Here is a 115,343-nt window from a genome sequence, read left to right on the forward strand (position 1 = left end):
AATTGTGGGTTGTAAGGTTAAGTAAATAAGCGTATATGATGGATGCCTTGGCAGTCAGAGACGATGAAGGACGTGTTAATCTGCGAAAAGCATCGATGAGTTGATTTGAAACATTATTAATCGATGATGTCCGAATGGGGAAACCTAATATATATAATTATATATTATCGTTATTTGAATACATAGAATAACGAAGTGAACCAGGAGAACTGAAACATCTAAGTATCCTGAGGAAAAGAAATCAATAGAGATTTCCTTAGTAGTGGCGAGCGAACAGGAAAAAGCCCAGAGATATACGTATTTATTATATTAGTAGAAATAACTGGAAAGTTATACGATACAGGGTGATAGTCCCGTATATTAAAATATAATAATTATAATCTCAAAGAGTAGAACGAGACACGTGAAATCTTGTTTGAATATAGGGGGATCATCCTCTAAGGCTAAATACTACTGACTGACCGATAGTGAACTAGTACCGTGAGGGAAAGGTGAAAAGAACCCCGGTTAGGGGAGTGAAATAGAACCTGAAATCATATACGTACAAGCAGTAGGAGCGTTTTGTAAAAAACGTGACTGCGTACCTTTTGTATAATGGGTCAGCGAGTTATATTTTGTAGCAAGGTTAACTGTATAAGGAAGCCGTAGGGAAACCGAGTCTTAAAAGGGCGTTTAGTTGCAAGGTATAGACCCGAAACCCGGTGATCTAACCATGGGCAGGTTGAAGGTTTGGTAATGCTTACTGGAGGACCGAACCGACTAATGTTGAAAAATTAGCGGATGACTTGTGGTTAGGGGTGAAAGACCAATCAAACCGGGAGATAGCTGGTTCTCCCCGAAAGCTATTTAGGTAGCGCCTCGTGTAATTCATATTCGGGGGTAGAGCTCTGTTTCGGCTAGGGAATCTTCCAGATTTACCAATCCGATGCAAACTTCAAATACCGAATAATGTTATCACGGGAGACACACAGCGGGTGCTAACGTCCGTTGTGGAGAGGGAAACAACCCAGATCGCTAGCTAAGGTCCCTAAGTTATAATTAAGTGGGAAACGAAGTGGGAAGGCATAAACAGCCAGGATGTTGGCTTAGAAGCAGCCATCATTTAAAGAAAGCGTAATAGCTCACTGGTCTAGTCGTCCTGCGCGGAAGATTTAACGGGGCTAAATTATACACCGAAGCTGCGACAATAAATATTTTATTTATTGGGTAGGGGAGCGTTCTGTAAATTGTTGAAGATAAATTGTGAAGTTTATTGGAAATATCAGAAGTGCGAATGCTGACATGAGTAACGATAAAATAGGTGAAAAACCTATTCGCCGAAAGACTAAGGTTTCCTATCCAACGGTAATCGAGGTAGGGTAAGTCGAATCCTAAGGTGAGGCTGAAAAGCGTAATCGATGGACAACAGGTTAATATTCCTGTACTCATTATTATTGCGAAGGGGGGACGGAGAAGGTTAAATTAGCCAAGTGATGGTTGTCTTGGTTTAAGCGTTTAGATGAATTATTTAGGAAAATCCGGATAATTATAAACATTAAGGCGTAATGACGAAATACTTTATTGTATTGAAGTAATTGATACCATGCTTACAAGAAAAGCCTCTAAGCTCTAGATAATATTGAATCGTACTCCAAACCGACACAGGTAGTCAGGTAGAGAATACTAAGGCGCTTGAGAGAACTCAGGTGAAGGAACTAGGCAAAATAGTGCCGTAACTTCGGGAGAAGGCACACTGATTGTAAGTAAAAAAATTTACTTTTGGAGCTGAAATCAGTCTAAGATAATAGCTGACTGCAACTGTTTATTAAAAACACAGCACTGTGCAAACACGTAAGTGGACGTATACGGTGTGACGCCTGCCCGGTGCCGGAAGGTTAATTGATAGAGTTATTATTTTTATAAGAAGCTCTTGATCGAAGCCCCGGTAAACGGCGGCCGTAACTATAACGGTCCTAAGGTAGCGAAATTCCTTGTCGGGTAAGTTCCGACCTGCACGAATGGCGTAATGATGGTCAGACTGTCTCCACCTGAGACTCAGTGAAATTGAAATTGCTGTGAAGATGCAGTGTACCCGCGGCAAGACGGAAAGACCCCGTGAACCTTTACTATAGCTTGATATTGAATAATTAATCTTAATGTGTAGGATAGGTGGGAGACTATGAAATAGTAACGCTAGTTAATATGGAGTCAACCTTGAAATACCACCCTTTAATATTTATTATTCTAACCTAAACCCGTTATCCGGGTTAGAGACAGTGTCTGGTGGGTAGTTTGACTGGGGCGGTCTCCTCCTAAAGAGTAACGGAGGAGTACTAAGGTCAGCTAATCACGGTCGGAAATCGTGAGGTTAGTACAAAGGCATAAGCTGGCTTAACTGTAAGAATGACAATTCGAACAGATGCGAAAGCAGGTCTTAGTGATCCGGTGGTTCTGTATGATAAGGCCATCGCTCAACGGATAAAAGGTACTCCGGGGATAACAGGCTAATACCGCCCAAGAGTTCATATCGACGGCGGTGTTTGGCACCTCGATGTCGGCTCATCACATCCTGGGGCTGCAGTAGGTCCCAAGGGTATGGCTGTTCGCCATTTAAAGTGGTACGCGAGCTGGGTTTAGAACGTCGTGAGACAGTTCGGTCCCTATCTGCCGTGGGCGTTGGAAGATTGAAAGGATTTGCTCCTAGTACGAGAGGACCGGAGTGAACGTATCTCTGGTGTTCGGGTTGTCATGCCAATGGCATTGCCCGGTAGCTAAATACGGAAAAGATAAGCGCTGAAAGCATATAAGCGCGAAACTTACCTTAAGATTAATCTTCCCAGGATTTTTATTAATTATTTGTAAAAATCTCTTAAGGGACGTTAAAGACTATGACGTTGATAGGCTGGATGTGTAAGCATAGTAATATGTTGAGCTAACCAGTACTAATAAACACCCGTGAGTCTTAACCTTACAACACCAGAATYGTTTAGATTTAACTATTAATTATTTTAATAATTTAATAAAATATAATCCTGGTATAAATAACGCAATGGTACCACCTGAATCCATTCCGAACTCAGAAGTGAAACGTTGTAGTGCCGATGGTAGTGTGAGGTCTCCTCATGTGAGAGTAGGAAAATACCAGGATAAAAAATATATAAATAAAAATGGTTTACTGTAATTATCCATTAAAAAAATTAAATACTTTTAATCTTAATATTAATGCTAATAAAGTTGTAAAAGTTAAAGAATTACAACAATTATGCAAATTATGGCAAAAATATAAAAAAAAATATCTTCCATGTTTAATATTAGGAGATGGAAGTAATATTTTATTTTTAAAAAATTTTTATGGTCTTGTTATTATTAATAGAATTAAAGGTATATATATAAATGAATCTAAAAAATATTGGAATTTACATGTAAATTCTGGAGAAAATTGGCATAAATTAGTAGAATTTACAATTAAAAAAAAAATTTATGGTTTAGAAAATTTAGCATTAATACCTGGACGTGTAGGTTCAGCGCCAATACAAAATATAGGAGCTTATGGATCTAGTATAAAAGATTTTTGTCAATATGTAGATATTATTAATCCAATTAATAAAAAAATAAAGAGGATTAATAAAAAAAAATGTAAATTTCAATATAGAAATAGTATTTTTAAACATAACAACTATAAAAATTATGTAATAATTTCTGTAGGATTATCTCTTTCTAAAAAATGGATTCCAAATTTAAATTATAATGATTTAAAACATTTAAAATCTAATATTACTCCTCAAAAAATTTTTAATTATATTTGTAATATTAGAAAAAAAAAAATCCCTCATCCAAAAATTTATGGTAATGCAGGTAGTTTTTTTAAAAATCCAATTATATCTCCTAAATTAGGATTTAAATTATTAAAAATATTTCCTGATATACCTTTTTCTTTAGAAAATAATTATTTTAAATTATCTGCAGGATGGTTAATTGATAAATGTAAATTTAAAGGATATATAAGAAAAGGTGTTATGGTCCATTCTAAACAAGCTTTAATACTGTTAAATAAATTTAATAATTCATCAGGTATGAACATACTACAATTGGCTATTAAAATACATAATACAGTAGGAAAAAAATTTGGAATTTGGTTAGAACCAGAAGTAAAAATTATAAATAGTTATGGGATAGTTAATCCATATATTTTTTTTAAAAAAAATTAAAACATAATACTTAATGTTATTGAGATAATAATTAATAATTAATTAAATAATCTTTTAAAAATGACTTTTAAAGCTAAAATATAGCCATATGTTCCTAATCCTAAAATTATTCCACTAGAAATATCCGAAAAAAATGATTTTTTTCTAAAATTTTCTCTTTTGTATATATTTGTAATATGTATTTCTATAAAAGGTATATTAATTGCTAATAAAGTATCACGTAAAGCAATACTGGTATGAGTAAAAGAAGCTGGATTTAAAATAATATAATTAATTTGATTTTTATATTGAACTAAATAATTAATTAATTGATGTTCTGCATTAGATTGATAATGACTTAATTTACAACATTTTTTTTCAGCTTTTTTATATAAAATATTTATGACATCATCTAAAGATGTATTTCCATATATTTTAGGTTCTCTAGTACCTAAAAGATTTAAATTAGGACCATTTAAAACTAAAATATGATATTTTTTTTTTTTCATTATTTGAATATTTACTTATTTAAGTTAAAATATTTATTTAATAATATATTAATCTTTTTTGTTTTACAAAGTAAATAAAATTTTAAATTTTTTATTTATAATAAACAATTTATTTATTATACAGATAATGTTATTATTTATTAATATAATGAATTTGATTTAATTAAAATAACTATAAAATATAAAATCGGGTTTTTTTATCATGTTAAAAAAATTTCGGGGAATGTTTTCTAATGATTTATCAATAGATTTAGGAACAGCAAATACTTTAATTTATGTTAAAGGACAGGGTATTGTTTTAAATGAACCTTCTGTAGTAGCAATTAGACAAGATAAAGCAGGTTTTCCAAAAAGTGTAGCTGCCGTAGGATATAATGCTAAACAAATGTTAGGTAGAACACCAGGAAATATTTCTGCTATTAGACCTATGAAAGACGGTGTTATAGCAGATTTTTTTATCACTGAAAAAATGTTACAACATTTTATTAAACAAGTTCATAGTAATAGTTTTATGAGACCTAGTCCTAGGGTATTAGTATGTGTCCCGGTAGGAGCAACACAAGTTGAAAGAAGAGCTATCCGTGAATCTGCTCAAGGAGCAGGAGCTAGAGAAGTTTTTTTAATAGAAGAACCAATGGCTGCAGCAATTGGTGCAGGATTACCTGTTTCAGAAGCTACTGGCTCTATGGTTATAGATATAGGTGGAGGAACTACTGAAGTAGCTGTTATTTCTCTTAATGGAGTAGTATATTCTTCTTCAGTAAGAATAGGAGGAGATAGATTTGATGAAGCTATTATTAATCATGTAAGACGTAATTATGGTTCTTTAATTGGAGAAGCTACTGCAGAAAGAATTAAACATAGAATAGGTTCTGCTTACAATAATGAAGAATTATTAGAAATGGAAGTAAGAGGAAGAAATTTAGCAGAAGGAGTACCAAGAAGTTTTACATTAAATTCAAATGAAATACTAGAAGCACTTCAAGAACCTTTAACAGGGATAGTAAGTGCCGTAATGATTGCATTAGAACAATGTCCTCCAGAATTAGCTGCTGATATTGCAGAAAGGGGGATGATACTAACTGGAGGAGGAGCATTATTAAGAAATTTTGATAAATTATTAATTGAAGAAACCGGTATACCAGTTTCTATTGCAGAAGATCCATTAACTTGTGTAGCAAGAGGTGGAGGTAAAGCTTTAGATATGATTGATATACATGGAGGAGATTTATTTAGTGAAGAATAAATTACAATTTTAAGATAATATATTTATGAAATTAATTTTTAATAAAAAACCTATTTTTAAATTTAGAATAATTATTACAATAATAATTTCTATAGTAATTATATTTACAGATATATATTCTAATTTTTTTATAAATATAAGATACTATGTTAATAGTAAAATTAGTCCTATTTATTTTATAATAAATAAACCATTTTTTATATATAAAAATATATCAAATTATTTTATTAAATATCATTTCTTACAAAAACAAAATAAGTATTTTTTTAATAAAATATTACAACAAAATGTTAAATTATATAATTTAGAAAAAATTAAATATCAAAATAATAATTTAAGAAAAATTTTACGATTACCAATTATAAAAGAAAGAAAATATATATTAGCAGAAATAATACCTGTTATTTTTCCTATACATACAGGATTAATATTTATTAATAAAGGATTAAAAGACAATATAAAACAAGGTACAATAGTACTTAATGATCAAGGTGTTGTAGGACAAGTAATATCAAGTACAAATAAAAGTAGTCAAGTTTTATTAGTTTGTAATAAAAAAATTTCTTTACCAGTACAAATACAGAATAGTGATATTAAATTCATAATTAATGGTAATGGATGTACAAAAAATTTACAATCTGAATATCTTTCTACAGATATTAATGTTAATAAAGGAGATATAATAATTACTTCTGGATTAGATGAAGAATACCCTAGAGGATATCCTGTAGGTGTAATAACTAATATATTTTTTGAAAAAGAAAAAAATTTCAATATAATATTCGTTAAACCATTTATGCAAATAGAAAAAATAAAATATTTATTATTATTAATAAATTAGAAATAAAATATGAAAAATTATTTTTTAAGATTATTTATTTATATAACATTTATAATATCATTATTTTTACAAATTATTTTTACTAAAAATAGTAATATTATATTACATATATCATGGTTAATATTAGTTTTAATTTATTGGATTATATCTTATCCTTATATAATAAATATTATTACCAGTTTTTGTATAGGATTAATGATAGATTTTTTTACAAATTATATTTTAGGAGTACATAGCTTATTATTATGTATAATAACATATTTTTTATCATATAATTATAAATTAATTACAAATTTTAATATAATATGTAAATCATTATTAATAATTTTTATTTTATTTACTATAAATATAGTAGTTTATTATATAAATAATATTAATTATAGTTATTTAAACTTATTTTACCAAACTATTTTAAATAGTTGTATATGGATTATAATTTATTTTTTTATGGATAAAATTTATTATAAATGTAAAAATTATTTTTTTATATAAAAAAAACATTATCTTTTTAAGATAATGTTTTTTAAAAAAAAATATTATTATAATTAATTATAAACAAATATCATTTTTTGGTAATCCAGCAATTTTTGAAGCTTGCTTTATAGATCCATTGGGAAATAAATTAAATAAAATAACACTATTCCAGTTTATATTTTTATATTTTTTCTTTAATACATTAATTAACATACGTAAATTAGGATGTGTATCATATTTTAAATAAATAAAACGTAATGTATGTATTATTTTCCAATGATTAGGAGTTAAAATAATATTTTCTGTAAGTGCAATCTTAATTGCTATTTTTTCATTCCATGAATTATATATATTTTTTTTTTTATATAATAAATACATTTTTTATAATTATGATATTTAACCTAAAATAGGAGGAAGAGAGATTCGAACTCTCGAATAGTTTCCTATTTCCGGTTTTCAAGACCGGTGCCTTCAACCTCTCGGCCATTCCTCCATTTTTATATTTAAAATTATATTTTATTATGTGTATAATAATATATTTTATAAAAAAATTAAAGTAAATATTTTAAATAATTAATTATTACAAATATGAAAAATAATAATTTTAAATTAGGTAATTTATATATTATAGCTACACCAATAGGTAATTATGATGATATAAGTAAAAGAGCTTTAATAATTTTAAATAAAGTAGATTATATTTTAGCAGAAGATACTAGAAAAACAGGACTTTTATTAAAATATTTTAATATTAAAAAAAAATTATATTCATATTATGAATATAATGAAAAAAAAAAAGCAAATTTTTTTTTAGAAAAAATTATAAAAGGATTAAATCTAGGATTAGTTTCAGATTCAGGAACACCATTAATTAATGATCCTGGATATAGGATAATACAATTATGTCGTGAAAAATATATTAATATTAAAATTATACCTATTCCAGGACCATGTGCCGCTATTTTAGCATTAATTTCATCAGGTTTACCAACAAATAAATTTTGTTATGAAGGTTTTTTACCCCATAAAAAAAATAAAAGAATTAAAAGATTAAATGAATTAAAAAAAGAATATAGAACATTAATTATTTATGAGTCGACACATAGATTATTAAAATGTTTATATGATATAAAAAAAATTTTTGGTAAAAATAGATATATAGTTCTTGCTAGAGAATTAACAAAAAAATGGGAAAATATATATGGAAGTAATATTTCTAATTTAATAAAATGGATTAAATTAGATTTAAATCGATTAAAAGGAGAAATAGTTTTAATTATTAAAGGATATATTTCTTATAGTATTAATGATGAACTCTCTCCTAAAATTATCAAAACATTTTTAAATTTAAAAAAAGAATTATCAACAAAAAAAGCAATTAATATAACTTCTGATATTTTTTCTGTTAAAAAAAATTTATTATATAAATTTTATATAAAAAATAAATATTAATTAGACCTTTAATAGTATATAATATATTTTTAAAATTAATTAAAACAGTCGCTTTTATTTATTTAATAAAAGAGGAAAGTCCGGACTCCATAGGGTATGGTGCCAGGTAATTACTGGGAAGTTAAAACTTACGAATAGTGCAACAGAAAAAATACCGCCATATTTATTATATAAATATAAAATATGGTAAGGGTGAAAAGGTATGGTAAAAGCATACCGGTATGTTAGCAATAACATATGTCAATGTAAACTCCACCAGGAGCAAGGCTAAATAAGGTTAGTATAACCCGTACATATTAAAACCTGGGTAAGCCGCTTGAAATAATAAGTGATTATTATTCTAGATAAATGACTGTTCTAGACAGAATCCGGCTTAAAAATTAATTTTAAAATATCTAGCATAATTTTTTTCTTTAAAAGAAAAAAATTATGCTTTTTCATAGGAAAATAAAATATTTTGCATTAAGGTAGCTACCGTAATAGGACCTATCCCCCCAGGTACCGGAGTAATATAAGAAGCTCTTTTTTTAGCAGTATGAAAATCAATATCTCCTACAATTTGGTTTTTATTAATCCTATTAATCCCTACATCTATTACAATAGCTCCTATTTTAATCCAATTTCCTGGTATAAAATTAGGTTTACCAACCGCAACTATTAACAAATCAGCATATTTTATATAATGTTGTAAATTTTTCGTAAAACGATGTGTAATAGTAATTGTACATCCTGTTAATAATAATTCCATTGCCATTGGTCTACCTACTATATTAGAAGCACCTACTATTACTGCATTTAAACCATGTGTATTAACTTTATAATATTTTAATAATCTTAATATGCCTAAAGAAGTACAAGGACGTAATAAAGGAGCTCTTTGACATAAACGACCTATATTATAGGGATGAAAACCATCTACATCTTTTTTAGGATGTATTTTTTCTAATATTTTTATTATATTAATTTTTTTAGGTAATGGTAATTGAATTAAAATTCCATCAATATATTTATTTTTGTTTAAAAAATTAATAATATTAATTATTTTTTTTTCACTAATATTTTGAGGTAAATTATAATTATAGTAAGAAAATCCTAATTTATTACAAATTTTTAATTTATTTTTAATATAAATTTTAGATATTGGATTATTTCCTACTAAAATTACTCCTAATCCAGGTTTCCTTTTTCTATTTAATAAAATATTTTGCATTTTTTGATAAATTTTTATATATATTTTTTTAGCAATAATATGTCCATTAATAATTTTAGCATTCATTTTTATATTACTCATTAATAAATAAAATTAATTTAATTAATTTGAATATGTAATACAATAATGTTATTATTACAAGTAGTAATTTTGCGCTCTTAGCTCAGTAGGATAGAGCAATAGCCTTCTAAGCTATTGGTCACAGGTTCGAATCCTGTAGAGCGCAAAAATATTAAAAATATTATTTTTATTTAAAAAATAAAAATTTCTATTTTATTAATTTTTTTATGACATATAATTAAGTTATTTTTACCAAATCAAAAATTAGATTTTAATGTTTTATTAAAATCTAATTTAAATAGATAACCTACCTATATAAAATTAAAAATATTATTTTAAAATAAATTATAATAATTTATTTAATTATTTTTTTAATAAATAATAAAAATACTACTTTTAGTAAAAAGTAATATTAAAACTATTTGAAAAAATATTTTTTATTAAAAAAAATTTATTAATTTTTAGATAAAAAATTAAACTATTTATTGGGTCGTGCAGGATTTGAACCTGCGACCAATTGATTAAAAGTCAACTGCTCTACCAACTGAGCTAACGACCCATATATATTATAAATATTTTATGAATTTTATGGGTGATGACGGATTTGAACCGGCGACCCCCTCCTTGTAAAAGAGGTACTCTACCAACTGAGCTAATCACCCAAAGTATAATTCTTATATGCTATATTTTTTAATACTAAAATGTCAATGTTTTTTATTAAAAAATATTTTAAATAAATATAATAATTCATATTATATACTAATATAATATTATTAATCTACATAAAAATAAAAAATTTTATATACTATGAAAATTATAACTAGATTTGCACCTAGTCCTACTGGTTATTTACATATAGGTAATATTCGTACTGCTTTATATTCATGGTTATTTGCTAGAAAAAATAAAGGCCATTTTATATTACGTATTGAAAATACTGATTTTAAAAGATCAAAAAAAATATTTGTTCAAAATATTATTAAAACTTTACAATGGTTAAATATAGATTGGGATAAAGGACCTTACTTTCAAAGTAAAAGAATACATGTATATAATAATATTATAAATAATATGTTATATAATGGTACTGCTTATAAATGTTATTGTTCTAAAGAAGAATTAGAAAAAAATAAACAAAAACAAATTCTTAATGGAGAAAAAATTAAATATAATGGAAAATGTCGTAATAATAATTTAAATTTTAATTCTAAAATACCTTATTCAGTAAGATTTCGTATTCCTAAAAATAAATTTATTACATTTAAAGATACAATTAGAGGTAAAATAACATTTAATAATGATGAATTAGATGATTTTATAATTAAAAGAACAGATGGTATACCTACTTATAATTTTTGTGTAGTAATAGATGATTCAGATATGAAAATTACTCATGTAATTAGGGGAGAAGAACATATTAATAATACTCCTAAACAAATACATATTATTAATGCTATTGGAGTGAATACACCTATATATACTCACGTTTCTATTATTACAGATGAATTAGGAAAAAAAATTTCTAAAAGAGATCATAATTTAAATATTTTTAAATATAAAGAAAATGGTTATCTACCAAATGCTTTATTAAATTATATTTTACGTTTAGGATGGTCTTATGGAAATAAAGAAATTTTTTCATTAGAAGAAATGAAAAAATTATTTAATTTAGAAAATTTAAATAAATCTCCTAGTATTTTAAATATAACAAAATTAAATTGGTTAAATAAATATTACTTAAGTAAATTATCAAAAAATGACATGATTAATTACTTAAAAAATTTTTGTAATAAAAAAAATATAAATACTAATAATGGTCCAAAATTAAAAAATTTATATAAAATATTTTATAATAGATGTAATACATTAAATGAAATAAGTAATTTATGTTTTATTTTTTATAAAAATCCCGATTATAACAATAATGATTTAACTAAAAAATATTTAAATATTAATACTCAAATAATTTTAAAAATATTTTTAAAAAAATTAAATGATATAAAAAAATGGTCACTAGAAAATATTAATTATATTTTTAAAAAAATATTATCTGAATTAAATATAAATTTTAAAAAAGTAGCAATGACTTTGCGTGTAGCTATTACTGGATTAAAAAATACTCCACCTATTAATAATATTATTTATTTAATGGGTAAAAAAAAAATTATATATCATATTAAAAATGCAATAAATTTTATTAAATTTAATATTTAATAAATAAAAAATTAGTTTTTATAGTTAAATTTATATAGGCGGATTAATTAAATTTTATATTCCGCTTATATTAATTTCTTAATTTAGGTGTTATTAATTGTTTTTTTATTGAAGCAGCTAATTCATCTAATGAAGAATTTTCTGGATGTTCATTTTCTAAAGGTTCTCCTGATAATTGCGCTTCTGCTAAATAAGTATGTATAGGTTGCCCCGTATCATCTTCCATAACTACATGATACCAAGGTTTACTACGTAATGTTATACTCTCTGCAACTTCATCAATTTTAGGATCACGTAAAGAATATTCAGGATCAACATCAACTATAACTCCTAAAAAACCTAATAATTTATGCCTTACTTGTTGACCAATTCCAAATTTACTGGTAATCATTATTAATATCCTTTTTAAAAAATATTAGAATTTTAGTACTAATTATATAATAAACTTCTTTTAAGTTAAATATTAATTTAGATTAAAATATATAAAATTTCAGTACTATTTTAAATTTTTTTTAATATAAAATATAATTTTATTATATATAAAATATATAAATTAAATAATTTTTATTTTAATTTATTTTCCTAAGAAATTTTAAAATTTAATTTAAGAGTAAATCATATATGACAAGACCTATTTCTGCTATTATTAATATTAATTCATTAAAAAATAATTTTAAAATAATTAGAAATATTGCATTTAAATCTAAAATTTGGTTAGTTTTAAAAGCAGATGCTTATGGTCATGGTATTAAAAATATTTTTCCCGTTCTTAATAAGAAGAGTAATGGTTTTGCTATTCTAACAATAGATGAAGCTATTTTTTTAAGAATAAATGGTTATAAAAAACCTATTTTATTATTAGAAGGATTTTTTAATAAAGAAGAATTATATTTAATTTATAAATATAATTTAACTATTACATTACATAATAAATGGCAACTTAATACATTAATTAAATATAAATCAAAATATCCTATTAATATATATATTAAAATTAATACTGGAATGAATAGATTAGGATTTCCAACAAAAAATATTATTAAAATAATTAATATAGTTAAAAATCAAATTAATGTTTATAAAATTACTTTAATGACTCATTTTGCCGATGCATCAATAAATTCTAATTTTGTTAAAAAACAAATAAATAATATTAAAAAATATATTCATAACTATTATGAATTTCCATGTTCATTTGCTAATTCTGCAGCAACTTTATGGCATTCATATAGTCATTATGATTGGATTAGAACTGGTATTATTTTATATGGAGCTTCACCTACTGGTGATTGGAAAGATATTTCTAAAAAAAAAATTAAACCAGTAATGACATTAAAAAGTAGAATAATATCTATACAGAAAATCCTTCCAGGACAAATAGTAGGATATAATTGTAATTATTATACTAATAAAAAACGTAGAATAGGAATTATTGCATGTGGATATGCAGATGGATATCCTAGAAATATTACTGCTAAAACATATGTTTTAATTAAAGGTATTAAAACAAAAATATTAGGTAATGTATGTATGGATATGATTGCAGTGGATTTAATAAATATTCCCACAGCAAAAATAGGAAGTTCCGTAGAGTTATGGGGAGAAAATCTAAAAATAGATGATATAGCCAAATCAGTTAATACTATTGGATATGAATTAATGTGTTCTCTTACAAAGAGAGTTCCTAGAATTTTAAAATAATTTTTATTTAATACAAAAAATAAATTTTATAATTATTCTTTTATTATCTTTTTTAAATCATTTATATTTATTCTTGTAAATAATGGTTTAAATTTACTAATTTTTCTATTAATTAAAGGATATTTTATATTATGAATACATAATTTTTTTTTTAAAAATAATTCTGTTTTTTGAGATAAAATAGGCATAATTGGTTTTATATATATCATTATAATACGAAACATGTTTATTCCCATAGAACAAATTTTTTGAACCTCTTTTTTTTTTAAATTATTTTTAATTAATAACCATGGTTTATATTTATCAATATAATAATTAGCTATATCTGATAAAATTATGATTTGCTTAATAGCATGACTAAATTTACATTTAATGAAATATTCATGAATAATTTTTGATTTTTCGACAAATTTTAAATAAAAAGATATATCAATATTTTTAGATAAATTATTATTAAAATAATTATTAATAAAATATGCATTTCTTGAAGCTAAATTAACAATTTTATTTACAACATCTCCATTAATTTTATAAACAAAATCATAAAAATTAAAATCAATATCATTAATATTAGATGATAATTTAGAAGCATAATAATAACGTAAACTATCAGAATCTAAAAATTTTAACCATTTTTTTGCAGTAATAAAATTTCCCTTAGATTTTGACATTTTTAATCCATTTAATGTTATATGTCCATGAACAAATAACTTAGTAGGTTTTCTAAAATTACTACCTTCTAAAATAGCAGGCCAAAATAAACTATGGAAATAAATTATGTCTTTCCCAATAAAATGATATAATTCTGTATTAGAATCCTTTTTCCACCACTCAAAAAAATTTAATTTTTTGTTATGATTACATAAATTTTTAAAAGTACTGATATATCCTATAGGAGCATCTAACCATACATAAAAATATTTATTTATAGAATTTGGTATTTTAAAACCAAAATATGGGCTATCTCTAGTTATATCCCATTTTTTTAAACCTAAAATAAACCATTCTTTCATTTTATTTTTTATTTTTTCTTCTAAAACACCAGAATTCAACCAATTTTTTAAAAATTTATAAAATTGAGGTAAATCAAAAAAATAATGTTCAGAATTACATAATATAGGAGTTGTATGAGATAAAATAGAAATAGGGTCAATTAATTCAATAGATCCATAAGTTATTCCACAATTTTCACAATGATCACCATATTGGTTAATAGAATAACAATTAGGACATTTTCCTTTAATAAACCTATCAGGTAAAAAAAGATTATAGATATAATCGTATAATTGTTTAATAATTTTTTTTTTAATAAATTTTTTTTTTTTTAAACGATTAAAAATTAATTTAGAAAAAAAAAAATTTTCATTACTATGTGTAGTATAGTAATTATCATAACTAATATTAAAATTTCTTAGATCACTAATATGTTCAAAATATACTTTTTTAATCATTTTTTCTGGAGTTATATTTAATTTTTTAGCTTTTAACATTACAGGAGTACCATGTGCATCATCAGCACAAATAAAATATATTTCATTTCCACACATACGATGATATCTAACCCAGATATCTGCCTGTATATGTTCTAACATATGACCTAAATGAATACTACCATTAGAATAAGGTAATGCACATGTAACTAATATTTTTTTTTTTAAAAACATAATATTTTATTAAATCTTTATAGTTAATTATAAATTAAAAATTATTTTAATTATTGTTAATTTAATATTATAAAAATTATATTATCGAAAAAGTTTAATTATAATATTATTACAAATAGGATACAATAAATATAAAGAAAATATTAAATATAAATAACAAAAAATATCTTCTTTTAAAAAATTTTTTGTAATAACTGGAAGTTTAAATTTTTTTTTATAAGGCCATAATAATGGTACTCCTAATGGAGTTAATATATCTGCAATAATATGACTTAAATAACCTATAATTAAACCTAATTTAACATCAAAAAAATAATTTAATTTTAAATGAATAGGAAAAATTATATATCCAAAGATTAATATAAATAATAAACTATGAGTAAATCCTCTATGCCCAAATATTTTATTAATTAAATATGATAAAATTTTAATTTTACGTCCTAAAATAGATTTAGGATTATCAATATCAGGTAATAAACACGTAATAATTGAAACAGGAATAATACGCCACCAATCATCATGATACATTATATGAGAAAAAATAAAATGTTGTATTAAAATACTACTAGCTATAGTAAATATTATATGTCCTTTAACTGTCATATAAATTTATCCAATATAAATTATAAAAATTAAATTATTTTAACAATAATACTATCAATATTTATTTTTTTTATAATAACTTTTATTTTATCAGTAACTTTATATAATAACTTTTGCTTATTAAAAATAAGTCCTTTTTCTTGATTAATAATAATATTATTAGTACATAAAAATTTTTTAGGAACAAAAGCATAAGCTCCATTTTCAATAAATCTTACTTTTATTCCAATAAATAATATATCAATAATTTCAGATATAAAAATTTTATTACGAATAGACATATTTTTAAAATATTGTAAATATAAAAAATTAGATAAATCTTTTTTTGCTTGTTTATTTAAATAACGCTTTTGATTCATATTAATATAAATATCATCTACAGGTTTTTCTATATTAGAAGATTTATGTATAATTGATTTTATTAATCTATGATTGATAATATCTCCAAATTTACGTATAGGAGATGTCCAAGTAGCATATCTTTTTAAACCTAAAGCAAAATGTGGGCCAGGTTTTGTATTAAATAATGTAATTAATTGATATTTTTTTATTCTATTTAAAATAAATGATGATTTTAAATCATATATTTTGTTATATATAGTTTTATATCCTTTTAAAGTCATTAAAAATTTTTTATCATATTTAATATTATATTCATTTAATAAATTAATTAGTTTCTTTAATTTACTTATATTAAAACCATAATATATATTATATATTCCAAAACCTAATTTTTTATATAAAATTTCAGAAGCACATATATTAGCAGTTATCATAGCTGTTTCAATTATTTTATGTGCTATTCTTTTTTCTTCTATTACTATATCTAGTATATAACCTTTTTCTCCAAAAATAAATTTATAATTAGTATTATTAAAATTTATAATATTTTGATCATTCCATTTTTTACGATATAAATAAAATTTATATAAAAAAATAATTTGTTTTTTTATTTCATTATTTTTTGGTTTCCAAGTTCCTTTTTTTTCTAACCAATCTGAAACATCATTATAATTTAATTTTGCATTTGATTTTATCCAACCTGTAAAAAAAATTATTTTTTTAGATAAAAAACCATTTTTATTAATAATCATTTTACAAATTAAAACTGGTCTTTTTTTTTTTGGTTTTAAAGAACAAAAATTTTCTGATAAAAATTTTGGTAATAAAGGAATTGTTAACCCAGGTAAATAATTTGTAAACATTCTTTGTGAAGCTATTTTATCTATTTTACTATCTTTTTGAATATAAGCGGTAGGATCAGCAATAGCTACATAAACTAATATTTTTTCTTCAGAAATTTCTTCTATATATAATGCATCATCTATATCTTTTGTGTCTTTACTATCTATTGTAATAAAACATAATTTAGTTAAATCTTTTCTAAATATATTATCATCTAAAAGTTTTATTTTTTCACATAAAGTATTACTAGGAGGTTCTATAGAAAGATTATATTTTAATAAAACTTCCCACCATGGCATTAAGTATTCATTATTAAATAAATATTCTGTTATTTCTGCTATAAACATACTATCCCCTTTTAAGGGATGTTTAATAATTTTTGCTATTACTTTTTCTCCATCTTTAAAATTATTTTTTATATCTTTTTTTATATAACATTTTATTAAATTTTTATGTAAAATTTTTTTTTCTGGAATTATATAAATAATATCATTTTTTTTTTTTATTTTTCCTTGAAAAATATTAACATTAGATTTTAATAATTTAATTGGTATAACTTGTAATTTATTATCATCATTATTTTCTATATTAGCTAATATATAATCTCCTTCCATTATATATTTAAAATAAACAGAAGATATATAATAAATATTATTTTTATCTGTTTCTAAAATTCCTAATTTTTTATTTAAAATTTTTACAAAACCTTTAATAGGAGGTAAATTTTTTGTAAATTTTTTTTTTAGTTTTAAAAGTAGTTTATTATTATAAAACATAATTTTAATTTTTAAAATGGGATATCATCTTCAAAATCAAGAATATTTTCATTTTTATTAATAGAAAGTTCATTATTAATATTATTATTTTTTTCTAATGAATCAGATGTCTTGCTCTTTTTATTCCAATTATTTTTAATTTCTTTAGAAATTTTATCTTTATTTATTAAATTATTATCATTTTGACGCAGATTATTTAATATTTGCATAGTACCTCCTACACTTACAATTATTTCAGTTATATAATTATCTTGTCCATTTTGATTTTGCCATTTTCTTGTTTGTAAAGTACCTTCAATATATACTTGAGATCCCTTTTTTAAATATTCATTAGAAATTTCTGCTAATTTTCCAAATATAACTATTCGATGCCATTCAGTTTTTTCTTTATTTTCTCCGGTATTTTTATCTTTCCAATTATCTGAAGTAGCAACGATAATATTTACAACAGGATTTCCATTTGGCATATATCGCATTTCAGGATTTTTACCTAAAAAACCTATAATAATTACTTTATTAATACCTCTTTTACTAGCCATTTTAATCCTTTTATTAAAAAATTTAAATTTTAATATAATTTTAAATTAAGAATTTTATTATTACATAAAAATCATAAAAAACATAAATTATATTGGAAATAAATTTCCAATCATAAAACGTAATTTTTTCATTGCATTTTTTTCTAATTGTCGTATACGTTCTGCAGATATACCATAATAATTTGCTAACTCTTGTAATGTAATTTTTTTTTTATTTTTATTTAACCATCTTAAATTAATAATATTACGACTACGATAATCTAATTCTAATAAAGCTATATATAATTTATTTGAAATAAATTTACTCCAATTATCTTTTTCTATTATATTTGCAAAATTAGAATTATGATCTTTAAGAAAGATACCAGAACTAATATTTTTATTTTTAAAATCTTCCTTAATATTTAAATTATCATTCATATCTTGTGCTGACATACGTGATTCCATTTCACAAACATCTTTAATAGACACACCTAATTCTTTAGCAACCATTTTAATTTCATCTTGATTAAACCAACCTAACCTTTGTTTAGCTTTTCTTAAATTAAAAAATAATTTTCTTTGTGCTTTTGTAGTTGCAACTTTTACTATTCGCCAATTACGTAAAACGTATTCATGTATTTCTGCTCTAATCCAATGAACAGCAAAAGATACTAAACGTACTCCAATTTCTGGATTAAATTTACGTACAGCTTTCATTAAACCTATATTACCTTCTTGAATAAGATCAGCGTGTTGTAAACCATATCCAGAATAATATTTTGCTACATGTATAACAAATCTTAAATGTGATAAAATTAATTTTTTAGCAGCTTCTAAATCTCCTTTATAATATAATTTCCTTGATAATTCTTGTTCTTCTTTAGAAGTTAACATCGGATAGTTATTAGTAGTATATATATATGAATTTAGCGTACCTATAGGTAGAACAGGAGATCTTAAGTTAGAGGTAAATATATTTTTATACATTAAATCCTCCAAAAATAAAAATTATTAACATAATTTTAACTAAATTTAAATTTATAATAATAAATATTAATTAATAATTTGTAAAAATTGCATTTATAAAATCTTTTGCATTAAATGTATATAAATCTGTAATTTTTTCTCCAGAACCTAAATATCTTATTGGAATATTAAATTCATTAGCTAAAGAAAAAATAACTCCACCTTTTGCTGTTCCATCTATTTTAGATATTATAATTCCTGTTACTCCTATATTTTCATGAAATATTTTAAGTTGATTAATGGAATTTTGCCCAATATTTGCATCTAAAACTAACATAATTTCATCAAGAACCATATTATTATTTTTTTTTATTACACGAACAATTTTTTTTAATTCTTCCATAAGAAAAAAATTATTATGTAATCTTCCTGATGTATCAGCAATTAAAATATCTATTTGTTTTTTTTTAGCTTGAGAAATTGCATCAAAAATAATAGCTGAACTATCTTTTTTCTTTTTATTATATACAAAAAAACTATTACTTTTTTTACTCCACACATTTAATTGCTCATGAGCTCCTGCTCTAAAAGTATCACCAGAAGCTAAAAGTACAGATTTTTTTTTTTTATAAAAATAATATGCTAATTTACCTATTGTTGTTGTTTTACCTACTCCATTTACACCTATAATTAATATTATAAATGGTTTCTTTTTATTATTAATAACTAAAGGTACTTCTACTGGGAGTAGAATTTTTAACATTTCTATTTTTAGATATTCATATAATTGAGAAGAATTTTCTAGTTTATTTAATTTTGCATATTTTTTAGTTAAATTAATAATTTTATTAGCAGTATGTATACCTACATCTGAAATAATTAATTTTTCTTTTAAATTATTAAATAATTTTTCATCAATAAATTTTTTTTTTTTAAAAAGATTAATAATTTCTTTACCGATATTTTTACTTGTTTTAATTAATTTTTTTTTAAAATAGTTAAAAAAACTTATTTTTTTTTCATTTTTTTTATTTATATTTTCTTTATTTATCATTTTTTAAAATTTTTAAATTATTTAGTAATAAAATACTTGATAAAAGTAAATTAAATTGTTATTTAAATAATATAACAAAATATTTTTTCAAAGTAATTAATATTATTAGGTTATTTATTTAAATTATGAAAAAAAAAAATAATAGTATTAATATTATTTCAGGAAAATGGAAAGGTAAAAAAATAAAGGTAATAAATAATAAAATATTAAAACCTACAATGAATTTTATTCGTGAAAATTTATTTAATTGGATTATGAATGATATAGGTATGTTATCATGTCTAGATTGTTATGCAGGAACTGGTATTTTAAGTTTTGAAGCTCTTTCTAGAAATGCATTTTTTGCTACTTTATTAGAAAATAATAAAAAAATATTTCAACAATTAAAAAAAAATACTTATTTATTAAAAATAAAAAATATTTCTTTAAATTATAAAAATACTTTAAATTTTTTATCAAATAAATCAAAAATTCAATATGATTTGGTATTTATAGATCCTCCATTTTGTAAAAAAAATATTTTATTACAAAAAACTTGTTTTTTATTAGAAAAAAATAATTGGTTAAAAAATCATACAAAAATTTTTCTTGAATATGAAACTAAAAGTAATGATTTTTTTTTACCTAAAAATTGGATTAAATATCGTAAAAAAAAATTTGGTATTGTTACATATCTTTTATATAAAAGAAATTTTATATAAAAAATTATAATTTTTTAATTAAAAACAAATATGGTATTTTATATATTTTTTTTTTAATTATGTTATAATTCATAAAATAACAAAAATGCTTAATATCTATATTAACTAATATATCATTTGTAATAATTAATAAGGTTTCATTTTTTTTTATTTTATTCGTAGTTTTTCTAATCATCATAATTGTATTTGGACACTGTAATCCTTGTATATCTAGAATATAATTTGCATCTTTATAAAAATTATTTTTTTTAAACATTTGAAAATATTTTTAATAATAAATTTATATGAATATTTTTATTATAATAGAAAAAATTTTTTTATAAATATTAATAATTAAATTTATTATCATAAATATCTAAGGTATAGATTATGAATTTAGAAAAAAAAAAACAAATAGCTCTTGAAGAGGCTATTACACAAATAGAAAACCAGTTTGGTAAAGGTTCTATTATGCGATTAGGTGATAATAGAACTATGGATATAGAATCTATATCTACAGGGTCTATATCGTTAGATATAGCATTAGGTATTGGAGGTTTACCTATTGGTAGAATAGTTGAAATATATGGACCAGAATCTTCTGGAAAAACTACTTTAACATTACAAATTATTGCTGAAGCTCAAAAATTAGGTAAAGTTTGTGCTTTTATTGATGCAGAACATGCACTAGATCCTATATATGCTAAAAAATTAAATGTTGATATTAATAAATTATTATGTTCCCAACCTGATACAGGAGAACAAGCATTAGAATTATGTGATTCATTAGCTAAATCAAAAATTATAGATGTTATCATAGTAGATTCTGTAGCTGCTTTAACACCAAAAGCTGAAATAGAAGGAGAAATAGGAGATTCACATGTAGGATTAGCAGCAAGAATGATGAGTCAAGCTATGCGTAAATTAGCGAGTAATTTAAAACAATCAAATACACTATTAATTTTTATTAATCAAATTCGTATGAAAATAGGAATTCTATTTGGTAATCCTGAAGTTACAACTGGAGGTAATGCATTAAAATTTTATGCTTCTATAAGATTAGATATAAGGAAAATTGGTACTGTGAAAAATGGAGATAATATAATAGGTAATGAAACAAGAGTAAAAGTTGTTAAAAATAAAGTTGCAGTACCTTTTAAACAAGCTGAATTTCAAATTATTTATGGACAAGGTATTAATCTTTATGGAGAATTATTAAATTTAGGAGTAAAAGAAAAAATAATTGAAAAATGTGGATCATGGTATAGTTTTCATAATGAAAAAATTGGCCAAGGAAAAATGAATGCTATAAATTTTCTAAAAAATAATAAAAAAAAATCTATAGAAATAGAAAAAAAATTAAGAGAAATTTTTTTTAAAAAAAAATAATGTAAATTAAACTTATGTTTTTTGTAAATAATTTTTATATATTTATTTTAAACAATTAAGGATAATTAATAATATGGGAAGTATAATAAAAGAAATTAGTAAAATGTTTTTAGAATTTTTTTATAAAAAAAAACACAAAATAATAAAAGGAAGTTCATTAATACCTAATAATGACGAATCATTATTATTTACAAATGCAGGAATGAATCAATTTAAAGAATATTTTTTAGGATATAAAAAATCTCCTTTTTCAAGAATTACTACAATACAAAAATGTATACGTGTAGGAGGTAAGCATAATGATTTTAAAAATGTAGGCTTTACTAAAAGACATAATACATTTTTTGAAATGTTAGGTAATTTTAGTTTTGGAGATTATTTTAAAAAAGAAGCTATTTTTTATGCATGGGAATTATTAACTGATTCTAAATGGTTTAATTTGGAAAAAAAAAAAATATATATAACTGTATATCATACAGATATAGAAACATATAATATTTGGAATAAAGATATTGGAATATTTAAGGAAAATATCTTATTAATTAAAGATAAAAATAATATAATTTATAATTCTGATAATTTTTGGCAAATGGGGGAAACAGGACCATGTGGGCCATCTACAGAAATTTTTTATGACTTAGGAGATCATTTAAAAGGAAACATTAAAAATAATTTAGGTAATCGTTTTATTGAAATATGGAATATTGTTTTTATACAATTTAATAAAAATTTAAATGGAGAATTAATATCTTTACCAATGAAATCAGTTGATACAGGAATGGGATTAGAAAGAATTAGTAGTATTTTAGAAGGTGTAGATTCTAATTATAAAATTAATATTTTTCAAAAAATTATCAAAAATATAAATAATTTTGTTAAAACTAAAGATTTAGAAAATAATTCGTTAAAAGTAATAGCTGATCATATTAGATCTTCTGTTTATTTAGCAGCAGAAAATATTTTACCTAGTAATGAAAAAAGAGGATATATTTTACGAAAAATTATCAGAAGAGCTATAAATCATGGTAGAATTTTAGGCATAAAAAAATATTTTTTTTATAAATTAGCTAAAAAATATATTAGAGATATTGATGATAGAGAAAAAGAATTTTTATATAAAAAATATGATAATATAATAAAAATTATTAAAAATGAAGAAAAAAGTTTTAATGAAATTATAAATTCAGGAATTATTTTATTAAATAAAGAAATTAAAAAATCAAAAAATAATTATTTATCAGGTAAACAAATATTTTTTTTATATGATACTTTTGGCTTATCTCCTGATTTAATAGAAGATATATGTATAAATAAAAAAATTAATATTAATAAAAAAGAATTTATAAAATATATGGATATACAACGTAAACAATCAAGAAAAAAACATTTTTTTGAAAAAAAAATAAATTTATATTATAAAAATAAAATATCTAAATTTAATGGATATAAAATTTTTGCTACTTATAGTAAGGTACTTGATATATATTTAAATGGTATATCTAGAAATAAAATAAATTTAGGAGATACAGGAGAAATAATACTAGATATTACTTCTTTTTATGGAGAATCAGGGGGACAAATAGGAGATATAGGATATTTAGAAAAAGATAAAGAAAATATTTTTCAAGTTTATAATACTAAAAAACAAGGAAATTTAATTATCCATATTGGTAAAATGATTTTAGGATCACTAAAAATAAATGATTATTTATATTCTAAAATAGATATATCATATCGTATGATGATTAGTAGAAATCATTCTGCAACACATTTATTACATTTTGTTTTACGTAAAATGTTTGGTACATATGTACACCAAAAAGGTTCTTTAGTAACTAATAAATATTTAAGGTTTGATTTTTCATATAATAATTCTTTAGAGTTAAAAGATATTTTAAATATTGAAAAAAAAATTAATAATTATATATTTAAAAATATAAAAATAAAAACATATATACAGAAAAAACAAGAAATAAAAAATAATAATATTATTGCTTTATTTAATAATCAATATGATGATACTGTAAGAGTTGTTGATATTAAAAATGTTTCAAAAGAATTATGTTGCGGTACACATATATCTAATACTCAAGAAATAGGTTTATTTATAATTACAAAATTTCTTAATATTGCACATGGTATTAAACGTATACATGCTTTTACTCATAATCTAGCGTTAGAATATATACAAAAACAAAATAAAAATATTAAATATATTTCTAATATAATTAGAACAGATGAAGAAAATTTAGTAAAAAATATTTTATTAGATAAAAAAAAAATAAATATTTTAAAAAATAATATTAAAAAATTAGAAGAATATATTTCTTCACAAGAAGAACAAACTTTATTAGAAAATAATATATTATTAAATAATATTAATTTAGTAATTAGTAAAATATATAATTTTAATCCTAAATTATTTAGTTATATTATAAAAAAATTATTAAAAAAATTTACAAAAATAATAATTATATTATCTACAAAATGGGAAAATAAAATATTTTTTATTATAAAAATTAGTAAAAATATTTCTGATAAAATCAATGCCATAGAAATTATTCAAAAAAATTTAGATAAAAATGTTTGTAAAGTAAATGGATGTGCTAATATAGCACAAGGAAAAATTAATCTTAGTAAAGATAAATATTATTTTTTCTTATCTAAGATAAGATCATTTGTTTTAAATAAAATAAATAAATTAATTTAAAATTAATTTATTTATATATTTTTAAAAGATAAAACTTTTTAATTATTAATTTAATAAATAATAATATAATAATAAATATTTTATATTTTATTTCTTTTTAAGGAGAAAAGGATGCTTATTCTTACTCGCCGAGTAGGCGAAACACTTATGATAGGTGATGAAGTTATGGTAACAGTATTAGGAATAAAAGGAAATCAAGTTCGAATAGGTGTTAATGCTCCTAGAGAAATTGCTGTACATCGTGAAGAAATATATCAACGTATACAAGCAGAAAAAAATCAGCAAGTAAATCCGTTAAAATAATTTTTTTCATAAAAAATACAAAAATAATTAATTTGACAAAATCTTTATAAAAGATATAATAATCATGTTTTAATGTATAATGGTGAGATGGCCGAGTGGCTTAAGGCGCACCCCTGCTAAGGGTGTATGTAGTATTCTACATCGAGGGTTCGAATCTCTCTCTCACCGAAAAAGTAAAAAGCATCCGTAGCTCAGTGGATAGAGCACTCGGCTACGAACCGAGTGGGCGGGGGTTCAAATCCTCCCGGATGCAATTTAAGTATATTTTTTATCTATGGATATTAATAATTTATAAAATTTTTATGAAAAATTATGTTTTTAGGAAAAGTAATATTTTTTATAAGATTTTTAGAATAAAATTTATTTATATTTTTATTAACATAAATCACGTAAAATATTATTAATTTCAATTTTACTTAAAGTTTTTTTATCTACTTTTTTTACTATTATTACACAATATAAATTATATTTACCATTTTTAGAAGGTAAAGTTCCCGGAACTACAACTGAATAACTAGGAATAAGGCCATAACTTATTATATCAGTTTCTCTATCATAAATTTTAGTACTCTGTCCTATATAAACTCCCATAGAAATTACTGATCCTTCTTTTACAATAACTCCTTCTACTATTTCTGATCTAGCACCTATAAAGCAATTATTTTCTATAATAGTTGGTTTAGATTGTATAGGTTCTAATACACCTCCTATACCTACTCCTCCGGAAATATGTACATTATTTCCTATTTGAGCACAAGAACCTATTGTAGACCAAGTATCTATCATAGATCCCTGTCCTATAAATGACCCAATATTTATAAAAGAAGGCATTAATACTGTATTTTTAGAAATAAAAGAACCGTACCTTACAATAGTAGGAGGCACAATACGACATTTAATATCTTCAAAATTTTTTTTTCTAAAAGTATTATCAAATTTTAAAGGTATTTTATCATAAAAATTATGATAAGATCCTTGTAATAAAAAATTTTTATTAATCTTAAAATATAGTAATATAGCTTTCTTAATCCATTCATAAACAATCCATTGTCCTTTAATATTTTCAGCTACTCTAATTATACCTTTATCTAATAATTTAATTACTTTTTTTATATTATTTATTATTTCTTTATTTTGTAAAAAATTATTATTTTTTTTATATTCTAAAAAATAATTTTCTATAATATTTTTAAGAGATTTCATATAATTTTATGATTAAATTTTTTAATTAAATATATTATTAATAATAATACCATTAATTTTATTAATTAACAATTTTTAATCTTTTTAAGAAAATTATTTATATTCTTTAAATAAAGAAATAATTTGATTTTCATCTATAATTTTAATATTAAATTTATTTGCTTTTAATAATTTAGAACTTGGATTTGTGCCTAAAATTAATATATCTGTTTTTTTATTAATATTAATATTTATTATTGCTCCTAACATTATTAATTTATTTATCAAATCAGATCGTGTTATAAAAAAAAATTTTCCAGTAATAGATATTTTTTTTTTATAAAATTTTTTTTTTTTAAAAATATTTTTTGGATAAATAATATCTATTTTTTTTGATAAATTTAAAATCATATTTATATTATTTTTATTTTTAATAAAATTAAATATATTAAATGAAATTTTTTTACCTATCCCTATAATACTACATAATTGATTTAAATCAGTATTTAAAAAATTTTTTAATGTTTTAAAAAAAATAGATATATTATAAGATTTTACTATTCCTATATCTGGAATTCCTAAAGAAAATAAAAACTTACTAAAAGTAACTTGTGGTTTTTTTTGTAAAAATTTTAATATTTTTTGAATAGATTTAGTACCTAAATGATCTATTTTTGATAAAATAGAACTATTTAAATTTAATAAATCTATGTTATTTGTTATTAGATTTTTATCTACTAGTTTATCAATTAATTTATTTCCTATAAAATTTATATTTATAACATCACGTGAAATAAAATGTTTTAAATATGCTTTTAATTGAGATTTGCAAGATAAACCTGATATACAATATAAAATATTATTTTTTTTTTTAAGAATAGAATTACAGCTAGGACATTTTTTAGGTATTAAAATATTATTTTTTTTTTTAAATTTTTTTTTAATTATTACATTAGTAATTTTAGGAATTACATCTCCACATCTCTGTACAATTATTGTATCCCCTATTTTTAGGTTTAATCGTTTAATTTCATTAATATTATATAATGTTGCAAAATTAATATTTACTCCATTAATATTAATAGTATTAAATTTTGCAATTGGGGTAATTATTCCTGTACGTCCAATTTGAAAAATTATTTTTTTTAATAATGTTATTTTTTCTTGTGACGGAAATTTATATGCAATAGCCCATTTAGGAGCATGATTAGTATATCCAATAATATTTTGTTTTTCTATATTATTTATTTTAATAACAATACCATCAATAGTATAAGGTAAAAAATCTCTTTTTTTTTGAAAATACTTATAAAATTGAATAATATCATGATAAGAAGAAAAAACTTTTGTATATTTAGATATAGGAATACCGAAAAATTTTAATTTATCTAAAATTTCTTGTTGACTTAAAAAAATTTTTTTATCTATAAAACCAATTCCATAACTAAAAAAACTTAATAAATTTAAAAATTTATTATTAGTATTTTTATTAAATCTTAAAACTCCATAAGTAGCACTTCTTGTATTACTAAATGATTTATATTTAATAATTTTTTTTTGATTTAATATTTTAAAATTTTTTTTTTGAATAAATATTTCTCCTCTTATTTCTAATAATTTAGGAAAAATTTTTCCTTTTAAAATATGAGGAATATCTTTAATTTTAAATATATTATTTATAATATTTTCTCCTATAATTCCATCTCCCCTAGTAATTGCATTTATTAAAATGCCATTTTTATATAATAAATTAATTGCTATTCCATCAAATTTTAATTCACAACAAAAATTTAATTTATTTATTATTCTTTTTATAGGATAAAAAAATTTTTTAAATAAATCATTTTTATTAAAAACATTATTTAATGATAACATTGGGATATAATGATACCCCTTATTTAAGGGTACTAATGGTTTTGCTCCTACTAAATTAGTAGGAGAATATTTATTTTTTAAATAAGGATATAAATTTTCTAACTTTTCTAATTTAGAAATTAATTTATCATATTGATAATCAAGAATATTAGTATTATTTAATACATGATATTTATAATTATATTCTATAATTATTTTTCTTAATTTTATTATTTTTTTTTTATAAAAAAAAAGTTTATAGATTTTATATAAAATATTTCTTAATTTAATTATATAAAATTTTAAATTTTTTTCTTCCATATTGTTCCATTTTCTGTATCTTCTAAAAGAATATTTTTATTTTTTAATTGATTGCGTATTAAATCAGCTTTATCCCATAATTTATAATTACGAGCAATATTACGCTTTTCAATTAATTCTTGGATTTCATATTTATTATAATAATCACATGAATTTTGATTATTTTGTAAATAATTTTTAGGATTATAAAATAAAAAACCTAAAATATTACCCAATTTTTTTAATTTTGAAATAAAATAATTAGTAATTAAATATTTTTTTTCTTTATAAGCAATATTAATTTTTCGTGATATTTTAAATAAAATACTATATGCTTTAGGAGTATTAAAATCATCATTCATAGAATTATAAAATTTTTGCTCTAATAAAAAAAAATTATTTTTTATATTTTTTATATTATAAGATTTTTTTTTATAAAATAAAGAAACATACAATTTTTGTATAGCTAATTGTGCTTGTTTTAATTTATTTTCATTATATATAATAGGACTACGATAATGAGTAGCAGTTAAAAAATATCTAATAACTTCTTTATTATACTTTAATAATAAATTTTTTATTTTTAAAGTATTTTTTAAAGATTTAGACATTTTTTTATTATTTATAATAATCATTCCTGTATGTATCCAATAATTTACATAAAATTCTTTATTTAAACAAGAAGACTGTGCAATTTCATTTTCATGATGAGGAAATATTAAATCATTACCTCCTCCATGTATATCAAAACATTTTCCTAAATATTTACGACTTAAAGCAGAACATTCTATATGCCATCCTGGCCTTCCAAAACCCCAAGGAGAATGCCATCCTATATTTAATTTACTAGTTAATTTCCATAAAATAAAATCTTTATAATCTTTTTTAGTATTAATATTTTTAATTTTTGTACCTAATTTTAGTAAGTTTATGTTTTGTTTAGATAAAATCCCATAATTTGGATATTTTTTAATAGAAAACATAACATCACCATTTGTTGCAATATAAGCAGTATTATTTTTAAATAATTTTTTTATAATATATATTATATCTTTTATATGATTAGTAACTTTAGGTTCAAAATTAGGAGGTAACAAATTTAAATTATCAAAATCTTTAGATATTTTATTAATTATACTTTGTGTAAAAATTTGTATTTTTTTATTTTTTTTTTTAGCTTCATTTATAATTTTATCATCAATATCGGTAATATTTCTTATATAATTTACTTTATAACCTAAAAATTTTAAATATCTAATTATTATATCAAATATAATAAATGTTCTTCCATGACCAATATGACATATATCATATGAGGTTATTCCACATACGTAAATTTTTACTTCTTTTTTACTAATAGAAGAAAATATCTCTTTTTTTTTACTTAATGTATTAAAAATTTTTAACATTTATTTTCTCATAATAAAATTATATAAAAAATTTTTATATTTTATTAATTTTTTTATAAAAATTTTTTTTTATAAAAAAAATAAATTAAATTTTTTTACAAAAAAAATTTAAATATTTTCATTATTATAATAATTAGAATAATTATCAAAACGTGTGATCTGATTATTAAAAATTAATTTTATAGTACCCATTGGGCCATTTCTTTGTTTTCCTATAATAATTTCAGCTATACCATGTAAATTAGTATTTTCATTATATACTTCATCTCTATAAATAAACATAATAAGATCTGCATCTTGTTCTATAGAACCAGATTCTCTTAAATCAGAATTCATTGGTCTTTTATCAGATCTTTGTTCTAAAGATCTATTTAATTGAGATAAAGCAACTACAGGAACATGTAATTCTTTAGCTAAAACTTTTAAAGAACGAGAAATTTCAGATATTTCTAAAGTTCTATTAAAAGATAGAGCAGGTACTTTCATTAATTGTAAATAATCTACCATTATTAAACTTAAACCATTATGTTCTCTAAATATTCTTCTAGAGCGTAATCTAATTTCAGTTGGAGTTAATTCAGAAGAATCATCAATATATATATTTTTTTTTTTTAATAAAATTCCCATAGTAGTTGATATTTTTTTCCAATCATCATCATTTAATTGTCCTGTTCTAATTTTATTTTGATGTACACGTGAAAGAGATGCTAACATACGAATCATAATTTGTTCACAAGGCATTTCTAAACTAAATATTAATACAGGTTTATCTTGTGATATTGCAGTATATTCACAAATATTCATTGCAAGAGTAGTTTTTCCCATAGCTGGACGTGCAGCAATTATAATAAGATCAGATTTTTGTAATCCTGCTGTTTTTTTATTTAATTCATGATAACCAGTATCTATTCCCGTAATACCATTTTTAGGAGTATTATAAAATGATTCTATTTTAGAAATAGTAACTTCTAAAATTTCTTCTAAATTTTTAGGTTTAGTATCTTTATTTAAACGTTTTTCTGCAATTTTAAATACACGAGATTCTGCTAAATTTAATAAATCTTCGCTATTCCTACCATTAGGATAATATCCTGCTTCTGCTATTTCGTTTGCAACAGATATCATTTCTCTAATAACAGCACGTTCATGAACAATATCTGCATAAGCAGATATATTAGATATACTAGGAATATTTTTTGATAACTCTGCTAAATAAGCAAATCCTCCTATCTGATCTAATTTTTTTTTATTTGCTAAAGATTCAGAAAGTGTTATTAAATCAATTGGTTTACCTAATTCTATTAAAAAACTCATTTCATTAAAAATTATTTTATGTGATAAAATAAAAAAATCATCTACTATTATTTTTTCTATAATATTATCCCATCGATTATTATCTAACATTAATCCTCCTAATATTGATTGTTCTGCTTCTAAAGAATGAGGAGGAATTTTTATTCTTTCAATTTGTGGGTCTTTTTTAAATTGTTTCATTAAATTATTTATTACCATATATACATATAATTTTAAATTATTTTAATAATAAAATAATTTATATTATTTTATTTTTATGTAAGATAAAGCTTTATTTAAAACTTCTATATTATTAATATCTAAAGAATTTCTTTTATTAAAAATAAAATTTTTAAAATTATGTGATCCATTAATACCATGAAAAATATTTAATAAAGGAGTAATAATAGTTATCAAAGAAATACCTTTTTTTAATTCTTTTTCTATATAAGAAAACATAGATTTTACTATTATTATAGGATTTTGTACAATAGATTTATTATTATGATATATATTTTTATCTATACCTATTAATATTTTAGGATTTTTAAAAATTGCTCGCCCTAACATAACTCCATCAACATATTTTAAATGTTTTTTTATATCTATTAAAGTTTTAATACCTCCATTAATTGATATTTTTATATTTGGAAATTTTTTTTTTATTTTATAAACAATTTCATAATTTAATTTAGGAATTACTAAATTTTTTCTAGTACTAATTTTTTTATATAACAATGCTGTTCTTGCATGAATAATAAATCTTTTACAACCACTTTTTATAAGTAAATTAATAAATTTATATAAAAATATAAAATTATTATTATTATTAATACCAATACGCATTTTTACAGTAATAGGTATAGAAACACTATCACTCATAGACTTAATACAATCTGATACTATCAGAGGTTGATTCATTAAAGATGCTCCAAAATTATTTTTTTGAGATTTTAAAGAAGGACATCCTAAATTAAAATTAATTTCTTTATATCCTATTTTTTCTGCTTTTTTAGCACATAAAGATAATAATTTTGGTTTATTACCAGCTAATTGTAATACAATATTATTAACATTATAATTTTCTAATAAAATTATTTCATTTTTTTTGATTGTATTAGAATGAATCATTTCAGTATATAAAAGTGAATTTTTAGTTAATTTACGATAAAAATATCTACAATATTTATTAGTTTTTTTTAACATAGGAGCAATTTCAAATCTAAAATATGGAATATTTTTTTTCATATTTATAATTTAATAAATTAAAATGTTTATTATGTACATCATATATAATAAAAAATTAAAAATATATTTTAATTAAATTAATTATATGGATTTTTATTTTCTTGAAATTTAAAACTTATAACATTACCGATACATTGTAATTTTTTATAAAAAAAATTTAATAAATAACGTTTATAATTATAATTTAATTTTGTTAATTGATTACCATGTATTTTAAATGTTAAATAATTATTTTTTATTTGATGTATATATTTTAATTTTATACGCCTCCCATTAGAAGATATAGGAGGTAAAACTGAATGAGTTGCTAAATTTAAAATTTTCATAAGTTGAGATGTACTATATATTTTAGTAGATATATTATATATTTTATATATTAATTTTAAAATATAATTAAAATTTATAATTAATTTAGCTGAAATAGAAATAATAGGAAAGAATTTAAATTTACTTTTTATAAGTATTTTTATAGAATTAATTTCTTTTAATGTAATAAGATCTGATTTATTTATAACTAAAATCATAGATTTTTTTTGAGCAATAATATGTTTAATTATTATTATATCTTGTTTACAAAAAATTTTTTTTTCTCCATTTATTATATATAAAATTATATTAGATTTTTTAATAATTTTATAAGATTCTAAAATTGAAAATTTTTCTATTTTATTTTTAATTTTATTTTTTTTTTTAATACCTGCAGTATCAATTAAAGTAATATTTTTATTAAAATTATTTATATTATTTAATGGAATAAAAACACTCTCTCTTGTTGTTCCTGGATCATTATTGACAACCATTCTTTTTTCATTAATAAATTTATTAATTAAAGTAGATTTACCTACATTTGGCATTCCTATTATAGCTAATTTAATATTATCTTTTTTATTTATATAAAATTTATTATATAATTTATTTTTATTTTTTTCATTATCATATATTTTTTGTATATAAAAAAATAATATTTTTTTCAATTTTATAATATCATTTTTATTTATAATATTAATAAAATAAAAATTTAAACCTAAAGCATAAAACTCAGTATCTGAAAAATTCTTATTTTTTGTATTTAATAAAAGAATTATTTTTCTATTATATTTTCTAACATTATCAATAATATTATAATCTATAACATTTAATTTATTTCCTTTGATTATTAAAATAATTAAATTAGATTCATTAATTGATAATAAAATTTGTTCCTTTATTAAAGAATTTTTTTCATGAAATTTATTATAACTTACTGTATCTACACAGATAAACTTAAAATTTTTAATTTTAGCGTTACCATATTTTCTATCTATTGTAAAATTTGGTATTTTATTAACTAAAGAATCATATTTTTTTATTAAAATATTATATAAAGAAGATTTTCCTACATTATTATCACCTAATATAGTAATAATAGGATATTGATGTATCATTTTATTATCTCTTTTATTTATTATGTTATTAAAATTTTAAATAAATATATTTTATTATATATAGTTTGTATAATTAATTGATTTTTTATTACTAAAATAGAATTTATTTTATATTTATCAATTTTTTTTTTACCGATAAAAATTCCTTTTTTAGGATCTATCCAATAAAAAAATCCTTTATTATCTGTAAAAAAAATTTTATTTTTATAAAAAAATAAATTATTAATTTTATTATTTTTAAATTTATCTTGTATCCAAATCAAATTACCATTATCTGTATTTAAGGCAAAAATTCTATTTTGTAGATCTATTAAATAGATAATATTTTTATGTATAATAAAATTTTTATGAGTAAAATATATCTTTTCCCAAATAATATTTCCTGTACTTAAATCTAAAGCCATAAAAATACCATTATAAGAAGATACATAAACAATACCATTATGTATTACTGGTTGTGTATCAATATCATTGATATTAATAAAATTTTCTTTATTATTAAATCTTAATAAATTTTGTTCCCATACTAATGATCCATTAGTAACTATACGAAAACTAATTATACCATTATCACTTCCCGTAAGAACGTTATCAAAAAAAAGTACAGGAGTAGAGACTCCTTGTATAGAAAATCCATTTGAATGTCCTAAACTTACTGTCCATATAATTTTTCCATTATTTTTATCTAAACCTTGTAAAATATTATCCATACTATGGATTAGTAATACATTTTTTCTAATAATTAAACTAGATAATATTTCAGTAAATACATTTTTTGTCCAAATTATAGATTTTTTTTTAATATTTATTGCAAAAATTTTTCCTTGTTTATTACCTACATATAAATAATTACCAGATACTACAGGACCTGTAGTAAGATATTCATATTTACAAAATGAAAAATGACAAAATTTATTTATAAGATTAATATTCCAAATAATTTTTCCTGTTTTTATATTTATACAATAAATAAATCCATTTTTATTTGCTATATATAAAAAATTTTTATTATAAAAAGGATTTAATTTTGTAAAAGAAATATTGTTTTTTCCTATCCCATTTGTCCAAATTAACTGTAATTGTACTTTATTTAACTTAGATAATAAATAATTTTTCTTATTAAAAACATCATTTTTTTTATATGTACAAGATGTTAAAAAAATAGAATAAGAAATAAAAATTAAGATTATAAATTTTGATAATTTCATTATTTTACTCTTTAAAAATTAAAATTTAATATTTTAATAATTTTAAAATTTTATTAGATAAATATTTTTAAAATAAAAATATTTATTTAAATATTTTTTTTAAATTAAATATTAATTTATTTTCTGGAATATTTATTTGTTTTTTAAAATATAAATCTTTAATAATAATTAAATTATTATTTATTTCTTTTTGACCTATTATAATTATAAAACGTGATTTATATTTATTAGCTTGAATAATTTGTTTTTTTAAATTTTTAAAAAGATAACTAGTAATTATTCTAAGTTTAGGGAAATTTTTTCTAATTAATTCTCCAATAGTTAAAATTTTTTTTAAAATATGATTATTTTCCATAGGTATTAAAAAAATATCAATTAGATATTTAGTATTTAATTTTAATGATTTAGTAATTTGTATTAATAATATTAAACGTTCCATCCCTATTGCACATCCAATACCAATATTATTTTTACCATTACTCATATTATTAATTAATTTATCATATCTTCCTCCTCCACATATAGTTTTAGAAAAACCTTTTCCTATATTATTAGTTTTCCATTCAAATACAATATCATTATAATAATCTAACCCTCTAACTAAATAATTATTTATATTAAATTTTATATGCATAAATTTTAAAATTTCACATAATTTTTTAAATTTTTTAATACTTTTTTCATTAAGAAAATCCTGTAATTTAGGTGCATTATTTAATAATAATTTAATACTTTTATGTTTACTATCTAATATTCTTAAGGGATTTGTATATATTTTTTTTTTATTATTTAAATCTAAAAAATGAGAATTTTTTTCTAAAAATAATATTAATTTTTTTACATATTTATCTCTATCCATTAGAGATCCTATAGTGTTAATTTCTAAAAAAATATTATTTGTAATATTTAATTTTTTCCATAAATTATTTATTATAATAATAATTTCAGCATCTATATAAGGAGATTTTAATCCAAGTGTTTCAATACCAATTTGATTAAATTGTCTATATCGTCCTTTTTGAGGCCGTTCATAGCGAAACATAGGACCATTATACCAAAAACGTCTATTATTATAAAAAATATTATGTTCTATTATAGCTCTAATAAATCCAGTAGTTCCTTCAGGACGTAAAGTTAAAGAATTATTATTTTTATCAAATAAGGTATACATTTCTTTTTCTATAATATCTGTATATTCTCCAATAGCTTTTTTAAATAATTCACTTTTTTCTAAAATGGGTAACTTAATTTCCTGATAACCATAATTATTTAAAGTATTTTGTATAATATTTTCAATATTTTTCCATAATAAAGTATCTGGATATAAGTAATCATGCATACCATGAATAGCTTTTATTTTTTTTATCACTATAAATATCTCTTTTTTATAAAAAATAATTTAAAAAAAAATTTAATATATTATACTAATAAAATTAATTAATAAAATTAATAATTTAAATCAAAATATTCTAAAATTTATTTTTTTAAAAAATAATCTGAAATATAAGTATATATTTTTTATATGTTTAATATATAATAAAAAATATTTTATATAATATAATTAAGTAAAAAATATATATTTTAATGAAAAATGATATTTATTGGATGAAATATGCCTTATATTTTGCTAAATTAGCTAAAAATGCTGGAGAAATACCAGTTGGAGCAATTATTATAAAAAATAATAAAATAATTTCTTATGGTGTTAATAGTTCCATTAAAACAAATGATCCTACAGCACACGCTGAAATAATAGCTTTAAGAAAAGCTGGAAAATATTTAAAAAATTATAGATTAATAAATACAACTATGTATGTAACATTAGAACCTTGTTTAATGTGTGCAGGCGCTATAATTATTAGTAGAATTCCCCGTTTAGTATTTAGTACTTATAATAAAAAATATAATGAGATAGGATCTTTTATAGATTTATTAGGAATTTATAATATAAATTATAAAATAACAATAAATTCTGGAATTTTAATAAAAGAATGTACATATATTATAAAAAATTTTTTTTCTTTAAAAAGAAAAAAAAAATAATTTTTATTTACATAAGGTTTATTAATTTGAAAAAAATTAAAAAAGTTTTATCAAATGATATAGAATTATTAAAGCTTCTAAAAAAAGAATCAAAAAGACAAGAAGAAAATATTAATCTAATAGCTTCTGAAAATTATACATCATATAATGTTATGAATGTTCAGGGATCTCAATTAACAAATAAATATGCAGAAGGATATCCTAAATATAGATATTATGGAGGTTGTAAATATATTGATCAAATTGAAAATCTTGCTATTAAAAGAGCTAAAAAATTATTTAATGCAGATTATGTAAATGTACAACCTCATTCAGGATCTCAAGCTAATTTTGCTGTTTATATGGCTTTATTAAATCCTGGAGATATTATTATGGGATTAGAAAATTCTCATGGAGGTCATTTAACTCATGGATCTAAAGTAAATTTTTCAGGTAAAATTTATAACAGTAAACCTTATAAAACAAATAAAAAAGGGATAATTGATTATTGTAATTTATTAAAATTAGCAAAAAAATATAAACCAAAAATGATCATTGGAGGTTTTTCTTCCTATTCAAGAATATGTGACTGGGCTAAAATGAGAAATATTGCTGATATAGTAAATGCATATTTTTGTGTTGATATTTCTCATATTGCAGGATTAATTATTGCAGGATTATATCCTAATCCACTTCCTTATGCTCATGTAGTAACTAGTACAACTCATAAAACATTATCTGGACCTAGAGGAGGTATTATATTATCATTAAAAAAAAATAAATATTTATTTAAAAAATTTGATAAATCCATTTTTCCTGGAAGTCAAGGAGGACCACTAATGCATATTATAGCAGCTAAAGCAGTAGCATTTAAAGAAGCGTTAAATCCTGATTTTATCATATATCAAAAACAAATATTAAAAAATGCTAAACTAATGGTTAAAATATTTAAAAAATATAAATATAAAATTGTATCAGATAGTACTGATAATCATCTATTTATTATAGATTTAACTAATAAAAAAATAACAGGTATAGAAGCCCAATTACTTCTTGAGAAGTATAATATTATAGTTAATAAAAACAGTATTCCTGATGATTTTAATCCTCCTTCTATTACTTCAGGTATAAGAATAGGAACTCCAGCTATTACAAAAAGAGGTTTTAAAGAAAAAGAAATATATTTACTTACTCATTATATAATGAAAATTATAAATCATAAAAATCAATATTTTAAAAATATAAAAAATAATATATTAAAATTATGTAAATCTTTTCCTATATATAATTAATAATATTTAAAATTTTATTTTTCTTAATAAGGTGGTAATATCAAATGATCAAAAATTATTCTGTTTTACTTTGTGTAACAAATGGAATTGAAGATATAGAAACAGTTACTTGTATAGATCTATTAACTAGAAGTAATATAAATGTTATATTAGTAAGTACAAACAATAAACGTGAAATTATTTGTGCACATGGAACAAAAATTATAAGTAATATTTTTTTAAATAATTTAGAAAATATTGATATTAGAAATCAAATAGCGATTATTCTTCCTGGTGGATTACAAGCATCAAAAAATTTTCAAAGAAATGTTCTTTTATTAAAATATCTAAAAGATTTTAAAAATTCTAATCGCATAATAGGAGCAATATGTGCTTCTCCTTCTATGGTTATTATACCTAATAACCTTTTCCCAAATGCAAAAATGACTGGATACTTAGGATTAAAATATTTAATCCCATACAAACAGTGGATTAAATATCCAATTTATTGGGATGATAAATATAAATTATTAACAGCACAAAGCGTAAAATACTCTATTTTATTTAATTTAAAATTAATAGAAATTATTTTAGGAAAAGAAACATCAATGAAAATTGAAAAAGAGTTATAGATCTTAAGATTTTTTTATTAATTAATAATAATTTAATATATAAATTTTAAAATTTTAAATTCTTAATTTATTTGCTATTTTATCTAATACTCCATTAATAAATTTATAACTATTTTCAACTCCTCCAAAACTCTTAGCTAAGTAAATACTTTCATTAATTACTACTTTATATGGTACATCTAAACGATTTATTAACTCGTATAATGAGATACGTAAAATTGCTTTTTCAATTTGACCTAATTCAAATAATTTACGAGATAAAAATGGTTTCATTACATTATCTAAATAAATACTATTTATTATTACACCTTTTATTAAATCATTAAAATAATCAATATCAATATTTTTAATATCTTGTATTGATTCATTTAAAAAATAATATTGAATATCACTAAAATTATTTTTAGATAATTGCCAAGAATAAATTGCTTGTAAAGCATATTTCCTAGATTGATATCTGTAGGTGAATTTCACTTAACTTCCTTTTTATTTTTTGTATTTAATAATTTTATTGTTTTAAATATATTAATCATTTCTAATAAAGTTAAAGCAGCTTCAACACCTCTATTACTTGTTTTTATACCAGATCTTTCAATCGCTTGCTCAATATTATCAGTTGTTAAAATACTAAAAGAAATCGGAATATTATTTTGTACTGATAAATTAGATATTTGTGAACAAACTTCTTGTGATAAATATTTAAAATGAGATGTTTTTCCTTTTATAATAGTTCCAATAGCTATTATACCATCATAAATATTTTTTTGTATTAATAAATGAACTATTGGAGCTATTTCATAACTTCCTGGTACCCAACATATAGTTATATTTTTTTCTTGTACCATACCTATTCTTTGTAAAGTATCAATAGTAGAATATAATAAATTTTTATTTATAAATGTATTAAATCTTGATATAACGATAGCAATAAAAGCATTAGGAGTTATAATATTTTCATCAATAATTTTCATAGTATATTTTATATCTCTTTTTTTATAAAACTATTAATAGATTTTGGCTTTAATACTAATTTTATATCTGGTCCTATTTTTTTAATATTTGTAAAATAAAAATTAGGTAAATTACTAATATTTATTAATTTATTTATATTACATAAATTTAACGCCATATTTCCTAATAATTTAGGTGTTAAATATATAATTAATTCATCTATTAAATTATAAGTAATTAAAAATCCTGATAAGATACTCCCAGCTTCTATAAGAATAGAATTAATTTTTTTACTTCCTAATATTTTAAATAAATATTTAAGATTAAAATAACCATTAATTTCAGGAATAATAATTTGTTCAACATAATCAGGCCAATTTTCAAAAGTATATTTTAGTTTTACTAAAAATATTTTTCCAGGATATAAAATAATTTTATCAGTTGGTTTTATTTTATTTAATCGATCTAAAATAATTCTAATGGGTTGTCTTAATAATTTTTTAGGATATATATTTTTAATATAATTATTTAATTTATTCCATTTAACTAATAAAGTTGCATTATCTTTTAAAATAGTTTTACTTGTACTTAAAATAGCTGTACTTTTAGCTCTTAATTTTTGAACATCTTTTCTAGAAATTTTTGATGATATCCATTTACTATTTCCATTTAATAATGCAATCTTACCATCTAAAGATGATGCTAATTTTAGTTGTATCCAGGGAATCCCAGTACGCATTCTTTTAAAAAAACCATAATTTATTGCTTGAGCTTTTTTAGGTAAAATATTATTAGTTATCTGAATACCTTGATTATGTAATAATTCTAATCCCTTACCATTTATTTTAGGATTAGGATCTTTTGTAGCAACTACTAGTCTTTTTATTTGAGCATTAATTAATTCATTACAACAAGAAGGTGTTAAATTACTATAATTACAAGGCTCTAAAGTTAAATATACTGTTGATCCTTTAGCATTTTTTCCTGCCATTTTTAATGCATTAATTTCTGCATGAGGTTCTCCTGTTTTAAAATGATATCCTTTACCGATAATTTTTTTATTATTAACAATAATACATCCCACATTTGGATTAGGAGTAGTAGTAAAAACACCTAATTTAGCTAATTTAATTGCATGCATCATATAAAATTTATCTATTAAATACATAATAACCTTAAAAAATTATTCAATATTAAATAATATAAGGATTTAATATTTTATTATTATAATTTAATATTATAAATATTAATAATATAAAATTAAATAAAAATTTATAAAAATTAATTTTTATTAAAATATTTTTAATAAATATAAAATATTTTAATTATATTTAATATATATATAAAATATAATATTTAAATTATTTAAATAAATTTATTATAAAAAATTATAATATATTTATTTAACAAAATCTTATTTTAAGAGATGATCTTTATATGAAAAAAAAAATTATTCTTTTTGATACTACATTACGTGATGGAGAACAATCATTAAAATCTAATTTAAATAATAAAAAAAAAATAGAAATAGCATTAGCCTTAGAAAGTATGGGTATTGATATTATTGAAGTAGGATTTCCTATTTCTTCTCCTGCAGATTATCAAACATCTAAACAAATATCACAAATTATAAAAAATAGTAAATTATGTGGTTTAGCTAGGTGTAAAGAAAAAGATATAGATATGGTTTATCAATCTTTAAAAAATTCTAATAATTTTAGAATCCATATTTTTTTAGCTACTTCTCCTATACACATTATTACAAAATTAAAAACTACTTTAAATAAAGTAATAGAAAAAATATCATTTATGATAAAATATGCTCGTAAATATACTGATGATATTGAATTTTCTTGTGAAGACGGGAGTAGAACTCCTATTAACGATTTATGTTTAGTTGTACAAACAGCTATTAATGCAGGAGCTACAACTATTAATATTCCAGATACAGTAGGTTACATGTTTCCTCAAGAATATTATAATATAATTTCTTATTTAAAAAAAAAAATAGATAATATAGATAAATGTATTATTTCGGTACATACACATAATGATTTAGGAATGGCAGTAGGAAATGCTATTACTGCAATAAATGCAGGAGCAAGACAAATAGAAGGAACTATTAATGGAATTGGAGAAAGAGCTGGTAATTGTGCTTTAGAAGAAGTAATAATGGCTTTATATACAAGAAAAAATATTAATTTTTTTACTAATATAAATTATAATAAAATATATAATACAAGTAAAATAGTAAGTAGAATTTGTAATATTCCATTATCTATTCATAAACCTATTGTAGGAAGTAATGCTTTTTCTCATTCTTCTGGGATTCATCAAGATGGAATGATAAAAAATAAAAAAACTTATGAAATATTAAATCCAGAAAATATTGGTTTAAGCAAAACAGAATTTAATCTTACTTCTAAATCAGGAAGGGCTGCAGTTAAATTTCATATGGATTTAATGGGATATAAAAAAAACACATATAATATTAATAAATTATATAATGATTTTATTAAATTAGCTGATAAAAAAGGACAAATTTTTAATTATGATTTAGAATCATTAGCATTTAATAATGAAATAGATAATAATACAGATTATTATTCATTAAAATATTTTAATGTACAATCAAATTCTAATATATCTATTGCGACTTTAAAATTAACATGTGGAAAATTAATAAAATTAGAAGCTGCAACAGGACTAGGTCCAGTTGATGCAATATATAAAACAATTATTAGAATAACAAATTATAATATAAAATTAATTAAATATATTTTAATAGCTAAAAATCATACTGAAAAATCAATAGGAGAAGTTAACATTAAAATACAATATAAAAAAAAAATTTTTAATGGAATTGGTTTATCTAAAGATATTATAAAAGCTTCAGTTATTGCAATTATTAATTGTCTTAATAATATTTGGAGGTCAGATCAAGTACAAAAAAATATATTAAAAAATCAATAAATTTTAAAAATTTAAGGAATAATTATGTCGGATATATTTAAAATAGCTATTTTACCTGGAGATGGTATTGGTCCAGAAGTAATGAAACAAGCAATTAAAATATTAGAAAAAATTGAAAAATATATCAATAAAAAAATTGTTATTGATACCTATATTGTAGGTGGAGCTGCTATTAATATATACGGTAATCCTTTACCTAAAGTAACATTATATGGATGTGAAAAATCTGATGCTATATTATTTGGATCTGTTGGAGGACCTGAATGGGATTATTTACCTTTAAATAAAAGACCGGAAAAAGGTTCATTATTAAAATTAAGAAAACATTTTAATTTATTTGCTAATTTACGTCCTTCTTTCTTTTATAAGAATTTGAGTATTTTAAGTCCTTTAAAAGAAAAAATTTTACATAAAGGTTTTGATATTATTTGTATCAGAGAATTAACAGGAGGAATCTACTTTGGGAAACCTAGTGGGAGAAAAGGAAAAGGAATAGATGAATATGCATTTGATACAGAAATTTATTCAAGATTTGAAATAGAAAGAATTGCACATATTGCTTTTAATATTGCTTTAAAAAGAAAAAAAAAAATATGTTCTATTGATAAAGCAAATGTTTTAAATACCTCAATATTATGGAGAGAAATTTTAACAAATATATCTAATCAATATACATCAGTTACATTAGATCATATGTATATTGATAATGCAGTTATGCAATTAATGAAAAATCCTTCGCAATTTGATGTTATATTATGTTCAAATTTATTTGGAGATATTATATCTGATCAATGTGCAATGATTACCGGATCATTAGGTAATTTACCTTCAGGAAGTTTTAATCAAAATTATTTTGGTTTATATGAACCAGCAGGAGGTTCTGCTCCTAATATTGCGGGAAAAAATATAGCTAATCCGATTGCACAAATATTATCATTAGCAATGTTAATTGAATATTCTTTAAAATTAAAAAATATATCTCAAAAAATTAAAAATGCTATTCAAAAAATATTAGATATAGGTTATAGAACTCAAGATTTATCTACAAATAGTTTAAATGAAAAAATAGTTACTACTGATGATATGGGAACCTTAATTATGGAATCTATTATATAAAATAGTTATAGGATAGGTATATATATGGGAAAAACATTATATGAAAAAATATATGATAAACATATTATTTGTAATTTAAAAAATAATACTAATTTATTATATATTGATAGACATTTTATTCATGAAGTTACTTCTCCTCAAGCATTTGAGGGATTAAGAAATAAAAATAGAAAAGTTTATAGATCAAATAAAACTTTTGCAACAATGGATCATAATGTATCTACTAAAACTAAAAATATAGAGTCATCTGGTTATATCGCTAAAAAACAAATGGAAACACTTATAAAAAATTGTAATGATTTTAATATAAAATTATATGATATCTATCATCCATTACAAGGAATAGTTCATGTTATAGGACCGGAACAAGGTATTACATTACCTGGTATGACCATTGTATGTGGTGATTCACATACCTCTACTCATGGAGCATTTGGTTCATTAGCATTTGGAATAGGTACTACTGAAGTAGAACATGTTTTAGCTACTCAAACTTTGAAACAAAATCGTGCTAAAAATATGTTAATAAATATAATTGGTAATATACCAAAAAATATTACAGCAAAAGATATAATCTTATCAATAATAAGAAAAATTGGTATTAGTGGGGGTAATGGATATATTATTGAATTTAATGGTAATATTATTAAAAAATTAAGTATGGAATCTAGAATGACAATTTGTAATATGTCTATTGAGATGGGAGCTAAATCAGGATTAATTGCACCTGACGATATAACTTTTAAATATTTAAAAAATAAAAAATTTACTCCTAAAAAAGAATTATGGAAAAAAGCTTTAAAATATTGGAAAACATTATATAGTGATGATAATGCAAAATTTGATAAAATTATAAATATAAATATTTCACAATTAACTCCTCAGATTTCTTGGGGAACTAATCCTGAACAAATAATAGGTATTAATGAATCTATTCCTTTAATAAATTCTTATAAAGATAAAAATAAAAAAAAAATAGCTATAAAAGCATTAAAATATATGGATTTAAATGAAGGTACAAAATTAATTAATTTAAAAATTGATCAAGTATTTATTGGTTCTTGCACTAATTCTAGAATTGAAGATTTAAGATCTGCAGCAAAAATAATTTTTGGTAAAAAAATAGCTTCTCATATTAAAGCTATAGTTGTTCCAGGTTCTAATATGGTAAAAATACAAGCTGAAAAAGAAGGATTAGATAAAATTTTTAAAAATGCTGGTTTTGAATGGAGATATTCAGGATGTTCTATGTGTTTAGCAATGAATAATGATAAATTAAAATCTGGTGAAAGATGTGCTTCTACTAGTAATAGAAATTTTGAAGGACGTCAAGGACGTAATAGTAGAACTCATTTAGTAAGTCCTATTATGGCAGCAATAACAGCTATATATGGTTATTTTATTAATATAAATATATATAAGTAAAAAATAAATTATGAAAAAAAAATTACAATATAATGGTATTATTGTTCCTTTAAATATTTCAAATATTGATACAGATGTTATTATACCAAAACAATTTTTACAGAAAAATGATAAAAAAGGATTTGGGAAAAATTTATTTCATGATTGGAGATATTTAGATGATAAAAATAAAACACCTAATCCTAATTTTATTTTAAATAAAAAAGAATTTAAAAATTCAAAAATTTTATTAACTAGAGAAAATTTTGGTTGTGGTTCCTCTAGAGAACATGCGCCATGGGCATTATTAGATTTTGGTTTTCATACTATTATTGCTTCAAGTTATGCAGATATATTTTATAATAATGCTATTAATAATAAATTATTATTAATAATCTTAAAAAAAGATATAATTGATAAATTATTTTTTATAATAGAAAAATTTCCTGGAATTTTTTGTTATATAAATTTATTTTATAAAAAAATTACTATAAATAATGAATTTTTTAATTTTAAAATGAGTCAAGATAAAATTAATTTTATCACAAATAATTTAGATCAAATAGATTTAACAATGAAATATTCTAAAGAAATTAATATATTTGAAAAAACATATTTTAAATTTTTTTAAAAAATGAGAATTTTATTAAATGCGTATAATTTTATTAGGTCCTCCAGGAGTAGGAAAAGGAACTTATGCTAGATTTATATCTGAAAAATATAATTTACCTAATATTTCTGTAGGAAATATATTAAGAAATTATATTTTAAATAATAAAAATTCTTTTTTAACTAATCAGATAAAAAAATATATTAATAAAGGAATTATGGTTCCTGATGAGATAACAATTAAAATAATTAAAAATTATTTATATAATATAGATTGTAAAAAAGGATTTTTATTAGATGGATATCCTAGGAATATTTTACAAGCTAATATTTTAGAAAAAGAAAATATAAAAATAGATATAATTTTAGAATTTTATATACCCAATAATCAAATCATTAAAAGAATTATAGGTAGGAGAATACACCTACCTTCTGGTAGGACATATCATATACTTTTAAATCCTCCAAAAATAAAAAATAAAGATGATATTACTGGAGAAACATTAATAACTAGAACAGATGATAATCTTATTACGATTAATAATCGTTTACAAGAATATTTAAAACATACTAAACCATTAATCAAATATTATAAAAAGTTATTTTTTAAAAAAAAAATATTTTACAAAAAAATTAATAATACATCTTCTATCTTAGAAGTTAAAAAAAAAATATCTTTTTTTTTAAAAATATTTAATGTAAAAAAATAATAATTTTTTTTATTAAAATTTTTATAATTTAAATAGTTATAATTATAATAATTTGTTTATTTATTTTAAATTTGTTATCATAATTTTATCATAAATATTAATAGTATGGATTATAGTTTAATGTTTACCGGAAGTATTGTAGCACTTATAACTCCAATGGATATGAAAGGTAATATTTGTAAAAAAAGTTTAAAGAAACTTATTAGATATCATATTAATAGCGGTACAAAAGCAATTGTTATTATGGGAACAACAGGTGAATCTGCTACATTAACATATAATGAACATATAAATATAATAATGTATGCACTAGATTATTCTGAAAATAAAATACCTATTATAGCTGGTACTGGATTTAATTCAACATCTAAAAGTATAGCTATAATATCTATTCTTGAAAATTCAGGAATTATAGGTTGTTTAAATATTACTCCATATTATAATTGTCCAACACAAGAAGGTTTATATCAACATTTTAAAAAAATTGCAAATAATACTAAACTACCTCAAATATTATATAATGTTCCTTCACGAACTGGATGTGATTTACTACCAAAAACAATTTATAAATTATCAAAAATTGATAATATAATAGGTATTAAAGAAGCTACTGGAGATTTATCTCGTGTAAATAAAATTAGAAGTTTAATTAAAAAAAAATTTTTTTTAATTAGTGGAGATGATAAAACTTCTTTTGAATTTATGCAATTAGGTGGTGATGGTGTTATATCAGTTACAGCTAATATTGCTGCAATACAAATGAGTAAATTTTGTAATTATATAAAAGAAAAAAAAATTAATAAAGCAATAAAAATTAATAATAATTTAATCCTATTACATAATCAATTATTTATTGAATCTAATCCTATACCTGTAAAATGGGCGGCAAAAAGATTAGGATTAATTAATAGTGATAAAATGAGATTACCTATGACACCACTTACAATATATAATCAAAAAATTATAGAAATTACACTAAAAAAATTAAAATTAATATAAATTACTAAGATCAGTTACTGTTAATAAATATTTTTTTATTTTATATAAAATTAATATTCTATTTTTTTTAATTTTTTTATCTTCATGATTAATGATTATTTTTTTAAAAAAAATATTTATAGGATAATATAACTCTGATAATATTAATAAAATATTATAATATTCATAATTTTTAATTTTATATGTAATAATTTTAGATAATTTAAGAATATAATTAAATAATATTTTTTCCTCTTTATTGTTCAATAAAGATATATTAATAAGATTATTTTCATTTATATATTTTTTATTTTTTAATAAAATTTTATTTATTCTTTTATTAGTAAAAATTAAAATTTTACTTTGTTTCTTTTCAATTTTAAAAAATTTATCTAATGCTTTTATTTTATAATCTAAAATCATAAGATTATCTATTTCATTATCCAAAACAGAATAGATAATATTTTTTTTATAATCTAAAGAAATATACCAATTTTTTAATCTACTTTTTATAAAAAATATAATTTGTTTTAATATTTGTTTTTTATTAACTATACTAATTTTATATAAAGATAAACTAAAATCAATTAATTGAATTAAATTAATTTTTATTTTATTTTCTATAATTATACGTATAATAATTAACGTTATATGTTTTAAAGCAAATGGATCTTTATCTCCTGTAGGAAAAAATGATATACTGAAAATCCCTACTAAAGTATCTATTTTATCAGCAATAAATAAAATGCAAGAAATAATATTTTTAGGTATCAAATCATTTTTTTTATATTGATATTGTTCTTTAATAGCATTTATTACATTTTTATTTTCTTTATTATATTTTGCATAATACATACCGATAATACCTTGTAAATCAGGAAATTCATAAACCATTTGTGTAGCTAAATCACATTTAGCTAATTTACTTGCTCTAATACAGTCTATTATATTAACATTTTTTATTATTTTTGCTATATATTCAGATATTTTTTCTATACGCATAGTTTTTTCAAATAAATTACCTAAATCTTTTTGAAAAATAATATTTTTTAATTTTTCTAAATATTTTTCAAAATTTATTTTTAAATCATTTTTAAAAAAAAATTGAATATCTTTAAATCTTGATTTAATTACTTGTTCATTATTATTAATAATATTTTTATTATTTTTTGTTTCTATATTTATTAAAATAATAAAATTAGGTAATAAATTATTATTTTTATCATATAAAGGAATATATTTTTGATATTTAATCATTACATATTCTAATATTTTAGATGGCAATTTTAAAAAATTATTATTAAATTTTCCTATTAATAATATAGGCCATTCAACTATACAAGATAATTCTTCTAAAAAATTTTTATTTATTTTAACTATAGCATTTAAGCTATTTGCTATTTTTTGTATTTTATTAAAAATAATATTTTTTCTTTTAATAAAATCAACAATAACTTTCCCTTTTTTAAATAGTAATTTTTCATATTCTACTGCATTTTTTAAAATTACTTTTTCGCTACACATAAACCTATGTCCTTGAATAATATTATTAGATTGAAGATTTAATAAATTTTTTTTGATATTTTTTTCACCTAAGACTAATACAATACTTCTTATTGGTCTAATAAATTTAAAAAAATTCTTATCCCAATACATAAAATTAGGAATAGAAATAATATTTTTTAAAGAATTTATTATCATATTAGATAATAAATTTTTAACATGTAATCCTTTTATTATTTTTTTATAAAAAATATAATTATTTTGATAAAAAATATTTTTAATATTTTTAATATCATATTTTTTTATCCAAAATTGTACTATTTTATTTGAAAAAATATTTTTTTTATTAGCTAAATAAGGTCCTTTAATTGTATAAATAAAATCAGATTGCATTATATTTAAAAAATAAATTTGTAATGCAATACGTCTAGAAGTAAAAAAACATTTTATTATTTTATATTTAAAGTGATTTTTTTTTAATTCATTTTTAAAATTATTTAAAATTATATTAGATAATTTTAATAAAAAATTAGAAGGTATTTCTTCTATACCAATTTCTAATAATAATATATTATTACGCATAAAATTATATTACCTATTTAATTAATAATTTTTATTTTATATAATCATGATATTTTATTACAATTGACTTAGTCATATTACGTAATTTTAAAATATATCTTTGTCTTTCAGTATGTGATAAAAATCTACGTGCTTCTAATAGATTAAAACAATGTGATGCTTTTAAAAGTTTTTCATATGCTGGAAAAATTAATGGTTGTTTTAATTTTAATAAATTATCAATTTCTTTTTCATAATGTTTAAAACAATAAATAAGAAAATTAATATCTATATATTTAAAATTATAAATAGACTGTTCTATTTCATTTTTATGGAAAATATCACCATAAGTAATATGGTTATTTTCATTTTTATTCCATATAATATCAAATATATTTTTTACATTTTGTATATGCATAGCTAATCTCTCTAAACCATAAGTAATTTCTCCAGTTATAGGGTTACATTTTATTCCCCCCATTTTTTGAAAATATGTAAATTGAGTAATTTCCATACCATTTAACCAAATTTCCCATCCTATTCCATATGCTCCTAGTGTAGGATTTTCCCAATTATCATCTATAAAACGAAGATCATTATTTTTTAAATCTAATTTTAATTTTTCTAAAGATTTTAAATATAAAAATTGAATATTAAAAGGAGGAGGTTTTATTATTACTTGAAATTGATAATATTGTTGTAATCTATTTGGATTATTTCCATATCTTCCATCAGATGGTCTTCTTGATAATTGTATATAAGCTAATTTAATAGGTTTTTCCCCTATTGAATATAAACATGTCATAGGATGTGATGTTGCAGCTCCAACTTCTATATCAATTGGTTGAATAATATTACATCCTTGTTTGGCCCAATAATCTTGTAAAATAAAAATCATTCCTTGAAATGTTTTTTCATTAAATTTTTTCATTTTTTTAAATTCATTTAATTTATTAATTTTAATATAATTATTATATATAATTTTTTATAGAATAAAATTAATGTTAAAGTAATTTATTATTCTTTAAATATAAAATAAAATATTTATACCAAATTATAAAGATTATAATAGGAATTAAATGTAAATATGAACAATATATATAAAAAAATTTCTTTTAAAAAAAAAAATGAATATAATAAATTAATCACAAAAGCTACAAATTTAGCAATTTTATTATCTTTAACATTATTAATACTAAAATTATTAGCTTGGTGGAAAACAAAATCCATCAGTATGTTAGCTGCTTGTGTAGATTCATTAGTTGATATTACATCTTCAACAATTAATTTATTAATTATATATTATTCTTTACAACCTGCAGATCAAGACCATACATTTGGTCATGGTAAAGCTGAATCTTTATCGGCTTTAGCACAAAGTATATTTATCTGTGGAACAGCAACATTTTTATTTTTTAATAGTTTAAAATATATATCTCATCCTGAAAAATTATATTATCCAATAATAGGAATATTAGTTATAATAATTTCATTTTTTTTAACTTTAATATTAGTATTTTTTCAAAAAAAAGTCATAGCTAAAACAAATAGTCAAGCTACTCATGCTGATATGATGCATTATGAATCAGATATTTTAATTAATAGTGCAATTTTAATAGCTTTAATTTTAAATTTTTTTAATGTAAAACAAGCAGATTCTTTTATAGCATTAATTATAAGTATATTTATTTTTTTTAATGCTTTTAAAGTAGGATATAAAGCAATACAATCTTTGTTAGATAGATCTTTACCAGATTATGAAAAAAAAATTATAATAGATTTAATTACTTCTTGGCCTAAAGTTAAAGGAGCACATCAATTAAAAACAAGACAATCTGGTCCTACTCGTTTTATACAACTTCATTTAGTATTAGAAGATAATTTACCATTATTAGAATCACATTCAATTGCAAAAAAAATAGAAAATGCTTTAAATAAAAAATTTCCTTATTCAGATATAATTATACATCAAGATCCATATTCTATTGTATCTAAAAAATATAAAGGTTTTTTTAAAAATTAATTTTTATTAATAAAATAATATATATTATTAAGGTGATATCATATGATTCAAAAAATTGGTGTACTTACAAGTGGTGGTGATGCTCCAGGAATGAATGCTGCTATTAGAGGTGTTGTTAGAACAGCAATAGGATATAATATTAAAGTAATTGGTGTAAATAATGGTTATTTAGGATTATTTAAGAATAACATAATAGAATTAAATAGATATAGTGTATCTGATATTATTAATAAAGGAGGAACTTTTTTAGGATCAGCTCGCTTTCCTGAATTTAAAAATAAAAAAATACGTTCTGTAGCTATAAATAATATGAAAAAAAATGGTATTGATGCATTAGTTGTAATAGGAGGAGACGGAACATATTTAGGAGCTAAATTTTTAACAAAAATGGGATTTCCATGTATAGGAATACCTGGAACAATTGATAATGACGTAGTAGGTACTGATTATAGTATAGGATATTTTACAGCTTTAGAAACTATTGTTCAAGCTATTGATAAATTAAGAGATACATCTACTTCTCATCAAAGAATATCTATTGTAGAAATTATGGGTAGATACTGTGGAGATTTAACTTTAGCAGCAGCTATTGCCGGAGGTTGTGAATTTATTGTTTTACCTGAAATTAATTATAAACAAGAAGATTTAGTGAAAGAAATAAAATTAGGAATAGAAAAAGGGAAAAAACATGCAATAGTATTGATCACAGAATTTATTTGTGATATTAATAAATTAGCAAAATTTATTCAAAATACAATTAAACGTGAAACTAGAACTACAGTTTTAGGTTATATCCAAAGAGGAGGATCTCCTGTTGCATATGATCGTATTCTCGGTTCTAGAATGGGATCTTATTCAGTTGAATTATTATATAAAGGATATGGAGGAAGGTGTATAGGTATACAAAATGATAAAATGGTTCATCATGATATTATTGATGCTATTTTAAATATGAAAAAAATTTTTAAAAAAGATTTATTAGATACTGCTAAAAAATTATACTAAATAAATTATAAAAGAGATATAAATATACATGAATAATATAAAATTCTTTAAAAGAATACAAACTGGAAAAAAATTTAGTAGACGTTTACGAATAAATAATCAATTTCCAGCCATAATTTATGGTAAAAAAATTAAAGAGATACCTATTATTATCAATAATAATGATATTATTAAAATTAATTTTAAAAATTTTATAAAAAAAGATTCACCATTAATTAAATTAATAGATGAAAAAAAAAATTTTTTTAAAGTAAAAATTATAGATATTCAATATCATCCTTATAAATTTAATAAAATCTACCATATAGATTTTTTATTTATATAAAAATTTATCATGTATACATAATAAATTTATTTCATATAATTAATAAAATTTTATTCTATTTTAAACTTAAATTCCTAATACATCATGCATGTTATATATACCTTTTTTTTTATTATTAATCCAAATAGCGGCTTTAATAGCTCCTATAGCAAAAGGAATTCTATTAGATGCTTTGTGAATTAATTCTAATTGCTCTCCTATAAAAGAAAATAAAATATTATGTTCTCCATATATATCAGCTGCTCTAATAGAATGACATTTAATTTTTTTTATAAAATTATATTTTTTATAAGTTTGTAAAATAGTATTTCTTAATGATAATGCAGTACCAGATGGTGAATCTACTTTATTTTTATGATGTTTTTCTATAATATCTACATCTAAATTATTTATTTGTTGATTCTTACATAAAATTTCTGTTATATTTTCTAAAATTTTTAATAATATATTTATACCTAGACTAAAATTAGAAGATAAAATAATAGCTATATTTTTTGACATTTCTTTAATAATTAATTTTTGTTGTTCAGTAAAACCTGTAGTTCCAATAATAATTTTTTTTTTATATTTTTTACATATATTAATATATTTTATTGTTGAACATGGATTTGTAAAATCTATTAAAATATCAAATTTATCTATAATATCTATTATATTAGATTTAATATCTAAAAAATTAGATTTATATAAAATTTTATTATTTTTTTTTAAAGAATCTTTATGTTCTATAACTCCATTTAATAAAATATTATTTGTTTTTTTCTTATTTAATATTTTTAAAATATTTTTACCCATACGACCATTAATACCTGTTATAGCTAAACGAATTTGATTATTTTTCATAATAAATAAACCTATTAATATATTATTTTTTATATTTTATTATATAATTATTTTTTATAATAAAAATAATACCTATACATATTAAAATATCTGCAATATTAAAAATTGGAAAATGATAACTAGATATGTGTACATCTATAAAATCTACCACAAAACCATACTGAATTCTATTAATTAAATTACCTAATACACCACTAATAATTATATAATATGATAACTGATAATATTGATCTTTAATTAAAAAGATAATTATTAGAAAAAAAAAATATTTATTTTTGATAAAAAATAAATAATACTTTTATAATTTTTTAAAAAACCTAATATTATACCATAATTTTGTAAATAAATAAAATTTAAGTAATTATTAATATAATAATATTTATATAATTTTATATTTTTAATAACAAAATTTTTACTAAAACTATCTAATAATATTAATATTATTAATATACATATATTTGATAATTTTATTTTTTTTTTAATTTTATTAAAAAAACTTTTAAATAAATAAACGTTTTTCACCATTTCCTATAGTATTTAATTTACAACGATTACAAATATCATTAATTATATCTTTTGTATAATGCCAACAACGTTGACATTTAGAATATTTAGATTTTACAATTTTAAAATTTTGTATTAATTTATTTGTAGATATTATTTTATCTTTATAAATAATAATATTAGATATTAATAATAAAAAACGTAATTCTGAACCTAATATTATTAATTTTTTATAAATATTTTTACTTACATATACAATAATATTTGCTTCTAAAGAATTTCCTATTATTTTTTTATTTCTTGCATATTCAATAATTTTATTTATTTCATTTTTAAAATTAAAAATAATATCCCAATATTCATTATTCATTGTTTCATTTGATGATAAATAAAATAATTTGGAATACCATTCTTCTGTAAAAACAGATTTAGATCTCAATCCAGGAATAAAATTCCAAATTTCATGAGCTGTAAAAGATAATATTGGAGTTATCCATCTTACTAAAGATTCAAGAATCATATATAAAGATGTTTGACAACTTAATCTTTCTACACTACATTTTTTAAATGTATATTGCCTATCTTTAATAATATTAAAATATATAGAACCTAAATCTATAGAACAAAATTGCATTATTTCTTGAACTACATTTTTTATATTATATTTATTATAATATTTAATAATTTTTTCTTGTATAATTTTTGTTTTATGAATAATCCATTTATCTAAAATTAACATTTTTTTTTGTTTTATTATATTTTTTTCTGGTACAAAATCATTTAAATTAGATAATAAAAATCTAACTGTATTACGAATACGTCTATAAATTTCTGTAGTTCTTTGTAATATATCTTTAGATATATTTACTTCATTAAAATAATCTGTAGAAGCTACCCATAATCTTAAAATATCACTACCTAAAGTATTTACTATACTTTGAGGTTTTATAATATTACCTAAAGATTTAGACATTTTTTTTCCTTGATAATCTACAGTAAAACCATGACTAATTACTGTCTTATATGGAGGATTACCATCTATAGCTGTTGAAATAATTAATGCAGAGATAAACCATCCTCTATATTGATCAGTTCCTTCTAAATACATATCTATTGTATCTTGTTTTAATTCTTTAATTTGTTTAATAATTGAACTATAAGTAGATCCAGAATCAAACCAAACATCTAATGTATCTACCACTTTTTCATAAAAAATAGCATCTTTACCTAAAAAATTTGTAATATCTAAATCCCACCATGCTTGTATACCTTTTTTTTCAATTATACAAGCTATTTTTTCAATAAATTCTAAAGAATTATCATGTATTTTTTGGGTTTTTTTATTAATAAATAAAGGTATTGGTATACCCCAAATTCTTTGTCTAGAAATACACCAATCAGGTCTTTTATCTAACATAAGATCCATTCTTTCATATCCCCAATTAGGTATCCATTTTACTTTTTTTATTGATTTTTTTGCTAAATTTCTAAGATTATTTTTATCCATACTAATAAACCATTGTGGTGTAGATATATAAATTACTGGTATTTTATGGCGCCAACAATATGGATAATTATGTATATATTTATCTAATAAAAATAATTTATTTTTTTCTATTAAAATTTTTTTAATTATTTCTTCACAACAAAAAATACTAATTTTATCTAATAAAGGATGAACTCCATTTATAAAAAATCCTTTTTTATCTATAATGTTTTTTAAACATTTTATATTATGTTGATTACATATATTATAATCATCTAATCCATGATTTGGAGCCATATGTACAATTCCTGTTCCTGATTTTTCAGAAACATAATTACTTATAATCAAAGACGAAATTTTATTATTTAAAGGATTTTTAATTAAAATATTTGGAAAATATTTTCCTTTTATTTCTTTCAAAATTTTCCAATTCATAATTTTTGCTTTAGACATAAGTATATTAACTAAATTTTTAGCTATTATAATAATATTCTTATTTATTTTGATTAGTTGATAATATATTTCAGGATGAATAGCAATAGCTCTATTTGCTGGTATAGTCCATGGAGTAGTAGTCCATATTAAGAAAGAAATATCATAATTTTCTATTTGTATGTTTAAAATTTTTTTAAAAAAATTAATATTTATTATTGAAAATTTAACATAAAATGTTAATGTTTTTTTATTAATATAATCAACTTCAGCTTCTGCTAAAGAAGATAAACATTTAATACACCAATGTACTGGTTTTTTACCTTTATAAATATGATTATTTTTGATAACTTGACCTAAAGTACGAATAATATTTGCTTCCGTTTTAAAATCCATTGTTAAATACGGATTTTGCCAATCTGCAAATATTCCTAATCTTATAAAATCTTTTTTTTGTTTTATAATTTGTTGTAAAGCATATTTTCTACATTTAATTCTAAATTGTTTTTGAGAAATTTTTTTATTTTGATTTTTTAAAATTTCTTCTACTTTTTGTTCTATTGGTAAACCATGACAATCCCATCCAGGAATAAATAAAGTATAATAACCATTCATATTTTTAGATTTTATAATAATATCTTTTAAAATTTTATTAAAAGCATGTCCGATATGGATATCTCCATTAGCATATGGTGGGCCATCATGTAAAATAAATTTTTTTTTTTTTTTTTTAGTATTTAATATTTTTTGATATAAATTATCTTTTTCCCACTGTTTTAATATAATTAATTCATTTTTTGCTAAAGAAGCTTTCATTGGGAATTTTGTTTTTGGTAAATTTAAATTAAATTTATTTTTCATATTAATTATCTTTATTTGATTTTTTATTTTTAATAAAAATTAATAAATATAAATTTTATTTTCTTTATATAATAATATTATATATAATAATATTTTATGTAAATATATAATTTTTATAAAAAATTATAAATATTATTAATAGAATTAAAAGGAATTTTTATATGGCAAATACAAAATCATCTAAAAAAAGATCTTTAAAATCTGAACAACAAAGAAAACATAATATTAATTATCGATCTATGTTACGTACTTTTATTAAAAAAGTTAATAATGCTATTTCTAATAAAAATATAGAATTATCAAAAAAAAATTTTAAATTAATGCAATCAATTTTAGATAAACAAGTACAAAAAAAATTAATTCATAAAAATAAAGCATCTCGTTATAAATCAAGATTATATAATAAAATTATACATTTAATTTAATTAAAAATATCAATAATTTAATATATTTAATAACAAAATATTTTCTTAATAAAAATGTCTATTTCTCTAACAAAAAAAGCTGCAAATAAAATAAAAAAATTAGATTATAAAAATATTAATTTTAGAATATTTATTATAGGTGGAGGATGTAGTGGTTTTAAGTATGATTTTATATTAGATAAAAAAATAAAAAAAAATGATATTTTAATAAATTCATTAGGTATAAACATTATAATAGATAAAATAAGTATGCAATATTTATCAGGAAGTATTGTTGATTATATTGAAAGTATTGAAGAATCTAAATTTATTATTAGAAATCCATATATGAAAAATAAATGTAATTGTGGCTCATCTTTTGATATTTAATATTTAAAATATATATTATTTATATAAGGAAAAATTAATGTCTAATACAAAATTAGTTTTATTACGACATGGGCAAAGTACATGGAATAAAAAAAATTTATTTACTGGATGGGAAGATATTGAATTATCTAAAGAAGGAGAAATTGAAGCAATAGAAGCAGGAAAAATATTAAAAAAAAATAATTTTAAATTTGATTATGCATATACATCTGTATTAAAAAGAGCAATCCATACTTTATGGTTAACTTTAAATGTACTAGATCAATTATGGATTCCTGTAAAAAAAACATGGAGATTAAATGAAAGACATTATGGAGAATTACAGGGAATGAATAAAGATCAAATTACAAAAAAATTTGGTAAAAAAAAAGTACAGGAATGGCGACGTAGTTTTATGGTCAAACCACCATCATTATCTATTAATGATTCTAGATGGTCTAGATTTGATTCTAAATATTCTAAATTAGAAGATTATCAATTACCTTTATCAGAAAGTTTATTTACAACTCTAGAGAGAGTTATTCATGTATGGAAAAATGATATATCATATAAAATTATAAATAAGGAACGTATTATTATTGTTGCGCATGGTAATTCATTAAGAGCTTTAATTAAATACATTGAAAATATTAACGATAATGATATTGTTGATCTGAATATTGCTACTGGTATTCCTATTATTTATGAATTTGATAATAATTTACATTATAAAAAAAAATATTATTTAGATAATAAATAATAAATTATTAATTATTTTTTTATAACTCCAGATTGAATGACTGTTACTGCTATTGTATATATTATATCTTCAACTGTAGCACCTCTAGAAAGATCATTAATTGGTTGTCTTATACCTTGTAAAATAGGTCCTATAGAGATTATATTGGAAGTTTTTTGTACTGCTTTATAAGTAGTATTACCTGTATTGAGGTCGGGAAAGATAATAATATTTGCTTCTCCTGCAACTAAAGAATTTGGTGCTTTATATTTACCAATATTTTTTATAACAGCTGCATCATATTGTAATGGTCCATCTATTATTAGATTTGGTAATTTATTTTGTACTAATTTAGTAGCTTTATATACTTTTTCGACTTCAATACCCTTACTAGAATTACCCGTTGAGTAAGAAATCATAGCTATTTTAGGTATGATATTAAATAACTTACTAGTTTCTGCTGACTGTATTGCTATTTCTGCTAATTGCTCATAATTAGGATTAGGATTAATTGCACAATCGCTATATATTAATACATTTTTAGGTAATAACATAATAAATATAGATGAAATTATAGAATATTCTGGTAAAGTTTTAATAATTTGTAATGCAGGTCTTATAGTATTTGCAGTAGTTGTATTAGCCCCAGAAACTATTCCATCAACTTGATTTTGTTTTAACATCATAGTAGCTAAAAACATATTATCTTTTAATAATTTAATTGCATCTGTTTTATTTAACAATTTTTTTTTTCTTATATATATTAATTGTTCTATATAATTATTTCTGATTGTATCAGGATCAATAATCTCTATATTGTTTAAATTTAAATTATTTATTTTAGCTATATTCATAATTTCTTTAGATTTACCTAATAATATAAAATTAGCTATATTTTGTTGAGAACATATTGAAGCAGCTTTTAAAGTACGTAATTCATTACCTTCTGGTAATAAAATTGTTTTCTTTAATTTAGATGCTTTATTAATTAAATGATATTGGAAAATAAATGGTGATATATAAAATTTATAATTTACATATTTTTTATTAAAAATTTTAGAAGGGATATATAATTTAATATAGTTAATAATATTAGTTATTAATTTTAAATCTTTAATAGGAAAATTTTTTTTATAAATATTTTGTAATTTTAAATAAATATTATAAAAATCATTTTTTACATATAAAATATAAATATTATTTTTTATAGAAATATTAATAATTTTTTCTAAAATTAGATTATGTTTTTTTATTATAAAATCCGTAAATAATATAGCTTTAAAAAAAATATTTTTAGATAACATTTTGTATATTTTTTTTATAATTTTATTATCTTTTATAGAAATAATTACCAAAGATTCAGTAAATTTTTTTTGTTTTGTAAAAATATATGTATTAAAAAAAATAATATATTTAATTTTATTATATTTGATATTATCAATTAAATTACAATCTAAATAATTACATATAACTTTTAAATTTATTCCAAATACAAAATTTTTTAGCCATGGAATAAATATAATATTTTCATCTTTTAAAGATAAAAAATTATTATTTACATTAATTTCTTCATTTTTTGGTAAAATATTTTTAAATATATTTAAATTATAAAAAAAAGGATTACTATTTTGTTTATTATAAATTTCTTTAATAAAAGAAAATGTATTTTTTATTTTAAAATTATATATTTCTTTTTTAAAAAGAATATTTATTTTAGATTTTATTTTTTCTATAGTTTCATTTTCTGTAAACATAGATGTTATAAAAATAATTTCTGCATTAAATATATTTGCTATATCACAATTTAATTTAAATAATATTTGTTTAATATAAATAGGTATTATACCTTCTATAAAAATAATATCTGTATCATGTATATTCTTATAATATTTTTTTATTATATTATTTATAATACTATTATAACCAATATTACTATTGAATAAACTAATATCATTAATTTTTAATGGATTAATAGATTTAATACTTAAATTATATTTATTTAAAATATTATTAGTATAATTAAAATTATTATTTTCTATTTGAGAAATAGGTTTAAAAAACTTACATTTTAATTTTTTATTTTTTATATTATTTAATAATCCTAAATTTACACTAGTAAAAAAATGGATATCAATATCTATTGGTATAGACATAATTACTTTAAGCATTATTATTACCTTTTGTTAATTAATTTATTTAATTATTGATTCATTATAATTTTAAATGTATCTTGTGCTATCATTAATTCTTCATTTGTAGGAATTACTAGTATAGGAATACTATTTTTTATATTTATAAAACCAGTTTTACCAAATTTTATTTCATGATTTAGTTTTTGATCAATAAAAATATTTAATATTTTTAATTGTTTTACTGTTTTTTCTCTAATTAATACACTATTTTCTCCAATACCTCCTGTAAAAATAATTGCATTAATTTTATTTTTCATTAAAATACTATAAGAAGCTATATATTTAGCTAAATTATGTACAAATACATTAACAGCTCTTTTAATTTTAAAATTTTTAAAATAATTATCTTCAATATATCTAAAATCACTAGTTATATTAGTTAAACCTAACATACCTGATTCTTCAGTTAAAATTTTATAAATTTTATCTATTTTAATATTTAACTCATTATACATATAAAAAATAATTGCAGGATCAATATTTCCACATCTTGTACCCATAACTAAACCTTCTAAAGGGGTTAAACCCATTGAAGTATCAACACTTTTTCCGTTATGTATAGCAGTGATAGATGAACCATTACCTAAATGACATGAAATACAATTTAGTATATTTAATGGAATATTTAATATTTTTGAAGCAACTTGAGTAACATATTTATGACTAGTACCATGAGCTCCATAACGACGTATTTTATATTTTTCATAAAATTTTATTGGTAATGCATATAAATATGATTTTTCTGGTATAGTTTGATGAAAAGCTGTATCAAAAACAGCAACTTGTTTTTTTTTTAAATTAGGTAATATTTTTATTATTTCTTTAATACTTATTAATTGAATAGGATTATGTAGAGGAGCGAAAATAGATGCTTTTTTTATTTCTTTTATAACTTTATCTGTAATTATTACAGAATTTATAAATTTTTCTCCTCCATGTACTATTCGATGTCCAATGGCTATTATATTATTATATAATAAATTTTTTTTTAAAATATTATTTATTAAATAATTTAATATTATTTTATGATTAATTTTTGTATTAAATTTTTTTTTTTTTATATTTTGATTAAAAGTCCATTTAATATAAGAATTATTATTATTAAAATTTTCAGCTAAACCAAATAATATTTTTTTTTTTTTTAAAGGATTTATAACTGAAAATTTTAAAGAAGAACTACCACAATTAATAACAAATATTAATTTATTTAACATAAATATTCCTATAATAATATTTTTTAATTAATAAATTTTATTATATATAAAAAATAATAAAATTATATATATAATATATGATAAAATTTTTTAAAATTAAAACGTATATAATATATACATATTTAATAATATAATATATTATATATTTTATTATATATAACGGCGCATTGGCAGAATGGTTATGCAGAGGATTGCAAATCCTTTTATTTCGGTTCAATTCCGGGATGCGCCTGTTTTTAAAATAATTTATTTATTTTTATTTTGCCCAGATGGTGGAATTGGTAGACACAAGGGACTTAAAATCCCTCGGCATGTAGATTGCTATGCGGGTTCAACTCCCGCTCTGGGTATAAAAATATTTTATAAAAAATATTTATATTTTTGTAAAATATTATTAAAATAAACTAACATTAATGATCTTTGTTTAATTAAAATATAATTATATAAATTTTTATCTATATGATTTAAAGAATATAACAAAAATAAAATTATTACACATCCTTTTAACATACCAAAAAATAATCCTAATATTTGATTAATATTCTTCATATAAGAATTAGTAATTTTTTCATTTAAATAATTTTTAATAATATATCCAGATATTAAAGTTAATATAAAATAAATAAATAATAAAAAAAATTTCTTAAAATAAAAATCGTTTATTGTTTTATTTTTAATAAAAAATAAATAATTATAATATTTTCTAGATAAATAAAAAGATGTGAACCAAATAAATATTGTTAAAATTTCTTTTACAAAACCTTTTAAAAAGCTCAATATAGTAGAAAATATTAATATTAATATAAATAAGTAATCAATTATGAACATATTTTTCTATTTAAGTTAAATAATTTAAAATAATATATAATATAAAATAGTTAAAACTAAAATAAATTATATAATTTATTAAAATTTTTTTTATAAAAATTTCTTGAAATAAAAAATAAAAATTTATATTTAAAATAATAAATATATTAAATTAATTTTTTTAAAAAAAAATATAAATTATGATTTATATTTGGAATACCAAAATGTTTTGGATATTTAACTTCTGCTAAAAATAAACCATTTGGTTTAACTGTTGCTGCTGCTTTATTTCTATTTTTAATCTTTATTAATTCCAATAACCAATCTTCATTTTTATTTCCTAAACCTATTTCTAATAAACTTCCTACAATATTTCTAACCATATGATATAAAAAAGCATTTGCTTTAATATCTATTAATATATAATTTCCAAATTTTTTAATATCACAATTTAAAATTTTTCGAAAAGAAGAACCTAATTGATCTTTACCTGATTTAAAAGATGTAAAATCATGTTCTCCTAATAAATACTTCATTGCATTTTTTATTTTTATAATATTTAAATTTTTCTTATATAAAGTAACTAAATCATTAAGTATAGCAGATCTATATTGATTATTATAAATAATATAAAAATATCTACGAGATAAAGCACTAAATCTAGCATGAAATTCTTTTTTTACAGATATTATCCAATTTATAACTATATCTTTAGGTAAGAGACTATTAATACCTAGAATCCAAGATTTTTTTTCTCTAAAACTATAGGTTTCAAAATGAATTACTTGTCCTAAACTATGAACTCCTATATCAGTTCTACCAGCACAAAAAATTATTATATTATGATTAGCTATTTGAGAAATAGCTTTTTCTAAATATTCTTGTATAGTTTTTTTATAATATTTTTTTTGTTTTTGCCATCCATGATAATTAGCACCATTATATTCTACTCCTAGTGCAAACTTATATTTTTTTTTAAATTTAATATTCATTATTTTATATTTATTACCTTTATATATTTTATTACATTTTATTTTACTAAAAATTTAGTTACATTTTTTAAAAAATTATATAAAATAATATTTTTAATAAGTAAAATTTAAATAATTATTAATAAAATTAAAATAAATACTTATATGTGAGTATAAATATGATAAAAATATATAAAAAAAATAATCAAAATATTAATAAAATATTAAAATTAATTACTACTATATTTATAGTATATTCAACAATTATATATGCAAAGGAAAATATATTTAATATTACATCTTCACCAAATATTAATGTTAAATCATATATTTTAATAGATTATAATACAGGAATGATTTTAACTGAAAAAAATGCAGATGAAATTGAAAAACCAGCTAGTTTAGCCAAAATAATGACTAGTTATGTTATAGGGAAAGCATTATCAAAAGGTAAATTACATCGTAATGATATGGTTACAATTAGTAAAAATGCCTGGGCAACAGGTAATAATTTATTTAGTGGTTCATCATTAATGTTTTTAAAACTTGGAGATCGTATTTCTGTATCAAATTTAATAAAAGGAATTATATTACAATCAGGAAATGATGCATGTGTTGCTATATCAGAATATATTTCTGGTAATCAAAAAAATTTTGTAAATTTAATGAATTTTTATGCAAAAAAAATAGGATTAAAAAATACTTATTTTAAAAATGTACATGGATTAGATGAATTAGGACAATATACTACTGCAAGAGATATAGCTATTATGGGTAAATCTTTAATTAGAGATTTTCCCCAAGAATATTCTATATATAAAGAAAAAAGTTTTACTTTTAATCATATTTATCAAAAAAATCGTAATTTATTATTATGGGATAAAACATTAAATGTAGATGGAATTAAAACAGGACATACTGAAGATGCTGGTTATAATATAATTGCTTCAGCAACGAAAAATAACATGAGATTAATTGTTGTTATTTTAGGGGATAAAACAGAACAAGATCGTAAAAAAAATAGTAAAAGATTATTAAATTGGGGATTTGAAACATTTAGAACAATTAATCCAATAAAAAAACATCAAAAAATAGCCTCTATTCCTGTTTTATATGGAAAATATAGTCATATAAGAATTGGAACTAAAAATAATGTTTATTTAACAATTCTTAAAAATCAAGAAAAAAAAATAAAAATTTTATATCATATAAAAAATAATAAAATATTTGCTCCAATTTATAAAAATCAAGTATTAGGTAATATTACTTTTATAATAAATAATCATATTATTGGAAATTATCCTTTAATTGCATTAGAAAAAATACCAAAAGGTAATATTTTTATGTGTTTCTTAGATTATATTAAATTATTATTAAGTAAATGGATACATCAATAAAATACATAAATATTAAATTTGTAATGATATTAAATCATAATAATGAAAAATAAAAAAAATTTTATTATAAGATATCTGGGGATAGAATCATGGTATATAACTTATAAAAAAATGTACAATTTTAATTATACAAGATCTAATAATACATTAGATGAAATCTGGTTAGTCGAACATAATCCTGTTTTTACTCAAGGAAAAAGATCTAATATAAAAGATATTTTATCTTATAATCATAATATACCAATATTTAAAACTGATAGAGGTGGTAAAATTACTTATCATGCTCCAGGACAACAAATTATGTATATTTTAATTAATTTAAAAAAAAGGAAAATTAATATTAAATCTTTAATTATTATACTTGAAAAAACAATAATTAATATATTATTATATTTTAATATTATACCAGATAATTCTTTTAATCATAATCCTGGTGTATATATTAATAATAAAAAAATTGCATCTATAGGAATAAAAATTTCTAAAGGATGTACAATGCACGGAATTTCTTTTAATATTAATATGGATTTGTTACCTTTTAAATATATTAATCCATGTGGTTTTAATAAATTAAAAATGACACAATTAAGAGATTTTATTCCTAATATAAAAATATTTAAAATTAAAAAATTATTAATAAATGAATTTATATTATTAATAAATAACTATAATAGTTAATATTAATAATATTAATTTTTTTAAATAAGTAATTTATATAATAATATGACGCAAAAAATTTTAAAAAAACCTAATTGGATTAAAATTAAATTTTCAATAGAAAATATAAATAAAATAAAAAAAATAAAATCCATTTTAAAAATTAATAAATTACATACAGTCTGTGAAGAAGCATCTTGTCCTAATTTAATTAAATGTTTTAGTAAAAAACAATTAACTTTTATGATTTTAGGTAATATTTGTACTAGAAATTGTCCATATTGTGATGTAATACATGGTAGGCCAAAAATAAAATATGATAAAAATGAACCTTTAAATTTAGCTAATACTATTTTACAAATGAAATTAAAATATGTAGTTATTACTTCAGTTAATCGTGATGATTTACATGATGGAGGTGCAAAACAGTTTGTTAATTGTATCAAAAAAATACGTAAAAAAAATTTAAATATAAAAATAGAAATTTTAGTACCTGATTTTAAGAATTGTATGGAAAGAGCTTTAAATATATTTAGTTATTCATTACCTGATGTTTTTAATCATAACATAGAAACAGTAGAACGTTTATATTTTAAAATACGTCCTTCAGGAAAATACCAAAAATCCTTAATTTTATTAAAAAAATTTAAATTTTTATTTCCTAAAATTTTAACTAAATCAGGATTAATGATTGGTTTAGGAGAAACAAGAAAAGAATTATTTAATACTATAAAAGATTTAAAATCTAATGGAGTAGATATTTTAACTATAGGACAATACTTACAACCAAGTATAAATCATATACCTGTATATAGATATATAAGTTTAACTGAATTTGCTGAAATAAAAGAAGAAGCAAAAAAAATTGGTTTTAAAAAAGTAGCATGTGGACCTTTTATACGTTCTTCATATAATGCAGAAAATTATTTTTTTTAAAATTAAATAATATTAAATAATAATGCCTCTGAAAAAAATTATTTTTATTAAAATTATTTAAAATAATTTTTATTTATTAAAATAAATAAAAATTTTTAATTATTTTAATTCTAAATAGTTAGAAATAAAAATTTTAAATTTTATCAGAGGCAATTTTATTAAAACCTTTTCTTACTGACTAAAGAAATCTAAAGAGCAACAACATTAGCAGCAGAAGGTCCCTTGGCTCCGTTAGTAATTTCAAATTCCACTCTTTGGCCTTCGGTTAATGTTTTAAAACCACTACTTTGAATTGCAGAAAAATGTACAAAAACATCTTTACTACCATCTTCAGGAGTAATGAAACCAAAACCTTTAGATTCATTAAACCACTTAACGTTACCTTTAATCTTGGACATCAATTATTACCTTTACATAAAAATAGACACTAAAATTGTGTCATTTAAAAGTACATCAATTAATAATAGATTTGTCTAGTGAAACAAATCAAAAAAGTGAGAAATATCGAATTTTTAATTATTTTTTAAAAAATTTATATAATTTTTTTCATATGTTTATTATTTTTATTAGATTTATTGATAAAATGTAGATTACTTTAGGAATAAAAAAATGTATTTATTATTAGGAAAAAAAATATTAATTACTGGTATTTTAAATAAATTATCTATTTCATATGGTATTGCTCGTATTATGTATAAACATAAAGCAAATTTAATATTTACATATCAAAAAAAAAAAAATAAAAAAAAAATAGAAAAATTAGTAAAAAAAATGACAAAATATCCTATTATAAAATGTGATGTATCTAAAGATAAAGATATTAAATTTTTATTTTTACAAATTTCTAAAATATGGAAAAAATTTGATGGTTTTGTACACTCTATTGCTTTTACTCCTAATAATACATTAAAAGAAAATTTTATTAAAAATATATCTCGTTTATCATTTCAAATTTCTCATGATATTTGTTCTTATAGTTTATTAGGTATGGTAAAAGAATGTTTAAACATCTTACATAAAAAATCTTCAATTATAGTATTAACTTATTTAGGATCAAGAAATTTTATACAAAATTATAATATTTTAGGGTTAGCAAAAGCTTCATTAGAAGCTAACATCCGTTACATAGCATGTAATATTGGAAAAAAAAATATAAGAATTAATGGTATTTCTCCTGCACCTATAAAAACTATTGCATCTTCAAGAATAAAAAGTATTAATCATATAATAAAATTATATAAAAAAAATAGTCCTTTATCAGAAATAATTACTATAAATCATATAGGAAATGTAGCTACTTTTTTAGCTTCTGATTTATCTTTAGGTATTACAGGGGAAATAATTAATTTAGATTCTGGATTTAATATACAAATTATTAGTAATATTTAATATTAGTTATTAATTATTATTTTTTATTTTTATATTTTCTTATATAAAATAAAAATTTGAAAAATAATTTAATAAATGATAATTTTTAAGTTTAATAAATAATAATTTTATTTTTATATATTTATATAATATAAAAATATTTTTTATAATTAAGGAATATAGAATGATTATTGGGATACTAAAAGAAAAATATTTTGAAGAAACAAGAGTTGCAATGACTCCTATTAACATTAAAAAATTAATAAACTTAGGTTTTAAAAAAGTATATGTAGAAAAAGGAGCAGGTAATCTTGCTTATTTTAAAGATCAAGATTTTATAAATGAAGGAGCAAAAATAGTAACAAATAAAGAAATTTGGACAGCAAACATAATAATTAAAATTCATCCACTAGATATAGAGGAAAGTAAACTAATAAAAAATAATAGTATATTAATTAGTTTTATTTATCCACATAAAAATAATTTATTATTAAAAATATTAGCAGAAAAAAATATAACTACTATTGCAATGGATACTATACCTAGAATTTCTAGAGCTCAATCTTTAGATGCATTAAGTTCAATGAATAATTTATCTGGTTATAGAAGTATTATAGAAGCAACAAATTTATTAGGAAGAACTTTAAACGGACAAATAACAGCTGCAGGTAAAATATTACCTGCTAAAGTAATGGTAATTGGAGCAGGAGTAGCAGGCTTATCAGCTATTGGAACAGCTAAAAGTTTAGGAGCAAAAGTAATTGCTTTTGATAAAAGGAAAGAAGTAAAAGAACAAATTCGTAGTATGGGTGCTGAATTTTTAGAGTTAAAAAATCAACCAGAAAATAATATACATGAATATAAAACTCTATTATCAAAAAAAAAAGTACAACTAGAACAAGAATCTTTTAATAAAATTGTAAAAACAACAGATATTATTATTACAACAGCAGTTATTTTTAATAAAAAAGCACCTATTTTAATTACTAAAGAAATGATTCAATTAATGAAACCAGGTAGTATTATTTTTGATCTTGCTATTGAAAATGGGGGTAATTGTGAATTAACAAAAAAAAATACAATAATTACTACAGATAATAATATAAAAATAATAGGTTTTACGAATTTAACTAGTAAGTTAGCTCCACAAGCTTCTCAATTATATAGTACAAACATTGTTAATTTAATTAATTTATTATCTAAAAATAATTTTGGTAAAATTTATATTAATTTAAAAGATGAAATTGTTAGAAACATGACTATTATTTATAATAGTAAAATTATTTGGCCTGCTCCAAAAATAAAATTATCAAAAAAACAACAAAATTTAGAAAAAATTAATAATTTTCAAAATCAAGAAAATAGTACAAATATAAAAAAAAATAAATGTTTTTTAAAAAATAAATATTTATTATATACTATAGGATTTTTTTGTGCTTATTATATAACACAATTTATTCCTTATGAAATCATACCACATTTTATAATTTTTTTATTATCCTGTATAATAGGATATTATGTAGTATGGAATGTAGATCATAAATTACATACGCCTCTAATGTCTGTTACTAATGCAATTTCTGGTATTATTATAATTGGTTCTATATTACAAATAAATAGTAGTTATTTTACTATAATTATATTAGCTTTTTTAGGAACTTTATTATCTAGTATTAATATTTTTGGAGGATTAACTATTACTCAACGTATGTTACAAATGTTTCGTAAAAATTAAGGAGAATTTATAAATGTTTGATAGGTCATTAATATTTATATATACTATATCTGCAATATTATTTATATTAAGTATAGCTAGTCTTTCAAAAAAAGAAACTTCTCAAAGAGGTAATTTACTTGCTATTAATGGTATGCTTATTGCTATTATTATAACTATATTAAAATCACCAATAAATAATATTGGTTATGTATTAGGAGCTATTTTTTTCGGTGCAATTATAGGAATTAGTATTTCTAAAAGAATTGATATGACTAAAATGCCTCAATTAATTGCAATACTACATAGTTTTGTTGGATTAACTGCAATCCTTGTAGGATTTAATAATTATTTATTATTAATATATAATAAAAATATTATTCAGCAAAATATGAATATTCAATTAATAGAAATATTTATTAGTATTTTTATTGGTTCTATAACTTTAATAGGTTCTATTATAGCTTTTAATAAATTATCTGGAATTATTAAATCTAAAAATTTAGATATTAAATATAAAAATCAAATACACATTTGTACATTATTAATATCATTTATATTAATGATGATTTTTTTAAAAACACATAATGTAAAATTACAAATTATAGTATTAGGATTTATATTTTTAATTTCATTAATGTTTGGTTTTCATTTAATAATTAATATTGGTGGAGCAGATATGCCTGTAGTAATATCAATGTTAAATTCTTATTCAGGATGGGCTGCTGCATCTTCAGGATTTATGTTAACTAATGATTTATTAATTATAACTGGAGCTTTAGTAGGTTCTTCAGGTGCTATACTTTCATATTTAATGTGTAAAGGTATGAATAGATCTTTTTTCAATATTATTCTTGGTGGGAAAAAAAAAAATATTATTCAAAATAAAAATTCTATTCTAAATGAAGATATACAAAATTATAAAGAAATATCTATTGAAAATACAGTAGAAATATTAAAAAATTCTAATAATATTATTATCGTTCCTGGATATGGATTAGCTGTATCTCAAGCACAATATCCACTTTCTGAAATAGTAAAAAAATTAAGTTTATTAAATATTAATATAAGATTTGCTATTCATCCTGTAGCAGGACGTTTACCTGGACATATGAATGTTTTATTAGCTGAAGCTAATATATCATATGATATGGTATTAGAAATGGATGAAATTAATAAAGATTTTATAAATACTGATACAGTATTAGTAATAGGTGCTAATGATACAGTTAATCCATCTGCACAAGATGATATGAATAGTCCAATATCAGGAATGCCTGTTTTAGAAGTATGGAAAGCTAATAATATTATTATTCTTAAAAGAAGTATGAATCAGGGATATTCAGGAATTAATAATCCTTTATTTTATAAAGATAATAGTTATATGTTATTTGGTGATGCTAAAGATATAATAAATAAAATTCTAAAAATAATTTAATAAAAAAGTTTACTCATTGTATATAAATATAATACTAGAGTAAACTTTATATTAAAAAATAATATATATTTTAATATATTAAATTAATTATTTATAATTAAATACTTTAATACTATTAATTCTACTAAAATATAAAATAAAATTTTATAAAAATTTATTTTATATAAATTTTTTATATTCTATCAAAAATTTTTACGGTCTTTTTACAGGAGATGTAGCATATTTTTTTGCAGCATGACCACCAGCACCTTTATTATTATTTAAATTAAATGACGAATTAATTAATTTATTATTTAAATAATTTTTAAAATTATCTTGTATTTTTTTATTATTTGATGACGTATAATTTTTATATGTTTTTTTTCTTGTTATAAAATTATTATGTAATATTTTATGTTTATTTAGAATATCAGAAATAGTAATATGTTTTTTAGATAATATATTTTTTTTAAAATTTAATTTTTTTTTATTTAAAATTATTTTATTAATTTTAATAGTATTTTTAAATTTATTTAATCCTATTCTATTTTCTATAGAAATATTAGATATATTAATTTGTTTATTATCAGAAATATTATTAATTTTTTCAAAATTATTTTTTAAATATTTTTTATTACGTAAAAAATAATTATTATTTGTTTTTATGTTTAAAATTTTTTTAAATTTAATATTATTAAACTTATTTTTATTATTTTTAAATAATAATTTATGATTAATTTTTATTGGTTTAAATTTTTTTGGTGTTAATTTTAATTGAGGAAGAGAAATAGCTTTTTTTTTATAAAAAGATAAAAAATTTTTTCCTGTATTTAAACTTATTTCATAAAAAGAATTATTAATATTTTTATTTAAATTATTTCCTTTATAAGAAAAATAATATAAATTATAATAATTTAAAAAAAAATCATTTATAATTATAAATTTTTTTATAAAATAATTAAAAATTTTTTTTATATAAATTGTTTTTTTTATAAAAAAATTTACAAATGTATATTTTTTAATATTTAAAAAATTTAATAAATCAGATTTTTTTAAAAAAAAGTGATCTTTTCTCTTTATTATATGTTTATCATATATATTTAATTTTTTAATTTGATTATCTTTATTTATAAAATTTTTTTGCAAAAATTTATTTTTAAAATAATGATAATTATTAATATTAGAATTTAATTTATGAATTTTTTTTATAAAAAAATAAATATTTTTCCTATCTTCTCCATGTTTTATTCGTAAAACAGAATAATTAGGTGTATTTAATTTATCATTAGGTATGATAAATGTTCTAATTTTTCTATTTTCAATTGCATTTACTGCATCTCTTTTTTCATTTAATAAATATGATGCTATTTTTACAGGAACTATTGCATATACTTCTTTTGTATTTTCTTTAAAAGATTCTTCTTCTATTAATCTTAAAATAGATAAAGATAAAGATTTACTATCTCTTAAAGTTCCATTTCCCAAACACCTTGGACATAAATAATAACTAGATTCTTTTAAAGAAGATCTTAATCTTTGACGAGACATTTCTAATAATCCAAATTTTGAAATTTGATTTATTTGAATTTTAGCTCTATCTTGTCGTATATTATTAAGTAATCTTTTTTCTACAGATTTCTTATTTTCTAAAAGAGACATATCAATAAAATCTATTACAATTAATCCCCCTACATCACGTAATCTTAATTGTCTAATAATTTCATCTGCAGCTTCTAAATTAATATTTAATGCCGTTTCTTCTATATCAATACCATTAGTTGCTTTAGAAGAATTTACATCAACTGATGTTAAAGCTTCCGTAGTATCAATAACGATTGATCCTCCTGAAAATAAACTTACTTTTCTTTGAAAAGCTGTTTCAATTTGTGATTCTATTTGATAATGACTAAATAGAGGAATATTACCTTTATATAATCTAATTTTATGATGTAAATCTGATCTTCCTAGAAGATTAATATGTTTTTTTGCTAATCTTAATATTTTAGGATTATCAATTAAGATTTCATTTATATCTTGATGTAAATAATCACGTAATGCTCTTATAATTATATTACTTTCTTGATATATTAAAAAAGGAGCTGCTTTATTTTTAGCTATTTTTTTTATTATTTCCCAATGTTTTAACCGAAATTTTAAATCTAATTTAAGTGTTTCTCTATTTTTTCCTAATCCAGCTGTACGAATAATTAAACTCATATTATTAGGTAAATATAATGATGATAAAATTTTTTTTAAATTTTTTCTATTTTCTCCTTCTATTTTTCTAGATATTCCACCAGAATTAGGATTATTAGGCATTAAAATTAAATAACTACCTGCTAGGCTAATAAATGTTGTTAATGAAGCTCCTTTATGACCCCGTTCTTCTTTATTTATTTGTACAATAATTTCTTTACCAATTAATAAAAAATTTTTTAAATTTATTTTATTATATATATTTTGATTATAATCATTAGGTAAATATTCTTCTGTAATTTCTTTAATTGGTAAAAAACCATGTTTTTCTACTCCATAATCTACAAAAACAGCTTCTAAACTTGGTTCAATACGTGTAATTTTACCTTTATATATATTAGATTTTTTTTGTTTATGATCAGAATTTTCTATATCTAAATCATATAATTTTTGTCCATCTACTAGAGCAACACGTAATTCTTCATGTTGAGTAGCATTTATTAACATTCTTTTCATAATAACTTACTCATGTATTTTTTATAAACTAATTAATATTTTCATATAAAATAATAAAATTATATAATAGAAAATTTTATTTAATATTTTATGCATAGATTTAAATTAAATAATATTAATTATTTGAAAATAATAAAATATATTTTATGATTATTTATAATTTATAAGAAAAATTTTATAAAATATTATTTCTTAATTAAAGATATTTTATTTATTAATATTTTATAGAAATAATTTACTAAAATAATATTAACATAAAATTTTATTTTCAAATAATCATTTTATATTAAAAATATATTAAATATTATTATATTTTTTTATATTTTTTGATTATATTAATAAAATAACTAATATATTTTTATAAATATTTTTATAATTTTATGTATAAAATCATAATTGTTCCAATTACTATTGAAAAACAAAGAATTGATAATTTTTTAATTAATAAATTTAAAAATGTTCCTAAAAGTATGATATATAGGATCTTAAGACAGGGAAAAATAAAAGTTAATAAAAAAAAAATACTTCCAAATTTTAAAATTAAATCTCAAGATATAATAAAACTTCCTTTTATATATATAAAAAAAACAAAACCTATTAAATATAATCTAAATTTAGATAAAATAAATTTTTTTAAAAAAACTATAATTTTTCAAGATAAATATATTTTAGCTATAAATAAACCTTCTGGTATAGCAGTACATGGTGGAAGCGGTATTAATTATGGTATTATTGAAAATTTTAGATTTTTATTTAAAAAAAATAATTTTTTAGAACTTGTACATAGAATTGATAAAGAAACTTCTGGTGTATTATTAATAGCTAAAAAAAGATCAATATTAAAAATATTACAAAAGCAATTAAGAGAAAAACAAGTTATTAAAGAATATTTAGCTTTAGTAAAAGGAAATTTTTTTGAAAAAAAATATATTCATATTAAAAATTTTTTATTTAAAAATTTTTTAAATAAAAAAATTAAAGTAATAATAGATGATAATAAAGGTAAATATTCAGAAACTAAATTTAGAATAATCAAAAATTATAAAAATATGATGTTAATAAAAATAAAACCTTTAACAGGAAGAACACATCAAATTAGAGTTCATATGTCTTATTTAAATTATCCTATTATTAATGATAATAGATATGGTAATGATATTTTTAATATTAAATTTAAAAAAAAATTTAATTTAGACAGGTTATTTTTACACGCTAAAAGTATTATATTTACACATCCTATAAATAATAGGAAAATTAAAATTTATGCTCCATTAAGTCAAGAATTGAATAATTGTTTATTAAAATTAAACAATTAATAATAATATTGCATATATAAATAAATATATTTATAATAAAAACCTTATTAATTATATAAAACAAGCTTATAATTTTACAGTAAAAAAGGTAAATAATATGGCTGTTCAAAAACATAAAAAATCAAGATCTAAAAGAGGTATGAGACGTTCTCATAATAAATTATCTGATAATAAATTTTTACTAATTAATAAAAAAACTGGGAAAAAATATTTATATCATCATATAACTGATGATGGTTTTTATAAAGGACAACAAATTATAAATAAAAAAAGAAATTAATCATTATAAATATATAATACTATTAAGTATTTATTATAAAAAAATATAAAAAATATGAAAAAATTTGCTGCTATTTTTCCAGGACAGGGAACACAATTTTTAGGAATGTTATCTTCTTTATATAAAAAATATAAAATTATAAAAGAAACTTTTTATTATGCTTCAGAAATACTTGGATATGACCTGTGGTTTCTGACACAAAATGGACCATTAAAAAAATTAAATAAAACATATTATACACAACCTGCTATTTTAGTATCATCAATAGCTATATATAAATTATGGTTACAAAAAAAAAATATATTACCTAATATAGTTACTGGTTATAGTCTAGGAGAATATACAGCAATGGTGTGTAGTAATATTATTAGTTTTTCCGATGCTATAAAAATAGTAGAATTTAGAGGGAAATTAATGCATGAAATATCATCTACTTTAAATGATTTTAATATGAATGGATATTATATGCAAACTATTATTGGATTAAAAAAAAAAAAATAGAAAATATTTGTAAAAAAATATCTAAAAATAATTATATTATATCAATATCTAGTTATAACTCATTTAATAATATAACAATTAGTGGTAATAAATTAGCTATGGTGAAAGCTGTAAAAATATTTAGATCTTTAGGAGCATATATAATACCTATTAATATAAATATACCTTCACATTGTTTATTAATGAAACCTATAGCATATAAATTTAAAATTTTTTTAGATAAAATTATTATAAATAAACCAAAAATTAAATTTATTAATAATATAGATTGTAAATATGTAAATTCAGTCAAAAAAATAAAAAAATCTCTAGTTAAACAATTATATTCTACTATTAATTGGGTTGAATGTATAAAATTTATAGAAAAACAAAATATCTTAAATATAATAGAATTTACTCCTAAAAATGTACTTAAAAAAATATCACAAAAAATTACAAGTAATTTAAATATAAATTCAATTTATAATGTAAAAACATTTCTTATAATATTTAAAAAATATAAAATTTAAAATAAAAAATATGTTAATAAATATTAACTTAAAAAATAAAATAGCTTTAGTAACAGGAGCTAATAAAGGTATAGGTTATAATATTGCTAATACATTAATTAAATATGGTACCTATGTAATAGGTACATCTACTAATCTTGAAGGAGTAAAAAAAATTAATAATTCTTTAGGTAAAAATGGTATTGGTTTTATTCTTGATTTAAAAAATAAATCACCTTATATTATTAATAATTTTATTAGATATATTATTAAAAATTTTAATAAGTTAGATATACTCATTAATAATGCTGGAATTGTATGTGATAAACTTGTATTAAATATGTCAGATTATCAATGGAATAATGTTTTACAAGTTAATTTAACTTCTATTTTTAGAATTTGTAGAGAAGTACTTTACTATATGTTAAAAAAATCGTTTGGTCGTATAATTAATATTGGATCTATTATAGGTAATACTGGTAATATAGGACAAGCTAATTATGCAGCATCTAAAGCAGGAATTATTGGATTTAGTAAATCTTTAGCTAAAGAAGTTGCCTCAAAAGGTATTACTGTAAATGTTATATCTCCTGGTTATATTAAAACTGATATGACATTAAATTTAAAAAAAAGAGATTATAACAATATTATAGAACAAATTCCATCTAAACGTTTTGGTTATCCTCAAGAAATAGCTGATGCTGTAATTTTTTTAGCTTCTGAAAAAGCATCTTATATAACAGGAGAAACACTCCATATTAATGGAGGTTTATATATGAGATAATTTATTATTTTATTTATTTAAAAAAATATTTTAAAATAATTTTATAGGAAATATAAAAAGTATGAGTAATTCTATTACTAAACGTGTTAAAAAAATTATTATTGATCAATTAGGAATAAAAAAAAATATTATTAATTCTGCTTCTTTTAAAGAAGATTTAGGTGCAGATTCTCTTGATACTATTGAAATTATAATGTCTTTAGAAGAAGAATTTAATATTGAAATTTTAGATGAAGATGCTGAAAAAATTACTACTATTCAAGAAGCTATTAATTATATTAATAATTATAAGAAATAAAGTTTAATTAAAATTATGGAATATAGTAAAATATAAAATTACTTTTATTCCATAATAATAAATTTAAACATATATTTTTTATATAAAATAAATATGATATCTAAACGTAGACGTGTAGTAATTACTGGTATTGGTATGATTACACCAATAGGTAATACAATAGAATCTAATTGGTTTAATCTTATTAATGGTTATAGTGGTATTAATGTTATTAATACTTTTGATACTAGTAAATATAAAACTAAAATTGCTGGATTAATAAAAAAATTTAAATATAAGAATATTATTTCAAATAAAAAAAAAAATATTGATTTATTTATTCAATATGGATTAGGAGCTTGTCAAGAAGCTATTCAAAATTCTGGTCTAAAATTAAATAAATATAATAATCCTAGATTTGGAATTTCTATAGGTTCTGGATTAGGAGGAATTAATTTAATAGAAAAAAATGCTTATATTTTAAAAAAAAAAGGTCCTAAAAAAATAACTCCATTTTTTATGACATCTACTATTATGAATATGATTACAGGAAATATTGCATTAGATTATAAATTAACAGGTCCTAGTTTATCAATTAGTACAGCTTGTAGTTCTGGCATTCATAATATTGGAATTGCTTTTAAAATTATTTCTTATAATGATGCTGATATTATGATAGCAGGAGCATCAGAAAAATCTGTAACTCCTTTAAGTTTAGGTGGTTTTTGTGCAATGAAATCATTATCTAGAAGAAATAAAGAACCTAAAAAAGCAAGTAGACCATGGGATAAAGATAGAGATGGATTTGTTCTTGGAGATGGAGCAGGTATATTAGTTCTAGAAGAATATAATCATGCTAAAAAAAGAAATGCAAATATTTTTGCTGAATTAATAGGTTTTGGTATGAGTAATGATGCATATCATATAACTTCTCCTTCTATAAATGGTGAAGGTGCACAATTAGCAATGTTAAATGCATTAAAAGATGCAAATATTAATCCAGAAGATATTCAATATATAAATGCACATGGTACTTCAACAATATTAGGAGATATTGCAGAAGTAAATGCTATTAAAAAAATTTTTAAAAATAATTATTATAAATTATTTGTAAGTTCTACTAAATCAATTACTGGACATTTATTAGGTGCTGCTGGAGCAATTGAATCTATTTATTCTATTTTATCTTTAAAAAATCAAATAGTTCCTCCTACAATTAATTTAGATAATCCTGATAAAAATTTAGATTTAGATTTTATTCCTAAAATTTCACGTGATGTATATAATATGAAATATGTATTATGTAATTCTTTTGGTTTTGGAGGAACTAATGCGTCATTAATATTTAAAAAAATATAATTTATAATACTTAAAATTTATATAAATATTAAAAAAAAATTTTTATGAAAAATATATTTTTTAATCGTTAAATATTAATTTAATTTTTTAAATATTTTTTATTTATAAATAAAAATACTAAATATAGTATAGTAATTAATATTTAATTTTTTAAAAAATATTAAAAATGAAAAATAATAAATTTATTGTAATAGAAGGTATAAATGGAGCAGGAAAATCTACAATTTGTAATTATATAGTAGAATTATTAAATAATTTAAATATTAATAATATTATCAAAACTCATGAACCAGGAGGGACTTTTATTGCAGAAAAATTAAGAAATATTATTAAATTTTCTAAGAAAGAAATTTTTTCTCATAAAACAGAATTATTATTAATATATGCATCTAGATTACAATTATTAGATAATATTATAAGACCAAATATTAATACACATTGGATTTTATCAGATAGATATGATTTATCAACATTTGCCTATCAAATAGGAGGAAGAGGAATAAATAAAAATATTATATTATTTTTACAAAATTTTATTAATAATAATATTAAACCTGACATAATTATTTATTTAGATGTTGATCCTATAATTGCTTTACAAAGAATTAAATTTAAAAAAAAAGATAGAATTGAACAAGAATCTATAGAATTTTTTTTAAAAGTAAGAAATTATTATTTAAAAATAGCAAATAAAAAAAAAAATATTATAATAGTTGATGCAAATAAAAGTTTAAAAAATGTAAAATTTATAATAAAAAAAATTATTAATAATTTTTTTTAATTAATAAAAAAATAAAAATGAAAAAATATCCTATATTACCGTGGTATCCATGGCTAAATTTTTTTTATAAAAAAATTATTTATCAATTCTTAAATAAAAAAACTTATAAAGCCTATATTTTTTGTTCTTTAAATGGATTAGGAACAACTTCTTTAATTTATGCATTAACTAAATGGATTTTTTGTACAAATAAAAAAAATTTATATAGTTGTTCTAAATGTCAAAATTGTATTTTAATAAAAAAAAATATTCATCCTGATTTATATATTATTAAAAATAATAAAGAAAAAAATAGTATTAGTATAGAACTAATTAGAAATATTATAAATTTAATTTATAAATCATCTTATAAAAATTTAGGGAAAATTATATGGTTACCTTTTGCTAAACAATTAAATATATCATCTAGTAATGCTATTTTAAAGATTTTAGAAGAACCTATTAATAATACTTGGTTTTTTATACAATGTAATAATAAAAATGAATTATTACCTACAATATATAGTAGATGTCAATTTTGGTATATATCTCCTCCTAACGAGGAAATAGGTATGTTATGGTTAAAAAATAATTTTACAAATAATAAAATTTTAAAAGATCAATCTGTAAAAACTGCATTACGTATATGTAATAATATACCAATATATGCATATCAATTATTAAATAATGTAATTTGGGAGAATAGAAATATTTTATATAATATTTTATTATCTTCTCTAGAAAAAGATATAATGAATTTATTATCTATATTAAATAATAAAAATATTTTATTATATATAAATTGGATTTATCTAATTTTACTAGATACGATAAAATTCCATCTTAATATAAATAAAAAATTTTTTTATAACTTAGATCAAATATCTATTATACATAAAATATCTAATTTAATTTTAGCAGATAAAATTTTTTTAATGATAAAAAAAATTTTGTTTTATAAGAATATTTTAATAAAAATTGATACAATTAATTCTGAATTAGTACTAATAAATTTATTATTATCTCTAGAAAAAATATATAAATATAATAAATATAAATAATATTTATTAAACTTAATAATCAAAATTAGGATATTATAATGTTCAATAATATATTTGCTAATATGCAAAAAATAGGTAAATCTTTAATGTTACCAGTATCAGTATTACCAATAGCTGGTATATTATTAGGTATAGGATCTGCAAATTTTAATTGGTTACCTCATATTATTTCTAATATTATGGAAAAAACAGGTAGTTCTGTATTTGCTAATATGCCTTTAATATTTTCTATTGGTATTTCTTTAGGATTTACTCATAATAATGGTGTATCTGCATTAGCATCTGTTATTTCTTATGGAATTTTAACAAAAACTGTTGAAGTTATGATTCCTATTTTATTACATAATAATGTAACACAAGAAATAATTATTCAAAAACATCTTACTGATACAGGAGTTTTAGGAGGTATTATTTCTGGTACTATTGCAGCTTATATGTTTAATCGTTTTCATAATATTCAATTAGTAGAATATCTTGGTTTTTTTTCTGGTAAACGTTTTGTTCCTATTATTTCAGGATTAACATCAATTTTTATTGGTTTATTATTATCTTTTATATGGGTGCCTATTGGTAAAATAATACAATTTTTTTCATATTGGGCAGTATATCAAAATCCAATACTTGCATTTGGGATTTATGGAGTTATAGAAAGAACTTTATTACCTTTTGGATTACATCATATTTGGAATGTTCCGTTTCAAATGGAAATAGGTTCATTTATAAATATAGTTACTAAACAAATATATCATGGTGATATTGCTAGATATATAGCTGGAGATCCATCTGCAGGAAAATTAGCTGGAGGATTTTTATTCAAAATGTATGGATTACCTGGAGCAGCTATTGCTATATGGCATACTTCTAAAAAAGAAAATAAAAATAGAATTGGTAGTTTAATGTTGTCTGCAGCACTAACATCTTTTTTTACAGGAATTACTGAACCTATAGAATTTTCTTTTATGTACGTAGCTCCAATATTATATATAATTCATATTATCTTATCTGGATTATCTTTTCCTATTTGTATTATGTTAGGAATGAGAAATGGAACAAGTTTTTCTCATGGATTAATTGATTTTATTATTTTAAGTGGTAATGGTTCTAAAATATGGTTATTTCCTATTATAGGATTTATTTATGCTATTATTTATTATAGTATATTTAAAATATTAATTATTAAATTAAATTTAAAAACTCCTGGTCGTGAAAAAATACAAAATTATACATATAAAAATAATGATATATCTTTAAATTATGGTAAAAAATTAGTGGAAGCTTTTGGAGGAAAAAATAATATTATTAATTTAGATGCATGTATTACTAGATTACGGATTAGTGTTATAAATATTAAACAAGTTAATAAAAAAGAATTAAAATTATTAGGAGCTTCTGCCGTTATTATTTTAGGTAATGGAGTCCAAGCTATATTTGGTACTAAATCTGATAATTTAAAAACAGAAATGGATAATTATATGAAAAATAATAATCATAAATAAATTTAAAATAAATTATTTTAAAATATAAAAATATTATGAATAATAAAAAAAATATATTTCAACAGATCTTATCTAAGAAAATAATTACTAAAATTATTTATGAAGATAACCTAGTAACAGCTTTTAATGATATAAAACCTCAAAGTCCAATACATGTTTTAATTATACCTAATAATTTCATAAGTACACTTAATGATATTAATAAAAATCATGAATTAATTTTAGGAAGAATGTTATTAGTTGCTTCAAAAATAGCTAAAAAAATGTTAATTGATAAAGATGGATATAGGGTTGTTATTAATTGTAATAAAAATGGAGGACAGACCATATTTTATTTACATATGCATTTATTAGGAGGAAGGCAGGGTATAAAATTTTTTTTTTAATTTATTAGCTATTTAAATTTATAAAAATGTATAAATATTTAAATATATTTTTTTTTATTAAAAAAAATATTTTATAAAATTTAAAATGTTTTTTGCTATGTATTTTAAATACATAGCAAAAAACTTATATTTCAAAATTAATTAAAAATTTTTATTTAAAAATGTGTAATATTAAATCTAATATTTTAGAAGAATATCCTGTTTCATTATCATACCAAGCAATTAATTTAAAAAAATTATTACTAATAGATATACTTGCTTTTTTATCGAAAATAGATGTTAATGAAGTTCCATTAAAATCACTTGATACAACATCATCTTCTGTATAACCAATGATTTCATTCATATAATTATATGATGCAAATTTAATAACTTTACAAATATCTGATAATGTAGTTTTATTTAAAACTTTTACAGTAAAATCTACAACAGAAACATTAGCGATAGGAACACGTAATGATATTCCTGTTAATTTATTTTTTAATTCTGGTAAAACAATTCCGACAGCTTTTGCAGCTCCAGTACTTGAAGGAATAATATTTTGATAAGCTGCTCTACCCCCTCTCCAGTCTTTACTAGAAGGACTATCTACAGTTTTTTGTGTTGAAGTTACTGCATGAATAGTTGTCATGAGACCATTTTCAATTATATAGTTATCATTAATAACCTTTGCTAAAGGTGCTAAACAATTGGTTGTACATGAAGCATTAGAAATAATATCTTCTCCATTATAATTATTAAAATTAACTCCTCTTACATACATAGGAATTAAATTATCTTTGGGAGGAGCTGTAAGAATAACTTTTTTAGCACCAGCAGTAATATGTTTTTTAGCTAATTCTTTTGTTAAAAAAATTCCTGTAGCTTCAATAACAACATCTATTTTAAGATCACCCCATTTTAATTTACTAGGATCTAATTCAGAAAAAACATGAATAATATTTTTATTTATAATTAAATTATTATTAAAAACTTTTATATTTTCATTAAAATTACCGTGTGTAGAATCATATTTTATCATATAAGCCATATAATTTATTTCTAATAAATCATTAATAGCTATAATTTTAATTTTAGTATTTTTTTGAGCAGCACGAAAAAAAATACGTCCTATTCTGCCAAATCCATTAATAGCAACTCTAATAGACATTAGGTTAACTCCTAAATTATTAATAAAATATAAAAATAATATATAATAAATTTATTTATTGATTTTAAATTTATATCATATATAAAGTATATGTTTTTTCATAATCTGAAAAGTTATCATTCTTTAATGATAAAAAATCTTTATTCAAGATAATTTTTATATAATTTTGAATTAAATTAGATTTAATATAATTATTTGTTTTGATAAAAAAATCTAATATACAAAAAGTTTTTGTATCTTCCCATAGAAATCTAATTTTTTTAATTTTTGCTAATTCAGAAATTTTCATTGCTGCATTATCAAAATCACCTAATTCATCAATTAATCCATATTTAATAGCATCTTGTCCCATAAAAACCATACCATTAGCTAATTTTTTTACATATTCTAAAGGAAGATGTCTTTCTTTAGAAACTAAGTTAATAAATTTGTCATAACCATTTTTTATATTTAATTCTATTATTTTTTTTTCTATAGGAGACATTTTTTCACTTAAAGGAACATTAAATCTATCAGATATATTAACTCCATCTTTTTTAATACCGATAAAATTTAAGATATCATGAAAATTATGTATAATACTAAATATTCCAATAGAACCAGTTAAACTTGCAGGATCAGCAATTATAAAATTAGCTGCTGTAGAAATCCAATAAGCTCCTGAAGCAGCTATTTTACCCATTAATACAACTATTGGTTTATGAATTTTTTTAAATAGAATTAATTCATTATAAATAGCTTGAGCCGCTAATATGTCTCCTCCTGGACTATTAATTTTTAATATTAATCCTTTAATTTGTGGATTTTGATAAACTTTATGTATTGCATTTATAATAGCATCACTTCCATTTTTACCATATATCATTATTCCATCTATTGTTATAACTGCAATATTAGCATTTTGTGGTTGTATAAAATTAATTATATTATATTTTATATAATCTTTAATATTAATTTTATTATATGTTTTTTTATCTTTATCTAAACCAAAATTTTGAATCATTTCCTCTTCAAAATCAGAATTACTAACTATTTTATCTATTAATTTATTTTTTAATGCAAATAAAGCTAGGTCTCCATGAGATTTTTCAAGAGAAATTAAAAATTTTTGATCTGTAGGAAAAATTTCTTTTGGTGTTAGTTTTCTATTAGTTGATATAGTTATTAAATAATCATTCCATAAATTATTAATTAATTTATTCATAATAATTTTATTATGACTAGACATATTACTTCTTGAAACAGGTTCTACAGCAGATTTATATTCTCCTATTTTAAATATATAAGATTTTATTTTTAAATTCTGTAAGAAATCCTTTATAAAAAATTTTTTAAATTCAAAACCATGTAACTTTACATAACCATATGGTAGTAAAAAAATTTTATTAGCAAAACTAGCTAGATAATATTGATTATGATCATATACATCTGAAATTGCATATATTTTTTTACCTGTTTCTTTAAAATTATTTAAATATTTACCGATATATCTTAGAGTAGGTATATCAAAAATATTTAAATTATTAAGTTTAAGTATAATTCCATTAATATTTTTATCTTTTTTTGCATAATTTATAGCTTGTATTATATTAAATACAGGATCATTATTTTTTTTACTTACAAATTTACTAAATAATTTAAATATTAAATTATTTTTATAAAAAGATTCATTAGTTATATTTTCTTCAAAACTTATTTCTAATACTTGATTATTTTTTTTAAAAATTTTGTTATTAATGTTTTTTTTATGATGAACATTATATATGTAATAACATAATAAAGATATTAATAATATAAAAATAATATTTATTATTAATATTCTAGTAAAATTAATTAATGACCATAGATAATAACAAAAAGATTTTACTAAATTCAATAACTTAATCATTTTTCACCTAATTTTTTAAAATAAAAATTTATTAAATAATTTTAAACTTTACCCAAATAGGAGCATGATCTGAAGGTTTAATTAAATTACGAATAGAATATTCTATATCTGAATTAATATAATATTTTATTAATGAATGAGTAATTAAAATAGTATCAATTCTTAATCCCTTATTTATAAGGAATCCTTTGGTTCTATAATCAAACCAAGAAAATTTATTATTTGTTAATGGATTCATTAATCTCCAAATATCAAATAAACCCCAATCAAGTAATTGATTAATATAAAATCTTTCTTTTGGTAAGAAAGAACATTTTCCTTGTTTTAACCATTTTTTACGTTTTTTTTCTCCTATACCAATATCTAAATCAGTAATACTAATATTAATATCTCCCATAATTATAATATGGTTATTTGGATTTAAATTTTTCTTTAAATAAGAATATAGATGCTTAAAAAAATTAATTTTATATTCAAATTTTATATAATTATTTTGATTATCTCCTTGAGGGAAATAACAATTTATAATTTTTATATTACCAATAGAACTATCTAAATCAACCATTATTAATCTTTTTTGATTACTATAATCTTTAAAAATTTTTTTTTGAATATTAAAAAATTTTTTTTTACTTAATAAAGCTACTCCATAATATTTTGATTGTCCACATACGTAAGCATTATACCCTAATCTATATATTTTTTCTTTAGGAAAATCTTTATTACTAACTTTTATTTCTTGTAATCCAATTATATCAGGGTTATATAATTTTATAATTAATTTTAATTGATGTATATGTGCTCTTATACCATTAATATTAAATGAAAAAATTTTCATAAAAATTTAAATTTTTAATATAAAATAACATATTTATGTTTTTTTATTTATATTTATAAAATAAATTTAAATAAAAAAAATAATTTTTCTATTAATTTTTTCCAATATGGTCTTTTTATCCATAAATTATATTCTAATTTTTGAGATTTTAAAATATATTTATTTTGTATATTTAAAAGTGATTTATTAAAGATATTATCTTCTATAATTAAATTAATTTCAAAATTTAAATATATACTTCTTATATCTAAATTTACAGTACCTATAAAACTAATTTTTTTATCTATAATAATACTTTTAGTATGTAAAAATCCTGTTTTTAATTGATAAATTTTAACTCCAGATTTTAATAATTTATAAAAAAAAAACTTACTAGCCCAATAAATTAAAATTGAATCATTATATTTAGGAATAATAATTTGTACATCTACTCCACGTTCAGAAGCAATACAAATTGCTAGTAATAAGTTATTACTTGGTATAAAATATGGAGTAGTAATTATCAAACTTTTTTTAGATAAAAATATAGCTGTAATTAAAGAATTATGAATTATTTTTTTAGATAATTCTAATCCTGAAAAAATTACCTGCACCCTATTTATATTATTTTTATTCTTAAATTTAACTAAATTTTTTTTTAACTGATGAAGTGATAAAATATATCTTCCTGTTTCAATTTCCCAATCATATGAATAAATAATACTTATAGTATTTACTATAGGGCCTGTTATACGTATCATTAAATCTATCCATTTACCTATTTTAATATTTTTTTTAAAATAAGAAGAATCAACCATATTCATGCTGCCAACATAAGCTGTTTTATTATCAATTAATATTATTTTTTTATGCTGCCTTAAATCTATACGAGAATAAAAAAAATTAAAAATTGTAATTTTTAATGATTGAATAATCAAAATACCTACTTTTAACATAATCTTATACCAGGAACTATAAAAAAATTTTTTACTTCCAATATAATCTAACATTATATAGCATTTAACACCTCTTTTTGCTGCTATTATAATCGATTTTGAAAATTTATTTACTAATCCTCCTGGAATCCATATATAAAATACAATATGTATACTATTTTTAGCTAAATTTATATCATTAATTAATGATGTAAATAATTTTAATGATGAATCTAATAATTGAATAGAATTATTAGTCATACTAAAAAGATTTTGTTTATTTTCACATAATTGAAATAATGATTTTATTTTAGTATTTGGTTTTATATATTTAAAATATAATTTATAATATATTTGTAATTTTTTTAATAATTCACTATAACGAAACCATATTTTTTTAGCTTTTTGTGATTTATATTGTGTTTTTGAATAAATTTCTCCAAAAATAAAATAAAAAATAATTCCTATCTTAGGAAAAACATATAAAATAAGACACCATAGTATATAAGACTTTATATCTTTATATTTTATAAAAATTCTAATTATAATACAAATTAATATTATTATATTAATATATAATAAAAACATATTTAAAAATTAATCATATTAAAATATAATGTTTTAAAAAAATATATATAAAAAAGTTTTAATAAAAAATATATTTTAAACTTTAAAAAGAAAATGAATGATATCACCATCTAAAATAATATATTGTTTACCTTCAATTTTCATTTTACCAAATAATTTTGCTTTTGTTACACTTTTATAAAAAATAAAATCTTTATAATGAATTACTTGAGCTCTAATAAATCCTCTTTGAATATCATTATGAATTTTTTTAGCAGCAATAAATGCTGTAGTTCCCTTTAAAATACTCCATGATTTTGTTTCTTTTATACCTACTGTATAAAAAGTATGTAAATTTAATAATTTAAAGCTATAAGTAATTATTTTTTTTAAGTCATAATTATTATTTATTGGTAATAATTTTTGTTTTTTATTTAGAGTTTTAATACATATTTTTAAAACTAGATAATTTTGATTAAGAATATTTATTTCTTCTAAAAAAAAATTATTTTTAATATCATTTTCATCTATATTAGCAATAATAATTATTGGTTTTATTGTTAATAATTTTAAATTTTTTAAAAAATTTGTTTCTTCTATATTTAATTTTAATAAATTTAATAATTTTCCATCTTTTAAATAATTTAAACAAATATTTAATAAATATTCCCATTTATTAAATATTTTTTGATTTTTTTTAGAAAAATTTTTTTGTACTTTAAAAATTAAATTTATATCAAATTGAATAATTTCATTATTTATGATATGAACATCTTTTATTGGATTAAATGATAAATTTAATATATTTTTATTATTAAAACAACGTACTACATGAATTATAGCATCAACTTCTGATATATTATGTAAAAATTGATTACCTAATCCTTCTCCTTTAAAAGCACCTTTAATTAAACCCGCGATATCAACAAAAGTTATTGTTGATTGTACAGTTTTTTTAGATTCTACTATTTTAGATAAATAAAATAACCTATCATCAGGTACAGTTACTATGCTAGTATTTGGTTTTATTGTACAAAAAGGATAATTTAATGCATCTACATTAGAATTAGTTAATGCATTAAATAATGTTGATTTACCTACATTAGGTAAACCTATTATACCACATTTTAATCCCATTATTTATCCTATTATTTTTTAGAATGTAAAAAATTAACTGCTTTATTATAATTATTTGTTTTAATAAAAATTAATAAAGCTTGTATACTACTTTTTATTGCAAAATTAATATTTTTTTGTTCAATTTTAGTAGGAAAACTTAATACAAAATTATTTACTTCTATTTTATTTTTTGGATGACCTATACCTATACGAAGTCTATAAAATAATTTATTATTAAAAATTTTAATAATACTATTAATACCATTATGTCCACCACTCCCACCACCATATTTAAATTTAATAATTCCAGGTAAAAAATCTAATTCATCATGAATAATTAAAATATTTTTTAAAGAAATTTTATAAAAATTAGAAACAATAAATATTATTTTTCCTGAATCATTCATAAAAGAATTTGGTATCAATAAAATTATATTTTGATTGAAAATACTAATATTAGTAATATATCCATTTAAATTTTTTATTTTTTTTAATTTTCCATTAAATTCTTGAGATAACTGTATAACATAATCTGCCCCTATATTATGACGAGTTCCTATAAATTTATTATTTTTATTATTACCCAATCCTGCAATTATTTTAATATTATTCAAATATTTACCTTATTTATTATATTTTATTTAAACATTATAGAAATAGATTCTTCGTTATTAATTCTTCTTATTGATTCTGCAAGTAAATAAGATAGAGTTAAGACTCTAACATTATTTAATTTTTTTATTTTTTTGGTTAATGGAATACTATCACATACAATAATTTCATCTATTACAGAATTATAAATATTTTCAATAGCATCTCCAGAAAAAATAGCATGTGTAACATAAGCAAAAACTCTTGTAGCTCCATTATTTTTTAATGCTTTTGCAGCTTGACATAATGTACCTCCTGTATCGATAATATCATCTATTAAAATACAATCTCTTTTGTGAACATCTCCAATAATATGCATAATTTCTGTTGTATTATAATTAGGTCTTCTTTTATCTATAATAGCCATATCTGTTCCATTAAATAATTGTTTTGCTATAGATCGTGCACGTATTACCCCACCAATATCTGGAGAAACTATTATAGGATTATTATATGTATTTTTTGATATATCTGTTAAAAATATAGAACTTGTAAAAACATTATCTACAGGAACATTAAAAAAACCTTGAATTTGTTCTGCATGTAAATCTACTGTTAGTATTCTACTTACACCTACTCTAGATAAAAAATCAGCTATTACCTTAGCTGTAATAGGAACTCTAGCAGAACGAATTCTTCGATCTTGCCTAGCATAACCAAAATAAGGAATAACAGCAGTTATTCTTCCTGCAGAAGCTCTTTTAAAAGCATCAATCATAATAATTAATTCAATAAGATTATCATTTGTAGGATTACAAGTTGATTGTATAATAAAAATATCATTTCCTCGAATATTTTCATTTATTTTAACAGATATTTCTCCATCACTAAATTTACCTACAAATATTTTTCCTAAATTAATATATAAATGATTAGCAATTTTTGTTGCTAATTTTGGAATAGCATTTCCAGTAAATAATTTCATATTAGTCATTCAAAACCTTTAAGATTATATTTTTAATTTTTATTTAAAAAATTTTTTAATTATAAAAAAAAATAATATTTTGATTAAATATTTTAAAATAAGAGTATATAATTTATATTAATTATTTAGTATATATTAATAATATTATATTTATAATAAAAAATATTTTATTTATAAAATTTTAAATATAAAAGTAAAATTTATGAATTCTTATATGATTAAAAAACTTAATATTTTATATAAAAGATATAATTATATAATTAAAAAATTAAGTCATTATAAAGTATATAATAATCAAAATTCTCTACGTAGTTTATCAACTGAATATTCAAAATTATCGAATATAATTAAACCTTTTATAAAATGGAAAAAATTACAACTAAATTTAGAAAATACTAAAATATTATTAGGAGAAAAAGATAAAGAAATATATTTAATGGCATTAGAAGATATAAAAAATATTAAAAAGAAAAAAAAAAAATTAGAAAAAATATTATATAAACTTCTTTATCCTAAAAATAAAGAAGATAATCGTAATTGTTTTTTAGAAATTAAAGCAGGTTCTGGAGGAAATGAAGCGGCAATATTTGTAAAAAATATTTCAAGAATGTATATTAGATATGCTGAATCACAAAAATGGAAAATACAGGTGATAAATATACATTATAGTGAATATGGTGGAGGTTTTAAAGAAATTATTTTAAAAATTATAGGAACTGGAGCATATGGAAAACTTAAATTTGAATCAGGAGGACATAGAGTACAAAGAATCCCTGAAACAGAATCACAAGGACGAGTACATACTTCTACTTGTATTATTGCTGTTATGCCTGAACTGTTAAAAACAGAAATTCCAGAAATAAATAATCAAGATTTAAAGATTGATACATTTAGATCTTCTGGAGCAGGAGGACAGCATGTTAATACAACAGACTCAGCTATACGGATTACTCATATCCCTACAGGAATTGTAGTTGAATGTCAAGATGAAAGATCTCAACACAAAAATAAAGCTAAAGCATTAGCTGTTTTAGCGGCAAGAATAAATACTTTAGAAATAAAAAAAAAAAATAAAGATAATGCATTAAAAAAAAAAAATTTATTAGGAAGTGGTGATCGTTCAGATAGAAAGAGAACTTATAATTTTATTCAGAAAAGAGTAACAGATCATCGTATTAATTTAACAATTTATAAATTAAATGAAATTATGGATGGAAATTTAGATATTTTAATTAAACCTATTATTAAGTATAATAATACTTATAAATTATAATATACATAAAAAAGATAATTTATGATTATTAATCAATGGTTAAAATATTCTTCTAATTTTTTAAAAAAAAATAAAATATCAACATATCAATTAGAAGCAGTTATATTATTATCTTTTGTGCTAAAAAAACCTAAATCTTGGATTTATGGTTTTGATGAAAAAATAATAAATCATAAACAATTTATAATATTACAAAATTTTTTAAAAAGAAGAATTAAAGGAGAACCTATAGCTTATATATTAGGTTTTTGTGAATTTTGGTCATTAAAAATTAATGTATCACCTTATGTTTTAATACCTCGTAAAGATACAGAAATTTTAGTAGATGTTGTATTAAAAAAAATAGATCATAATATTAAAAAAATACTAGATTTAGGTACTGGGAGTGGTGCAATTGCACTAGCAATTGCTTCTAAATATAACTTTCTAGATATTACTGCTATAGATGTTTCTAATAAAATTCTTGATATAGCTAAATATAATGCTAAAAAATTATATATTGATAATATTATATTTTTAATTAGTAATTGGTTTAGTAATCTTAAAAATAATACGTTTGATATTATAATTAGTAATCCTCCTTATATAAGTTTAAATGAATATTTTAATTTTAAAACACAATTAAAATTTGAACCTATGAAAGCATTAATTTCACTTAATAATGGATTAGCTGATTTAAATTATATTATTTCAAAATCTTTTAAATATCTTAATAATTATGGTTGGTTAATATTAGAACATAGTTATAAACAAGGATATATAATAAAAAAAATATTAAAAATAAAAAATTTTAAAAATATTACTCAATATCCTGATATACAGGGATATTATCGAGTAATTTGTGGTCAAAAAATTTTAAGTTAACAATATTTATAAATTTTTTAAAATTTAAACTTATAAAATTTAATTTTTTTAAAAAAATATTTTATATTATAAAAAAAATTAGATAAAATTAAGAATAATTTTTTTAATATATTTAATATAAAAATTTTGTTATTATAAAATAATATTCTTATTATAAAAGTAAAAAATGGAACAAAATGATAATTCTAAAAAAATAGAAAAAAAGATAAATTTATGTAATAAAATAAAACTATTAAAAGTAGATCATAGAATTATAGGAAAAAAATTAAATTTATATCATTTTCAAAATGAATCTCCAGGAATGGTTTTTTGGCATAATGATGGTTATATTATTTTTAGAGAATTACAAAAATTTTTACGTTTAAAATTAAATAAATATGATTATTTAGAAGTAAAAACTCCTTTTATAACTAATATTTCTATTTGGGAAAAAACAGGACATTGGAAAATTTATAAAGAAGCTATTTTTACAACTTATTCAGAAAATAGAAATTATTGTATAAAACCTATGAACTGTCCAGGGCATATTCAAATTTTTCAACAAGGATTAAAATCATATAAAGATTTACCATTAAGAATTGCTGAATTTGGTATTTGTCATAGAAATGAGCCATCTGGTTCTTTACATGGTTTAATGAGATTAAGAAATTTTACACAAGATGATGCTCATATTTTTTGTACAAAAAATCAAGTTATAAAAGAAATTGAAAATTGTATTAATATGATGTATGAAATTTATAATATTTTTGGTTTTAAAAAATTTATTGTAAAATTATCTACTAGACCTTTACACAAAATTGGAAATGATAAACTTTGGGATCAAACAGAAAATAATTTATCTTTTATTTTAAAAAAACTAAATATTAAATTTCAATATCAAATAGGAGAAGGAGCTTTTTATGGTCCTAAAATAGAATTTTCTTTTTTTGATTGTTTAAATAGAGAATGGCAATGTGGTACAATACAATTAGATTTTACATTACCAAAATGTTTAAATTTATTTTATATTAATAAACATAATAAACATAGTACACCAATAATAATACATCGTGCTATTTTAGGTTCTCTAGAAAGATTTATAGGTATTATTATTGAAGAATTCTCTGGATATTTACCTATTTGGTTAGCTCCTATACAAATTATAATTTTAAATATTAGTAAAAAACATATTCAATATGTTTTAAAAATATTTAAAATAATTCAAAAAAATGATATTCGTGTAAAATATGATATAAAAAATCAAAAGATTTCATTTAAAATAAGAAAATATACTATACAACATATTCCATATATTCTGATATGTGGAGACAAAGAAATTAATAATGAAACAATTTCAATAAGAAATTCTTTTGGTAAAGATTTGGGATTTATGAAAATTCATGATATTATCAATAAAATAAAAAAAGAAATTAATAATTTTTATTTTAAAAAAAGAGATTAAGGAGGTAAAATATTAAAATTGGAAAAAAAATAATACAATTATTACGTCCTAATAAAATTAATAAAAATATTAAGAGTAAAATTGTAAGATTAATAGGATTAAATGGTGAACAAATTGGGATAATTAGTTCACAAGAAGCTTTAATAAAAGCAAAAAATACTGGATTTGATCTAGTTGAAATTAGTCCTAATTCTGAACCTCCTGTATGTCGTATAATGGATTATGGTAAATATTTATATGCAAAAAACAAGGCTTCTAAAGAACAAAAAAAAAAACAAAAAATAATACATTTAAAAGAAATTAAGTTTCGTCCTGGAACAGATACAGGAGATTATAAAGTAAAATTACGTAATTTAATTCGTTTTTTAAAAAAAGGAGACAAAATAAAAGTTACTCTAAGATTTAGAGGTAGAGAAATGATACATACCAATCTTGGATTTTTAATGCTAAATCGTATAAAAAATGATTTAAAAAATTTAGCTACAGTAGAATTATATCCGACAAAAGTCGAAGGTAGGCAGATTATAATGATTTTAATTCCAAAAAAATAATTTTAAATATAAAAACTTGGATTTTTAAAATATGGGTAAACTTAAAACAGTAAGTAGCGTTGCAAAACGTTTTAAAAAAACAGGTAATGGTTTTTTTAAACATAAACAAGCAAATTTAAGACATTTATTAACTAAAAAAAGTAAAAAAAATAAAAGATCTTTACGAAAAAAGAAAATAGTTACAAAAGGAGATTCATATTCATTGAAAATGTGTTTACCTTATTTATAAGGTAAATATTTAAAACCTAATTATTATAGGAATTTAAATTTTATGGTTAGAATAAAACGTGGAGTTACTGCAAAAGCAAGACATAAAAAAATTATAAAACAAGCAAAAGGTTATTATGGAGCAAAATCCAGAACTTACCGTTCTGCTTTCCAAGCAGTAATTAAATCAGGACAATATGCTTATAGGGATAGAAAACAAAAAAAAAGAAAATTTCGTCAATTATGGATTATGAAAATTAATGCAGCGGTACGTCAAAAAAATATATCATATAATTATTTAATATATAAATTAAAAAAAAATAATATTAACATAAATAGAAAAATTTTAGCTAATATGGCAATATTTGATAATTTATCTTTTAATAAATTAATAGATTCTCAAATTATAAATTAATTAAATTTTATTTATTAAATTTTAATACCTTATAAAGTTATTTGTATTATATTAATGAGAATATCATATATGATATCTGATAATATAGTTATTATTGCAAAAAAAGAAATTTATTCAGTAAAAAATATTAAAGATCTAAATATATTAAAAATTAAATATTTAGGTAAAAAAGGATATATTACAAAACAATTTTTATTAATAAAAACTTTAAATAAAGAAGAAAAAATTAATAAAAGTATTATTATTAATAAACAAAAAAAACAAATACAAAAAATAATAATAAAACGTAAAAAAGAAATAGAATTAGATAAATATGATGAAAAAATTTTAAATCAAAAAATAGATATTTCACTACCTGGAAAATATATTGAAATAGGTTCTGAGCATCCTATAAAAAGTATAATTTACGAAATTGAAGAATTTTTTACACAAATAGGTTTTAAAATAGTTATAGGACCTGAAATAGAAGATGTTTATCATAATTTTGATGCATTAAATATTTCTAAAAACCATCCTATAAGAACAGAAAAAGATACATTTTGGTTAAATAAAAATACTTTATTACGCACTCAAACTTCTAACATACAAATTAGAATAATGAAAAAATCAAAACCTCCTATACGGATATTAACTTCTGGAAAAGTATATCGTAATGATTATGATAGTAATCATACTCCTATGTTTCATCAAATAGAAGGATTATTTATTGATAAAAAAGTAACTTTTAGTGATTTAAAAGGAATATTAATTTTATTTTTAAATTATTTTTTTGGTAAAAAATGTAAAATACGTTTTAGACCTTCTTATTTTCCTTTTACAGAACCTTCTTTAGAAGTGGATATTCTAAATAATAATCAGCAATGGATAGAAATTTTAGGTGCAGGAATGGTACATCCTAATGTTTTAAAAAATGTTCAAATAAATACTTCTCGATATTATGGATTTGCTTTTGGTTTAGGAGTAGAACGATTAGCTATGTTACGTTATAATATAAACGATATTCGTTTATTTTATGAAAATGATATACGTTTTCTTAAACAATTTAAATTCAATAATTTTATATGATTAAATTTAGTGAGTCATGGTTACGTGAATGGTTTAATTTTGATAAAGATATAAATTATTTAGCTGAAAAAATAACAATGTTAGGATTTGAAATAGAAAAAATTGAACCTATTACTATAAATATAAATTTTGACAATATCTTAGTAGGAGAAATAATAAAATCTTTTGTATATATAAAAAATCCTAAAATTTATAAATTAATAGTATCTATTAATAATGAAAAAACGTTAACAATATATTCTAATATAAATAATTGTAAAAATAAAATTAAAACTATTATAGCTACTAAATGTTCTTCTTTATATAAAAAATATATTAAAATACCAGAATATTCTTTTTTATTAAAATCAGAAGGATTATTATGTTCCTATCAAATTATTAATTTATATCAAAATAATACTATTAATAATATTATTGAACTAACTAAACATAGTTATAATGGAGAAAATGCACAAAAATATTTAAATTTAAAAGATAATATTTTACATATTAATATCCCTACTAATAGGTCTGATTGTTTAAGTATATTAGGATTTACTAGAGAATTATCTGTTTTAAATAAAAAATTATCTTTCAAAAAACCATATAAAAATAATTTAACTACAAAATCTAAAAAATATAAAATAAATATTAATTTTAATAAAAATATTAAAAATATACTATATCAATATAATTATTGTATTATTAAAAATCTTAATTTTACAAAAAAAATTCCATTATTTATTCAAAATAGATTATTTCAATCAGGAATTGATATTATTTCTGATAATCCATTATTAAATATTTATAATTATATAATTTTAGAATTAGGATATCCCATACAATTTTATGATTTTAATAAAATTAAAGGTAATATTTATATAAAATATGATGAAAAAAATGGATATGATTTTCTAAATATAGAAAATAAAAGAATTAATTTAATTAATGATAATTCATTACTTACTATAATGGACAGTTATAAAATAATATCTATACCTGGAATTATACAAAATAAAGACTTAGTTGTAAAATTAAAAACTAAAAATATTTTAATAGAGAGTTTGTTTTTAAATAAAAAATATATTGAATGTTTATTAAATAAAAATTCTTGCTTTAAAAATATTTCTAATATTTCTAATATTTATAATCGATATCTAGATCCCTTAATTCTAAAAGAAGTAATGATAAGAACAATAAATTTATTGATAGAAATATTTGGTGGCGATAGAAGTAAAATTTATACAATTAATATTAATAATATTTATTGTGTAAAAAAAGTAATTAAATTATCATTTAAACATATATATAAAATTTTAGGTTTTAATATTCTTCCAAAAGATATATTAAACATTTTAAATAAATTAGGTTTTTTTGTTATTAAAAAAAAAATTAATTATTGTATTATTCAAATACCTAGTTGGCGTAATGATATAAATATTTCAGAAGATTTAATAGAAGAAATCATACGTGTATATGGATATGATAAAATTCCTAATAAAATCAAAGTATTTTTTATTAAAAAAAATATTTTTAAAAAAAAGTTAAAATATAAAAAAATTAATATAAAAAAAATTAAAGATATTTTAATTCATAAAGGATATTATGAAGTAATTAATTATAGTTTTGTTGATCCTAAAATACAATCTATATTGTATCCAAAAATAGAATTTATTAAAATTAATAATCCTCTTACAATTGAAACATCCGTAATGCGTAATTCTTTATTATATGGATTAATTAATAATATTATTTATAATCAAAATAGACAACAAAAAAATTTACGTTTTTTTGAATATGGACTATGTTTTTTTAAAAATATAAAAGAAAAATTAGGAATTTCACAAAAGTTAATGTTAGCTGGTATAGCAAATGGAAATTTATATTCAGATTATTGGCAAGAAAAAAATAAACTAATAAATTTTTATGATATAAAAGGTGATTTAGAATATATTTTAAATTGTTTTCATAACTCTAATAAAATAGAATTTCGTCAAAATAACAATATTAAAATATTACATCCATATATAAGTTCATTAATTTATATTAATAAAATATATATTGGATATATTGGTATGTTACATCCTAAATTAATTAATTATTTTAATATAGATCATAATATTTTTTTCTTTGAATTATTTTTTAATAAAATTATTATTAATAATACTTTTAATTTTCAAAAAATTATTGATTTTCCAATAAATCGAAGGGATATATCTTTTTTTGTAAAAGAAAATATTTATTTTAAAGATATTTTATCTTTATTAAATAAATTAAAATTACAAGAAATTATAAAAATTCATTTAATTGATATATATAAAGGAGATAATATACCTATAGGATATAAAAGTATTACTTTAAGTTTATTTATACAAAATAAATCTTATACATTAAATGAAAAAGAAATTAATAATATTTTAAATAAATGTATTTTAGAATTAAAAAATAAATTTCAAATTTTATTAAGAGATCACATTTATTTATTAAAATAAAATTTTAAAATTATAAATAATATATGTTATTTATATAACAAGTAAATTTATTCTATAAAAAAGTAAAAAATGTTTACAGGTATTATTCAATCTATAGGTAAAATTAAAAATATTATCTTTAAAAAAGATATATATTGGATATATATAGAAACAAGTAAAAAATTCATTAAAAACCTAAAAATAGGAGAATCTATTTCTAATAATGGATGTTGTTTAACAATAGTTAATTTACATAAAAATATTATTAGTTTTCATTTAATAAAACAGACAATTAAAATTACAACTTTTAAAAAGATAAAAGTTGGTGATTATATAAATCTTGAAAAACCTATAAAAGTTAATGATCCTCTTGGAGGACATGTAGTTTTAGGACATGTTACTGATATTGGAATTATTACTAATATTATAAATTATGCTTTTTCTAAAATTTTATGGATAAAACCTAATAATATTTTACAAATGAATTATATTTTTCAAAAAGGATCCATATGTATAGACGGAGTTAGTTTAACAATAGACAAAAAATTAAAAAATAAATTTAGTGTAAATATAATACCAAAAACATTATATAAAACTACATTATCTAAAAAAAATATTAATAATTATGTAAATATTGAAACTGATGTATATACTAGAAATACAGTTAAAACTGTAGAAAGATTATATAATAATATTAAGTTTTTTAAATAAAATATTAAAAGGAATATGGATGATAAAAAAAAAAATAAATATTATAAAAAAATTAGAAAATCGTAATATTTTATATCAAGTAACTAATAAAAATAATTTATGTAAAATTTTAAATGAACAAAAAATTAATCTTTATTGTGGTTTTGATTTAACAGCAGATAGTTTACATATAGGACATCTTATACAATTAATTACACTCAAATATTTTCAAGAATTAGGGCACAGACCAATAATTTTATTAGGAGGAGCAACAAGCTTAATAGGAGATCCTAGTTTTAAATTAAGAAAAAGAAAAATAAATTCAATAGATCTTATAAATATATGGTTTCAAAAAATTAAATTACAACTAACTAATTTTTTAGATTTTAATTGTGGTAATAATAGCGCAACTATAATTAATAATTATAAATGGTTCCATAAAATGGATATTTTATTTTTTTTAAGAAAAATAGGAAAACATTTTTGTGTTAATCATATGATGAATAAAGATTCTATAAAAAATAGAATGATTAATAATAATACTGAAGGAATTTCTTTTACTGAATTTTCTTATAATTTATTACAAGCTTATGATTTTGCTTATTTAAATAAAAATTTTAATGTAATACTCCAAATTGGAGGTTCAGATCAATGGGGACATATTATTTCAGGAATAGATCTTATAAAAAAAATTTACAAAAAAAAAACTTTTGGAATAACAACTAATTTAATTCTTAAAAATGATGGAACAAAATTTGGAAAAACAGAAAAAAACACAATTTGGTTAGATTCAAAAAAAACTAGTCCATATAAATTTTTTCAATTTTGGTTAAATATATCAGATTCAATTATATTTAATTTTTTGAATATGTTTACTAATATTAGTTCAAATATAATTAATAATTATAATCAAAAAAAAAATAATATTAAACAAAATAGTCCTCAATATTTACTCGCAGAGTATATGACTAAAATGATACATGGTCAAAATAATTTAGTAATATCAAAAAAAATAACTAATTTACTTTTTTATGAAAAAATAAATAATTTATCTGAAAAAGATTTTTTTATATTATTTAATAATATTGATAATATTTCTTTAGAAAACAAAATATTTGATTTACAAACAATATTAATTTTAAGTAAATTTACATCTTCTCGTACAAAAGCATCTATTTTAATCAAATCGAATGCTATATTCATTAATAATGAAAATATATCTAATATTACATTTAAATTTACAAAATATCATAAAAAATTTAATCATTTTACTTTATTACGTAAAGGAAAAAAAAATTTTTGTTTAATTTATTGGAAATAAAAAAAATATTTATAATAGTACTATTATATAGTAATTTTTATTTTTTATGCGTTCTAGAGGATTTGAACCTCTGACTTTCACCATGTCATAGTGACACTCTACCTGCTGAGTTAAGAACGCATATGATATATAATATATCATATATATGATAAAAATCAATTTTTTTGTATTTTTAAAATACGTAAAATAATTAATATTGCTGCGATAGTTAATCCAATAATAAATCCGATCCAAAAACCTGATGGACCCATAGGGTTAGTGATTAAGTTCGTAATAGACAAGATATATCCAACTGGCAAACCTATTAACCAATAAGATATAAAAGTAATTAAAAAAATATATTTTGTATCTTTATAACCTTTTAAAATACCACATCCTATTACTTGAATAGAATCTGAAAACTGATAAATAGATGCTAATAATATTAAATGTGATGATAAATTTATAATATTCTTATTTGGATTATATAATGAAGCAATTTTTTTCCTAAAAAAAATACTTATTAAAATAGTAAAAATAGATATTATTCCTCCTATAATTTGTGCAATCCAACTAATAATTCTAGCTTTATCTTTATTACCTAAACCAAGGTATAATCCAACTATTATAGTAGTAGCAATACTTAATGATAAAGGAATAACAAAAATTAAAGAACTAAAATTTAAAGCTATTTGATGACTAATAATATTTTCTAATCCCATAGAAGATATAAATAAAGAAACAATACTAAATAATGTAATTTCAAAAAAAATAGATAATCCAATAGGAATTCCTAATTTTAATATTTTTTTTAATATTTTAAAATTAGGTTTATTTAATAAATTAAAATATTTAATATTATTAAAATATATTGATCTAGACATCCATATCATGGTTATAAAAAATAATATCCAGTAGATTAATACTGTAGATAAAGCACATCCTAAACTACCAAATGATGGTATATAACCAAAACCATAAATAAAAATATAATTAATTGGTATATATAAAATTACTCCAATCCAACTAATAATCATATCAGGTATGATTAAGGATAAAGCTATACATAAACAACGTAATATTTGTAATAATAAATATCCTGGTATACTCCAAAGCATTATTTTTAAAAATTTTTTTATTTTTAAAATTAAAAATATATTATTAGATAATATTGATATTAAAAAATTTATTTTATATAAAATTAGCATTAATATGCATGATATTATTATAGCTAATAAATATGATTGTTTTATATAATTTATTATATTTTTTTTATTATTAGATCCATATAATTTTGTAATAATAGGTATTAAAGCTAAAAAAATACCATGCCCAAACAATACTATTGGTAACCATATAGATGTACTTATTGATACTACAGCTATATCAATTTTATTAAAAGAACTTAACATAATAATATTGATAATACTTATTAATAGTAAAGCTATTTGTGTTAAAATCATTGGTATTGCAATATTAAATAATTTTTTAATTTCAATTAAATATTTTTGCACATATATCCTTTATATTTTTATAATTTATGAAATAAATATATTTTACTTTTAAATAATTTAGAATTATTATATATATAATTATATTAATTTTTAATAATTTATTATAAATAAAATAGAGAATTTTATGCAAATTTTTAATAAAATTAAAAAACAAATCAATAATAATCCTATTATTTTATATATGAAAGGAGATCTAGAAAATCCTCAATGTGGTTTTTCTGATAAAGCAGCTAAAATTATTTTATTTTATAAAGTAAAATGTACTTATGTTGATGTATTAAAAAATTCTAAAATTAGAATATCTTTACCAAAATATGCTGATTGGCCAACATTTCCACAATTATGGGTAAACGGTGAATTAATAGGAGGATATGATATATTATATACATTACATACTGATAATAAACTAAAAAATATTTTAAATATTAAAAAAAAATAATTTATATATAATTATAATAATTATTACGGAGGAGGCCATCCACCTTTTTTTTTCCAGTTATTAACTAATTTACAAAATAATTTAGCAGTACGATTAGTATCATATAATGCAGAATGTGCTTGATTATTATCAAATGAAATACCAATAGCATGACATGATTTAGCTAAAACAGTTTGACCTAATATTAAGCCACACATTGAAGCTGTATCAAATGTTACAAAAGAATGAAATGGATTATAATCTTCCATATTTGTTCTTTTAATAGCTTCCATAATAAAGCTATGATCAAAACTAGCATTATGAGCTACTATAACTGCTTTTTTACATTTATTTATTTTTATATCTTGAGAAATTTTTTTAAAAATAATTTTTAAAGCTTTTTTTTCATTTATAGCTCCTCTTAAAGAGGTATTAATGTTAATACCATTAAAAGCTATAGCTTCTGGAGAAATATTTGAACCTTTAAAAGGTATAATATGAAAATGTAATGTTTCATTTTTTTCTAACCAACCATTATACATTTTTAATGTTATTAAACTTATTTCTAATATAGCATTAGATTTAGAATTAAATCCTGAAGTTTCAATATCAATTACGACAGGATAAAAACCTCTAAATCTATAAGATAATAAATCTAATTTAGATAAGTTATTCATTTTTATTCTTAAAATTTTTATTTAAATATATTTTATATTAATATTATATACATAAATAAATTATACTTTTATGAATAAAAATACAAGTATAAAATATTTTATATATGTTTATATATTAAAAAAATATTTATATAATTGATAAAATTATTTTAAGTAAAAATAATTTTAATTAATTAAAGGCGATAAAAATGTTAACAAAAATAATAAAATTTAGACAAAATAATTTTTCCTTCTATGTAATTTATTTATATAATAATAAACCTGAGCTTATATATAATGCAATTAAAAAAAAAATAAATCATTCTCCTGTGTTTTTTAAAAAAATATCAGTTATTATAAATATTTATCATATAAAAAATGAAATGGATTGGGAAAAAGTTTATAATGCTATTATTTCTACAGGAATTAATATTATAGGAGTTAGTGGTTGTAATAATAAAAATATAATAAAAATTATACATAATACTGGTATACCTATTTTATTTACAAATAATAAAGATAATAAAAAAATTCAGAATATTGATATTAAAGAACAGAAAATAAATAAAAATACTTATAATACAACACAAAAATCTATTATTAAAATAATAAAAGAAAAAAGTTCATTATTACTAAATAAAAATATTATTTATAATAAAAGTAAAATTATTTATAATCCAATTAGATCAGGACAACAAATTTATGCTTATAATAGTGATCTAATTATTGTAAATAATGTTAGTACAGGAGCTGAATTAATAGCAGATGGTAATATTCATATTTATGGTTTTATGAGAGGAAAAGCTTTATCTGGAGCTAATGGAGATAAAAATTGTCAAATTTTTTGTAATCAATTATTTGCTGAATTACTATCTATTGCTGGTGAATATTTACTTCAAGATCAAATTCCTAAAAAATTTTTAGGAAAATCATCAAGAATATATTTAAAAAATAAAGTATTAACAATAAAATTATGTAATTAAATTTATTTTAGTTTACTGTTAAGGAACATTCTAATGCGTATAATTGTTGTTACTTCTGGTAAAGGTGGAGTAGGAAAAACTACTTCTAGTGCAGCTATAGCTACAGGACTAGCAAAAAATGGTAAAAAAACTGCTGTTATTGATTTTGATATTGGATTACGTAATCTTGATTTAATAATGGGTTGTGAAAGAAGAGTTGTGTATGATTTTATCAATGTTTTACAAGGAGAAGCAACATTAAATCAAGCTTTAATAAAAGATAAAAAACATAAAAATTTATATATTTTACCTGCTTCTCAAACAAAAAATAAAGATGCTTTAACTTATAAAGGAGTAGAAGTAATTTTAAAAAATTTACGTATTATGAATTTTGATTTTATCATATGTGATTCACCCGCAGGAATTGAGACAGGAGCTTTAACTGCATTATATTTTGCTGATGAAGCAATTATTACTACTAATCCTGAAATCTCTTCTATTAGAGATTCTGATAGAATTTTAGGTATTATTTCATCACAATCTAAAAGAGCTAAATATGGAGAAAATCCTATAAAAGAATATTTATTATTAACACGTTATAATCCTATAAGAGTTGATTGTGGTGATATGTTAAGTATTGATGATATTATAGAAATTTTAGGAATTAGAATAATAGGTGTAATACCAGAAGATCCTTTAGTTTTAAGAGCATCAAATCAAGGTAAAAGTATAATTTTACATGATAATTCTAATGCTTCATTAGCATATACTGACGCAGTTAAACGTTTATTAGGAGAAAAAATTCCTTTACGTTTTATAAAAAATAAACAAAAAAATTTTTTACAACGTTGGTTTTGGAGATAATATGAATTTTATTAATTTTTTTTTATCAAGAAAAAAGAAAACTGCTAATATTGCTAAAAAAAGACTACAGATTATTATATCAGAAGAATCAAAAAAAGGATATGTGTATCCTTGTTATATAACACAATTAAAACAAGAAATATTAAAAGTTATTTCTAAATATGTTAAAATTAATCCAAATATGATTAATATAGAGTTAGATGATAAAAAAAATAATATATCAACATTGGAATTAAATATTATTTTACCTAAAACAAAAAAATGTATAAAAAAAATGAATGATAAATAAAATTTATATTTATAATATATTTTTAATATAATTAATTTTATAATATTTTTTAATTTTTTTATTATTTAATAAAATATTATTAATAATATCAATAATTTCTTCTGAAGAAGGTTTATTAGAAATAAAATGTATTTTTAAGTTTTTATTTAATATTTTTTTTATATCATATTCTATATATTTATTTATATTAGAAATTAATACCCATATTCCTTTTAATAATAAGATTTTACTTAAAAAATCATTATAATTTAATAAACATTCATTTTTTTTACCAATCCATAAACCTTTATAATTTTTTCTATATAAAGAGAAATACAAAAGATTTTTATTACATTTAACTATAGTTATTACATTTTTAATTCCTGTTTTTTTCCATGATTTTTCAGCTAAAATCATTAAATGTGATATTCCTATTTTAGGAATATTAAGAGCATAAGATATACTTTCTATTGTTGCTATGCCTATTCTTATACTTGTAAAATTTCCAGGACCTAAATTATATCCTAATAAATTAATTTCAGATAATAATATTTTAGTTTCTTTTAAAATATTATTAATTAAATTTAATATATATTTTATATGTGAACAAGGACAAAATTTTATTTTATTGTAAATAATTTTATTATTTTTTAAGGTAATTAAACAATATTCAGTAGAAGTATCAATAGCTAAAATATTTTTATACATATAATTTTTAATTAGATATAAATTTATTGTTTAAAATTTAAATTATGTTATAATTTTACTGTTTTTAATAAATTTTAAAACTATTTTATATAATAATTATAATATAATATTATATTAAATAAAATATTAAATATTAAAATTAATTATTAATATTATAATTAATAATTTTATTTTTTTTTTAAAAAGTAAAATTTATTTATCGTATTGTTATGAGATATAAAATAAATAATAATTAATATGAGGGTATAGAGGTATAAACTCATGACAACAATAGTTAGTGTAAGGAAAAATAATAATGTAGTAATTGGTGGCGATGGACAAGCAACTCTTGGTCATATTATAATGAAAGGAAATGTTAAAAAAATTCGCAAATTATATAATAATACAGTTATTGCAGGTTTTGCAGGTGGTACTGCAGATGCTTTTACTCTTTTTGAATTATTTGAACAAAAATTAGAAATATATCAAGGTAATTTAATAAAATCAGCAGTAGAATTAGCCAAAGATTGGAGAACAGATCGTATGTTACGTAAATTAGAGGCTTTATTAGTAATTGCAGATAAAGTTACTTCTTTAATAATTACCGGTAGTGGAGATGTTATACAACCTGAGAATAATATAGTAACTATCGGTTCTGGTGGGCCATATGCACAAGCATCAGCTCGTGCTTTGTTTGAAAATACTAATTTAAGTGCATATGAAATAGTTAAAAAATCTTTAAATATAGCAGGAGATATTTGCATATATACTAATCATAATTTTACTATTGAAGAATTACCATCTAAATAAGCATGAGGAAAATGCTAATTATGTCTGAGATGACTCCAAAAGAAATTGTTAATGAATTAGATAAATTTATTATTGGGCAAGAAAGTGCAAAAAAAGCTGTAGCTATAGCGTTAAGAAACCGTTGGCGTCGTATGCAACTAGATGAAAATTTAAGACAGGAAGTAACACCTAAAAATATATTAATGATAGGGCCTACTGGTGTAGGAAAAACAGAAATTGCACGTAGATTAGCAAAATTAGCTAATGCACCCTTTATAAAAGTAGAAGCTACTAAATTTACTGAAATTGGTTATGTTGGTAAAGAAGTAGATTCTATTATTCGTGATTTAACTGATGTTTCTATAAAAATGATAAGGATACAAGCATTTAATAAAAATTGTAATAGAGCAAAAGAAATGGCGGAAGAAAGAATTCTTAATGTTTTAATTCCAAATAAAAATAATTGGAATAATGATAATAATATGGAATTAATTCGTCAAAAATTAAAAATTAAACTTAAAAATGGATTATTAGATAATCAAGAAATTGAAATTAATGTATCTAGTACCCCTATGGGTATTGAAATTATGGCTCCTCCAGGAATGGAAGAAATGACTAGTCAATTACAGTCACTATTTCAAAATTTAGGAGGTAATAAACAAAAAAAACGTAAATTAAAAATTAAGGATGCTATTAAATTATTAATAGAAGAAGAAGCAGGGAAATTACTTAATAATGAAGATATTAAACAAAAAGCTATAGAAGCAGTAGAACAAAATGGTATTGTTTTTTTAGATGAAATAGATAAAATTTGTAGAAGAAGTCATAATGTATCTTCTGATATTTCTAGAGAAGGAGTACAGAGAGATTTATTACCGTTAGTTGAAGGATGTACTGTATCAACAAAACATGGGATGGTTAAAACAGATCATATTTTATTTATTGCTTCAGGATCATTTCAAATATCTAAACCTTCTGATTTAATACCTGAATTACAAGGTAGATTACCTATTAGAGTAGAATTAAAAGCACTTACTAGTAATGATTTTGAAAGAATTTTAATAGAACCTAATGCATCTATAACAGTACAATATAAAGCATTATTAGCTACTGAAAAAGTAGATATCATCTTTACTAAAGATGGTATTAAAAAAATAGCAGAATCTGCTTGGAAAGTTAATGAAACTACTGAAAATATAGGAGCAAGAAGATTACATACTGTTCTAGAATATTTAATGTCTGATATATCTTATGAAGCTAATGAATATAATAATAAATCAATTATTATTGATAAAAATTATGTAAGTAAACATCTTGACACATTAATAATTAATGAGGATATTAGTAGATATATTTTATAATAAATTTTTTTATTTTTTTTAATAAAATAAAAAAATTTATAAAATAAAATTTTATTAAAATTAATCTAAATAAAATTAAGAATTTCTTTTCTTTAAAATTTTTATAATATCATTTAAATTAATATTTTTTATTTTTAATAAAACAATTAAATGATATACTAAATCAGCTGTTTCTTGCATAGTTTCTTTTTTATTATTATCATTTGCAGCTATAATAGTTTCTATGGCTTCTTCTCCTACTTTTTGTGATATTCTTTTTAAACCACTTTGGTATAAATCATAAGTATATGAAGATTCTATAGAATACTTTTTTTTATCTAAAATTTTTTCTAATAAATATAAAAAAGTAAAATCTGAAATAATATTTTTAAAACAACTATATTCATTTAAATGACATGTTTTATTAATAGGATTAACTAAAATAAGTAATGTATCTTTATCACAATCTATTGCAATTTTTTTAACATATAGAAAATTACCTGTTGTTTCTCCTTTAGTCCATATTTTATTTTTAGTTCTAGAAAAAAATGTAACTTTTTTAGTTTCTAATGTTATTTTCAGAGATTTTTGATTCATATATGCATGCATAAGTACTTGTCCAGAAATTTTATGTTGTATAATAACTGGAATTAATCCTTTTGTTTTTAACCAATTTAGATCATTTATAGAATTTAGTATTAACATAGTCTTACCTCAATATTTTTTTTAGATAAAAATTTTTTTAATGTATTAATATTAATAATATTTTTATGAAATACTGATGCAGCTAGAGCACCATCAACATTTATTTCTTTGTTAAAAACATGATAAAAATCTTTTAAAGAACCTGCACCTCCAGAAGCAATTAAAGGAATTTTACAAATTTTTCTAATTTTTTTTAATTGTATTAAATCATAACCATTGCATAATCCATCTTGATTCATCATATTTAATACTATTTCTCCAGCTCCTAATTCTTGTACTTTTTTAATCCATTCTATTGTTTCCCAAGGAGTTTTTTTAGTATATTTTGTATTACCAGTATATTTATATACACAATATTTTTTAGTTTCTTTGTTATACCAAGAATCTATTCCTATAACAATACATTGTTTACCAAAATATTTGGATAATTTTGTTATTAAATAAGGATTATCTAATGCAGGAGTATTTATAGATATTTTTTCCGCTCCTAAATATAATATTTTAGCAGCATCATCTATAGATTTAATACCACCTGCTATACAGATAGGTATACTAATTTTTTTAGCAATTTGTGATATCCATTTTTTATCTACTAATCGTTTATCAATAGATGCTGTAATATCATAAAATACTAATTCATCAGCTCCCTCTTTATCATATTTAGTAGCTAGGGATAAAATATCTCCTATAATTTTATGATTTTTAAATTGTTTCCCTTTTACTACTACATCTTTATAAACATCTAAACAGGGAATTATTCTTTTTGCCAACATAAATTAGCCTCTTTAATAGTAAATTTTTTTTCTAAAAAAGCTCTTCCTATAATTATATTTTTTACGCCACTATTTTTTAAATTTAAAATATCTTGTAAAGTAGAAATACCTCCTGATGCTTGAAAAAATATTTCTGGATATTTTTTAACTATTTCAGTATATAAATTTATATTTGGTCCTAAAAAAGTTCCATCTCGAGAAATATCAGTACATAACACATATTTTAATCCTATATTTAAAAATTTTTCTATAATATCTTCAAAAATCATATTACTTTTATTTTGCCAGCCATTTATAAAAATTATTTTTTCATAATTTTTATTAAATTTAATATCTAATGCTAAAATAATAGAATGTGGATTATATAAATTAAACCATTTTTGTACATTTTTAAAATCTTTAATTATTGAAGATCCTAATATAATTTGAGCATTAGGTATTAAATCAAAAATTAAATCTATATCCTTTTGGGATCTAATACCTCCCCCTATTTGTATAGAAGGTATTTGATATTTAGAAATTTCTTTTAATAGGTTAATTTGTTTTTTATTAGGATTTTTAGCTCCATCTAAATCTACAATATGGATTTTTTTTGCTCCTTCTTTAAGACATTTTTGTATATAAAATAAAGGTTCATATAAATATTTACGTTTTAAATTAAACTTTCCTTGATGTAATCTAACTACTTCTCCTTTTATTAAATCAATTGCTGGAATAATCATATTTATAGTTTTATATTTTTAAAAAATTTTTAATTAATTGTATACCATTAATTCCTGATCTTTCTGGATGAAATTGTACTCCAAAAAAATTTTTTTTCTGAATAACAGAACTAAAAATATTATCATAATTAGTAGTAGCTACTGTATAATCATTAATATTAACTTTATAACTGTGTGAAAAATAAAAATAAGAATTTTTATTAATATTATTGAATAATGGCGATGATTTTATATTATTTACTTTATTCCAGCCCATATGAGGAACTGGTATATGTTTATTATTCATTAATTGAGAAAAATAATCTAAAATTCCTAATGTAGAAATTCCATTATTTTCTTCACTATATTTACCTAAAATTTGCATACCTAAACATATCCCTAAAATATCTTTTTTACAATTTTGAATTAATTTTATTAAATTATCATTTTTTAATTTTTTAATTATAGAATTTGCTGAACCTACTCCTGGTAAAAAAATTTTATCAGCATTTAAAATTACATCTTTTTTATTTGTAATTTCAGAATTAAATCCTATTTTTTTTATAGTAGTTTTTAAAGAATAAAAATTACCACAAGATGTATCTAAAATAACAATTTTCAATTTAAAACTCCTTTTGAACTAGGAATAATGTTATTTACAATTTTTATAGCTTTTTTTAAAGAACATCCAAATGCTTTAAATAAGCTTTCAACTTTATGATGATCATTTTCTCCTGTAGCTTTTAAATATATATTACATGACATAGAATATGATAAAGAATAAAAAAAATGTTTAATCATTTCTGTACTTAAATCACCAATTTTTTGATATTTAAAATTTACATAATATTGTAAATATGGTCTACCAGATAGATCTAATGAACATTGAGCTAATGATTCATCCATTGGTAAAAAAAAACCAAATCTATTAATACCTCTTTTATTACCAAGAGCTTTAGAAAAAGCTTGTCCTAATGCTATTGCAATATCTTCTATAGTATGATGATCATCAATAAATAAATCTCCTTTACTATAAATATTTAAAAGAAATCCTCCATGTATTGCTATTTGTTCTAACATATGATTTAAAAAATTAATTCCAGTATTAATAATATTTTTACCTTTTTTATTTAATAATAATTCTACATTTATTGTAGTTTCTTTTGTTATTCTTTTTATTATAGCATATCTTTTTATTGGTGTTAATTTTGTTAAAATATCTAACCAATTACATATTTTTTTATTATATAAAATACCTTGAATACCAATGTTTTTTGCTAATTCAATATCAGTTAAACGATCACCTATAACATAACTATTTTTTTTATCTAAATTATTATTTAAATATGGTTTTAATAATGTTAAATTTGGTTTTCGACATAAACAATTATCATAAGAATAATGAGGACAAATAAAAATATTTTCAAATTCTATATTTTGTGATTTAAAAATATTAATCATAAAATTATGGGGAATATTAAAAGATTTATGAGAGAAAGATTTACTTCCTAAACCATCTTGGTTTGTAATTATTACAAATAAATAAGAAAGTTTTTTTAAAGCTGATAATGTAATAATAACATTTTTTTCAAAAAATAATTTATTAATATGATCAATTTGATAATTATTTTTAGGTTCAGATATTAAAGTTCCATCTCTATCTATAAAAAGTATTTTTTTTAACATATAGTATTTCTTTTTTTATAAAATTTTCTTAAGATAATTTTTTTAATTCAAAAAATAATTTTTTACATTCGTAAAATGTTCCTACTGTAATTCTTAAACAATTATGTAATTTTTTTTCATGATTTTGATTTCTCACAATTATTTTTTTTTTATTTAACATATTAAAAATATTATTAGAATTATTAAATTTTATTAGAATAAAATTAGTTTTACTATTAAATATAGTTTTTATACAAGGACAATTATTTAAATTATTTATTAACCATTTTTTATTATTAATTATTATTTTTACATTATTTTTCATAATAATTAAGTTTTTTAAATTTAAAGCTTGTATAGCTATATCTATAACAGGATCAGGAATGGGATAGGGAGCTATAACTTTTATTAAAATATTAATAATATTTTTATTTGTTAATATAAAACCACAACGTAACCCAGCTAATGCAAATGCTTTAGATAAAGTTCTTAATATAATTAAATTTTGATATTTATTTATTAAATAAGTTAAAGATTGATTAATACAAAATTCAATATACGCTTCATCAATAACAATAATTATTTTATTTTTTGTTAATTCTAATAGTTTTATTATATTATTTATATTAATAGAATTACCAGTTGGATTATTAGGATTACAAATATAAATAATTTTAACATTATTAAGATTTTTTTTAATTTTATCTAAATTTAATTCCCAATTATCTATACTATTAATCATTATATATTTAATATCTAATATCTCAGCAGTAACACGATACATATCATATGTTGGTGGACAAAATAGTATTTTATCATGTCTTTGATTACAAAATGTACGCATAATTATATCTATGCCTTCATCTGCTCCTCTTGTAATTAAAATGTTTTCAGTACTTAAATTTACATATCGACTATACATATTAATTAATTCTTTAGATTGAGGTTCTGGATATTTATTAAATATTTTTTTATTTAAAGTAAAATAAGAGGTAATAGGCGATTCATTAGCATTTAATAAAATTGAATGTTTCATATCACTTTTATATAGTGATCTAGCTGATTTATATGGAATTAAATTAATAATATTTTTTCGAGCTATTTTATTAATATTATTTATTTTTTTTTTTTGATGAAAAAAATTTTTATTAATAAAATTTTTTCTTATTGTAATAGAATTACTATGTCCTAATAAATTTTCTGTTTTTGCCATAATTTCTACTGTATGAGAAATATTTAATAAACCCTTTTTTGTTAATTTTTGTACATACATTCTTTTTTGAAAATCAGAAATTCCTAAACCTGAATATGTTAATGCATAACCATAAGTAGGTAAAACATGATTAGTTCCTGAAGCATAATCTCCAACTGATTCAGGAGTCCAATGACCTAAAAAAATTGATCCTGCATTAATAATTTTAGATAAAATTTTTTCATAATTATGACATTGGATAATAAGATGTTCAGGAGCATATTTATTTATTATTTTTATACATTCTTCAATATTTTTAACTATTATAATATGACTATTACTAATAGATTTTTTTGCTATATTTTTTTTAGGTAATTTTTCTAATTGTTGAGAAAGACCTTTTTGAACTAATTTTGCAATTTTTTCTTCAGTAGTAATTAAAAATACTTGAGAATCAATTCCATGTTCTGCTTGTGATAATAAATCTGCTATAATAAAATTATAATTTGCAGTATTATCAGCTAAAATAATTAATTCTGATGGACCTGCTGGCATATCTATAGAAATATTACTATAAATTTTATTTTGATTACTTACTTGTTTTTTAGCCTCTGTAACAAAAAAATTTCCTGGTCCAAAAATTTTATTTACTCTATTAATAGATTCTGTACCAAAAGCCATGGCTGCTATAGCATGGGCTCCTCCTACCTGAAAAATATTTTTTATATTACATAAATAAGCTGCAAATAAAATTTCGTTAGATATTGGAGCAGGAGAACATAATATAATTTCAGGACATAAAGCTAATTGAGCAGGAATTCCTAACATTAATACAGTGGAAAATAATGAAGATGTTCCTCCTGGGACGTATAATCCAACTTTAGGTATAGGACGATAAATTTGTTTACAAAAAACTCCAGGTATAATTTCAATTATTTTTTTTTTAAAAATCTGATATTTATGAAATTTATATATATTATTATAAGCACTTTGTATTGCATTTTTAATGTTTTTATCTATATAAAATTTTGCATTATTTATTTTT

General features: G+C 20.0%; 106 protein-coding genes, 9 tRNA genes, 2 rRNA genes, 1 other RNA gene and 2 pseudogenes (1 of these 120 cut by a window edge). 67 read left to right on the top strand and 53 right to left on the bottom strand.

The window, feature by feature from the left end; genetic code table 11:
• Nucleotides 1-15 precede the first annotated feature (15 nt).
• The 3 genes from GJT98_RS00015 to murB all read left to right on the top strand — a co-directional run bounded on the left by GJT98_RS00015 (nucleotide 16) and on the right by murB (nucleotide 4,187).
• A 23S ribosomal RNA gene (locus GJT98_RS00015) occupies nucleotides 16-2,949 on the top strand.
• A gap of 61 nt (nucleotides 2,950-3,010) precedes the next feature.
• Nucleotides 3,011-3,126: ribosomal RNA gene (gene rrf / locus GJT98_RS00020) — 5S ribosomal RNA — on the top strand.
• A gap of 20 nt (nucleotides 3,127-3,146) precedes the next feature.
• Nucleotides 3,147-4,187: a UDP-N-acetylmuramate dehydrogenase gene (gene murB, locus GJT98_RS00025; protein ID WP_168820646.1), complete on the top strand. Its 1,041-nt coding sequence runs from the start codon at nucleotides 3,147-3,149 to the stop codon at nucleotides 4,185-4,187.
• A gap of 38 nt (nucleotides 4,188-4,225) precedes the next feature.
• Here the strand turns inward: murB and aroQ are convergent, their stop codons facing one another.
• Entirely contained in the window at nucleotides 4,226-4,675 is a 450-nt protein-coding gene (aroQ, locus tag GJT98_RS00030; protein ID WP_168820648.1) for a type II 3-dehydroquinate dehydratase, read from the bottom strand.
• A gap of 202 nt (nucleotides 4,676-4,877) precedes the next feature.
• On the opposite strand from aroQ, the gene GJT98_RS00035 reads away from it, so the two are divergent.
• Genes GJT98_RS00035 through mreD form a run of 3 tightly spaced genes read left to right on the top strand, consistent with a single transcriptional unit; the run spans nucleotide 4,878 to nucleotide 7,254 of the window.
• Nucleotides 4,878-5,921 carry a rod shape-determining protein gene (locus GJT98_RS00035; protein ID WP_168820650.1) on the top strand — a complete coding sequence of 348 codons (1,044 nt, stop codon included), beginning with the start codon at nucleotides 4,878-4,880 and terminating at the stop codon, nucleotides 5,919-5,921.
• A 25-nt stretch (nucleotides 5,922-5,946) separates the two neighbouring features.
• Entirely contained in the window at nucleotides 5,947-6,762 is an 816-nt protein-coding gene (mreC, locus tag GJT98_RS00040) for a rod shape-determining protein MreC (RefSeq protein WP_168820652.1), read from the top strand.
• A gap of 9 nt (nucleotides 6,763-6,771) precedes the next feature.
• Nucleotides 6,772-7,254: a rod shape-determining protein MreD gene (mreD, locus tag GJT98_RS00045; protein ID WP_168820654.1), complete on the top strand. Its 483-nt coding sequence runs from the start codon at nucleotides 6,772-6,774 to the stop codon at nucleotides 7,252-7,254.
• A 57-nt stretch (nucleotides 7,255-7,311) separates the two neighbouring features.
• Here mreD and GJT98_RS00050 read toward each other — a convergent pair whose 3' ends face one another.
• Together GJT98_RS00050 and GJT98_RS00055 are read right to left on the bottom strand one after the other, a co-directional pair.
• Nucleotides 7,312-7,614 (bottom strand): TusE/DsrC/DsvC family sulfur relay protein, encoded by a 303-nt coding sequence (locus GJT98_RS00050; RefSeq protein WP_168820656.1) that lies wholly within the window; start codon nucleotides 7,612-7,614, stop codon nucleotides 7,312-7,314.
• A 30-nt stretch (nucleotides 7,615-7,644) separates the two neighbouring features.
• Nucleotides 7,645-7,729: transfer RNA gene (locus GJT98_RS00055), tRNA-Ser, on the bottom strand.
• 95 nt (nucleotides 7,730-7,824) lie between these two features.
• Between GJT98_RS00055 and rsmI the strand changes: the two genes are divergently transcribed.
• Nucleotides 7,825-8,688, top strand: coding sequence for a 16S rRNA (cytidine(1402)-2'-O)-methyltransferase (gene rsmI, locus GJT98_RS00060; RefSeq protein ID WP_168820659.1), 864 nt, complete (start codon nucleotides 7,825-7,827; stop codon nucleotides 8,686-8,688).
• A 31-nt stretch (nucleotides 8,689-8,719) separates the two neighbouring features.
• An RNA gene (gene rnpB / locus GJT98_RS00065) (RNase P RNA component class A) lies at nucleotides 8,720-9,080 on the top strand.
• A 35-nt stretch (nucleotides 9,081-9,115) separates the two neighbouring features.
• Here rnpB and folD read toward each other — a convergent pair.
• On the bottom strand, nucleotides 9,116-9,964 hold the full coding sequence (gene folD, locus GJT98_RS00070; RefSeq protein ID WP_168820661.1) for a bifunctional methylenetetrahydrofolate dehydrogenase/methenyltetrahydrofolate cyclohydrolase FolD: 849 nt from the start codon (nucleotides 9,962-9,964) through the stop codon (nucleotides 9,116-9,118).
• 86 nt (nucleotides 9,965-10,050) lie between these two features.
• Here folD and GJT98_RS00075 point away from each other — a divergent pair.
• Nucleotides 10,051-10,124 (top strand) — tRNA-Arg (locus tag GJT98_RS00075).
• A 320-nt stretch (nucleotides 10,125-10,444) separates the two neighbouring features.
• Here GJT98_RS00075 and GJT98_RS00080 read toward each other — a convergent pair.
• Nucleotides 10,445-10,517: transfer RNA gene (locus tag GJT98_RS00080), tRNA-Lys, on the bottom strand.
• Nucleotides 10,518-10,547: 30 nt separating this feature from the next.
• Nucleotides 10,548-10,620 (bottom strand) — tRNA-Val (locus tag GJT98_RS00085).
• 145 nt (nucleotides 10,621-10,765) lie between these two features.
• Here GJT98_RS00085 and gltX point away from each other — a divergent pair.
• Nucleotides 10,766-12,172, top strand: coding sequence for a glutamate--tRNA ligase (gltX, locus tag GJT98_RS00090; RefSeq protein WP_168820663.1), 1,407 nt, complete (start codon nucleotides 10,766-10,768; stop codon nucleotides 12,170-12,172).
• 70 nt (nucleotides 12,173-12,242) lie between these two features.
• On the opposite strand, the gene hspQ is transcribed toward gltX, so the two are convergent.
• A complete protein-coding gene (gene hspQ / locus GJT98_RS00095) occupies nucleotides 12,243-12,563 on the bottom strand; it encodes a heat shock protein HspQ (protein ID WP_168820665.1) in 321 nt (106 codons plus the stop codon).
• Nucleotides 12,564-12,793: 230 nt separating this feature from the next.
• On the opposite strand from hspQ, the gene alr reads away from it, so the two are divergent.
• Nucleotides 12,794-13,873, top strand: coding sequence for an alanine racemase (gene alr, locus GJT98_RS00100; protein ID WP_168820666.1), 1,080 nt, complete (start codon nucleotides 12,794-12,796; stop codon nucleotides 13,871-13,873).
• Between the two features lie 32 nt (nucleotides 13,874-13,905).
• On the opposite strand, the gene metG is transcribed toward alr, so the two are convergent.
• The 6 genes from metG to ftsY form a co-directional block, all read right to left on the bottom strand.
• Nucleotides 13,906-15,537, bottom strand: a complete 1,632-nt coding sequence (metG, locus tag GJT98_RS00105; protein ID WP_246208942.1) for a methionine--tRNA ligase — start codon at nucleotides 15,535-15,537, stop codon at nucleotides 13,906-13,908.
• An 81-nt stretch (nucleotides 15,538-15,618) separates the two neighbouring features.
• Nucleotides 15,619-16,140 carry a metal-dependent hydrolase gene (locus GJT98_RS00110; protein ID WP_168820668.1) on the bottom strand — a complete coding sequence of 174 codons (522 nt, stop codon included), beginning with the start codon at nucleotides 16,138-16,140 and terminating at the stop codon, nucleotides 15,619-15,621.
• Between the two features lie 29 nt (nucleotides 16,141-16,169).
• Nucleotides 16,170-18,101 carry an exoribonuclease II gene (locus GJT98_RS00115; RefSeq protein WP_168820670.1) on the bottom strand — a complete coding sequence of 644 codons (1,932 nt, stop codon included), beginning with the start codon at nucleotides 18,099-18,101 and terminating at the stop codon, nucleotides 16,170-16,172.
• An 11-nt stretch (nucleotides 18,102-18,112) separates the two neighbouring features.
• Nucleotides 18,113-18,640: a single-stranded DNA-binding protein gene (ssb, locus tag GJT98_RS00120; RefSeq protein ID WP_168820672.1), complete on the bottom strand. Its 528-nt coding sequence runs from the start codon at nucleotides 18,638-18,640 to the stop codon at nucleotides 18,113-18,115.
• A gap of 87 nt (nucleotides 18,641-18,727) precedes the next feature.
• Complete coding sequence (rpoH, locus tag GJT98_RS00125) at nucleotides 18,728-19,609, bottom strand: RNA polymerase sigma factor RpoH (protein ID WP_168820674.1); 882 nt, start codon at nucleotides 19,607-19,609, stop codon at nucleotides 18,728-18,730.
• 70 nt (nucleotides 19,610-19,679) lie between these two features.
• Complete coding sequence (ftsY, locus tag GJT98_RS00130) at nucleotides 19,680-20,642, bottom strand: signal recognition particle-docking protein FtsY (RefSeq protein WP_168820676.1); 963 nt, start codon at nucleotides 20,640-20,642, stop codon at nucleotides 19,680-19,682.
• Nucleotides 20,643-20,767: 125 nt separating this feature from the next.
• On the opposite strand from ftsY, the gene rsmD reads away from it, so the two are divergent.
• Nucleotides 20,768-21,343 carry a 16S rRNA (guanine(966)-N(2))-methyltransferase RsmD gene (gene rsmD / locus GJT98_RS00135; protein ID WP_168820678.1) on the top strand — a complete coding sequence of 192 codons (576 nt, stop codon included), beginning with the start codon at nucleotides 20,768-20,770 and terminating at the stop codon, nucleotides 21,341-21,343.
• 4 nt (nucleotides 21,344-21,347) lie between these two features.
• Here rsmD and tusA read toward each other — a convergent pair whose 3' ends face one another.
• On the bottom strand, nucleotides 21,348-21,599 hold the full coding sequence (gene tusA / locus GJT98_RS00140) for a sulfurtransferase TusA (RefSeq protein WP_168820680.1): 252 nt from the start codon (nucleotides 21,597-21,599) through the stop codon (nucleotides 21,348-21,350).
• Between the two features lie 113 nt (nucleotides 21,600-21,712).
• Here tusA and recA point away from each other — a divergent pair, with 113 nt between their 5' ends.
• The 5 genes from recA to GJT98_RS00165 all read left to right on the top strand — a co-directional run bounded on the left by recA (nucleotide 21,713) and on the right by GJT98_RS00165 (nucleotide 25,977).
• A complete protein-coding gene (gene recA, locus GJT98_RS00145) occupies nucleotides 21,713-22,711 on the top strand; it encodes a recombinase RecA (RefSeq protein ID WP_168820682.1) in 999 nt (332 codons plus the stop codon).
• A 73-nt stretch (nucleotides 22,712-22,784) separates the two neighbouring features.
• Complete coding sequence (gene alaS / locus GJT98_RS00150; protein WP_168820684.1) at nucleotides 22,785-25,421, top strand: alanine--tRNA ligase; 2,637 nt, start codon at nucleotides 22,785-22,787, stop codon at nucleotides 25,419-25,421.
• 111 nt (nucleotides 25,422-25,532) lie between these two features.
• Nucleotides 25,533-25,724, top strand: a complete 192-nt coding sequence (gene csrA / locus GJT98_RS00155) for a carbon storage regulator CsrA (RefSeq protein ID WP_168820686.1) — start codon at nucleotides 25,533-25,535, stop codon at nucleotides 25,722-25,724.
• Between the two features lie 81 nt (nucleotides 25,725-25,805).
• Nucleotides 25,806-25,892 (top strand) — tRNA-Ser (locus GJT98_RS00160).
• Nucleotides 25,893-25,904: 12 nt separating this feature from the next.
• Nucleotides 25,905-25,977, top strand: a tRNA-Arg gene (locus tag GJT98_RS00165).
• Nucleotides 25,978-26,099: 122 nt separating this feature from the next.
• Here the strand turns inward: GJT98_RS00165 and dapD are convergent.
• The 8 genes from dapD to hisS all read right to left on the bottom strand — a co-directional run bounded on the left by dapD (nucleotide 26,100) and on the right by hisS (nucleotide 37,011).
• Nucleotides 26,100-26,927 (bottom strand): 2,3,4,5-tetrahydropyridine-2,6-dicarboxylate N-succinyltransferase, encoded by an 828-nt coding sequence (gene dapD, locus GJT98_RS00170; RefSeq protein WP_168820688.1) that lies wholly within the window; start codon nucleotides 26,925-26,927, stop codon nucleotides 26,100-26,102.
• A 93-nt stretch (nucleotides 26,928-27,020) separates the two neighbouring features.
• The gene (ligA, locus tag GJT98_RS00175) at nucleotides 27,021-29,081 is read right to left on the bottom strand and encodes an NAD-dependent DNA ligase LigA (RefSeq protein ID WP_168820690.1); all 2,061 of its coding nucleotides are present in this window, start codon (nucleotides 29,079-29,081) and stop codon (nucleotides 27,021-27,023) included.
• A complete protein-coding gene (cysS, locus tag GJT98_RS00180; protein ID WP_168820692.1) occupies nucleotides 29,063-30,469 on the bottom strand; it encodes a cysteine--tRNA ligase in 1,407 nt (468 codons plus the stop codon). The genes ligA and cysS overlap by 19 nt, the downstream gene beginning before the upstream one ends.
• Nucleotides 30,470-30,577: 108 nt before the next feature.
• Complete coding sequence (dnaB, locus tag GJT98_RS00185; protein ID WP_168820694.1) at nucleotides 30,578-31,981, bottom strand: replicative DNA helicase; 1,404 nt, start codon at nucleotides 31,979-31,981, stop codon at nucleotides 30,578-30,580.
• Between the two features lie 45 nt (nucleotides 31,982-32,026).
• The gene (gene dusA / locus GJT98_RS00190) at nucleotides 32,027-33,010 is read right to left on the bottom strand and encodes a tRNA dihydrouridine(20/20a) synthase DusA (RefSeq protein ID WP_168820696.1); all 984 of its coding nucleotides are present in this window, start codon (nucleotides 33,008-33,010) and stop codon (nucleotides 32,027-32,029) included.
• Between the two features lie 77 nt (nucleotides 33,011-33,087).
• Nucleotides 33,088-34,434 (bottom strand): ribosome biogenesis GTPase Der, encoded by a 1,347-nt coding sequence (gene der, locus GJT98_RS00195; RefSeq protein ID WP_168820698.1) that lies wholly within the window; start codon nucleotides 34,432-34,434, stop codon nucleotides 33,088-33,090.
• 20 nt (nucleotides 34,435-34,454) lie between these two features.
• On the bottom strand, nucleotides 34,455-35,642 hold the full coding sequence (locus GJT98_RS00200) for an outer membrane protein assembly factor BamB family protein (protein ID WP_168820700.1): 1,188 nt from the start codon (nucleotides 35,640-35,642) through the stop codon (nucleotides 34,455-34,457).
• A gap of 82 nt (nucleotides 35,643-35,724) precedes the next feature.
• The gene (gene hisS / locus GJT98_RS00205) at nucleotides 35,725-37,011 is read right to left on the bottom strand and encodes a histidine--tRNA ligase (RefSeq protein ID WP_168820702.1); all 1,287 of its coding nucleotides are present in this window, start codon (nucleotides 37,009-37,011) and stop codon (nucleotides 35,725-35,727) included.
• A gap of 215 nt (nucleotides 37,012-37,226) precedes the next feature.
• Between hisS and tadA the strand changes: the two genes are divergently transcribed.
• Genes tadA through GJT98_RS00220 form a run of 3 tightly spaced genes read left to right on the top strand, consistent with a single transcriptional unit; the run spans nucleotide 37,227 to nucleotide 39,567 of the window.
• Complete coding sequence (gene tadA / locus GJT98_RS00210) at nucleotides 37,227-37,685, top strand: tRNA adenosine(34) deaminase TadA (RefSeq protein WP_168820704.1); 459 nt, start codon at nucleotides 37,227-37,229, stop codon at nucleotides 37,683-37,685.
• A gap of 26 nt (nucleotides 37,686-37,711) precedes the next feature.
• On the top strand, nucleotides 37,712-38,956 hold the full coding sequence (locus tag GJT98_RS00215) for a serine hydroxymethyltransferase (RefSeq protein ID WP_246208944.1): 1,245 nt from the start codon (nucleotides 37,712-37,714) through the stop codon (nucleotides 38,954-38,956).
• Nucleotides 38,957-39,000: 44 nt separating this feature from the next.
• Nucleotides 39,001-39,567: a DJ-1/PfpI family protein gene (locus GJT98_RS00220; RefSeq protein ID WP_168820708.1), complete on the top strand. Its 567-nt coding sequence runs from the start codon at nucleotides 39,001-39,003 to the stop codon at nucleotides 39,565-39,567.
• Nucleotides 39,568-39,621: 54 nt separating this feature from the next.
• Here GJT98_RS00220 and nusB read toward each other — a convergent pair whose 3' ends face one another.
• The 3 genes from nusB to ribD are packed head-to-tail and all read right to left on the bottom strand — an operon-like array spanning nucleotide 39,622 to nucleotide 41,686.
• Nucleotides 39,622-40,041 (bottom strand): transcription antitermination factor NusB, encoded by a 420-nt coding sequence (gene nusB, locus GJT98_RS00225; protein ID WP_168820710.1) that lies wholly within the window; start codon nucleotides 40,039-40,041, stop codon nucleotides 39,622-39,624.
• The gene (ribH, locus tag GJT98_RS00230; protein ID WP_168820712.1) at nucleotides 40,038-40,538 is read right to left on the bottom strand and encodes a 6,7-dimethyl-8-ribityllumazine synthase; all 501 of its coding nucleotides are present in this window, start codon (nucleotides 40,536-40,538) and stop codon (nucleotides 40,038-40,040) included. Before ribH ends, nusB begins: the two co-directional genes overlap by 4 nt.
• 8 nt (nucleotides 40,539-40,546) lie before the next feature.
• Nucleotides 40,547-41,686: a bifunctional diaminohydroxyphosphoribosylaminopyrimidine deaminase/5-amino-6-(5-phosphoribosylamino)uracil reductase RibD gene (gene ribD / locus GJT98_RS00235; RefSeq protein ID WP_168820714.1), complete on the bottom strand. Its 1,140-nt coding sequence runs from the start codon at nucleotides 41,684-41,686 to the stop codon at nucleotides 40,547-40,549.
• 269 nt (nucleotides 41,687-41,955) lie between these two features.
• Between ribD and leuA the strand changes: the two genes are divergently transcribed.
• The 6 genes from leuA to dapA all read left to right on the top strand — a co-directional run bounded on the left by leuA (nucleotide 41,956) and on the right by dapA (nucleotide 48,329).
• Nucleotides 41,956-43,491 carry a 2-isopropylmalate synthase gene (gene leuA / locus GJT98_RS00240; protein ID WP_168820716.1) on the top strand — a complete coding sequence of 512 codons (1,536 nt, stop codon included), beginning with the start codon at nucleotides 41,956-41,958 and terminating at the stop codon, nucleotides 43,489-43,491.
• 24 nt (nucleotides 43,492-43,515) lie between these two features.
• Complete coding sequence (gene leuB / locus GJT98_RS00245; RefSeq protein WP_168820718.1) at nucleotides 43,516-44,607, top strand: 3-isopropylmalate dehydrogenase; 1,092 nt, start codon at nucleotides 43,516-43,518, stop codon at nucleotides 44,605-44,607.
• A 24-nt stretch (nucleotides 44,608-44,631) separates the two neighbouring features.
• Nucleotides 44,632-46,032 carry a 3-isopropylmalate dehydratase large subunit gene (gene leuC, locus GJT98_RS00250; protein WP_168820720.1) on the top strand — a complete coding sequence of 467 codons (1,401 nt, stop codon included), beginning with the start codon at nucleotides 44,632-44,634 and terminating at the stop codon, nucleotides 46,030-46,032.
• A gap of 10 nt (nucleotides 46,033-46,042) precedes the next feature.
• Nucleotides 46,043-46,642 (top strand): 3-isopropylmalate dehydratase small subunit, encoded by a 600-nt coding sequence (gene leuD, locus GJT98_RS00255; RefSeq protein ID WP_168820722.1) that lies wholly within the window; start codon nucleotides 46,043-46,045, stop codon nucleotides 46,640-46,642.
• A gap of 19 nt (nucleotides 46,643-46,661) precedes the next feature.
• The gene (locus GJT98_RS00260; protein WP_168820724.1) at nucleotides 46,662-47,330 is read left to right on the top strand and encodes an adenylate kinase family protein; all 669 of its coding nucleotides are present in this window, start codon (nucleotides 46,662-46,664) and stop codon (nucleotides 47,328-47,330) included.
• 120 nt (nucleotides 47,331-47,450) lie between these two features.
• On the top strand, nucleotides 47,451-48,329 hold the full coding sequence (dapA, locus tag GJT98_RS00265; RefSeq protein WP_168821417.1) for a 4-hydroxy-tetrahydrodipicolinate synthase: 879 nt from the start codon (nucleotides 47,451-47,453) through the stop codon (nucleotides 48,327-48,329).
• Here the strand turns inward: dapA and glyS are convergent.
• Nucleotides 48,321-50,393: a glycine--tRNA ligase subunit beta gene (gene glyS / locus GJT98_RS00270; RefSeq protein WP_168820726.1), complete on the bottom strand. Its 2,073-nt coding sequence runs from the start codon at nucleotides 50,391-50,393 to the stop codon at nucleotides 48,321-48,323. The genes dapA and glyS overlap by 9 nt on opposite strands.
• A 31-nt stretch (nucleotides 50,394-50,424) precedes the next feature.
• Nucleotides 50,425-51,303 carry a glycine--tRNA ligase subunit alpha gene (gene glyQ / locus GJT98_RS00275; RefSeq protein ID WP_168820728.1) on the bottom strand — a complete coding sequence of 293 codons (879 nt, stop codon included), beginning with the start codon at nucleotides 51,301-51,303 and terminating at the stop codon, nucleotides 50,425-50,427.
• 156 nt (nucleotides 51,304-51,459) lie between these two features.
• Here glyQ and GJT98_RS00280 point away from each other — a divergent pair, with 156 nt between their 5' ends.
• The 3 genes from GJT98_RS00280 to rplY are packed head-to-tail and all read left to right on the top strand — an operon-like array spanning nucleotide 51,460 to nucleotide 53,725.
• Nucleotides 51,460-52,395, top strand: a complete 936-nt coding sequence (locus tag GJT98_RS00280; protein ID WP_168820730.1) for a cation diffusion facilitator family transporter — start codon at nucleotides 51,460-51,462, stop codon at nucleotides 52,393-52,395.
• A gap of 42 nt (nucleotides 52,396-52,437) precedes the next feature.
• Complete coding sequence (pfkA, locus tag GJT98_RS00285) at nucleotides 52,438-53,400, top strand: 6-phosphofructokinase (protein WP_168820732.1); 963 nt, start codon at nucleotides 52,438-52,440, stop codon at nucleotides 53,398-53,400.
• A gap of 28 nt (nucleotides 53,401-53,428) precedes the next feature.
• Complete coding sequence (rplY, locus tag GJT98_RS00290) at nucleotides 53,429-53,725, top strand: 50S ribosomal protein L25 (protein ID WP_168820734.1); 297 nt, start codon at nucleotides 53,429-53,431, stop codon at nucleotides 53,723-53,725.
• A 66-nt stretch (nucleotides 53,726-53,791) separates the two neighbouring features.
• Here the strand turns inward: rplY and dapB are convergent, their stop codons facing one another.
• The 3 genes and pseudogenes from dapB to ileS form a co-directional block, all read right to left on the bottom strand.
• Nucleotides 53,792-54,568, bottom strand: a complete 777-nt coding sequence (gene dapB / locus GJT98_RS00295; protein WP_168820736.1) for a 4-hydroxy-tetrahydrodipicolinate reductase — start codon at nucleotides 54,566-54,568, stop codon at nucleotides 53,792-53,794.
• A gap of 22 nt (nucleotides 54,569-54,590) precedes the next feature.
• Nucleotides 54,591-55,093 (bottom strand): annotated as a pseudogene (lspA, locus tag GJT98_RS02325) (signal peptidase II).
• Entirely contained in the window at nucleotides 55,068-57,851 is a 2,784-nt protein-coding gene (gene ileS, locus GJT98_RS00310) for an isoleucine--tRNA ligase (protein ID WP_168820740.1), read from the bottom strand. Before ileS ends, lspA begins: the two are co-directional and overlap by 26 nt.
• Before the next feature lie 161 nt (nucleotides 57,852-58,012).
• On the opposite strand from ileS, the gene rpsT reads away from it, so the two are divergent.
• Genes rpsT through gpmA form a run of 3 tightly spaced genes read left to right on the top strand, consistent with a single transcriptional unit; the run spans nucleotide 58,013 to nucleotide 59,384 of the window.
• A complete protein-coding gene (gene rpsT, locus GJT98_RS00315; protein ID WP_168820743.1) occupies nucleotides 58,013-58,276 on the top strand; it encodes a 30S ribosomal protein S20 in 264 nt (87 codons plus the stop codon).
• A gap of 54 nt (nucleotides 58,277-58,330) precedes the next feature.
• Nucleotides 58,331-58,645 carry an iron-sulfur cluster insertion protein ErpA gene (gene erpA, locus GJT98_RS00320; RefSeq protein WP_168820745.1) on the top strand — a complete coding sequence of 105 codons (315 nt, stop codon included), beginning with the start codon at nucleotides 58,331-58,333 and terminating at the stop codon, nucleotides 58,643-58,645.
• A 37-nt stretch (nucleotides 58,646-58,682) separates the two neighbouring features.
• The gene (gene gpmA, locus GJT98_RS00325) at nucleotides 58,683-59,384 is read left to right on the top strand and encodes a 2,3-diphosphoglycerate-dependent phosphoglycerate mutase (protein WP_168820747.1); all 702 of its coding nucleotides are present in this window, start codon (nucleotides 58,683-58,685) and stop codon (nucleotides 59,382-59,384) included.
• Between the two features lie 11 nt (nucleotides 59,385-59,395).
• Here the strand turns inward: gpmA and pta are convergent, their stop codons facing one another.
• A complete protein-coding gene (gene pta, locus GJT98_RS00330) occupies nucleotides 59,396-61,531 on the bottom strand; it encodes a phosphate acetyltransferase (protein ID WP_168820749.1) in 2,136 nt (711 codons plus the stop codon).
• Nucleotides 61,532-61,563: 32 nt separating this feature from the next.
• The gene (locus GJT98_RS00335; protein WP_168820751.1) at nucleotides 61,564-62,769 is read right to left on the bottom strand and encodes an acetate kinase; all 1,206 of its coding nucleotides are present in this window, start codon (nucleotides 62,767-62,769) and stop codon (nucleotides 61,564-61,566) included.
• 161 nt (nucleotides 62,770-62,930) lie between these two features.
• Between GJT98_RS00335 and GJT98_RS00340 the strand changes: the two genes are divergently transcribed.
• Nucleotides 62,931-63,001 (top strand) — tRNA-Cys (locus tag GJT98_RS00340).
• A gap of 31 nt (nucleotides 63,002-63,032) precedes the next feature.
• Nucleotides 63,033-63,119: transfer RNA gene (locus GJT98_RS00345), tRNA-Leu, on the top strand.
• 10 nt (nucleotides 63,120-63,129) lie between these two features.
• Here the strand turns inward: GJT98_RS00345 and GJT98_RS00350 are convergent.
• Together GJT98_RS00350 and truA are read right to left on the bottom strand one after the other, a co-directional pair.
• The gene (locus GJT98_RS00350; RefSeq protein WP_168820753.1) at nucleotides 63,130-63,597 is read right to left on the bottom strand and encodes a CvpA family protein; all 468 of its coding nucleotides are present in this window, start codon (nucleotides 63,595-63,597) and stop codon (nucleotides 63,130-63,132) included.
• A gap of 146 nt (nucleotides 63,598-63,743) precedes the next feature.
• Nucleotides 63,744-64,568: a tRNA pseudouridine(38-40) synthase TruA gene (gene truA / locus GJT98_RS00355; protein ID WP_168820755.1), complete on the bottom strand. Its 825-nt coding sequence runs from the start codon at nucleotides 64,566-64,568 to the stop codon at nucleotides 63,744-63,746.
• Between the two features lie 158 nt (nucleotides 64,569-64,726).
• Here truA and GJT98_RS00360 point away from each other — a divergent pair, with 158 nt between their 5' ends.
• The 3 genes from GJT98_RS00360 to lipA are packed head-to-tail and all read left to right on the top strand — an operon-like array spanning nucleotide 64,727 to nucleotide 67,537.
• Entirely contained in the window at nucleotides 64,727-65,944 is a 1,218-nt protein-coding gene (locus GJT98_RS00360; RefSeq protein ID WP_168820757.1) for a serine hydrolase, read from the top strand.
• A gap of 42 nt (nucleotides 65,945-65,986) precedes the next feature.
• Nucleotides 65,987-66,622 (top strand): lipoyl(octanoyl) transferase LipB, encoded by a 636-nt coding sequence (gene lipB, locus GJT98_RS00365; protein ID WP_168820759.1) that lies wholly within the window; start codon nucleotides 65,987-65,989, stop codon nucleotides 66,620-66,622.
• 24 nt (nucleotides 66,623-66,646) lie between these two features.
• Nucleotides 66,647-67,537, top strand: a complete 891-nt coding sequence (gene lipA, locus GJT98_RS00370) for a lipoyl synthase (RefSeq protein WP_246208947.1) — start codon at nucleotides 66,647-66,649, stop codon at nucleotides 67,535-67,537.
• Nucleotides 67,538-67,725: 188 nt separating this feature from the next.
• Here the strand turns inward: lipA and cspE are convergent, their stop codons facing one another.
• Nucleotides 67,726-67,935 (bottom strand): transcription antiterminator/RNA stability regulator CspE, encoded by a 210-nt coding sequence (cspE, locus tag GJT98_RS00375; RefSeq protein WP_168820769.1) that lies wholly within the window; start codon nucleotides 67,933-67,935, stop codon nucleotides 67,726-67,728.
• 211 nt (nucleotides 67,936-68,146) lie between these two features.
• Between cspE and GJT98_RS00380 the strand changes: the two genes are divergently transcribed.
• The 3 genes from GJT98_RS00380 (at nucleotide 68,147) to GJT98_RS00390 (ending at nucleotide 72,057) form a co-directional block, all read left to right on the top strand.
• A complete protein-coding gene (locus tag GJT98_RS00380) occupies nucleotides 68,147-68,926 on the top strand; it encodes an enoyl-ACP reductase FabI (protein WP_168820771.1) in 780 nt (259 codons plus the stop codon).
• 163 nt (nucleotides 68,927-69,089) lie between these two features.
• Nucleotides 69,090-70,640 (top strand): Re/Si-specific NAD(P)(+) transhydrogenase subunit alpha, encoded by a 1,551-nt coding sequence (locus GJT98_RS00385; protein ID WP_168820773.1) that lies wholly within the window; start codon nucleotides 69,090-69,092, stop codon nucleotides 70,638-70,640.
• Nucleotides 70,641-70,653: 13 nt separating this feature from the next.
• The gene (locus tag GJT98_RS00390) at nucleotides 70,654-72,057 is read left to right on the top strand and encodes an NAD(P)(+) transhydrogenase (Re/Si-specific) subunit beta (RefSeq protein WP_168820775.1); all 1,404 of its coding nucleotides are present in this window, start codon (nucleotides 70,654-70,656) and stop codon (nucleotides 72,055-72,057) included.
• A 1,170-nt stretch (nucleotides 72,058-73,227) separates the two neighbouring features.
• Here the strand turns inward: GJT98_RS00390 and rne are convergent.
• Nucleotides 73,228-74,748, bottom strand: a pseudogene (rne, locus tag GJT98_RS02290) (ribonuclease E); the annotation flags it as partial.
• A 380-nt stretch (nucleotides 74,749-75,128) separates the two neighbouring features.
• Here rne and GJT98_RS00400 point away from each other — a divergent pair.
• From GJT98_RS00400 to GJT98_RS00450, 11 genes are all read left to right on the top strand, one after another.
• Complete coding sequence (locus GJT98_RS00400; protein ID WP_168820779.1) at nucleotides 75,129-76,064, top strand: RluA family pseudouridine synthase; 936 nt, start codon at nucleotides 75,129-75,131, stop codon at nucleotides 76,062-76,064.
• A 97-nt stretch (nucleotides 76,065-76,161) separates the two neighbouring features.
• A complete protein-coding gene (gene rpmF / locus GJT98_RS00405) occupies nucleotides 76,162-76,344 on the top strand; it encodes a 50S ribosomal protein L32 (RefSeq protein WP_168820781.1) in 183 nt (60 codons plus the stop codon).
• A 54-nt stretch (nucleotides 76,345-76,398) separates the two neighbouring features.
• Nucleotides 76,399-76,845, top strand: coding sequence for an ACP S-malonyltransferase (locus tag GJT98_RS00410; protein WP_168820783.1), 447 nt, complete (start codon nucleotides 76,399-76,401; stop codon nucleotides 76,843-76,845).
• Nucleotides 76,846-76,943: 98 nt separating this feature from the next.
• Complete coding sequence (locus tag GJT98_RS00415; protein WP_168820785.1) at nucleotides 76,944-77,354, top strand: ACP S-malonyltransferase; 411 nt, start codon at nucleotides 76,944-76,946, stop codon at nucleotides 77,352-77,354.
• A gap of 22 nt (nucleotides 77,355-77,376) precedes the next feature.
• A complete protein-coding gene (fabG, locus tag GJT98_RS00420; protein ID WP_168821421.1) occupies nucleotides 77,377-78,117 on the top strand; it encodes a 3-oxoacyl-ACP reductase FabG in 741 nt (246 codons plus the stop codon).
• A gap of 61 nt (nucleotides 78,118-78,178) precedes the next feature.
• A complete protein-coding gene (acpP, locus tag GJT98_RS00425; protein ID WP_168820787.1) occupies nucleotides 78,179-78,415 on the top strand; it encodes an acyl carrier protein in 237 nt (78 codons plus the stop codon).
• A gap of 93 nt (nucleotides 78,416-78,508) precedes the next feature.
• Entirely contained in the window at nucleotides 78,509-79,753 is a 1,245-nt protein-coding gene (gene fabF / locus GJT98_RS00430) for a beta-ketoacyl-ACP synthase II (RefSeq protein WP_168820789.1), read from the top strand.
• A 166-nt stretch (nucleotides 79,754-79,919) separates the two neighbouring features.
• Complete coding sequence (gene tmk, locus GJT98_RS00435) at nucleotides 79,920-80,534, top strand: dTMP kinase (RefSeq protein WP_168820791.1); 615 nt, start codon at nucleotides 79,920-79,922, stop codon at nucleotides 80,532-80,534.
• A gap of 17 nt (nucleotides 80,535-80,551) precedes the next feature.
• Nucleotides 80,552-81,574 carry a DNA polymerase III subunit delta' C-terminal domain-containing protein gene (locus tag GJT98_RS00440; protein WP_168820794.1) on the top strand — a complete coding sequence of 341 codons (1,023 nt, stop codon included), beginning with the start codon at nucleotides 80,552-80,554 and terminating at the stop codon, nucleotides 81,572-81,574.
• Between the two features lie 38 nt (nucleotides 81,575-81,612).
• Nucleotides 81,613-83,070, top strand: coding sequence for a PTS glucose transporter subunit IIBC (ptsG, locus tag GJT98_RS00445; protein ID WP_168820796.1), 1,458 nt, complete (start codon nucleotides 81,613-81,615; stop codon nucleotides 83,068-83,070).
• 35 nt (nucleotides 83,071-83,105) lie between these two features.
• Nucleotides 83,106-83,456: a histidine triad nucleotide-binding protein gene (locus GJT98_RS00450; protein WP_168820797.1), complete on the top strand. Its 351-nt coding sequence runs from the start codon at nucleotides 83,106-83,108 to the stop codon at nucleotides 83,454-83,456.
• 151 nt (nucleotides 83,457-83,607) lie between these two features.
• Here GJT98_RS00450 and gap read toward each other — a convergent pair whose 3' ends face one another.
• The 7 genes from gap to GJT98_RS00485 all read right to left on the bottom strand — a co-directional run bounded on the left by gap (nucleotide 83,608) and on the right by GJT98_RS00485 (nucleotide 91,517).
• Nucleotides 83,608-84,606 (bottom strand): type I glyceraldehyde-3-phosphate dehydrogenase, encoded by a 999-nt coding sequence (gene gap / locus GJT98_RS00455; RefSeq protein WP_168820799.1) that lies wholly within the window; start codon nucleotides 84,604-84,606, stop codon nucleotides 83,608-83,610.
• Nucleotides 84,607-84,676: 70 nt separating this feature from the next.
• The gene (gene sppA / locus GJT98_RS00460; RefSeq protein WP_168820801.1) at nucleotides 84,677-86,494 is read right to left on the bottom strand and encodes a signal peptide peptidase SppA; all 1,818 of its coding nucleotides are present in this window, start codon (nucleotides 86,492-86,494) and stop codon (nucleotides 84,677-84,679) included.
• A 31-nt stretch (nucleotides 86,495-86,525) separates the two neighbouring features.
• On the bottom strand, nucleotides 86,526-87,332 hold the full coding sequence (gene xthA / locus GJT98_RS00465) for an exodeoxyribonuclease III (protein ID WP_168820803.1): 807 nt from the start codon (nucleotides 87,330-87,332) through the stop codon (nucleotides 86,526-86,528).
• Between the two features lie 53 nt (nucleotides 87,333-87,385).
• Nucleotides 87,386-88,834 (bottom strand): cardiolipin synthase, encoded by a 1,449-nt coding sequence (cls, locus tag GJT98_RS00470; protein ID WP_168820805.1) that lies wholly within the window; start codon nucleotides 88,832-88,834, stop codon nucleotides 87,386-87,388.
• 75 nt (nucleotides 88,835-88,909) lie between these two features.
• Nucleotides 88,910-89,950, bottom strand: coding sequence for a redox-regulated ATPase YchF (gene ychF, locus GJT98_RS00475; RefSeq protein ID WP_168820808.1), 1,041 nt, complete (start codon nucleotides 89,948-89,950; stop codon nucleotides 88,910-88,912).
• 11 nt (nucleotides 89,951-89,961) lie between these two features.
• Nucleotides 89,962-90,546, bottom strand: coding sequence for an aminoacyl-tRNA hydrolase (pth, locus tag GJT98_RS00480; protein WP_168820810.1), 585 nt, complete (start codon nucleotides 90,544-90,546; stop codon nucleotides 89,962-89,964).
• Nucleotides 90,547-90,569: 23 nt separating this feature from the next.
• On the bottom strand, nucleotides 90,570-91,517 hold the full coding sequence (locus GJT98_RS00485; RefSeq protein ID WP_168820812.1) for a ribose-phosphate pyrophosphokinase: 948 nt from the start codon (nucleotides 91,515-91,517) through the stop codon (nucleotides 90,570-90,572).
• A 193-nt stretch (nucleotides 91,518-91,710) separates the two neighbouring features.
• On the opposite strand from GJT98_RS00485, the gene prfA reads away from it, so the two are divergent.
• From prfA to tyrS, 10 genes are all read left to right on the top strand, one after another.
• Nucleotides 91,711-92,781, top strand: coding sequence for a peptide chain release factor 1 (gene prfA, locus GJT98_RS00490; RefSeq protein ID WP_168820814.1), 1,071 nt, complete (start codon nucleotides 91,711-91,713; stop codon nucleotides 92,779-92,781).
• Nucleotides 92,782-92,802: 21 nt separating this feature from the next.
• Complete coding sequence (gene prmC / locus GJT98_RS00495) at nucleotides 92,803-93,645, top strand: peptide chain release factor N(5)-glutamine methyltransferase (RefSeq protein ID WP_168820816.1); 843 nt, start codon at nucleotides 92,803-92,805, stop codon at nucleotides 93,643-93,645.
• Nucleotides 93,646-93,811: 166 nt separating this feature from the next.
• On the top strand, nucleotides 93,812-95,086 hold the full coding sequence (gene thrS, locus GJT98_RS00500) for a threonine--tRNA ligase (protein WP_168820818.1): 1,275 nt from the start codon (nucleotides 93,812-93,814) through the stop codon (nucleotides 95,084-95,086).
• A gap of 11 nt (nucleotides 95,087-95,097) precedes the next feature.
• On the top strand, nucleotides 95,098-95,637 hold the full coding sequence (gene infC / locus GJT98_RS00505) for a translation initiation factor IF-3 (protein WP_168821423.1): 540 nt from the start codon (nucleotides 95,098-95,100) through the stop codon (nucleotides 95,635-95,637).
• A 31-nt stretch (nucleotides 95,638-95,668) separates the two neighbouring features.
• Entirely contained in the window at nucleotides 95,669-95,866 is a 198-nt protein-coding gene (rpmI, locus tag GJT98_RS00510; protein WP_168820820.1) for a 50S ribosomal protein L35, read from the top strand.
• Between the two features lie 42 nt (nucleotides 95,867-95,908).
• On the top strand, nucleotides 95,909-96,259 hold the full coding sequence (rplT, locus tag GJT98_RS00515) for a 50S ribosomal protein L20 (protein ID WP_168820822.1): 351 nt from the start codon (nucleotides 95,909-95,911) through the stop codon (nucleotides 96,257-96,259).
• Between the two features lie 69 nt (nucleotides 96,260-96,328).
• Complete coding sequence (gene pheS, locus GJT98_RS00520) at nucleotides 96,329-97,324, top strand: phenylalanine--tRNA ligase subunit alpha (RefSeq protein ID WP_168820824.1); 996 nt, start codon at nucleotides 96,329-96,331, stop codon at nucleotides 97,322-97,324.
• Nucleotides 97,321-99,795, top strand: a complete 2,475-nt coding sequence (gene pheT / locus GJT98_RS00525; protein ID WP_168820826.1) for a phenylalanine--tRNA ligase subunit beta — start codon at nucleotides 97,321-97,323, stop codon at nucleotides 99,793-99,795. The genes pheS and pheT overlap by 4 nt, the downstream gene beginning before the upstream one ends.
• A gap of 69 nt (nucleotides 99,796-99,864) precedes the next feature.
• Nucleotides 99,865-100,485, top strand: a complete 621-nt coding sequence (locus GJT98_RS00530; RefSeq protein WP_168820828.1) for a riboflavin synthase — start codon at nucleotides 99,865-99,867, stop codon at nucleotides 100,483-100,485.
• A 19-nt stretch (nucleotides 100,486-100,504) separates the two neighbouring features.
• The gene (tyrS, locus tag GJT98_RS00535) at nucleotides 100,505-101,785 is read left to right on the top strand and encodes a tyrosine--tRNA ligase (protein WP_168820830.1); all 1,281 of its coding nucleotides are present in this window, start codon (nucleotides 100,505-100,507) and stop codon (nucleotides 101,783-101,785) included.
• A gap of 47 nt (nucleotides 101,786-101,832) precedes the next feature.
• Here tyrS and GJT98_RS00540 read toward each other — a convergent pair.
• Nucleotides 101,833-101,905, bottom strand: a tRNA-Val gene (locus GJT98_RS00540).
• A gap of 35 nt (nucleotides 101,906-101,940) precedes the next feature.
• On the bottom strand, nucleotides 101,941-103,278 hold the full coding sequence (locus GJT98_RS00545; protein ID WP_168820832.1) for an MATE family efflux transporter: 1,338 nt from the start codon (nucleotides 103,276-103,278) through the stop codon (nucleotides 101,941-101,943).
• 124 nt (nucleotides 103,279-103,402) lie between these two features.
• Between GJT98_RS00545 and grxD the strand changes: the two genes are divergently transcribed.
• Nucleotides 103,403-103,717: a Grx4 family monothiol glutaredoxin gene (gene grxD, locus GJT98_RS00550; protein WP_168820834.1), complete on the top strand. Its 315-nt coding sequence runs from the start codon at nucleotides 103,403-103,405 to the stop codon at nucleotides 103,715-103,717.
• Nucleotides 103,718-103,740: 23 nt separating this feature from the next.
• Here grxD and rnt read toward each other — a convergent pair whose 3' ends face one another.
• Nucleotides 103,741-104,373 (bottom strand): ribonuclease T, encoded by a 633-nt coding sequence (rnt, locus tag GJT98_RS00555; protein WP_168820836.1) that lies wholly within the window; start codon nucleotides 104,371-104,373, stop codon nucleotides 103,741-103,743.
• A 188-nt stretch (nucleotides 104,374-104,561) separates the two neighbouring features.
• Between rnt and minC the strand changes: the two genes are divergently transcribed.
• The 3 genes from minC to minE are packed head-to-tail and all read left to right on the top strand — an operon-like array spanning nucleotide 104,562 to nucleotide 106,467.
• Nucleotides 104,562-105,335 (top strand): septum site-determining protein MinC, encoded by a 774-nt coding sequence (gene minC, locus GJT98_RS00560; RefSeq protein WP_168820838.1) that lies wholly within the window; start codon nucleotides 104,562-104,564, stop codon nucleotides 105,333-105,335.
• Between the two features lie 33 nt (nucleotides 105,336-105,368).
• Nucleotides 105,369-106,178, top strand: coding sequence for a septum site-determining protein MinD (minD, locus tag GJT98_RS00565; protein WP_168820840.1), 810 nt, complete (start codon nucleotides 105,369-105,371; stop codon nucleotides 106,176-106,178).
• 1 nt (nucleotide 106,179) lies between these two features.
• Nucleotides 106,180-106,467 (top strand): cell division topological specificity factor MinE, encoded by a 288-nt coding sequence (gene minE / locus GJT98_RS00570; protein WP_168820842.1) that lies wholly within the window; start codon nucleotides 106,180-106,182, stop codon nucleotides 106,465-106,467.
• Between the two features lie 9 nt (nucleotides 106,468-106,476).
• On the opposite strand, the gene tsaB is transcribed toward minE, so the two are convergent.
• On the bottom strand, nucleotides 106,477-107,154 hold the full coding sequence (gene tsaB / locus GJT98_RS00575) for a tRNA (adenosine(37)-N6)-threonylcarbamoyltransferase complex dimerization subunit type 1 TsaB (protein WP_168820844.1): 678 nt from the start codon (nucleotides 107,152-107,154) through the stop codon (nucleotides 106,477-106,479).
• A 261-nt stretch (nucleotides 107,155-107,415) separates the two neighbouring features.
• Between tsaB and hslV the strand changes: the two genes are divergently transcribed.
• Nucleotides 107,416-107,943: an ATP-dependent protease subunit HslV gene (gene hslV, locus GJT98_RS00580; RefSeq protein ID WP_168820846.1), complete on the top strand. Its 528-nt coding sequence runs from the start codon at nucleotides 107,416-107,418 to the stop codon at nucleotides 107,941-107,943.
• A gap of 20 nt (nucleotides 107,944-107,963) precedes the next feature.
• Nucleotides 107,964-109,283, top strand: a complete 1,320-nt coding sequence (hslU, locus tag GJT98_RS00585; protein WP_168821425.1) for an ATP-dependent protease ATPase subunit HslU — start codon at nucleotides 107,964-107,966, stop codon at nucleotides 109,281-109,283.
• 75 nt (nucleotides 109,284-109,358) lie between these two features.
• Here hslU and hisIE read toward each other — a convergent pair whose 3' ends face one another.
• The 6 genes in view from hisIE to hisD are tightly spaced (at most 28 nt apart) and all read right to left on the bottom strand, a layout consistent with a single transcriptional unit that may run on beyond the window.
• Nucleotides 109,359-109,967, bottom strand: coding sequence for a bifunctional phosphoribosyl-AMP cyclohydrolase/phosphoribosyl-ATP diphosphatase HisIE (gene hisIE, locus GJT98_RS00590; RefSeq protein ID WP_168820848.1), 609 nt, complete (start codon nucleotides 109,965-109,967; stop codon nucleotides 109,359-109,361).
• Nucleotides 109,961-110,740, bottom strand: a complete 780-nt coding sequence (hisF, locus tag GJT98_RS00595; protein WP_168820850.1) for an imidazole glycerol phosphate synthase subunit HisF — start codon at nucleotides 110,738-110,740, stop codon at nucleotides 109,961-109,963. The genes hisIE and hisF overlap by 7 nt, the downstream gene beginning before the upstream one ends.
• Nucleotides 110,722-111,462 (bottom strand): 1-(5-phosphoribosyl)-5-[(5-phosphoribosylamino)methylideneamino]imidazole-4-carboxamide isomerase, encoded by a 741-nt coding sequence (locus GJT98_RS00600; RefSeq protein ID WP_168820852.1) that lies wholly within the window; start codon nucleotides 111,460-111,462, stop codon nucleotides 110,722-110,724. Before GJT98_RS00600 ends, hisF begins: the two co-directional genes overlap by 19 nt.
• Nucleotides 111,463-111,472: 10 nt before the next feature.
• Nucleotides 111,473-112,063 carry an imidazole glycerol phosphate synthase subunit HisH gene (gene hisH, locus GJT98_RS00605; RefSeq protein WP_168820854.1) on the bottom strand — a complete coding sequence of 197 codons (591 nt, stop codon included), beginning with the start codon at nucleotides 112,061-112,063 and terminating at the stop codon, nucleotides 111,473-111,475.
• Complete coding sequence (hisB, locus tag GJT98_RS00610) at nucleotides 112,060-113,127, bottom strand: bifunctional histidinol-phosphatase/imidazoleglycerol-phosphate dehydratase HisB (RefSeq protein WP_168820855.1); 1,068 nt, start codon at nucleotides 113,125-113,127, stop codon at nucleotides 112,060-112,062. Before hisB ends, hisH begins: the two co-directional genes overlap by 4 nt.
• A 28-nt stretch (nucleotides 113,128-113,155) precedes the next feature.
• A protein-coding gene (gene hisD / locus GJT98_RS02310; RefSeq protein ID WP_211080540.1) for a histidinol dehydrogenase crosses the window boundary here: on the bottom strand, nucleotides 113,156-115,343 show its 3' portion. Its footprint extends 215 nt past the window's final position; the window shows 2,188 of its 2,403 coding nt (coding positions 216-2,403); its start codon lies off the right edge, out of view; its stop codon occupies nucleotides 113,156-113,158.

Source organism: Enterobacteriaceae endosymbiont of Donacia sparganii (genome assembly GCF_012569045.1).
In the GTDB taxonomy this organism is placed as follows: Bacteria; Pseudomonadota; Gammaproteobacteria; order Enterobacterales; family Enterobacteriaceae.

Bases quoted from the DNA above. Each gene is read 5' to 3' on its own strand.
- murB (WP_168820646.1), top strand. From the start codon at position 3,147: ATGGTTTACTGTAATTATCCATTAAAAAAATTAAATACTTTTAATCTT.
- aroQ (WP_168820648.1), bottom strand. From the start codon at position 4,675: ATGAAAAAAAAAAAATATCATATTTTAGTTTTAAATGGTCCTAATTTA.
- GJT98_RS00035 (WP_168820650.1), top strand. From the start codon at position 4,878: ATGTTAAAAAAATTTCGGGGAATGTTTTCTAATGATTTATCAATAGAT.
- mreC (WP_168820652.1), top strand. From the start codon at position 5,947: ATGAAATTAATTTTTAATAAAAAACCTATTTTTAAATTTAGAATAATT.
- mreD (WP_168820654.1), top strand. From the start codon at position 6,772: ATGAAAAATTATTTTTTAAGATTATTTATTTATATAACATTTATAATA.
- GJT98_RS00050 (WP_168820656.1), bottom strand. From the start codon at position 7,614: ATGTATTTATTATATAAAAAAAAAAATATATATAATTCATGGAATGAA.
- rsmI (WP_168820659.1), top strand. From the start codon at position 7,825: ATGAAAAATAATAATTTTAAATTAGGTAATTTATATATTATAGCTACA.
- folD (WP_168820661.1), bottom strand. From the start codon at position 9,964: ATGAATGCTAAAATTATTAATGGACATATTATTGCTAAAAAAATATAT.
- gltX (WP_168820663.1), top strand. From the start codon at position 10,766: ATGAAAATTATAACTAGATTTGCACCTAGTCCTACTGGTTATTTACAT.
- hspQ (WP_168820665.1), bottom strand. From the start codon at position 12,563: ATGATTACCAGTAAATTTGGAATTGGTCAACAAGTAAGGCATAAATTA.
- alr (WP_168820666.1), top strand. From the start codon at position 12,794: ATGACAAGACCTATTTCTGCTATTATTAATATTAATTCATTAAAAAAT.
- metG (WP_246208942.1), bottom strand. From the start codon at position 15,537: ATGTTTTTAAAAAAAAAAATATTAGTTACATGTGCATTACCTTATTCT.
- GJT98_RS00110 (WP_168820668.1), bottom strand. From the start codon at position 16,140: ATGACAGTTAAAGGACATATAATATTTACTATAGCTAGTAGTATTTTA.
- GJT98_RS00115 (WP_168820670.1), bottom strand. From the start codon at position 18,101: ATGTTTTATAATAATAAACTACTTTTAAAACTAAAAAAAAAATTTACA.
- ssb (WP_168820672.1), bottom strand. From the start codon at position 18,640: ATGGCTAGTAAAAGAGGTATTAATAAAGTAATTATTATAGGTTTTTTA.
- rpoH (WP_168820674.1), bottom strand. From the start codon at position 19,609: ATGTATAAAAATATATTTACCTCTAACTTAAGATCTCCTGTTCTACCT.
- ftsY (WP_168820676.1), bottom strand. From the start codon at position 20,642: ATGATAAATAAAGAAAATATAAATAAAAAAAATGAAAAAAAAATAAGT.
- rsmD (WP_168820678.1), top strand. From the start codon at position 20,768: ATGAAAAAAAAAAATAATAGTATTAATATTATTTCAGGAAAATGGAAA.
- tusA (WP_168820680.1), bottom strand. From the start codon at position 21,599: ATGTTTAAAAAAAATAATTTTTATAAAGATGCAAATTATATTCTAGAT.
- recA (WP_168820682.1), top strand. From the start codon at position 21,713: ATGAATTTAGAAAAAAAAAAACAAATAGCTCTTGAAGAGGCTATTACA.
- alaS (WP_168820684.1), top strand. From the start codon at position 22,785: ATGGGAAGTATAATAAAAGAAATTAGTAAAATGTTTTTAGAATTTTTT.
- csrA (WP_168820686.1), top strand. From the start codon at position 25,533: ATGCTTATTCTTACTCGCCGAGTAGGCGAAACACTTATGATAGGTGAT.
- dapD (WP_168820688.1), bottom strand. From the start codon at position 26,927: ATGAAATCTCTTAAAAATATTATAGAAAATTATTTTTTAGAATATAAA.
- ligA (WP_168820690.1), bottom strand. From the start codon at position 29,081: ATGGAAGAAAAAAATTTAAAATTTTATATAATTAAATTAAGAAATATT.
- cysS (WP_168820692.1), bottom strand. From the start codon at position 30,469: ATGTTAAAAATTTTTAATACATTAAGTAAAAAAAAAGAGATATTTTCT.
- dnaB (WP_168820694.1), bottom strand. From the start codon at position 31,981: ATGGTAATAAATAATTTAATGAAACAATTTAAAAAAGACCCACAAATT.
- dusA (WP_168820696.1), bottom strand. From the start codon at position 33,010: ATGAAAAAAAATATTCCATATTTTAGATTTGAAATTGCTCCTATGTTA.
- der (WP_168820698.1), bottom strand. From the start codon at position 34,434: ATGATACATCAATATCCTATTATTACTATATTAGGTGATAATAATGTA.
- GJT98_RS00200 (WP_168820700.1), bottom strand. From the start codon at position 35,642: ATGAAATTATCAAAATTTATAATCTTAATTTTTATTTCTTATTCTATT.
- tadA (WP_168820704.1), top strand. From the start codon at position 37,227: ATGAAAAATGATATTTATTGGATGAAATATGCCTTATATTTTGCTAAA.
- GJT98_RS00220 (WP_168820708.1), top strand. From the start codon at position 39,001: ATGATCAAAAATTATTCTGTTTTACTTTGTGTAACAAATGGAATTGAA.
- ribH (WP_168820712.1), bottom strand. From the start codon at position 40,538: ATGAAAATTATTGATGAAAATATTATAACTCCTAATGCTTTTATTGCT.
- ribD (WP_168820714.1), bottom strand. From the start codon at position 41,686: ATGTATTTAATAGATAAATTTTATATGATGCATGCAATTAAATTAGCT.
- leuA (WP_168820716.1), top strand. From the start codon at position 41,956: ATGAAAAAAAAAATTATTCTTTTTGATACTACATTACGTGATGGAGAA.
- leuB (WP_168820718.1), top strand. From the start codon at position 43,516: ATGTCGGATATATTTAAAATAGCTATTTTACCTGGAGATGGTATTGGT.
- leuC (WP_168820720.1), top strand. From the start codon at position 44,632: ATGGGAAAAACATTATATGAAAAAATATATGATAAACATATTATTTGT.
- leuD (WP_168820722.1), top strand. From the start codon at position 46,043: ATGAAAAAAAAATTACAATATAATGGTATTATTGTTCCTTTAAATATT.
- GJT98_RS00260 (WP_168820724.1), top strand. From the start codon at position 46,662: ATGCGTATAATTTTATTAGGTCCTCCAGGAGTAGGAAAAGGAACTTAT.
- dapA (WP_168821417.1), top strand. From the start codon at position 47,451: ATGTTTACCGGAAGTATTGTAGCACTTATAACTCCAATGGATATGAAA.
- glyS (WP_168820726.1), bottom strand. From the start codon at position 50,393: ATGCGTAATAATATATTATTATTAGAAATTGGTATAGAAGAAATACCT.
- glyQ (WP_168820728.1), bottom strand. From the start codon at position 51,303: ATGAAAAAATTTAATGAAAAAACATTTCAAGGAATGATTTTTATTTTA.
- GJT98_RS00280 (WP_168820730.1), top strand. From the start codon at position 51,460: ATGAACAATATATATAAAAAAATTTCTTTTAAAAAAAAAAATGAATAT.
- pfkA (WP_168820732.1), top strand. From the start codon at position 52,438: ATGATTCAAAAAATTGGTGTACTTACAAGTGGTGGTGATGCTCCAGGA.
- rplY (WP_168820734.1), top strand. From the start codon at position 53,429: ATGAATAATATAAAATTCTTTAAAAGAATACAAACTGGAAAAAAATTT.
- dapB (WP_168820736.1), bottom strand. From the start codon at position 54,568: ATGAAAAATAATCAAATTCGTTTAGCTATAACAGGTATTAATGGTCGT.
- ileS (WP_168820740.1), bottom strand. From the start codon at position 57,851: ATGAAAAATAAATTTAATTTAAATTTACCAAAAACAAAATTCCCAATG.
- rpsT (WP_168820743.1), top strand. From the start codon at position 58,013: ATGGCAAATACAAAATCATCTAAAAAAAGATCTTTAAAATCTGAACAA.
- erpA (WP_168820745.1), top strand. From the start codon at position 58,331: ATGTCTATTTCTCTAACAAAAAAAGCTGCAAATAAAATAAAAAAATTA.
- gpmA (WP_168820747.1), top strand. From the start codon at position 58,683: ATGTCTAATACAAAATTAGTTTTATTACGACATGGGCAAAGTACATGG.
- pta (WP_168820749.1), bottom strand. From the start codon at position 61,531: ATGCTTAAAGTAATTATGTCTATACCAATAGATATTGATATCCATTTT.
- GJT98_RS00335 (WP_168820751.1), bottom strand. From the start codon at position 62,769: ATGTTAAATAAATTAATATTTGTTATTAATTGTGGTAGTTCTTCTTTA.
- GJT98_RS00350 (WP_168820753.1), bottom strand. From the start codon at position 63,597: ATGTTCATAATTGATTACTTATTTATATTAATATTAATATTTTCTACT.
- truA (WP_168820755.1), bottom strand. From the start codon at position 64,568: ATGAATATTAAATTTAAAAAAAAATATAAGTTTGCACTAGGAGTAGAA.
- GJT98_RS00360 (WP_168820757.1), top strand. From the start codon at position 64,727: ATGATAAAAATATATAAAAAAAATAATCAAAATATTAATAAAATATTA.
- lipB (WP_168820759.1), top strand. From the start codon at position 65,987: ATGAAAAATAAAAAAAATTTTATTATAAGATATCTGGGGATAGAATCA.
- cspE (WP_168820769.1), bottom strand. From the start codon at position 67,935: ATGTCCAAGATTAAAGGTAACGTTAAGTGGTTTAATGAATCTAAAGGT.
- GJT98_RS00380 (WP_168820771.1), top strand. From the start codon at position 68,147: ATGTATTTATTATTAGGAAAAAAAATATTAATTACTGGTATTTTAAAT.
- GJT98_RS00385 (WP_168820773.1), top strand. From the start codon at position 69,090: ATGATTATTGGGATACTAAAAGAAAAATATTTTGAAGAAACAAGAGTT.
- GJT98_RS00390 (WP_168820775.1), top strand. From the start codon at position 70,654: ATGTTTGATAGGTCATTAATATTTATATATACTATATCTGCAATATTA.
- GJT98_RS00400 (WP_168820779.1), top strand. From the start codon at position 75,129: ATGTATAAAATCATAATTGTTCCAATTACTATTGAAAAACAAAGAATT.
- rpmF (WP_168820781.1), top strand. From the start codon at position 76,162: ATGGCTGTTCAAAAACATAAAAAATCAAGATCTAAAAGAGGTATGAGA.
- GJT98_RS00410 (WP_168820783.1), top strand. From the start codon at position 76,399: ATGAAAAAATTTGCTGCTATTTTTCCAGGACAGGGAACACAATTTTTA.
- GJT98_RS00415 (WP_168820785.1), top strand. From the start codon at position 76,944: ATGGTGAAAGCTGTAAAAATATTTAGATCTTTAGGAGCATATATAATA.
- acpP (WP_168820787.1), top strand. From the start codon at position 78,179: ATGAGTAATTCTATTACTAAACGTGTTAAAAAAATTATTATTGATCAA.
- fabF (WP_168820789.1), top strand. From the start codon at position 78,509: ATGATATCTAAACGTAGACGTGTAGTAATTACTGGTATTGGTATGATT.
- tmk (WP_168820791.1), top strand. From the start codon at position 79,920: ATGAAAAATAATAAATTTATTGTAATAGAAGGTATAAATGGAGCAGGA.
- GJT98_RS00440 (WP_168820794.1), top strand. From the start codon at position 80,552: ATGAAAAAATATCCTATATTACCGTGGTATCCATGGCTAAATTTTTTT.
- ptsG (WP_168820796.1), top strand. From the start codon at position 81,613: ATGTTCAATAATATATTTGCTAATATGCAAAAAATAGGTAAATCTTTA.
- GJT98_RS00450 (WP_168820797.1), top strand. From the start codon at position 83,106: ATGAATAATAAAAAAAATATATTTCAACAGATCTTATCTAAGAAAATA.
- gap (WP_168820799.1), bottom strand. From the start codon at position 84,606: ATGTCTATTAGAGTTGCTATTAATGGATTTGGCAGAATAGGACGTATT.
- sppA (WP_168820801.1), bottom strand. From the start codon at position 86,494: ATGATTAAGTTATTGAATTTAGTAAAATCTTTTTGTTATTATCTATGG.
- xthA (WP_168820803.1), bottom strand. From the start codon at position 87,332: ATGAAAATTTTTTCATTTAATATTAATGGTATAAGAGCACATATACAT.
- cls (WP_168820805.1), bottom strand. From the start codon at position 88,834: ATGTTTTTATTATATATTAATATAATAATATTAATTTGTATTATAATT.
- ychF (WP_168820808.1), bottom strand. From the start codon at position 89,950: ATGGGATTAAAATGTGGTATAATAGGTTTACCTAATGTAGGTAAATCA.
- GJT98_RS00485 (WP_168820812.1), bottom strand. From the start codon at position 91,517: ATGACTAATATGAAATTATTTACTGGAAATGCTATTCCAAAATTAGCA.
- prfA (WP_168820814.1), top strand. From the start codon at position 91,711: ATGAATTCTTATATGATTAAAAAACTTAATATTTTATATAAAAGATAT.
- prmC (WP_168820816.1), top strand. From the start codon at position 92,803: ATGATTATTAATCAATGGTTAAAATATTCTTCTAATTTTTTAAAAAAA.
- thrS (WP_168820818.1), top strand. From the start codon at position 93,812: ATGGAACAAAATGATAATTCTAAAAAAATAGAAAAAAAGATAAATTTA.
- rpmI (WP_168820820.1), top strand. From the start codon at position 95,669: ATGGGTAAACTTAAAACAGTAAGTAGCGTTGCAAAACGTTTTAAAAAA.
- rplT (WP_168820822.1), top strand. From the start codon at position 95,909: ATGGTTAGAATAAAACGTGGAGTTACTGCAAAAGCAAGACATAAAAAA.
- pheS (WP_168820824.1), top strand. From the start codon at position 96,329: ATGATATCTGATAATATAGTTATTATTGCAAAAAAAGAAATTTATTCA.
- pheT (WP_168820826.1), top strand. From the start codon at position 97,321: ATGATTAAATTTAGTGAGTCATGGTTACGTGAATGGTTTAATTTTGAT.
- GJT98_RS00530 (WP_168820828.1), top strand. From the start codon at position 99,865: ATGTTTACAGGTATTATTCAATCTATAGGTAAAATTAAAAATATTATC.
- tyrS (WP_168820830.1), top strand. From the start codon at position 100,505: ATGATAAAAAAAAAAATAAATATTATAAAAAAATTAGAAAATCGTAAT.
- grxD (WP_168820834.1), top strand. From the start codon at position 103,403: ATGCAAATTTTTAATAAAATTAAAAAACAAATCAATAATAATCCTATT.
- rnt (WP_168820836.1), bottom strand. From the start codon at position 104,373: ATGAATAACTTATCTAAATTAGATTTATTATCTTATAGATTTAGAGGT.
- minC (WP_168820838.1), top strand. From the start codon at position 104,562: ATGTTAACAAAAATAATAAAATTTAGACAAAATAATTTTTCCTTCTAT.
- minD (WP_168820840.1), top strand. From the start codon at position 105,369: ATGCGTATAATTGTTGTTACTTCTGGTAAAGGTGGAGTAGGAAAAACT.
- minE (WP_168820842.1), top strand. From the start codon at position 106,180: ATGAATTTTATTAATTTTTTTTTATCAAGAAAAAAGAAAACTGCTAAT.
- tsaB (WP_168820844.1), bottom strand. From the start codon at position 107,154: ATGTATAAAAATATTTTAGCTATTGATACTTCTACTGAATATTGTTTA.
- hslV (WP_168820846.1), top strand. From the start codon at position 107,416: ATGACAACAATAGTTAGTGTAAGGAAAAATAATAATGTAGTAATTGGT.
- hslU (WP_168821425.1), top strand. From the start codon at position 107,964: ATGTCTGAGATGACTCCAAAAGAAATTGTTAATGAATTAGATAAATTT.
- hisIE (WP_168820848.1), bottom strand. From the start codon at position 109,967: ATGTTAATACTAAATTCTATAAATGATCTAAATTGGTTAAAAACAAAA.
- hisF (WP_168820850.1), bottom strand. From the start codon at position 110,740: ATGTTGGCAAAAAGAATAATTCCCTGTTTAGATGTTTATAAAGATGTA.
- GJT98_RS00600 (WP_168820852.1), bottom strand. From the start codon at position 111,462: ATGATTATTCCAGCAATTGATTTAATAAAAGGAGAAGTAGTTAGATTA.
- hisB (WP_168820855.1), bottom strand. From the start codon at position 113,127: ATGTTAAAAAAAATACTTTTTATAGATAGAGATGGAACTTTAATATCT.